This window comes from Dyadobacter sp. CY351 (genome assembly GCF_021502625.1).
In the GTDB taxonomy this organism is placed as follows: domain Bacteria; phylum Bacteroidota; class Bacteroidia; order Cytophagales; family Spirosomataceae; genus Dyadobacter; species Dyadobacter chenhuakuii.
In genome coordinates, this window is record NZ_JAKFFU010000008.1 from 1 (window position 1) to 115343 (window position 115343).

Genomic DNA, 115343 nt, shown 5'->3' on the forward strand with positions numbered 1-115343 from the left:
GAATACATCACCTACTACAACAAAGAGAGGATCAGACTTAATTTAAACGGAATGAGCCCGGCACAATACCGAGCTCATCACACTAATCGTTAATCTTTAAACCGTCCAACTTTTGGGGTTCAGTCCATTTGGACAAAGAGCCTTTTTACTTTTGAACCTTATTATTGTTGCAGGGAGATCAGTTTCTCGCTGGTGCTCTGGATCTGCACTTCTTTTACCAATTTCTCTTTATTGTAAAATAATTCAAAGTAGTAAACGCCATCATTCATTTTGTCGAGATCAAAGACGCGGCGGTATTTTGCATCATTGTTATCAAAAACTTCGGAGTAGAACACGTTTCCGCCTTTGTCCTTCAAGATGATTCTCAGTGTTTCGTCAGCTGCTTTGTTTACGGAAAGTTTAACCTTGTTTGTCTCTCTTACTTTGTAAAGAGCAGCGTCAAAAGCCACTGCATTTGCAGCAGTCTTTTCTTCATTATTTTTCTTTTTGTCTGTTGTAAATGATGCAAGAGACAAAGTGAGCGCCAATGCGCAGAACAGATTTGAAATGTTTGAAATTTTCATGGCTAATATAGTTTTCTTGTTATGACCGTACATCTGCACAGTTGAACTATATATAAAAAAGGACGTGCCAGGTCCATTTCCTACGAAACTTTCACTGACACATCCTTACTATAACCACCTATATTTCAGATAGTTAATGTGATATCCGAAAATTTAACAAGCCTATATCCAACTTTCAAAGCTGTTCATAACCGAACATTATCAGGTAAAACCGAACGGTTTAGAAGTTATACAAAACCAAGATTATACGGTTTGCCCTAATTTAGAACAACGTTTAAATCCCTTATCTCACAAGAGGATTAGGGGTGTAGCGTTTCGCTTTGGGATCATGCAGCAGCCACAGGCCGATGAATGTAATCAAGCCATTGATGATAAGCCGTTCGAAACCGAACTTATAGCCATTAAACCACTCAGCAGAGTGATCATTGATAATGTAGGTAATAATGGGTGCTAAAATGCAAACCAGCGGAACCCATTTGTCTTTGACAGGCCTTTTTAGAAATGCGCCGAAAGAGAATAATCCCAGCAAAGGTCCATAAGTGTAACCTGCCAGATCAAACACCGCGGTGATCACTTCCTTGCTGTTAAGCTTATTGAAAATCAGGATAACCAGATAAAACACTACCGAAAATCCGACATGGACCCAGAATTTAATGGTCGAGCGCTGTTCTTCCGGCCTTTTTTCAATGTTCATGAAATCGATGCAGAATGCTGTGGTCAACGCAGTCAATGCAGAGTCGGAGCTGGCATAGGTGGCTGCCGTAATGCCAAGCAAGAATGTGATACCAACAACCAGACCTAAGTGGTTCAGGGCCAGCATCGGATAGAAATCATCCGATTTGGCAGGCGTTGGAATTCCTTGCGCTTCCGCATATACGTAAAGCAGCGCACCAAGTGACAGGAACAAAAAGTTGACGATCACGAGCACAATCGTGAACCAGAACATGTTCTTCTGCGCCTCACCAATGTTCTTACAAGTCAGGTTTTTCTGCATCAGATCCTGATCCAGACCTGTCATAACAATGGCAATGAAGACCCCGGCAAAGAACTGTTTGAAAAAGTTTTTCGGATCATTCGTGTCCCAATAGAAGATCTTGGAATAGCCGCTCGTCTGAACGCGGTTCCAGATGTCGCCGAAACCATCCAGATTAAGCTCACTGGAAACGAGCATAATGGTCAGAATAACGGCTGTTATGAGGAAAAAGGTTTGTAATGTATCTGTAACAATAATGGTTTTGACACCGCCTTTGAATGTGTAGATCCAGATCAGGAAGATGGTTATCGCCACAGCCACCTCAAACGGAATCCCCAATGGCTTGAACAATGCGAGCTGCAAAACTTGTGCTGCAACATAAAGCCTTACTGCTGAGCCAACTGTACGAGAAAGTAAAAAGAATCCCGAGCCTGTTTTATAAGACCAGAAACCGAAGCGCTGTTCGAGATAGGAATAAATGGATATCAGGTTTAAACGATAATAAAGCGGCATCAGCACTGTCCCTATCACCAGATAACCCAGAATGTAGCCTATAACAACTTGAAAATACGAGAATTGAATGTTCACAACCGCCCCCGGAACCGAAACAAACGTCACGCCGGATAAAGAGGTCCCGATCATTCCGAAAGCCACCAGATACCACGGAGACTGCCTGTTTGCGGTAAAAAATGTATTTGTATCCGCCCCTCTGGATGTGTAAATGGAAACTGTTATAAGCATCCCGAAATAAGCAACCAGGATGGCCAGAGATATATATGGATTCATTAAAGCGGCTTATAGTGGGTTATTTGTGAATTTTAGCAGCTGATTAAAAGGTCCTTAAAACTTCCGATAATCTGCGTTTTTGTTTAGATTTGCTAATCAAACAGAAATTTGGTTGTTATGCAAGCGCTTACAGACACTGAGGTAGAAATTCTGGATAAAACTGTTGAAACGGATGTTCAGAAATTAGTTATCTACAACGACGATGTAAATACATTTGATTGGGTCATAGATACTTTGATGGAAGTTTGTGGCCATACCAATGAACAAGCCGAACAATGCACGCTGATCATTCATTATAAAGGCAAATGCTCGGTAAAAGAGGGCGCTTTTGAAGAATTGACCGGCATGCGCAATGAAATCTGCCGCCGCGGAATCTCCGCAGAAATCCACTAGTCTCACTCAACTTTTCACATGAATTACCCCTCACGTCTTATTGAGGAAGCCGTAAGTGAAATCTCCCGTTTGCCGGGTATAGGAAAAAAAACAGCGCTGCGTCTGGCATTACATTTGCTTAAAAGAGAGGAGGAACAAACCAGATCCCTTTCCGAGGCGCTGATCAACATGCGTACCAAAACTTCGTATTGCGAAAAGTGCCACAATATTGCCGATGACCGGCTATGCAACATTTGCAGCAGCCCCAGGCGTGACCATTCGATCATTTGCGTGGTTGTAGATACGCGAGATGTGCTGGCAATCGAGTCAACCAACCAATATAAGGGGCTTTATCATGTTTTAGGGGGAATTATTTCTCCGTTGGAAGGAATTGGCCCTTCGGACCTGCAAATTGATTCTTTAATAAAAAGAATAGAACATCCGGAAGATTCAGAACCTGTAAAGGAGATCATTCTGGCCCTAAGTCCTACGATGGAAGGCGATACGACTGCTTTTTATTTACAGAAAAAACTGAAATCGACGGGTGTAAAGATGAGTACGATTGCCCGGGGCATCCCTATCGGTGGCGACCTCGAATATGCGGATGAAATCACCCTTGGGCGCAGCATCGTGAGCCGGGTGGCCTACGATTAAGAACTAAACACTTTACCAAAAGACTGTAATGAATAGAACCGACTTCCTAAAAACATTAGCAGGCAGTTCATTGGCGATGAGCGCATTGTCCAGCCAGGCATTTGCAAAATCAGGAGAAGGCCTGCAAGCTGAAATGGCACCATTCAAACAAGCTCCGCTGCCGTACGATTTTGGTGCTTTGGAACCGAGCATTGACAAGCAAACCATGGAGATCCATTATGGCAAACACCATGCGGCCTATGTGAAAAACCTGAACGACGCTGTAAAAGGAACGGAATACGAGAAAAAATCGCTCGATGATATCATTAAATCAATCGGCAAAGCACCAGCAGCGATTCGCAATAATGGCGGAGGTCACTGGAACCATACTTTTTTCTGGGAAGTAATGGGACCTAAAAAGGCTGCTGCACCAGCCGGCCCGGTTGCTGATGCAATCAACGGTCAGTTTGGGTCTATGGATAAATTTAAAGAAGAATTTGCCAAAGCAGCAACAACGCGTTTTGGTTCGGGATGGGCTTGGTTGGTGGTGAAAGATGGCAAACTTGCGATCGGCTCGACTCCAAACCAGGATAACCCATTGATGGATGTCTCTGATTTTAAAGGAACGCCTATCCTGGGATTGGACGTTTGGGAACATGCTTATTATCTGCATTATCAAAACAAACGCCCGGATTACATTAAAGCATTCTGGGATGTGGTAAACTGGGATAAAGTGGCTGAAAAAATGAAGAAGGCTTAATATCGGTACGTTATGTTATTAGAAAGAAGGGGTTACCGATCAATGATCGGTAACCCCTTCTTATTTGCTTAAAAAATACTAATTGCAGTAACTGCTGATCACTTTGTATGCCTGCTGGTAACCCAACTCCCCTGCCCTGCTCAGGTCCAGGCAGCCGTCATTGATTTCACCAAGGCTGTTTTTCAGGATTCCTCTCAAATAATACGCTTCCGGATAATCTGAACGCAATTTGATTGAGCTGGAAAAATCCATGACGGCGCCCATCTGGTCACCCGTTGCGGAACGGATCATTGCACGTGAGAAGAATGCTGTGCTATAAGTAGGATTAAGCTCAACAGCAGTCGTCAGATCCTGAATAGCGCCCTTCGTCTCGCCCACCTTCGCCTTGTTTATGCCCCGGACAAAGTATGCCTGTGCCCTGTCATCGCTTAAATGTTCTATCTTAATATTCTGCTGAACCTGATCTCTTAATCCGTCCAGCGCTTCGCGGTTAATTTTACCAGCGTAGGTAATCTTTTTAGGATCGCCTATATAGCTGTTTTTCAAATCAATAGATGTTGAAAGATCTGATATTGCGCCACGTGTATCATTGAGTTTGCCCTTGGCATAACCTCTTCCGTAAAATGCCTGATAGTTTTCAGGATTTAATTGAATGGTTTTGTCAAAATCGATGATGGCGCCCTGATAATCTTCAATTTTATTTTTGGCAAAACCGCGCTTTTCGTAGAATTCGCTCTCATTAGGACTCAGTTCAATGGCACGCGTAAAATCTGCTGCTGCGCCCTGAAAATCGCCTAGTTCAATTTTTGCTAACCCCCGGCCTGCATAAGCGCCTGTTCTTTTGGGGCTTAATTCTATCACCCGTGTAAAATCGGCCAGGCTGCCCGCATATTCCTGCAAATCCTGCTTGCAATTTCCCCTTGCATATAAAGCCGCAAGTTCATCGGGGTTGAGCGACAATGCGCGATCGAGATCTGTAAGTGCGCTTCTGTGCTTTTTCAATTTGGCATAGCTCACGCCTCTGTTGTAGTAGATCTTCGGATCTTCGGCATTCAATTCCAATGCTTTAGAATAATCTTCAATGGCCGAAGAAAAATCATCCTGCAAGCTTTTGCTTACGCCGCGGCTCTGATAATAAAGTGCTTCTTTGGGATTGAGCTCAATGGCGCGGTTATAGTCCTGAATAGCCCCGCGGTAATCTTTCAGATTTGCCTTCGCCAGCCCGCGGTTAAAATAGCTCGGCGCATGTTCGGGACTCATGGAAATTACTGTGGAATAGGCTTGCATAGCGCCGTTGAAATCCCCTGTTCCGGCTCTTGTATTCCCTTCTTCAAAAAATTCCGCAGCAGATCGTTGAGCAAAAGTGGAGCCAGGTAAAAGGATTGTAATGAAGGTAATCAGACCAAAAAATAAAACTTTCATGAATGTAAAGCGTTTCCTCAAATCAGATATGTTTTTTATTATCCTATAAAAGTATTCAAATTCCTACTACGCATCAAAAAAACAAATGCCCTATTTTTCGAACGCGGTTTTTGAGGAAGGTTATTGAGAATATGGCTACTTTTAACGGACCAATTGCAGTTTTGGAAACTCATTTTTCATTTATTCCACACCATTATGACAGCTAATTCAAGGAAATTTTTTCTCATCGTTCTGCTCATCGTCGCAGCTGCCGCCGTTTATTATTCATTTGTTAAACCCATTGATAACAAGGAAGCTAACGTAGAAAGCGCTGCACCCGGACAAGCAGAAACAGCCTCCGTATACTTGTCGGAACTGCGAGATCTGGAAGGTAAACCGGTGGCTATGGATGAAGATAAGCTGGTGTTTGTGAATGTGTGGGCAACCTGGTGCGGCCCTTGTAACATGGAGATGCCGGGCATTCAGAAATTGTATGATAAATACAAAGCCCACGAAAAAGTCGCATTCTACATTATCTCAGACGAAGATGCTGAAACAGTGAATCCGTTCATTGCGCGTAAAGGTTATAAGCTGCCGTTTTATCAGTTTGCAGGAGCATACCCACCTGCCCTCGACGGCAATGCGATCCCCCGGACTTACATTATTTATAAAGGCAAAATATTGGTTGAAGAAATAGGCGCTTCACAATGGGACCGCCCCGAAATCACGGATCTGATCGATAAGCAACTGGCTGAAATATAGATCTTACTGGACGCAAAAAAAGCGCTGATCATCATGACCAGCGCTTTTTTTGTGTTAATCTATTCCTTATTCAACGATGAATGTTCCTTTCATCAATGCATAGTGACCTGGGAAACTGCATATGTAAGTATATGTTCCTTTTGCAGGTGCAGTAAATTCAACTGTGTCGCTTTCGCCGCCCCCAACAAGTTTGGTATGCGCAAGGATACTTGCTTTTTCTGATGCAGGAATGTATTCTGTTTCTCTTGCAGCAGCCGCTTTTGAACCGAATGCAGCAACGTCAGTTCCTGGCTTCAGCAAAACCCAGTTGTGGCCCATTGCAGCCTTAGCAAGTTTCCCGGAGTGTGTCAAAGTAAGCTTCACTTTTTGTCCGGCTTTCACTTTGATCTCTTTCAGGTCAAACTGCATTGCGTCACTTCCTTTTATTACGATGGTTTTAGCTTGTTTCACATCGCTAACAACTGCTTTGGCAGGCAATTTAGCCTCAGCAGTGTTCATTGTAACCGCTCCGAAAGCCAAAACTGAGGCAAGAAGCATTACGCCATACTTCGTCGTTTTCATATTAAGAGTATTAGTAAACTTGATTGTTTGATAATTAACTGGTGCAATTTACGACGCGGTATTTAAAAAAAACAATCCATTAACATTTGTTTGATAAATAGATCTTAAAACAGGATTTTATATTGATCGCGCGCCGCTCTTCCTACGCAAATCACGGACAGCACCATCATATAATGGTTAATATCTACGGGATCCATGGGAATGGGAAGCTTTCCGGATTTCGTAGATAAAGCGAGCAGCATCATTGAAAATATCACCCATAGCGCACTTTTCTGACGGCTCGCCAGCCCTACACAGGATATCAGCAATGTGATCAGGATGGCCAGCGATTTGATAATGAGGCCCACATATTCTACACGAAACCAGGTGATGCAATACATAAGGAGTAATCCCAGCCCAATGGTGGACGCGAAAAAGTATGTCCCGGCCCGATATCGCATGATGAGGCACCAGGATGCAGAAACGAGGCAGAATGCGCCTAATGTCATTTCACCTGCCGTGATGACCCCGTACAGTTTTTCGAAACTTTCTACGCCCACGTAGACAAGCAAGTCGGTGAGGGCAACGAGCGCAGTGAAAAACAGAAATATGCCCCAAAGCCACCTGCTGATAAACGGCTGCGTCCGGAAATACCGGGAGAAAATAAATATGCTGGTAAAACTTAAAACCAAGTTAGAAAATATATGTGGACTGCTGAGTATCTGCATAAACCTGCTTAATATTGTCAGAAAAGCAATTTACAAATTCTGGCTACATTTTGCTACTTCGTGCTTTTCGTTCTACTTTTACCAAAAAAACTGATTTACCAACATGAGCGTTTTAGTTAATAAAAATTCTAAGATTATAGTTCAGGGATTTACCGGATCGGAGGGCTCTTTTCATGCCCAGCAAATGATCGAGTACGGTACTAATGTCGTAGGTGGCGTAACTCCGGGCAAAGGCGGCCTTTCTCACTTGGAAAGACCTGTTTTCAACACCGTTGACCAGGCTGTGCGTGCTACCGGCGCTGATGTATCTATCATTTTCGTTCCGCCGGCTTTTGCTGCTGATGCTATAATGGAAGCTGCTGATGCTGGAATTGGCGTTATCGTTTGTATCACCGAAGGTATTCCTACCAAAGACATGATGCAGGCAAAAGAATATATCAAAAACAAAAATTGCCGTCTGATCGGACCTAACTGCCCGGGTGTTATTACCGCAGAAGAATGTAAAGTGGGCATTATGCCAGGCTTTATTTTCAAGAAAGGAACCATCGGCATTGTTTCAAAATCTGGAACGCTTACTTATGAGGCTGTTGACCAGCTGACGCGCGCCGGACTTGGACAAACAACTGCAATCGGGATCGGTGGTGACCCAATCATTGGAACTACAACCAAAGAAGCAGTTGAGTTACTAATGAACGATCCTGAAACAGAAGCGATTGTAATGATCGGTGAAATTGGTGGAAGTATGGAAGCGGATGCAGCCAACTACATCAAATCTACTGGAAACAAAAAACCTGTTGTCGGTTTCATCGCCGGACAAACTGCTCCGAAAGGACGCAGAATGGGCCACGCTGGTGCGATCATCGGCGGTGCTGACGATACGGCTGAGGCTAAAATCAGGATTATGAAAGAGTCGGGTATTTTTGTAGCCGAGTCACCTGCATTGATCGGCGAAACCATGCTGATCGCACTTGGAAGAAAATAGTAATCTGCTTACATATCACTTGATAAGAGGGCTGGGGAAACCCCGCCCTTTTTTATAACAATGAAGTCCATATCTTTTACGCTTTTTTGGGCTTTTCTAATAGCTTTTTCCATTTCCGGGACATTCGCTTCCGGCGCGGCCAAGGTCAATCCTCCCGAACAATATTTCCCGGTTTACGATTACCAGAACGACTGGCTGGTTTACAATCCCCAGTACAAGAACTACGTCCATTTTTCTCAGGGCGTAAATGAAGGCGCGCGCTATGTGAGCCTGTATGTTGATCTGGTCAAGAACCGCCGTTATGTCCTGCTTTTAAAAGCTGAAACGGAGAGTTACTTGTTCCTGGAAGGATCACTTCAAAACAAAATTAACAGAAATGAGTGGCAGGAACTGAACATTGACAGCCTCTATAAAATCTACAAAAAGGACGAATTGCTGCTCACTATTTACGGCAGTGCAGGGATCGGAGATAAATCTGTGCTGCTTTGTAACAAAAAGAAATTAAATGACCCCACGACGATTGAACAGGCCGGGCGGAATTTTATCAATATCAAACCCATCACGTTTACACCGTTCGGTAACTTTGCTGGAATTTCTCTGATTCTGATCCTGATACTCAGCGTGTGGATTTACAATGCTAATCCCCTGTCCTTTATACGTTTGATTAATCCTATTGAGTTTTTCAACAACGACCCAAGGGACCAGCTTTCAAAGATTAACAAGCCTTATAGCAACACGGTAGTTTTCTTTGTCATCATCACATCCATGCTGATGAGCTTCATAGTCGTTTTCTTTTCGGCCAATAAGCTTAATGTATTTTCTGTCAGCACGATATTGTCTGAAAAGTCTAATACACTCGAAATTCTTGGTGACTTCTTTATCCTTTCCGCGATCTTCTTTCTGCTTACTTATGTCAAATACATCTGCATGGTGATGGCAGGAAATATGCTGAATCTGGATAAGCAGGTTGACATTATCTTTCTTAAAATAATACAATCCTCTTACCTCTTTTATGCAGCATTGTTTCTGTTCGTTTTCACGCTCAGTTTCAACCACATAAACTGGCTGACCGAGATGCGAATGTATGTTCTGGCCCCATTTTTGCTATTCTATTCCGCGAGATTCCTGGCCTTGTACATTGTCACCAAGCCGCCGGGCTCGTTGATTAATCTGTATTTATTTTCGTACCTTTGCGTCATTGAAATAATCCCGCTCATTGTCGGCATAAAGTTTGCTTTGTAATTGCAGAGAGTGAAACGGAACTTAAACTAATGAGGATTATACATGAGTGATACCATCAATTTTGATCAGGAGCGGCTTAAAAAAGTAACCAGTCTTTTAGTTAGTCAATCCAGACCAGCCGACGAGAATTCACCTTATTATGAATTGGCCAAAAAGTATAACATCAAAGTAGATTTCAGGCCGTTTATACAAATCGACGGAGTTTCTTACAAAGACTTCCGTAAACAAAAAATCAACATTCTGGATCATACTGCGGTCATTTTTACAAGCCGTAACGCCATTGATCATTTTTTCCGGATTTGTAACGAGGGAAGAGTTGAGGTACCGGCAACAATGAAATATTTCTGCATCTCAGAACAGACTGCCAATTATCTTCAGAAATACATTGTTATTCGCAAAAGGAAGATCTTTACAGGGACCAAGACGGCTGCCGAACTGATCGAGCTGATGCGGAAACACAAGAAAGAGAAATTCCTATATCCATGTTCGGACGTGCGCAAAAACGATATTCCGGAGTTTGCAGATACAGAGGAGTTCCACTTCACTGAGGCTACCATGTATCAAACAGGCTCAGCCGATCTTTCTGATCTTGAAGATGTTTACTACGACATTATAGCGTTTTTCAGTCCGTCCGGGATCAAATCATTATACGACAACTTTCCTGACTTCAAGCAAAATTATACCCGAATTGCGGCTTTCGGCCCTACAACGGCAAAAGCGGTTACAGATGCAGGACTTTTTCTGGACATTCAGGCACCTTTGCCTAATGCCCCATCCATGACCGGCGCGCTTGACCTTTATATCAGGCAAGCGAACAATGTTTAGACCGAATTTCGTCCAAAAAAGCCCCGGAAAATTTCCGGGGCTTTTTTGTTATTTTATCAATTTTTTTAAGCAATATGCGTTATAAATAAAATCCGAAAACTCCCAGCGTGTTCCTTAACCAAACCCACAGGCATGACTTTGACTTTTATTATTCGAAGTATTAAATATATCCGGCTGCTTGCAATAATACTCCTGACCACCAGCGGTGCGATGGCACAGAAAGACGCACAATTCAGCTTATTTTCTCTTAACCAGCTTTACCTTAATCCAGCAGCTGCCGGCGCAGACGGGCTTACGAAGTTTCAGCTCACACACAGAACGCAATATGCTGGCTATCAGGGAACAAATATTTCGGATGAAGGCGGTGCATTGTCAACGCAACTTTTCTCATTCAGTATGCCTATCAAGAATTTCGGGATAGGCTTTTACGCGCTGAATGACCGCAGCGGCCCGCGTACGGATCAGGATTTCAAATTGTCAGCAGCATATAAGATTCCGGCTTTTGGTGGTAATTTCCAGGTTGGGGCTAGCGCAGGATTATTCAGGCAATCAATCGATTACAGCAAATTAAGATATCAGGATTTGGATGATCCGTTGATTCCAACCGGAAACATTTCAGAAATCAATCCTGATTTTTCTGTTGGGGCCCGTTTTGAGAATGAAACATTCTATGCAGGCGTATCTTTAAATCACTTACTGGAACCAAAATACCAGCTCGGATCAACAACAGCGACTAACCCATTACCGAAGACATTATACTTCAATGCAGGTCTAAACATCGAATTGGGCTACCTTCTTGATATACAGCCAATTGTCCTATTAAAATCCGACATCAGCACGTTCTCTGCCGAAGGTGGCGCGACTGTTACCTATAACAAACGTTACTGGATCGGTGGAACTTACAGACAGCAGGATACCTATTTTATCGTGATGGGGGGGATTTATCTGCTACCGGATCAATCGCTTAGGTTATCCGGAGCGTATGATCTTGTATTAGGAGGAAATGATTCCAAAGCACCGTCGTCTTTCGAAGTGATGTTGTCGTACGCGCTGCCATCTCCGAAGTTTGGCAAGAAGACAATCATTCGGACGCCGCGTTTCAGGTTTTGACACAACCGTTGACAGGCTCCGTATATAGTACTATGGAATCCGGAAATTATTTAAAATACCGTGGATTTTGGCAATTATTAAACGGTTTTTGTAAACCAGCAGGTAATTGAAAGTGATCAGTTTGCGAAACTTTAATTTATATTTGTAAAATAATCTTGCCTTATACCATTTATCTTATTCTTACGTTAACTCGATAAATGCAGGCTTGGTGATCGATTGGGGAGGTTCACAATATAATTTCTCCCAGATTTTGCTGAGCGTGAGATTGTTATTTTTGTTTTTATTTCAAGTATACTATATATCACCAGTCGACGTTTTTAGGCTAACATTTTATTATTCAAATTTTACAAAAACACTATGAATGTGAAAGTGTTCTATCGGGATGGAGTCAAAAGCCTGCTTTTGGTAGCCGCTCTTATGCTGATGCAAAGTTGCGGGTTTATTAAGAGTAAGTTTGGCAAGGGAGGACAAGAAGAAAGCGGGATTCAAAACGGGGAAATTACAGCGACAGCCCGTAAAGGTTACAAGCAGACAACTCCGGCTGGAATGGTGGTAATCCCATCAGGTTCCTTTGTAATGGGACAGGCCGATGAAGATATAGCTTCTTCCATGAACAACATGAACCGGCGCGTGACGATCAGCTCATTCTTTATGGATGATACGGAGATCACAAACAACGAATACCGCCAGTTTGTGAATGCTTTGCTGGTTGACTCGGTTTCAGTTTTGGGAGAAGAAGAAATTATGTCCAAATACTATCCTGATACAACAGCATGGAAAAAAGACTTTGCATATTCTAACGGTGACCCGTTTGTTGAATATTACTATCAACATCCAGGATTTGATACTTACCCTGTTGTAGGTGTTAGCTGGCAAGGTGCTCAGTACTTCTCTAAATGGCGTACTAATCTTCTGCATGACTTCCAGAACAAAGAAGGACAGTTCAACTCGACAGGTTTCCGTCTTCCAACAGAGGCAGAATGGGAATGGGCAGCAAGAGGCGGACGTGCAGTTGCGAAATATCCATGGGGTAATCCTTACACTATGAATGCAAAAGGATGCTTCCTGGCGAACTTCAAACCACAACGCGGAAACTATGATGCGGATGGCTATCCTTACACAGGCCCTGCAAATGCATACAATCCTAACGATTTCGGTCTTTACAACATGGCAGGAAACGTTGCAGAATGGACTTCGGACGCTTACACAGACAATGCAACAGCCATTGTCTGGGATATGAACCCAAGATATGACAATCCAGACGAACCCCGCAAGGTGGTTAAAGGAGGTTCATGGAAAGACATTGCTTACTACTTACAGACCGGCACGAGAACGTTCGAATACGAAACTGAGCGTCGTGCATTTATCGGCTTCCGCTGCGTAATGGATAATGTTAATGACCGCGGAGGTGCCCGTGCACGCCGTCGCTAGATAGAATCTCTTCGAAAAAGAAGCAGCGTTCCAAACACTGCTTCTTTTTTACGACCTTTTCAAAACACTTTTCTTTATCAATATCTAATTTTTCACTGTAACTGATTTCAATAAGTATGGCTAAGAATAGCGGACCTAATTTTTTTTGGGATAAACTGGTACCAACAATATATAGCGCAGGTGCTGCCGTTGTTATTTTGGGAGCGTTAGCAAAAATTCAACACTGGGACTTCGGCGGCCCTTTACTTACTGCCGGTTTGGGAACTGAGGTTCTTATTTTCTTACTTTATGCACTTCAAACACTAACACAATCTTCTGACCGCGATCCGGATTGGACCCGCGTTTACCCTGAGCTTGCTGACGATTACAATGGTCCGGCAATCACGCGTGGTTCTACATCTTCAAGCGGTGTTACTGCTAAGCTGGATAACATGCTTGACAATGCTAAGCTCGGTCCTGAGGTTTTCGACAGCCTTGGAAAAGGTTTCAGAAACCTGTCTGAAACAGTTGGTAAAATAAGCGATCTGACCGATGCAACCGTTGCTACTAATGATTACGCAAGAAATGTGAAAAGTGCGTCAACTGCGATCAATGATATGAATAAATCTTATGGAGTTGCTATCAGCGCGATGAGCTCTATGGCTGATGCTACCAAGGATGCACAATCATATCGTGAGCAGTTTCAGCAGATCACTAAGAACATGGGCGCGCTGAATGCAGTTTATGAGCTGGAATTGCAAGACACGACCAAGCATTTGAAAGCAATGAATGCGTTCTATGGCAACCTTACTACTGCGATGGAAAACATGGCTGACGCTACCAAAGAATCACAAGTGTTTAAAAATGAAATGTCCAGACTAACGAACAACATCTCGTCTCTGAATGGCATTTATGGTAATATGCTGACTGCCATGCGTGGTGGCAATGCATAATAAATTATTCAATCACTGATAACTGATTTCTGAATATATGGCAGGTGGAAAAGAAACACCCCGTCAAAAGATGATTGGCATGATGTACCTGGTACTTACTGCAATGCTCGCGTTGCAGGTAAGCTCAGCCATCATAGAAAAATTCATTCTTCTGAACAATTCTTTGGAACTATCCTCCGGAGCAGCTAATAAAATAAACCAGGAAACTGTACTTAAAATAAAAGCGGCAGTTGAAAAAGCGGGAAACCGTTCAGCTGACGTTGCAGTAATTAAACAAGCCGAGGAGGTTCGTAAGTTTACAGCAGACATTACCAATCAAATCAATGCTTTAAAGCAAGAGATCATTAACAAAGCAGGTGGCGGATTCAATGAGGAAGGTGGAATTAAAAATCCTCAGGAAGAAGCTAAGGTTGCCGAATTGATGATTGCTCAAGGTAAAAGAGGTAAAGCATATGGCTTGAAACAAACGCTTAATGCTTACACTGCTCAGCTTAACCAGTTGTCGCCAAACAAGTTTCAGATGCTTGCGATGGACGGCAGAGAAGATCCGAGCGTGAAAGGAAATAAAGACCAACGCAACAAGGATTTTGCTGAACTGAATTTCGAATCAACTCCCGTTGCAGCTGCATTGGCGGTTTTAAGTCAGAAACAGACAGACATTCGCCGCATGGAAGGTGAAGTCTTGAATTACCTTGCAAGTAAGGTTGGTGCAGCAGACGTTAAATTTGACCGCGTTCTGGCAATGGTTAGCGCTGATGCAAAAACCGTTGTTGCAGGTACGAAATTCAAAGGACAAATGTTCATCGCAGCTTCTGCTTCTGGAATAACACCGCGTATGAGCCTGAACGGCTCACCTGTAAAGGTTGAAAATGGCGTTGGTATGATCGAATTTACTGCGCAAGGCGGCGGCTATAATGCAGAAGGCGTTGTGCGGAAAGAACTGCAAGCTCGCATTACGATCCCTACTCCATCAGGACGGGATACAACTTATACAATGAACCAGGAATACTTCGTTGTGAAACCTTCCTACCAGATTGAAACAGGAACACTTCCTCCTTTGTACCTGGGTTGTGCTAATAAACTTAGCATTCAGAGCCCGGCATTGGGACCACTTTGGGCACCAAGCTTCTCAACTGACGGTGGAGAAATTATTCAGAGCGGACAAAAAGGAAAGTTCACGATCGTTCCTAACAAAGCGCAGTTGAATATCACGGTCAGCAATGCTGGCAATGTTCTGGGTTCCGAGCCATTCAGGGTTAACAAAGTGCCTAAGCCTTCGCTTGAAGTGAGAGTTAACGGTGCAGTATTTGACGAACGTAAAGGAGCACCTGCTTCGGGAGCACGCAGCATTCAAGTGATTGCTGTTCCAGATGAAAGCTTTAAAAACTTCTCGCCGGAAGATGCGAAATTCAGAGTGTCTCAGGTTGAGGTTTCTCTGGCCAGAGGAAACAGAAGAATTGGTGGAGTTACATTGAACGGCGGTGGCGGATCAATATCGTCATTGGCACAACAAGCGCAACCTGGCGATCGTTATGTGATCTCAATCCTTAAAGTAGAGCGTCAGAATTTCAAAGGCGCTGTGAATGAAGTTGAAATGGGTAACCAATACAGACAGGTAACCTTATACTAATACGTCAATTTTAATCGTTGATTGGGCAATACAACCTTATGTATGTTATGAGAAGAATGAACGGAAAAACGATTGCATGGTCATTACTTTCTTTGTCTTTGGGCACAGGCGCTGCTTTTGCTCAGGAAAAAGAAGATTCCACAGCGAATCAGTTTTCATCACGCCCGATCGCTGACGGCGATGTCCTGATGAAAAGGACGCTTTGGAGAAGAGTCGATCTTAAAGAGAAACAAAATGTTTCAATGTTCTCTAAAAATAATGAGATCACACGTTACCTGTTGGAGGCTGCAAAAGCAGGTTTAATTGACGCTTACACAAATGACTCATGTGCTACAAAAATTGATGGTGAAGAGTTACACAAACGTATATTAATCCCAAATCAAACTGCCGGGTTATCTGCTGAGGAAATAGCAGCTGGCTTTGGTGAGCCTGCAAAAACAGACGATGGCTGGGGTGCTAAACCAAAGGCAGATCCAACTAAGACTGCGGCAGCCGCTGATGACGGATGGGGTAACACCAAAAAGGAAACAAAAACAGAAGCAGCTGCGGAAGATGATGGTTGGGGTCCTCCAAAGAAAAAATCAAGCAAAAAAGGTGCTAAAACAGAGGTTGCAAAAGCAGAGGAACCTGTTGTTGAACAGCCTAAGGTTGATAGCAGCTTCCAAACCCAGATTGCCTCTACTGAGGAAGAGTATTTCCCTGAGCAGTTGAGCATTTTGGAAATTAAGGAAGACTGGACATTTGACAAGAAAAGATCACGCTTGTACAATGACATTCAAACATTGACCATCATTCTTCCTTCGGAACAAACTGCCACAGGTCTTGAATTACCAGTTGCGTCTTTCCGTTACAAGGATGTGGAAAGATTGTTCAGAAGCGATCCTAAGAAATATATCTGGTATAACACCCATAATACAGCTCAGAATAAGAACCTTGCGGATGCTTTCGATTTGCGCCTTTTCTACGGCCGTATCACCAAGTATTCCAATGCAAACGACAGAGCGTTTCTTGACATCTATAACGGAGAAAAAGAAGCACTTATCAAGTCTCTGAACTACGAGCAAGAATTAATGGAACTGGAACACGGACTTTGGGAATATTAATCTCATAAGTTCATAGTAACAAAAAAAGGTTATCCGTACTGGATAACCTTTTTTTGTTACTATGACTTTTCTTACTTCTTTGGAAACTTGAAGTTCAGCCTGTTTGCTACCCTCATGTTTTTCTCTTCTGTAAGCCCCAGCGCTGCGATAGTCTTTTCGTAACTTTTAAGAATTTCGGCATTTAATCTACCTTCCTCCACTATTGTTCCTGGAATAATCACGACACGCACATCTTGAAACTGTCTTTCAGGAGCATCGTCCCCATCTTCAGACCATCCCCTCTGAAATAGCTCTACAAAAAAAGTGTTTTGTGAAATTCCGTGGACAAAAGTAAACTCACTGGCTTGCTGATTAGCTCCGGTTCCAAAGCCAACCAATCCTGGAAGAGGCCAATAAACGTTCTGCGATTTGATATAAACCAATACTGCGGAAGATTGAAGTGCGCTATCCAAATCGGGGGTGAGCTCGGGTATACCAGTAACATATCCACCTAATGAATCAGTTTCGGCAGCACCTGACGAAAGGATAATTGCCCCCCCACCTGAGCCCGTGCCGTTCTGCCCAGCCGGTCCCGCTGGCCCTGCTGGTCCTGCCGGGCCGGCTACGCCTGCATCGCCCTTTGGCCCTACATCACCCTGCTCGCCTTTGCAGCCAACCATAAATGCCATTGACCCGATCCAGGCAAATAGTAATAATTTTTTGAACATAACTTGCAATGTTTAGAATGTGAATTGAAAATAAGAAAGAAAAATGTTAGAGCTTATTACGCTGGCCGATTCAATTTGACGAGAACAAGGGCGTTTTTTCCATAAATTATACAAAAAAAATTATTAATCCTTCTCGCTGTCAAAAGATTGCAAAACCGGCATGATACTATTGCCTAAATATGAGAAAAAGTGGTGTGTACAAACTGCTGATATGTAAATTCGCGACGAAGTAACATTGATTTAAAAGCGCTTGAATGTCTGAAAGCCAACAGAAATACCTGATCATCATTGCCGGCCCTACTGCAGTCGGAAAAACCGCATTGTCCATTCAAATAGCCAAAGCGCTCAATACGGAGATCATATCCGCCGACTCGCGGCAATTTTTTAGAGAACTTAACATTGGCACAGCGAAGCCAACAAACGAAGAGCTTTCGCAAGTCAAGCACCATTTTATCAACTCGCATTCTATTTCAGAAATTTACAGCGCCGGGGATTTCGAACGCGATGTATTGACATTACTGGAAACGCTTTTTGAGAAGCACGATTACGTCGTGATGACCGGAGGTTCGGGTTTTTACGTGAAGGCTGTTTCAGAAGGCTTAGACGACCTGCCCGCACCCTTGCCGGGCCTGCGAGAATCTTTGACCCAAAAGCTGAATGAAAAAGGACTTGAGGTGTTGCAGCAAAAGATTCGTGAAATAGATCCGGCGTTCGCTGTTACGGCAGAAATTAACAATCCTCAACGCGTAGTGCGGGCATTGGAGGTATTTTACACAACCGGCACGCCAATCAGTCAATATCATTTAAAAAACGTCACTAAGCGGCCCTTTCAGCAGATCTTGATCGCGCTGGACAGAGATCGTTCCGAACTGTATCAACGCATTGATGACCGGATGGACATAATGCTTGCAGAAGGGCTTGTTGACGAGGCGACAGCATTGCTTCCATACAAATCCCACCACGCGCTTCAAACGGTCGGATACAAGGAAGTTTATGGTTATCTCGACAATGCCTATGACGAAAAGGAAATGATCCGGCTGCTGAAACAGAATTCAAGGCGGTATGCCAAGCGGCAACTGACCTGGTTCCGTCATCAAGGCAAATTTGAATGGTTCAAGGCCGACGAATATGAAAAAATCCTGGCCTACATTCAGGCCAGGATTCAGGATAATAATACTTTGTAGAAAGAATGTTACTCCAACTCACGATAGGCAAGAATCCCGCCCAACACGTTTCTAACATTTGAAAAACCCTGCGATTCCAGGAAGCGAGCCGCTTTTCCGCTTCTTGCTCCCGAACGGCAGTGAATAATGATCTCCTCATCTTTCAAAGGTTCAAGCTCGTCCAGATGATCGGGCAACTCACCCAACGGGATTAGTTTCGCGCCCAGATTGTCTTCTTCGAATTCGTGTTCTTCCCGAACGTCATAAAAATGCAGGTCTTCCCCTTTATCTAAACGTTCCTTCAGTTCTTGCACTGTAATATCCATAATGTCTTCTTTTTGTTATTAATAAGATTATTGGACAAATAACATCTTTTGTGTAAATGATCGTTTCCCATCCGATGATTTAACAATATAAATTCCTTCATTCAACTGAAGCACGGCGGAACGCTGGTCCTTTTCTGGAACAATGGTTTGAACCAAATGTCCCTGCATTGCGTAAATGTCGATTCTTTTTATAGAAGCATTCTCCCAGTTGATAACGCCTTTGTTCGGATTTGGGAAAAAGCGCATGTCCGTAGTCGCGACCGGTTCATTCCCTGTCACCACGCCTGCCGCTTTCTTTCCCAGATAAGGCCGGATCATGATACTGCCCTTCAGCGCAGTTTCCTTGGCCCACTCGGTTCCTAAATTATAGAAAACTGCGTTCCTACCCAACATGGAGTTCCGGTCAAACCCTACTGTAACCGGCTGCTCGTTCAGTTGGAGCCAGCCTACATAAAATGTGTCCGGGACAGCAACCGGTGTGCTGAATGCATAGTCAATAAACCCGTTTCGTAAAGCGGGATATCTTGCTCCAACAGATCTTTGCGCGATCAGCTTGTCCGGTTTGCCGTTTTTGTTATCAAAGATCTGAATCGTAAATCCTTGTCCCGAAACATCTTTGTTAAACTGGACCATAGCAAGCCTTACGCCGCCAATTGTATCAGGTTTCGCCAATGTATACTGCACAGCCACGCGTCCCAGTTTCTGATTTACCTGCACGCCATATTCTGCACTTCCATCGTCATATGCATAGTAATCCGTCAAATCGACCCGGGAAGTGATGGAATCATTGGTCTTCAAATTAACTCCCGGAATGGTATCCGTGGTGGTAACCCAAAATTTAGTGATCAATTTCAAACTATCCAGGTTGCTATTGATAGCCAGCGGAGCCCTTTTGACTGCCAAAGATTTAGATTTGAGCGACTCGACGTAAATCGACCTCTGAACATTCCGGAACAATTCCGTCCCCTTTGTCGCATCCCGGATGGTAAATGTGCTGGTCAGAATGTTGAAATTGTTGAAGTTATTCGCAACATCAGTCTTCACCGAATCGGAAATGGCAGCCTGGGGATTGACGCGATATTGCCGGAGCGGCATAGCGGTATATTTTTTCAAAAACGGAGAGATCGCTTTTCTCACCGCAACATCGAAAATGTAAGGTTGCCTTACTGACCGTTTTGTATTTAAATAAACATAATCCAGATGCCAGGTGTCGTAATAACCCGAATTACGCCCATAGGCCCGAAACCGGAACTGAAATGCATTATGGAAGTATGCCGGATCAGTAATCTTCACAAATTGATTCTTATAAACCGTGTCTAGCTTGTAACCAACCTGCCGCCAGGCCGTAACCCAGCCATTGGTTTTACTCAAAAATTCAAGCTGGAAATAGTCACTGGAATCCGGCAGTTCACCCAAACCCTTTGCCAGCCACTGAAAACTAATGTATAGTGAATCCGAAGCCTTCTTTCCGGCCAGGTCAATGGGCTGAGAAGTTAATGTATCAGTAAAATTCTGAGTAAGCGGATTGACGAGGTTATACGGGGTTCCCGTTGCATTCAAGCCATCAAAAGTCGCAATGTTGAGCGAGGGCTGCGAGCTGGAAAGTGTATTATTAATGTAAACCCCACTTCCAGGAAGCCAGTTTGCCGTGTTTGGGCTGGCCGTTTTGGTGGTTGAAAAATCATCAAAAAAAGGCAGGTTCAACGTTGCCCCGGTCCGCAATGTGCTTTGTGATCCGGCCTCCTCATCGGCATAGGAGCCGTTGATAGGAACGAGCTTTAATTGGGCGTATAGCAACTGACACTGAAAAAGCGCGAGAAGCAATGTCAGGATTATACGTTTCTTATTATCAAAATAAATTTTACTGTTCCGGTAATATATTCTCATTCCCAGTTGATTCAACTGCTTGTGGTGTGATCCAGAGATCGATTACATCTCCTATTCTTACATTATTTCCAGCGTCCGGGTTCTGTCTTACCACCGTGCCCGCTGCTTGTCCTTCCTCTGCCGGTATTTCCATCTGCTGCCCAACTTTAAGCCCCGCTCCTATCAGCGCAATTTTCGCTTCGTCCAACGGCAAGCCTAAAACGGATGGCGCTTCAAACTGTGCTGTCCCAAGTCCTTCGCCCAATTCCAGATCTACTTTCGAGCCTTTCGGAATTGCTTGTCCGGGCAAAATCTCTTTCCCGTTATACATTTGCCTCAAAACCGCATTCTGCGCCATATCCGGCACATAAGATATATTTCCTTCTTCAAGACCAACACTTTTCAGCAACATTTGCGCGCTGCGGTGCGTCATATCCGTCAACTTCGGCATCTTGATCAACGGCGCAGTGCGTGATGAAACGGTCACATATATTTTCCGGCCTTCTTTTACTTTGGCTCCCGGCAATGGATATTGTGAAATGATGGTCAGCGGGGGCACATTAGCAACGAAAGTGCAATCTACTTCGTAACGCAGGTCGCGGCTCTCAAGGAATTCTTCAAGCTCGGCAACATTCTTTTTCTTCAAATCCGGGATGGTTACAGCCTCGCCATGATTGGTCGTAAAAGGCAGATAAACAAAGAAAAAACCCAGAAAAAGGACCAAAAGCAATGAAACTATAATTCCGATATGAATGAAAAGATCCGTTCTGGACTGAGTACTTATTTTGGCCATGTATTGTTAAAGCTCGAAATGTATAGACGGGTAAAAATAAACGTAATATTTCAGGATGCCAATATACTATGCGGTATATGACCCAAGAATTCTTTTAATGTACTTTCCTAGAATATCAAATTCAAGATTGACACGGTCACCTGCTTTCAGGCTATGGAAATTAGTAAATTCATAGGTGTAAGGGATGATTGCAACCCGGAACGAACTGATTTCAGAATTAAAAACGGTAAGACTCACGCCATTGATACATATGGATCCCTTTTCTACCGTCAGATTTCCGGTGGATGCATCGTACTCAAAATCAAAAAGCCAGCTGCCGTCGCGCGCTTCCACGGATGTGCATATGGCCGTCTGGTCCACGTGCCCCTGCACGATGTGTCCGTCGAACCTGCCATTGGCCGGCATACAACGTTCCAGATTGACCTTATCCTGAATAGTCAGGTCACCCAGATTGGTTTTCAGCAATGTTTCCTCAATGGCGGTGACTTTATAGGTGTCTCCCTCCACGGCAACAACGGTCAGGCAAACACCATTATGGCTGATACTCTGATCGATTTTAAACTCCGAAGCAATGGGTGATTGAAACGAAAAAGTTTTGTTAGTGCCTTCTGAATCCACTTTTAAAAGCGTTGCAACGGATTCTACTATTCCTGTAAACATTATCTTAGACGAAATTTTAAACACAAAGTTACGATTTATAACGTCTCTTTGCAGTACGAAAGGCGCTATTGATGTGGGTAAATCTTTTCAAATCCACATAGTTTGCGAACTTTGCACGAACGCGGGAAACCAGCATTCCTTTTGCCTAACATATCCTTTATAACATTAATGAAAAAAGTCTTATTTATTGATCGCGACGGAACGATCATCGTTGAACCGCCCACTGATTTCCAGGTAGACTCATTAGAAAAACTCGAATTTTTACCCAAAGCAATATCCGCACTTCGAAAAATTGCAGAAGAAACTGATTATGAGCTGGTAATGGTAACCAATCAGGATGGCTTGGGAACGGATTCTTTTCCTGAACCCACCTTCTGGCCGGCGCAAAATAAGATGCTGCAAACCTTAGCAGGAGAAAATATACATTTCGCGAACATTCACGTGGACCGCAGTTTCCCCGAAGATAACCTTCCTACCAGAAAACCCGGCACCGGAATGTTAACCTCCTACTTTTCAGAAGAATACGATTTGGCTAACAGTTACGTGATCGGTGACCGCCTTACCGATGTGCAATTGGCTGTAAACCTGGGAGCTAAGGCCATTTTATTTCTGGATCAAACCCCTGAAACGGGAATGTCCGAAGAAATGCAGAAAGCTACCAGCTATGTTTCAAGGGATTGGGATGCAATCTATGAGCATTTGAAGCTGCCTTCCAGAACTGCGTCTGTTGAACGCAATACAAAAGAAACACAGATTAAAGTCGAGCTGAACCTGGATGGAAGCGGCAGATCTGACATTCATACAGGACTGGGCTTTTTCGACCATATGCTGGATCAACTGGCCAGACATTCAGGCGCCGACCTCTCTATCCATGTCGAAGGTGACCTGCATATTGACGAACACCACACCATTGAAGACACGGCGCTGGCGCTGGGTGAAGCTTACAGGCAGGCCATTGGCGATAAGCGCGGGATTAGCAGATATGGGTTTTTGCTTCCTATGGATGAAGCGCTTGCCCAGGTTGCTATTGATTTTTCTGGCCGTCCGTGGATTGTTTGGGATGCAGAATTTAAAAGAGAGAAAATTGGTGAGATGCCGACGGAAATGTTTTTTCACTTTTTCAAATCATTTTCAGACACGTCGCTCTCTAATTTAAATATTCAGGTAAGCGGTGACAATGAGCATCATAAGATCGAATCGATTTTTAAAGCGTTCGCCAAGGCAATAAAAATGGCCGTCAGACGTGATTTAAAAGCACTCGACTTTATGCCTTCAACCAAAGGGGTCCTTTAAATTTTTAATTTATTGAACGGTTAAAGACATTTTTAGTTAATTTTGCTAACGTTAAGTAGTGTATAAATTGCTTTTTTATGGAAATGACAATCATAATGATCGTTTTTTATGTGGTTCTTCTTGGTTCTGCGTTCCTTGTAGGACGCTGGCTGGAAAACAATGAAAAACAATGGAAAGCCAAGTAAGCGTTATTAATTAATCGTATCACAAGTTGCTCAAATCGCTCTGTCTCATATTACTTACGGCCTTCCTCATCTGTAAAGCCACAGATGTCGCCAGCCTCTTGCTGGCCAAGGAAAAGTCATCTGTGGTTTGCGATACCGGCACTTGTGATAATGAAAAAACAGAAGTTGAGAAAATCAGCGACGACCAGTTGTTGATTTCTCATTCCCTACATTTTGATAAATCCCCTTTATCATTCCCCCTTTCGAAGTCTTTCTCCTTCTCTGCCGGATTTCCAAATGAAATCTCGCTGAAGCTGCTCTCGCCGCCCCCCGAACTGATCTGATTTTCCTGCATTTATTTATTCTGTGAGCATGGTGCTCCTGCGGATGTGTACACTTTACATTCGGCTAGGCGCATTGTCCAGATTCTCCTATTCTACAATTTATATTCAAAAAAAATCATGATCAAGTCGTATAACCAACTGTTTGAAAACAATAAAAAATGGGTCGATGCAACTAACGAGGAAGACCCTGAATTTTTCAACAGACTAGCAAACGGACAAAGCCCAAAGTTTCTATGGATCGGATGTTCTGACAGCCGCGTTCCCGCCAATGCATTAACAGGAACAATGCCTGGTGATATTTTCGTGCACCGCAACATTGCCAACATGGTCATTCACACGGATATGAGCATGCTGAGTGTGCTCGATTACTCTGTTAATGTGCTTAATGTGCAGCATATTATCGTTTGTGGACACTATGGTTGCGGCGGTGTTGCAGCAGCAATGGGCAACAAACAAGTAGGCCTTATCGACAACTGGCTGAGACATATTAAAGATGTGTACAGACTGCACCAGGAAGAACTGAACGCCATTGAGGACACTCAGAAAAGAACCGACCGGTTTGTTGAGCTCAATGTGATCGAGCAGGTGATGGACCTTGCCAAAACTTCGATCGTGCAGAATGCCTGGGCTAATAAAAAGCCTTTGCAAGTGCACGGTGTGGTGTACGCAGTCGGCACAGGCGTTCTTCAGGATCTCGGCATTACAATGGACAGTGCAGACGATATGGAGAATGTATATCGGATGGACGTTCCGGTTATCGCCTGACATTAAGCAGCCCTCATTTAATATTTGACTCTTAGCGATAATCGTATGTCAGCAGATAAAAAAAGTTTGTTTTCCAACCTGAAGTACGATGTCCCGGCCGGACTCGTCGTTTATCTGGTTGCTTTACCATTATGTCTTGGTGTGGCGCTGGCCTCGACAGGACGCTCTGATCTCCTGTTTTCCGGAATCATTGCCGGGATCATTGGTGGAATCGTGGTTGGTTCCATTAGCGGCTCGCCCTTAGGTGTGGCTGGCCCGGCCGCTGGTCTGGTTGTGATCGTGCTCAATGCGCTGGATACGCTCGGGAGTTTCGAAGCATTCCTACTTGCAGTGGTTTTGGCGGGGGTAATCCAAGTTATTGCTGGTTTCTTGAAGGCCGGGATCATTGGCTATTATTTCCCGTCGTCTGTGATCAAAGGAATGCTTGCTGCCATTGGTATAACCCTCATTTTGAAGGAAATACCGCACGCATTCGGGTATGACGCCGACTTTATGGGCGACGAAGCATTCAATCAGAAAGACGGACAAAACACCTTTACGGAGCTTTTTAACGCAGTAAAATACAGCAGCACGGGAGCCATCATTATTTCTGTGATTTCGCTCGGCTTGCTGATGTTGTTCGACCGTCCGTTCATGAAGCGCGTTTCGCTTTTCCGGTTTATCCCGGGTGCATTGTTTGTAGTGGTCAGCGGAATCCTGCTGAACCTTCTTTTTTCAAAGGTGATGCCTGCCTGGACATTGGGCGGTGATCATTTGGTGCAGCTGCCAGTGGCGAGCAATGCGCAGGAATTTTTCAGTTTTTTCAAAACACCTGATTTTTCTGCAATTACCCGCGTTGAAACTTACACCATCGCTGTAACATTAGCGATCGTAGCGAGCCTTGAAACGCTTTTATGCGTGGAAGCAACGGATAAGCTGGATCCCTACAAACGCAACACGCCCACAAACCGGGAGCTGGTAGCGCAGGGTATCGGTAACATTACATCCGGGTTAATCGGCGGGTTGCCTATCACGCAGGTGATCGTGCGCAGCTCTGCCAACATTGATTCGGGTGGCCGGACCAAGATGAGCACCATTACGCATGGGTCTATTATGCTGCTTTCGGCTTTGTTTATTCCTACATTACTGAACTACATTCCGTTGGCTTCGCTGGCGGCGGTGTTGCTGATGGTGGGTTATAAGCTTTCCAAGTTTTCGCTTTACCAGGGCATGTATAAGCTCGGCAAAGAGCAGTTTATCCCGTTCATTGTGACCATTATCGCCATTCTGAGCACGGATTTGTTGAAAGGAATTGCCATCGGAATGGTTGTGGCGATTTATTTTATCCTTCGCAAAAACTACAAGCACTCTTATCATTATGTGAAAGAGAAACACCGCGATGGGGATGTGATCACGCTTATCTTGTCTGAGGAAGTTACATTCCTGAACAAAGGCAGCATCAGCGCAACACTGGACGACCTGCCCGACAGCTCAACAGTTGTCATCGACGGCAGCCGCTCCATGAACATAGATTACGATGTGCTGGAAATTATCCAGGATTTCAAAAAACATGCGGCGCCGCTGCGTAACATTACGGTTGAAACCAAAGGAATTGAAGGCGTAGAAGTGGTTGGTGGCCACTGACATTGCTGAGATTCTGTAATTATATACGAAATAGCCGGCACCACGCCGGCTATTTTTTTGCACAAAAAAATCCCACAACCGACGAGTGCCAGTGTGGGATAACGATTTGTAATAAGCCGATAAGCCGGTCAAAAATCCTTTAAGTCCTTATTTGTTCTTAAGGCGTTGGATAAGCATATCATTGAATGTACGTTCCGCCTTATATAATTCGATCACTTGGCTTGCCGTAATTACCTTTAAAAAGCGATTCTGATATTCTTTTTCAAGGTCCAGCTCCTTCTGACGCAAGTCCTGCACTTCTTTCAGGTTACCGAGCACTTGCTCGTCATTCTGCCCTTCTGCTTTTTTATCATTGATGATCTTCCTTTGCGCACGGTGAATTTCTCGGCGTTTTTGGGAATATTCATTGTAAACCGGCCAGAATCCTGTTGACTGCTCCGGTGTTAAATTCAGCCGGTTGGTAATAATAGCCACTTTCGCATCCTGAATCCGTTTTATTTCTTCCTCCGATTTCCGTTGCGCGCTTGCCGTAGTGATGGAAAGCATTGCTATGAAGAGGAGGGTTAACAGGTTTCGGTGTCTGGTAATAAGTTGTAAGTTCATTTTATAATTATTGTTAGGGTCAAATCGTCTCAGTGCCTGAAACTGATTCCTGTAATTGCTGGCGAAGAACGTCATCTTCTAATCCATCCAGGTAAAAAAGTACAGTTGAATCTGTGTCAAACGCCTTCTGAACAACTTTATGCTCGCTCAAATCGTAGTAACTGATATCCTGATCTTCGAGGTAACTCACTATGGATGCATTACTGATGCCGCTCAATGGCTCCTGCCCAAGTGATCCCTGGCGTTCGGGAACGGTTACCCATACCAGCACTAAAATCAAAGCCATAGCCGACACAAGCGCCAATGAACGCTGCCACGACCAGCCTATCACCGGCTTACGAACAGGTTCCGACGGGATTCTTGATTGGATCATCTGAGGCAATTTGTCAAAATAGTCCTCCGGAACCTGGAAAGGAACTTCCTTTTTCAGATCATCCAGTCGTATGCGCTTATTATCCATGATTATTTATATTTCCACTCTTGTAAATGTTTGACCAAACTAGTTTGCAATGGTTTAATCTGTCTCATTTAAATAATCCTCAATTTTTTTTGAAGCCCAATGATATGAAGCTTTTAGCGCACCCACGGACGTCCCGGTGATCTCCGAAATCTCCTCATAGGGCAGCTCTTCAAAATATTTAAGGTTGAAAACCAGCCTTTGCTTTTCTGGTAATTTTAATAATGCCTTTTGCAGTTTTAGCTGAATGGCATCGCCGCTCACCAGCGGATCCGCTTCCAGCTTTTCGCTCAGCTCACTTTCCACGTCATTGATTGAAATGAAAAAACGCTTTCTTTTTTTGTTGAGAAAGTTAATGGCTTCATTGCTCGCAATGCGGTAAAGCCAGGTGTAGAATTTGGAATCGCCACGGAAATTTTCCAGCGCCGTCCAGGCTTTGATGAACACATCCTGTGTAATGTCATTCGCATCATCATGGTCTACAACCATTTTCCTTACCAGCCAATATACTTTTTGCTGATACTTCCGCACCAGCTGACTGAAAGCGTTCCGGCGCGTTTCGGGATTTTCAAAAAGGGATAATAATTCTTCGTCAGACATTTAATCAATACTAATTCCCGAATCAACACAAGTCAATAATAGTTCATTTTTTGGTTCAGGGCAAATAAAATTTGAGTCCTGCAAAAAGTAAAACAGCGTTTCAACCTTTCGCAAGACTCAATGATTTCCGGCCGCAAAAAGCTGGCCGGGGACTTCAATAATCTATTTTTTTCTCTCGATAGCACGTTTAGCAGCTTCCACAATGTGCTTCGCTGTCAGGCCGTATTTCTCCATTAATTGTGTAGGCGTTCCGCTTTCTCCGAAGCTGTCGTTCACCGCCACGTATTCCTGAGGAACCAGTTTGTTTTTAACCAAAACCTGCGCCACGCTGTCGCCCAAACCACCAATGCGGTTGTGTTCCTCAGCAGTCACTACGCAACCTGTTTTCTCAATAGATTTCAGGATCGCTTCTTCATCCAGCGGCTTAATGGTATGAATGTTAATGATCTCCGCATTGATGCCTTCTGCTTCCAGAAGTTCACCAGCCTGGATCGCCTCCCAAACCATATGGCCCGTTGCGAAAATGCTCACGTCCGTTCCTTCATTCACCATCCAAGCCTTACCAATCTCGAATTTCTGATCCGCATCCGTGAAAACAGGGATTACCGGACGTCCGAAACGCAGATAAACCGGACCTTCGTAATCAGCGATCGCGATCGTTGCTGCTTTCGTCTGGTTATAGTCACAAGGATTGATAACGGTCATGCCCGGCAACATTTTCATCATGCCAAGGTCTTCCAGGATCTGGTGCGTAGCGCCGTCCTCACCTAATGTAAGGCCCGCGTGTGAAGCACAGATTTTTACATTTTTATTGGAATAAGCAACGCTCTGACGGATCTGGTCATAAACACGGCCCGTAGCAAAGTTTGCGAATGTAGTAGCAAATGGAATTTTACCGCCAATGGTCAAACCGGCAGAAACACCGATCATATTTGCTTCCGAAATACCGCATTGGATAAAACGGTCCGGATTTTCTTTTATAAATGGTTCGAGTTTCAGCGAACCAACCAGGTCAGCACAAAGTGCCACAACGTTTGGATTCTGCTGCCCCAACACATGCATTCCGGCCCCAAAGCCCGAACGTGTATCTTTCTTCTCAGTGAAGGTGTATTTTTTCATTGTATATAATTAATAGTCTCCCATAGTTTCTTCCAACTGGCCAAGCGCTGCCGCAAGTTGCTCATCATTAGGCGCTACGCCGTGCCATTTGTGGCTGCCCATCATGAAATCAACACCATAACCCATTCCGGTGTGCAGCAAAACCATAATTGGTCTGCCGTGTCCCATCCTGCTTTTTGCTTCGTAAAGACCTTTAAGCACAGAAGCCATATCGTTGCCTTCTTCGATAGAAATCACTTCCCAGCCGAATGCTTCGTATTTAGCACCCAGGTCGCGGTTGTTCATTACTTTAACTGTCGGGCCGTCGATTTGCTGGCCGTTGAGGTCGATGAATGCCACGAGGTTGTCGATCTGGTGGTGCGGCGCGAATGTGGCTGCTTCCCAAACCTGGCCTTCCTGCTGCTCACCATCGCCCATGAGCACGTAAACATGTCCTTTATCACCGTTCAGTTTCTTCGCCATTGCAGCGCCGATCGCCACGGACATTCCTTGTCCCAGTGATCCCGACGCTATGCGGATGCCTTCCAGGTGCTCGTGCGTGGTCGGGTGACCTTGCAGACGTGAATCCAGCTTGCGGAATGTTGCCATTTCTTCCACCGGGAAATATCCCTTGCGTGCAAGTGTGCTATACCAAACCGGTGAAATATGTCCATTGGAAAGGAAAAACAAATCTTCGTCCTTACCATTCATGTCAAAAACTGGCTTACCGTCCTGTTCTTTCAATTGCATACGCTCAAAATAAAGCGCCACAAGTAATTCTGTACAGCCCAGTGAACCTCCCGGGTGTCCCGACTGGCAGCCATGCACCATACGGACAATGTCCCTGCGAACTTGTGAGGCAACTTTCTCTAATTGTTCAACTTCCATGTTTATCGATTTTCTATTTATCAAATACGTTCTTTGAGCGTCCATTTTCTGCACGTAAATGTCCTATTATTACGGCTTTGAGAATGACTCTTTATTATTCACTTTTGTTAAGAATTTGATCAGTGTGATTCTTTGTATTCACTTTTCGAACAACTTCTTCAATGATCCCATTTTCATCTATGACGAATGTTGTGCGGACAATGCCCATATATTCGTGGCCAAAAGTTTTTTTCAAAGCCCAGACACCATAATCATTCACTATTTTCTGGTCAGTATCAGCGAGTAGCGGAAAAGGCAGGTTGAATTTCTTAATGAATTTCTGATGCGATTTCTCATCATCTGCACTTACACCCAAAACTTTGTAGTTCTTTTTCAAAAGCACATCGTAGTTGTCGCGGAGGTTACAAGCCTGAGCTGTGCAACTGGGCGTATCGTCTTTTGGATAAAAGTAAAGAATGACTTTTTCTCCTTTAAAATCAGAAAGTTTCACTTCATTACCATCCTGATCCTTAGCAGAAAACGCTGGGGCGGAATCGCCAACTTGAAGTCCCATACTTTTACTTTTTTCGTTTTTTCGTTTTTTTCCGCGCAACCGGCAGATCTTTCAATTCGGTTTGCAAGATAGTACTATTTCCTGCCCTATCGGTCACTTCAAGCGTTAGTTCGCCTTCAAATGGCACCGTTGGATCCATCTTTTCAGACCAGATATATCCTTTTTTGGAATCAAAATTCATCAGCACCCATTCTCCGTTTACCAATGCTTTATAATGATCCACTCCGGATGTGGCATCGCCGATAAATCCGCGGATTCTCTCCTTACTATGCTCTACAAGCCGGATCTTGGGTGGAACGGTGTCTGCCTGGATAACAAATGTTCCGAGCTCCCGGGTTTCAAATTTTATCTCGTCATCCGCCCAGGCACCTCCCAAAAACCGATAGTAACCATCAATATAGCGGTAAACGCGCGTTCTTTCCTTGTTTTCAGGGACAGTTTCCGGCTTGAATGATACGGATATATAATCTTTGAGCGCTGTTCCCCGGTTGTTAATGGTCAGCGCATTGAAATTTTGCTGCCCGGTAAGGAATAAGGTGTCAAAAATACTCGTGTTCCGAAAATCCACCGACCATTTGTCTGCCTTATAACTGGATGCAACTGCGGGAAAAATCTGGCTTCGCAGAAAAGTTTTCACCGTCGTCTTGCCTATTTTGACTGAGTCAGGCATGTATTTCCTTAAATCTGTCAAAAAGACGGCCGACTCATCCGCATACAAATCGGGCTCTTTTTTCACTTCCTTACCATTGGAATACAAGGTTGCAAAAGGGATCGCGCTGCGGTAATATTTTGCTTTAATGACCAATGTATTTTCCTGCACATCGGTCTGAATGTATTCCGGATTTATTTCTACGTCGTAAACCGGAAGTGGCGGATTTTGCGGTTCACCTTTGATGACGAAAACGAGCTCGGACGCATTCTCGTAGGAATCGGTGATTTTAATGCGCACTTCATGAAGGAGTGTATCAGTAATGTTCAGCTTGCCGTTAATCGCATTGGTTTTATATAAATTGAAATTGTTACCGTCCGGAACGTAGCATTTGAGATAACGCTGCCCGGTTTTTTGCTCCGTTTCGTAGTCGATGAGGTTGTTATAATCCCTTGTAGCGGTGTTGGGGAAAATCTCAATGTTATAGGAAAAAACTTCATTTCCATCCATTTTAATCTCAATGCATTGCAAACCATAGCGAAACCCTGTGCCCGTCATCTGGTCGTGCGCCACCATATCAATGCCCAATATTCCCGTTGCTGAAACCGTGTCAGCAAGCCTGTAAGAACCATCTTTCAGCTTAACCGGCGAGTAAACCTTCCGACCAAACTGACCGTTAAGCCGTCCGTTAATGTCCAGCGGCCGGATCGCCAGATTGACAAATTTCGGAGGCGTAACATCCTTGATTTCATTAAATCCAAAATACAAAGGATTCAGAAAATTGTCCTTGGAATCGCGGATCTCAAAATGCAAATGTGGCCCCGCAGAACCACCCGTGTTGCCGGAAAGCGCTATGATTTCACCTTTTTTGAAGCTGAATTTTCCCGCCTCCGGAAAGAGGTCGATTTCGAATGTCTGTTTTTTATATTGCTCTTCGCGCACATAGGTCGCCAAAGGATCACTGAATTTTAGCAAATGTCCATAAACCGTCGTCTGACCATTGGGATGGCGCAAATAGATCACATTGCCGTAACCACTCCGCTGAACGGCCACTTTGTAAACATAGCCTTCCGCAGCCGCGTACACATTCAGGCCTTCGCGCTGCTCGGTACGAATGTCCAGCCCGGCGTGAAAGTGATTGCTGCGCAGGTCACCGAGCCCGCCGGCAAGCGAATTGGCAAGCCCGGGCCGGATCGGAAATTGGTAATAACCTTTTGGATACGTTTGTGTTTGGGCAAAAGAAGTAAGGCATAAGCCCATGAAGCCCGACAATAACAAACCAATACGGACCATTGCCCGAAAATGATAATGCATGAAAACGAAGTGTATGGATGAACGACCCTGCAACCGAATAGAAGATCAAGGTTTACCTAACGAATAATTCAAGCATCTTCTTGCCCTCAATGGACGCAGTAAGCTTGTCGCCGATTTGCACAGGCCCTACTCCTTTTGGCGTTCCGGTGAAAATCAGGTCTCCTTTTTTAAGCATAAAATATTTGGAGACAAAGGAGATCAGGTAATTAATGCGGTAAAGCATCATGGACGAGTTGCCGTTCTGGCGCTCTTCACCATTCACATCGAGGCTAAAATTCAGGTTTTGAATGTCTTCATAATCCGAGATCGGAACGAATTCAGAGACCGGTGCCGAACCATTGAATGCTTTTGCCAATTCCCACGGCAAGCCTTTGGCCTTCAATTCTGACTGCAAATCCCTGGCCGTGAAGTCGATGCCTACGCCTATCTCGTCGTAATATTTATGTGCAAACCGCTCTTCAATGTTTTTTCCTACGCGGTTTATTTTCACCACGAGCTCGACTTCGTAATGTACATCCTTTGAAAAATCGGGATAAAAGAAGGGTTCTCCGGCCCGCACCTGCGCCGTTTCGGGCTTTAAAAAAATTACGGGAGCGTCGGGTTTTTCGTTATTTAATTCAGCTATATGCTCGGTATAATTCCTGCCTACACAAATAATTTTCATTAGGAGCAAATAAAATTTGGAATGAGTAAAAACACAACAAAACTACCGTTATTCGCCAAATCTGCTTCGGAAATGTTTAATATTTTTGAGGAAAGTATCGTTATTAACAGAAAGCTTGCGCATGAAGATCCAAATTTCCCGACAACCTTATTTCTTAATCTGCACACTCGCATTAACCTTGTTTATAACTGCCTGCGACACCCTTCGGAAAACGCCGGAAAGATCGAACTCTTCAAGATATTCCCCGTCAAAATCGTCCCGATCGCGTGGCACCGTCGCGCGCAGACCACCTGCAAGGACACCTGCCAGAAAACCTGCAACATCTTCAAAACCAACATATAGCAAGCCAGGCGATTTTCCTCCGACAGCAGTTCCTCAAGTGGTTGAGGTGGCGCGGACTTACGCGGGAACGCCCTACCGCTCGGGTGGAAATGATAAAAACGGCATTGATTGTTCCGGCCTGATCTGCTCCGTTTATTCCGAAATTGGTGTAAAAGTGCCACGCATTTCCTGGCAGCAATCTGAATTTGGCCGGGAAGTGAGCAGCATCAAGGACATTAAGCCGGGCGACTGGCTGTTTTTTGTACCCGAAGCCGGAAAAGAAGGTTATGTCTCTCACGCCGGCATTGTTACCGATGTCCGTAATCAGGAAGAAATTATGTTTATACACGCTTCCACATCGCGCGGCGTGCGGGAGGACAATCTTTTTTCCAATTATTTCAAAGGCAGGTTTGTAAAAGCGATGCGGCCGTTTTAATCCAATTTACTGGCCGTTTGATATTTTTCCCTACACATAGGGGTAAAGTACTGGCTGACTGTCTCTTTTGCAAACAATAATCAAAGCCAAAATCCTTTTCGCAACCTATGGAAACTACTATGGGCCCTCCGCCAGCCATCGGAGGCCGCGTCGTCCCGCTTCATGCAGCTCCGGACATCCCTGTTTACATTTACGCCACTGTTTTTGCTTCTTTTTGCGTCATAACCGGCCTCATCTGGGACATTTGCTGGCACATAAGCATCGGCCGCGACGGACTGCTATCTCCGCCTCACCTAGTTATTTATCTGGGCGCTGTGGTTGCAGGATTATTCTCGGGATATGAGATTTTACGAAAAACATTCTGGGGCAGCGATTTGGAAAAAGCCGCCAGTGTCAAGATATGGGGCTTTTTTTATAGCTCACTCGGCTCTTTGTTTTGCATTTGGGGCGCATTAGCCATGCTCACCTCCGCCCCGTTCGACGACTGGTGGCATAACACTTACGGGTTGGATGTTACGATTCTGTCCCCACCGCACACCGTGCTGCTTTTGGGCATGATAGGCATTCAGTTTGGTGCCCTGATCAGCGTTATCGCAGTCAAGAACCAATTGAAGCTCAGGCTTGCGCATTCTTTTGAAAAAACAAAATCTTGGGACAAAAGACTGTTCTGGCTTTTCGCATTGTCGGCGGGTTTCCTGTTAACCATTTGGTATACATTGCTTTCTGAAAGTCTTGGTCGGATGTGGATGCACCATTCCAGCCTTTACCAATGTGTTGGCGCAGGATTTCCGCTTTTCTTAATGGCTATCGGAAAAGCGGTAAAGCATAAATGGGCGATTACCGCCGCGACAACCGTTTACACAATATTAATGTTGATGACCCTTTGGATTATTCCCCTCTTTCCCGCGGAACCCAAGCTAGGCCCGATCCTGAATCACATTGATCATTATCAGGGATTCCAGTTTCCACTTCTGCTTATTATTCCAGCCATAACCATTGATCTTTTGCGTAATCGCTTCGGTTATTTGAATGACTGGAAGCTTACATTGCTTCTGGGAAGCGCCTTTATCATTGTTTTTTCTGTATTTCAATGGTTTTTCGGATCATTCCTGATGGAATCGCCTTATGCCCGGAACTGGTTTTTTGGCAGCCATTACTGGTATTTCGGCAACAGCCCCGACTGGGAGTATCGCTACAAATTTGGCCCGTGGCTGGAAACGACATCTGAACTGCTGCAAGGACTAGGCATTGCATTGATCGCCAGTTTGATTTCAACACGCATAGGATTGTCCTGGGGTAACTGGATGCATAAAATTCAACGATGAAAAATCTTATCTTAATCATCATGCTTTTGGCTGTTGGTATGACAGCAAAAGCGCACGTCGGAAGTGCTGGTGTGCAAATGCAGGGACAGGCGGGCCCCTATAAAGTGCTTGTGAGCGTGGAGCCGCCCGATGTGATTCCAGGGACTGCAAAAATCACGGTTTTCATCGAAAATGGCATTGCTAAAAAAGTGCTTGCAAGGCCCATTTACTTTTATTCCGGGGACAAAGGCGCTCCATCACCCGACGAACTGGCACAAGTTGCAGGGCAAACCGGACAGTTTCAGGGTGCGGTTTGGCTGATGGAATGGGGATCGTCCTCCGCCCAGATCCAGGTTGAAGGCGAACAGGGAAAAGGTGAACTGATCGTTCCTATTGTTGCCGTTTCCACGGCGGAACGGGAAATGCCGAAACATTTAGGGATTGGTTTGAGCATTCTGGGGGTGCTGCTGTTTTTGTTAATGATCACCACCATTGGCGCAAGCGTCAGCGACGGCATTTTAAGGCCAGGCGAGACATTGACATTTGCGCAAAAAAGAAAGCGCTGGGTGAATATGGGGATTGCAACCGTGCTATGTTCGGTCATTTTATACGGCGGAAGCAGCTGGTGGGATAGCTGGGCGGAAGAATACAAGCAATGGCTCTACCGGCCGATCCAGGGAAACGCGGCCATTTTAGAGAACGGTGATCAAAGGGTTTTTCAGCTAAAAATTGACACAACAGGCTTTCACTCGCAGCGTCGTGGCAGTATGCTCAGCACATTGATCCCGGATCATGGCAAGCTCATGCATACGTTTCTCGTCCGCACGCCTGGAATGGACGCTTTCGCCCACATTCACCCGGAACGCAAGGATAGCACGACATTTGAAGCCTATTTACCCAAATTACCAGGCGGGAAGTATCTTGTTTACAGTGACATTGTACAGCGATCGGGTTTCGCGGAAACAATTGTAGACACCATCGACATTCCGGAGCAGCAAGCAAAAAGCAACCCGCTTCAAGTGACCGCAGAGGAAGACACTTATGTCGTGACCGATCCGATCGACTCTCCGGGAGCAGTGCCATTGGATGAGAATGTAGTGGTTTGCGGCAAGCCCGGCACAAAAACGGTCTTTAAAGATGGCTCCTATGCCGTTTGGGAAGGCAAACCTGACAAGCCACTGGACGCAGGAAAGCCGTATCAGCTGACATTTGAATTTTTCAATCCTGATGGAAGCGCCTGTTATCCCGAGCCATATCTTGGCATGACCGGCCACGTGGCAGTTGTTCGTACGGATGGCTCCGTATACATTCACCTGCATCCAACCGGCACATTTGCGATGGCGGCTGAAAAGTCATTCAAGGACCGCATGGCCGATACCGCGACTACGGTTAAAGCCGCCGCGCCCGCCATTTTCCGGGATAGCATTGACCGTTACCTCGCTAAATTAAAGGCTATGCCCATGGAAGAAAGAGAAGTGTTCCTGATGACCGAAATGGGAATGTATGCTGTTAAGGACGGCGCAATGTCCGGCATGGATCATGGTAACCGCATTTCATTTCCCTATTCCTTTCCTAAGGCAGGACGTTACCGGATCTTTTTGCAATTGAAAAGAAATGCAAAAGTGCTCACAGGCGTGTACGATGTAAAAGTGAAAGACGCTGTTACCTTATAAACACTTGTTACAGCCTTCTCAGAACAAGTCCTGAATTTGCTGAAAAGACATCTCCCTGTAATTTTCTATATAGAGGTTGCAGGGAGGTAACTCTTCCTTCGTATGCGAGCTCAGGACGCCTACCACATGCATTCCTGCATTGATAGCAGCCGAAACACCGGAAAAAGAATCTTCAAAAACAACACATTGATCCGGTTCCACGCCCAGATTTTTAGCGCTGGTAAGATAAACTTCGGGATCCGGTTTGTGCTTCTTGACATTTTCACTGGCCATTATAGACCCTAAATGCGCTCGGATAGGCACTTTGCTCAGGATCAGGTCCAGGTTTGCCAGCGGCGCTGACGTCGCTACGCCAAGTTTAGCACCATTACTTTTCAAGTCGTTGATAAAAGCGACAATTCCTTCGATAGGATCAATGTAAGGCTCGTAGATCTGGCGGAACAAGCTTTCTTTTTCATCTTCCATTTTCAAAAGCTCATCTCCTTCTACCACCCTGTTTAAAAAGTGACTGAGAATGTAGCTGTTGCTTTTCCCAAACATATGTGCCGCAAATTCTTCGTCTGTCGGAGCCAGGTCGCGCTTTGAAAAAAATTCGCGGAACGCCATGGAGTGGTAAGGGTTGGTATGGCAAATCACGCCATCCATATCAAAAATGACTGCTATTTCTTTTTTCATCGCGCAAAGATAAACAATCAACATTTTCTGAATGTGAATCGAATCACTTTTCAGGCAACGTCGTATTTATTCTTTATAATATAGCTTGGTAAACCGCGAAACGAGACCGATATTTAACGCAATGGAACATTACACTTTACATATTTAACAGCAGTTCGGCTTCTTTTTATGTCACCGATTGCATTTTATCAGGTTATTCTGTTAAATTTACTATACCAACCTCCCGCTATTTGCAAGAATAGCAAGCTAGATTTGCCGGATCATTATACAGTTGGCTTTTCTTGCAATAATAATATGACAATGTATGAGTGAGTTAGAACCAATCAAAAATGGAGTGGACCGCCAGTCAGTTGCAAGACGAAGCGAGAACATGACTTCGCTGGAAGCGTATGATAAATATGGTGCAATGGCTTATGGCATCATTTTGCAAATTTTGCCGCAGGTCCATTTGGCTCAGGAAGTGTTGGTAAGTGTATTTTCCTCACCCCAATTACAGGCTTGCAACAGTTACCCTTTCAGCTTTGTTGCTTGTGTTATCAAGCTGGCCCGGGCCAAAGCTGTGGAAGCCAAGCGCAAGGTAACGGCGATTGCACCGATCTCTGATCCTTCCAACACGTCGGATACATCACCTGCGAAAATTTTTGATCTTTCATTCTGCCAGGGTTTTACGCCGGAAGAAGTTGCACAAAAACTCAATATATCGAAATCCGAAGTTCTTCGTTCTTTTCATGAATATTTCAAATTATACCGTAACGCTTAATCATCAGGGCATATAGTGGAAATACAGGATTTTATTGAGAGCGGAATCTTAGAGGCACACTTGTTGGGATTGACCAATAAAGAAGAGAAAGAACTCGTACAATATATGGTGGAGGAAAATCAGGAGATCCAGGATCATCTGGTTGATATTGAAAAGGATCTGACGCGTTATTTTAACGGCTCGGCAACGACGCCTCCAACTGCAATACGCGAAATAATTCATCTGAGAAGTACGCAAGATCACTTCCGGAAGGAAAAACATACTTTCAAAAACAAAGCGGCGAAAGAAGACAACAACACGAAATTCCTTGATGTGGAGGTAAATGACACCCATATCAAAGTCCACAAATTCTGGCGTCCAGCCTTTATCGCCGTATTTATTTTGTCCAAAATATTCCTGATCGCCGGGCTGTATTATTACTTCAAAGCGGTTAATCAGGAGGAAGAATTACTGAGGCTTAAAACAGAGATTCATCAGGTCAAATAGTCAGACCACATTCATAAAACAAGCCGGAAATCACATCGTGATCTTCCGGCTTGTTTGTTTATATTTGAAAAATTAAACACATATTATATTTTATGAAAGAGAGAGAAAGGATAAGTAATCTGGAAGAGTTAATGGCTGAAAACCTGATCCGGTTAGATCGGCTTGAAGCTGGGCAAACTGTTATTCATCGAAGTGTAACAGATCTTAATAAGATTGTTTTTAAGAACTCGACTGACATCGAGGTCTTGAAGCAAGATGTCGCTTACCTGAAAGAAAACATGGCAACGAAGCAAATGTTTGCCAGCATGCTGGAAGCAATGGTAGATGGCTTTGACCGGACCGACAGGCAATTCTCTAAAATGCATGACGAAATGGTTTTGCTACGGCAGGATGTCAATGTGTTGAAAGCCAGGTAAGTCTCCGAAAACCGCTAAATTACTACGTTCCTCAAATTTTAAAATAAATACATGTTTCCGTTTCGCGTTGGCCAGGGTTATGATGTGCATCAGTTGGAAGAAGGCAGGCCGTTCTGGCTGGGCGGGATTTTGATCCCGCATTCACATGGTGCAAAAGGCCATTCAGATGCGGATGTCGTGTGCCACGTCATGTGCGACGCGTTGCTGGGCGCTGCGAACATGCGAAACATCGGTTACCATTTCTCCGATAAAGATCCGCAATGGAAGGGCGTTGACAGCAAAATATTGTTAGCCAAAGTGCTGGAAATGATCCGTGAAAAAGGCTTTGAAGTGGGTAATGTGGATGTCACAATCGTGTTACAAAACCCAAAGCTAAATCCGCACATCCCTGAAATGAAAACTTGCTTATCCGCCGTCACCCAAATTCCCGCAGAGAATATTTCCATCAAAGCAACAACTTCTGAACAGTTAGGATTTGTAGGCCGCGAAGAAGGAATCGCTGCACATTGCGTTGCATTGATATATTTGCCAAGCCTCTTTCCCATAAATACTTCGCATTAACCAAACCCATGAAAAAACGCCTTCATGAAAAAACTTCTCCTTGCTCTCACCATTGTTATTGGTTTCACATTTATCGCTTGCGCTCAGGAAGGCGGCCAGGTTACACAACCCATTGGCTTTGAAGAATACGATCCTATCTCAACGTTGAAAGTAGAGGAGCACATTACCAAAAGAGCTAAGTTTCCCTTTATCGACGTCCATAACCACCAATATCAGATGCCTACGCAGGATCTGAAAGCGCTGACAAAAGAAATGGACGCGCTGAATATGGCTATAATGGTCAATTTGAGCGGTCGCGGTTGGTCGCAGGAGTGGGAAGAGGGAACGGCTACATTGAAAGGCTCGCTGGAAAATGTTGCCAAGAATGAGCCAAAAAGAATCGCAGTTTTTACCAATCTCCAGTTCAAAGGTTTTGGTGAGAAAGACTGGTCGGCTAAGGCTGTTGCGCAACTGGAAGCGGATGTAAAAATGGGCGCAAAGGGGTTGAAAATTTACAAAAGTCTTGGTTTCAGCGGCATTAAGGATGATAAGGGCAATCGTGTTGCCGTGAGTGATCCGCGCTTGCAGCCTGTCTGGAAAAAATGCGGTGAGCTGGGAATCCCGGTTCTGATCCATACTGCCGACGTGCCGTCATTCTGGGACCCGATGGACCGCTACAATGAACGCTGGCTTGAACTGAAAACCCATCCAAACCGCCGACGCGGCGCAAAAGATCCTGTTCCGTTTGATTCGTTAATAGCCGAGCAGCACCACATTTTCAAAAGCAATCCTAAAACGACATTCATTAATGCGCATATGGGCTGGTATCCCAACAATTTAAAGAAACTGGACAGCCTGATGGTCGTTTTCCCTAATATGTATGTTGAAATTGGCGCAGTAATTGCGGAATTGGGCCGTCAGCCGCGGGCTGCCAAAAAGTTTTTTGATAAGTATCAGGACCGCGTGTTATTTGGTAAAGACAGTTGGGTGCCAGCCGAGTACGCGACCTATTTCAGGGTTTTGGAGACTGAGGACGAATACTTTCCCTATCACAAGAAATACCACGCATTCTGGAGAATGTATGGGATGGGCCTTTCAGACGAAGTTTTGAAAAAGCTCTATTACAAAAATGCATTACGCATCATCCCAGGTCTGGACAAAAGCCTTTTCCCTAAATAATTATCTCATTTAAAGGCTTTTGCCTCTTTAATTAGGGATCTGTACTCAGCCTTTCCGAGGCATTTCTTATAATAATCTTTGGCTTTGCCCTTGTTACCGGCGCGTGAAGCAACTCTCGCCAGGCCTGCATAAGCCATTGCATGATATTCTTTGGTGTACTGATCATCATGCGGCGTCTTCAAAGCCAGCAAATATTCTCGCTGGGCCGAAGCATCGTCCTTTTCATGTTTCTCGTGCAATAAGCCCTGAAAAGTTCGCCAGGCAACGGGGTAAAAACCCTGTGTGTGTTTCTTTAACATTGCCAGTTCCTTATTTGCCTGCTCGTATTTCGCTGCCAAGATCAGCGATTCGATGTTTTTCATCAAGAAAAGCGGATTTTTGGGATATAAATCAATGAGCCTGTCTGTGTAGTAAACGGCTTTGTCAGGTCTTGATTCGTATTTGAGATAAATGTGTGAAATGTAAAAATTAGCTTCCGCACGTGTTATCGTACCCACTTTGGTAGCATTATCTATTTGCTTTAAACCTAATGCCTTATCCCCACTTTTAAAGAAAAGCATCAGTGGCTTTACCATAGAATGTTCCTCGGGATACACTTCAACATAATAGTTATACATCCCCGAAGTGAAGTAAAATTCAGGGTTCTTGTTGATCAGCTTCAGGCCTTCAACGAACGCATTATACGCCTTTTTGCCCTCCCCTGCCGCGTTCATCATTTCCCCCTTATAATTGTACATCATAGCCATATAACCGCGGGCAACCATCGTGTAAAATACTGCTTCCGGGTCAAGGCTGTTCTTTCCGTACTTCTTATTAATTGCTTCCAGGCATTGATCCAGCTTGTGAATGTATTCCTTCGATTTTGTGGGATTATCCTTGATCGGCAAATGTTTCCAGAAGAGCACAAACGAGTCCAGAATGTAGGAAACGGGGTGATTAGGATATTTTTTCTGAACCTGATGCATAAAAACCTCAGCCTCCTCAAACTCGTAATTGTATATTTTGTCCAGGCTCTGCTGAACATGTTTTAACGATGCCGGGTCATTCAGAAGTTGGGCAGGTGCAGGAAGCGAACACAGTGTGAGTAAAAATAAAAAAAGAAACCGAAGGGTATTTTGCATGGCATGTACTATAAACTCAAAATGGTTTGGTGGAACCGCACCGGAACATTAGCTTTGTTAATAACCGCAAAACAAGATGGCGGGTTTCAAAAATTAATCTACTCACTGATATTATGATTCGTTACGAGCAGTTCACCCTGGATAATGGCTTGAAAGTTTTTGTTCATGAAGATTTTTCAACACCAATGGCTGCCGTAAATATCTTGTACAATGTTGGTTCACGGGATGAGGATGAGGAGCGGACTGGATTTGCACATTTGTTTGAACACCTGATGTTCGGCGGCTCCAAAAACATTCCCAGCTACGATATTCCGGTCCAGAATGTAGGTGGGGAAAACAATGCTTTCACTTCACCTGACATTACTAACTACTACATTACATTACCCGCAGACAATATAGAAACGGCTTTTTGGCTCGAATCGGATAGGATGATGAGCCTTTCTTTTGATCCCAATGTGCTGGAAGTGCAGCGCAAAGTGGTGATTGAAGAGTTCAAACAGCGTTATCTGAACCAGCCTTATGGTGATATGTGGCTGAAATTAAGACCATTGGCGTATAAGCAGCATCCCTATCGCTGGGCTACAATCGGCAAGGACATTGACCATATAGAAAGGGCAACTATGGATGATGTTCAGGACTTTTTCTTCCGGTTTTATCGTCCCAACAACGCAGTAATGGTCGTTGCCGGAGCTATAAAGACAGCTCAGGTGCGTGAATTAGCCAATAAATGGTTTGGGGACATTCCTCCTGGTGCTCCTTATATGCGCAACCTGCCACGGGAGTCTGCACAGAATGAAGCGAGACATTTGGAAATCTCAGCAGCCGTTCCGTTAAATTCTCTGATCAAAGTTTATCACATGCCGGGCAGATACGAAAACGGCTTTTACGCAACCGATCTGCTGAGTGATATTCTGGGACGTGGCAAATCGTCGCGTTTGTACCAAAGCCTTTTGAAAGAAAGATCCATTTTTAACAGCATCAGCGCCAGCGTTACTTCGTCACTTGATCCGGGTTTGCTTTTGATCAAAGGCAATTTAAATCCTGGTGTTAGTCTGGAAGAAGCAGATGCAGCTGTGACGGATATACTCAGCGAAATGGTGGCAAACGGCGCCAACGATGACGAGGTTACCAAAGTAAAAAACCAGTCGGAAGCTTCGCTGGCCTTCTCGGAAGTTGAACTCCTGAACCGTGCGATGAATCTGGCATTTGCAGCCAATGCCGGCAATGTAGATTGGGCCAACGAGGATGCGGAGATTATACGGAATCTGACGTCTGCCGAGATTCAGGAAGCAGCCAAATCCGTATTGAGGCCCGAAAATGCCTCTACGTTATATTATCGCGCAGAAGAAAAGCAGGTTGCGCTTGTCTGACAAGTCGCACCTGCCGTGCAGTGAGAAATAGCTTTTGTTAATCTTCGGGAAGAAAAGTGAGATAGCTGAAATTCTCCTCTTTGAACATTTCCTGTGCAATATCCTGCAACTGTAACGCGGTGATCTGCTCGATCTCGGTAAAGATTTCCGGAAGTGAATCCACGCGGCCCGTATCCAGCAAGCTTTTGGCCATCATCAGCATAAAGCTCATGTTACTCTCCTCAGACATTGCCAGTTGACCCATAAGCTGCACCTTGGTTTGATGCAGTTGCAGCACCGACAAAGGCACTTCGCGGATTTTTTTAAGCTCCTTATGAATCAGGGAAATGCTTTTGGTGAGCTGTTTTTGTTCTGTTCCAAAGAAAATACCCATGAAGCCAGTGTCCAGATAAGGCGTGTAATTTCCTTCAATAGAGTAAACAAAACCATATTTCTCGCGCAAAGAAAGGTTAAACCTGGAATTCATTCCCGGCCCGCCCAGCAGATTCACCAGCATAAAAAACGACAATCTCCTGTCGTCAAGCAATGGATATGCCGGCTGGCCCATAGCACATTGCGCCTGAGAGATAGAGCGTTCTTTTTGCTGACTTACAGGCACATACGCCAATGGTGCCTGCCTGATCCTGGATGTTTTACGATGTGGAATGTTACCCAGATATTTCTCCGCTACCCGAATTACTTTCGAAAAAGGCAAACGGCTAACAGACGAAACGACAATGCGCTCCGTATCAATGTTGTCGTTGATAAATTGCATTAAATCCGCTTTGCCAAACGAGCCTACGGTTTCTGCTGTCCCTAATATATTATTTCCCAGGGCATGATCGGGAAAAATGAGCTGGTCAAAATCGTCCTGAATGGCGTCTTCGGGAGAATCAATGTACATGGACATTTCCTCCAATATCACATTACGCTCACGCTCAATCTGCTTTTCCGGAAAAACAGAATGAAATGTAATGTCTGCCAGCAAATCCATGGCCTTATCGAAATGATCGTCGAGGACCGAGGCGTGGAAACAAATTTTTTCTTTGGTTGTATAAGCATTCAGTTCTCCACCCACATTCTCTAACCTGTTGATAATGTGGTAAGAACTGCGTTTTTCAGTTCCTTTAAAGGCCATATGCTCCCAGAAATGGGCTAGCCCCTGCTGATGCGGCAATTCATCGCGGCTTCCGATGTCGAGCATAATGCCGCAATGCGCGATTTGCGTATAAGGAACCTGCTTATGAGCAATGCGGATCCCGTTGGCAAGCGTATGTAAATGATAATCTTCTGTGATTGGTAGTGTGGTAGATTTGGGGTTACCCTGTTTCTGGACGTTATCTCTCTTCATTCCTTTTGAACACAAAATAGGCACCAATAATTTTCGGTGGTATCCACAAAATTACAGACTTTTGCTCTGAAACCCTTGAAAAGCACCAGTTATGCGCGTTGGATTTGATGCCAAAAGAGCTTTTGCCAATAAAACCGGACTTGGAAATTACAGTCGTTTTGTGCTCGATGCGCTTCTGACAAATGAAAAAGCACCAACTTACCTGGCCTACACGCCAAAAAACAAGGCGAAACTTTTTCCCGGCTTCCCGGAAAACAACCTTCGCATTCCGCAGACATTCCTGGATAAAAAACTCTCGGCTTACTGGCGCTACACATCTATTACGAAACAGCTGAAAGCGGATAACATTGATGTGTTTCACGGGTTGAGCAACGAACTCCCGCAAGGATTGCAAAAGGCCGGAATTAAGTCGGTGGTTACGATCCATGATCTGATCTTTGAACGGCTTCCGCATTTGTTCAAGCCCATCGACAGGCTTATTTACCGACATAAATTCCAGTCGGCATGCCGCCGCGCAGACTCAGTTATTGCCATCAGCGAGCAGACAAAGCGAGACTTAATAGCGCTATACCATGTTGATAGTGAGAAAATCCAGGTTGTTTACCAGGATTGTAATCCTATTTTTAAACAAAGGGTTGAACAAAATAAAATAGAAGAGATCAGGCGCATATACGACATTCCAGGGCAGTACATTTTGTGTGTGGGAACATTGGAAGAGCGTAAAAATCAGCACCGGTTGGTGGAAGCATTCGCTAGCGTCGCTAATAATGATTTCCAGCTTATCCTTGTCGGTAAATCAACAAGTTATACGCCCAAAATTTTGGAATACATTCAAAAATACAACCTGGAAAAGAAGGTAAAAATCCTCCATGACGTTCCCACAGCACATTTACCAGCGCTTTACCAGGAAGCTGAAATATTCGCTTACATCTCTATTTATGAAGGTTTTGGCATTCCTATTCTCGAAGCATTGCACAGCGGGACGCCCGTTTTAGCAGCGAAAGGATCGTGTCTGGAAGAAGCTGGCGGGCCGGGTGGTTTGTATGCGGATCCCTATCAAAAAGAAGACATCAGCCATCAGCTAAATAAACTGATTACTGATGCCGCTTTAAGAAAACAGCTTGTAGAAGCCGGAAAACGGCACATTAGCCAGTTTTCCGGCAAAAATATTGCGCATCAGCTTGTGGATTTATATCAAAATCTCCGCTGAACTATTTCTCTCTGTATTGCTCGATGATCCTGAACAAGGCTTTTTGTTTTTCCAGATCGGGGAAAAAGTCGAAAAGCTGCACATGCGCATCGTAATCGAGCGTTAATGCTGTTTCCAGGTTTAAAAGCGCTTCACGATATGTGCCGCCGTGGATCTGATAAACGGCCATTCTGTAATAGAGGTCGGCTTCTTCGGGCATTTCGTCAATTGCAGCTTGCAAGAGGTCGCAAGCGCGAACGTAATTTCCCTGCTCAAACAGCACATGCGACCATTTCAGCCAGATATCCGGATTGGATGGCTCTATTTCCGCCGCCTTTTCGAATGCTTCAAATGCTGAGATGACATTACCAACTTTAAACTCCGTTTCAGCAAGCGCTAGCCAGTAGTCCGGGTTTAATTCAGTGATCTGAATGGCTTTACGTAAAAATCCAACTGCCTCATACCAACGACCCAGCTCACTGAAACATATCCCTAATCCATACCAGCCATCATCCCACTGTTTATCCAGCTTTACAGTCTGCCGGTAATATTTAATGGCCGTTTCAAATTGACCCAGTTTCTCGTAGCAAGTGCCCAGGCAGCAGCAAGTTTCGGGCTGCTCGCCTTCGAGTTCTATCGCTTTTAAATATTGTTCTTTTGCGTCTTCGTACTTTTCGAGGTTCATGTACGAATTGCCCAATTGAAAAAAGGCCGAAGCAAAATCTTCCTTAACCAATGTTGCGTATTCGTAAGCATTCACCGCATCCTCGTAACGTTCGAGCTTACTGAATGCTATACCCAGATTATACCAGGCGTGATGCGAAAACGGGTCGCGGTCAACAAGCTCATTGTAGTATTCGAGATGACTTTCCAGCTGCCCTACCAAATCCAGGCAATGTGCAAGTTCATATAGCGCACTCTCATTATTCAGGTTGTTCCGGAGCGACTTTTTATAAAACTTGATCGCCTCGTCATACTTACCCCAATTCTGATAAGTCTGCCCTATTTGAAAATATATTTCATCCTGGTCTTCAACACGTTGCAGAAGATTTTCCAACACTTCAATGGCCTCTTCAAACTCGCCCATCATATTGGAAATGGCAACCTGCATGAATGAAATTTCAATGTCGCCGGGATGGAAAAGCGAAGCTCTTTCCAGAATCTCCATAGCCAGCTCATGTTCACCGCGGTTGGCATGCAGCTGCACCATATTAAGCAGGAGGTCCAGCGAATAAGGATAATCCGACAACCCTAACTCACACGCTTTAAATGCTTTGTCCCAATCTCCTTTTTCAATGTAGTGAACCGTTACTTTTTCGTAAGTATCCAAATCAAAAAAAACCGGCTCACTCGTTTTAAGCATTCTTTCAAACCTGAGCAATGTTTCTTTCATATAATCCTTTCTTTCCCCAAAATTTTTCTCCATCATACGGACCGTCAGGTTAGATTTGAGGGCTAACGCACCACTAATTAATCAGAGAAAGTTATAAAATAAATAATCGTTATTCAAATCTTGCCAAGCAAACTTTCACTTACCCTGGCAACCGTTCGCTCAATGGGTTGGAACTCAAAATTCAATGCTTTCCGGATTTTCCCGTTGTCGTAACTGATCTTTCTGGCCGCAGATTTGGCCGTTTCCTTCGTAATTAACGGCTTTGTTCCTAGTAACCACGTCCTTACCGCTTCGAACCGCCAAATAATTCCGGCAAGTCCGGTACCCACCTTAAACGACGGCCTTTTTTTGTGCATTGCGTCTGCAATAGTATTGAACAAATTCTGATAAGAAATGCTCCCGCCATTCAGCAAAAATCTTTCTCCGGAGATGTCAGATAACATAAGCCGGAATATAATGTCGGCAACGTCTTTTACGTCCACATAATTCGCGATGCCTTCTGTGTAAAACGGTTTTTCTTTAAAAACATAACCGAAAATCTGGGTGCTGCTCTTACTCCAATCCCCTTCACCCAGGATCAATGTGGGGTTGACGATCACCGCATTAAGCCCTTCCGCGATCCCACGCCACACTTCCAGTTCCGCCAAATGTTTGCTTTTCGCATATTCCGAATTCTCCGGGGAATCTTCCCAGCGATGATTTTCGTCCAGGACCACATCTTTTCCCGGAATGGCTTTCCGCACGTCCGGCCTGCCGATTGCCGCAATGCTGCTCACATGACATAATTTGTCGATTTTATATTTAAGACACACATTCACAACATTCGCAGTCCCCTCCACATTCACCTTATACATTGACTTCCGCTCCTTTGGAATAAAAGAAACAACAGCAGCCGTATGTACGACCATGTCCATATTCTCCACCGCGCTTTCCAGCGCGCTGATGTCCAGAATGTCCCCTTCTATCCAATGTATTTTTGAAGCAACATCCGCCAGCAGGCTTCGGTCAGAGTCGAGCCTGGCTAGGGCAAATACTTCATGATTTTCAGCAAGAAACTTCCGTGCAGTAGCGCTTCCGACCAAACCTGTCGCACCGGTAATTAGAATTTTCATATTTATTACAACAAAATATCGAGACCAAAGTTGGTTGTAAAAATGTGAAATCCTGCATAACAACAAAAAACCCTTTCCAAATCGCGCAGATTCGGAAAGGGCAAAACACATTTATATTATTGACTGTCTATAAACTTCTCACATTTTGCAAATATTTTTCAAGCGTTGATATCCTGGGAGAAAGGTCATCCATTTCGTTTAACTCGACTGCAAAATCTGCTTTTAATCCTCCCTGAACGGTCTCGGGCTTATCTTTCATCTTTTGAATTAATCCAGGCATTGCCGCTTTCGCCTGCTTATGCAAATTTAAACTTTGCGCAATTTGCTTTTCAAATTCAGCAACGAGTGAACTATACTGATTGTCAGCAACATGGCTCTTAACTTTGCTGATTCCTTCAAAAATAAGTGCAAAGCGACCACATTCCGAATCGATCAATTCTTTTGTCAAGAAGGCAATCAGTGCAAAGTCGTTTGACTTTATTACCTCATATTCCTGCAAAATTACCCGTGCATACTTATTCCGAAAATGCCTGATCAACAACGAATCTTCATCGTGGCTTTGCAAAAAACGCTTATACGTCTGCACAACCCCATCTTTTTGAGCACTTGTCAATCGTGCATGTTTGGTCGGCAACGAAATCGGAGCCATTTCATTCAGCCTTACTTTTACCGCACGTTCCGCGTCAATCAACTCTTTTGTTATCGCTCCGTTCTTTGCAAGGAAATACGTGGGAAATAATTCATCGTCTTCGGTTGCCGCCTTTTTAAAATTATAGCGTTTTTCCGCCTTTTTCAGATCACGTTCCTGATCGTCCGCGCATCCAAAAGCGACAAACAGAACAAAAGAAAGCATCATAAGCCGATTGTATGTGTATATTTTCATGTTGAAAAATTTATAAGTGATGTAAAATGCATTAACGCTCCAAGTTTATAAAATTTTATTTACACTTTACCAAAGTCCCGGTTCTGAAAGCGTTTTTGCTAATTTTACGTTTTTGGAATGCTGAGGAACTCGATAATCTTTTCAAAGCACCACCTCATTTATATTATCCGATTCATTAAAATGCCGATTTCCGATCCAAAACGATATACTGTTACCGCTGCACTGATTTATGCCAACGGCCCTATCCACATTGGCCACCTGGCTGGATGTTATATACCGGCAGATATATACGTTCGCTACCTGCGCTCCAAAGGGAAAGATGTTGCTTTTATCAGCGGAACCGATGAGCATGGCGTCCCGATCACGATCCGTGCAAAAAAAGAAGGCTTAACGCCTCAGCAGGTCGTGGATAAATATTATGCACAGATCGACGCTTCATTTAAAGAACTGGGCATTTCGTTTGATATATACTCCCGGACCAGCAAGGCGGTCCATCATGAAACTTCACAGGAAATTTTCAAAGATCTGTACGATAAGAACGTCTTTGCTGAGGAAACAACCGAGCAATATTATGATGAAACGGCCGAGCAGTTCCTCGCAGACCGCTACATCGTCGGAACATGCCCCGTTTGCGCAAATCCTAATGCTTATGGTGACCAATGCGAGCGCTGCGGCTCCACATTAAGCCCGCTGGAACTGAAAGATCCGCGGTCGATGCTTTCCGGTGCAAAACCGATTTTGAAGGCAACCAAAAACTGGTATTTGCCTTTGGATAGCATGCAGTCTGACATTGAAAGCTACATCAACAGCCATAGCGAGTGGAAAACGAATGTTTTCGGACAATGCCAGTCCTGGTTAAAAGACGGCTTGAAACCACGCGCTATGACCCGCGACCTCGATTGGGGAATTAAAGTGCCGCTTCCCGATACAGACGGAAAAGTTTTATATGTGTGGTTTGAAGCGCCTATCGGCTACATTTCCGCAACGAAAGATTGGCTTATCCAAAAAAACGGAACTGACGAAGGCTGGAAACAATGGTGGCAACCAACCACACCGGGCGAGGAAACCAAGCTTGTGCATTTCATCGGTAAAGACAACATTGTGTTCCATTGCATCATTTTCCCGGCCATGCTGATGGCGGAAGGAAATTATATTCTGCCTGATAACGTGCCTGCAAATGAGTTTATGAACCTGGAAGGCGATAAAATTTCCACTTCAAGAAACTGGGCGGTATGGCTGCACGAATACCTGGAGGAGCTGCCCGACAAGCAGGATGTGCTGCGTTATGTGCTCACCGCTAACTCGCCTGAAACGAAAGACAGCGAATTTACCTGGAAGGACTTCCAGACCAGAAACAACAGTGAGCTCGTTGGAATTTATGGCAATTTTATCAACCGCGCCATTGTATTGACCCAAAAATTCTGTGACAGCAAAGTGCCTGCCAGGGGCGTTTTGCAGGAAATAGATGAGATTGCATTGAGAGATTTGGCCGAATTCCCGGCCCGCATTTCGGAATCACTGGAAACTTACCGGTTCCGGGAAGCGCTTACATTGATCATGGACCTGGCAAGATCAGGCAATAAATATCTGGCGGAAACGCAGCCATGGCATGCCATCAAAACGGATCCTGAGCGCGTTAATACAATTTTAAACATCGCTTTACAGATCTCAGCGACATTATCCATTGTCTCGGAGCCGGTGCTTCCTTTCACCGCTGCTAAAATCCAGGAGCAATTGGGAATGACCAACACAGCTTGGGAATATGCCGGAAACCAGGATCTTTTAGCTCCCGGACAGCCTGTTTTGGAAGCGAAACTGTTATTCGAAAAAATTGAAGACCACGTCATTGAAAAACAAATTCAAAAACTGCACGACGCTAAAAGAATGAACGAGCTGGAAGGAAAAACGGTAACGGCGATAAAACCGGAAATACAGTATGATGATTTCGGAAAAATGGATATCCGGGTCGCGACCATTGTTGCTGCGGAGAATGTCCCTAAAAGCAAAAAGCTGCTCAAATTGCTCGTAGACATCGGCATCGAACAGCGAACTGTGCTTAGCGGTATTTCAGAACATTTTTCAGCCGAAGAAGTGATTGGTAAAAAAGTGCTGTATCTGGCAAACCTGGCGCCCCGGAAAATGATGGGGCTGGAAAGTCACGGAATGATCCTGATGGCCGAGGACCGGGACGGAAGTCTGGCTTTTGTGCAGCCTGGAAAAGAAGTGTGGAACGGCGGGACTGTTAACTGACCAGCTGAAACCGGAAAGATGAAGGGCTCTTGGAATCCAGGAGCCCTTTTTTATGAACCTTTATTGAAATTCTCTTTTAACCTGATCGTACAATGAATAAACCTTATCCACCAGCACTTCACATTCACGGTCTGAAAACTGCTCGATGGTATTGCTTACTGCATTGGAAACAACTTTCCCCTCCTCGTTCACCTTCACCCCTCTTTGCTTGATTATACTCAGGATTTGCTCCCACTCTCCGATAAGGCTATCGGAAAAATACCGCGGTTCGATGATGTTGAAATATGCGGACTGGGATTTTAACTTTTGCTTAAGATGACCGGAAGTGTTTGAAACTCTAAGCTCTTCGACAAGTTTCGTGAGCTCAATATAAGCGAAGATGTTTGACTTTTTCATAACGTTGAGATTGGAGGAGTAATATATAAAATATGGTTGCTAAGATACAGAGATGAAACTCCTTTTTTTGCCAAAAAACAGAATGTTTACCCTATGTTAATATTAACTATTGGATGGATACAATTCCTCAAAGTTGTTTGCCATATGCTTCATTAACAAGACGAGACAGGAGTATAAAACCCGTTTTTCGGCCGCAATATACTCATGACACATAAAAAAACCCGACAGTTGTAACTATCGGGTGACATTATTTAATACAAATCAGCTGTTACCAGCGCTCTATATTTACTTTCCTGTGGTAGTCTCCCTGTTCGTCTCCGTAGGGAAGAAATAACACAAGATGGCGCAAAGTATCGTCATATTTTGCGGTTATATGCTCAACGTCAACCCCGTCGGGAATGACGAATGTATTGATGAAACGTATCGTTCTCCACTGCTCTTCATCGGACAGACTTTCCTGAGAAAATATGGGCAACAAGTGAAATAGTTTTAGATTATTAGTATTCTTTTTTCCTTTTACTACTTCCAATTGAAGATCTTCAACCTCGATGCCTGGAACCTTCACAACAACTTCAAAACCGTCCGATCCTCTATCAAGCTTTATAGCGGGCTCACTCATTCCACCATTGATCGTGTTGATGAAATCAATATTCATCAGCATTTCCTGGGGTATTTTTAGTTTGCTTTCCATAGCTATCGCGTTTAAGATTCACAAGTTTTATAGACTAACGAAAAACTACGTGCCAAAGATTATTTTTTGGTTAAAATTCAAAAATATAATCCCGCCGTATAAAAGCGTAAATGGCTTTTAAACCGCTTAAAACCTCTTTTCCAGCGCACATAACGAAATTATCCAAAAAAAACGGGGAATAGCTAAATGCCAAAGTTGCAGTAACGGCTCCCCATAGAGCGACAAATTGTCCTGTATTTTAATATTTTATAGCGTCTTACGATCAGAATGTCCCAGGTCGCGATCCGGATCAATGCGGTCACGGACGAGTTGCTTGATTTCCTTAGGTTCCGGAAAGTGCCCTTCACGCTTCCTGTCCCAGATAATTTCCTCATTCAGGCTTATAATGTATCGCCCCGCAACTTCCGAAGGTGTCAGCTGAACCGCATGCAGGTCATCCGTGAATGTGGTGAGTAATTCCTGCGCCATCCACGCGGACCGCAGCAGCCAGCCGCATTTCGGGCAGTATTCAATGTTGATTGTGGGTTTCATGATCCTGTTAAAAGCGATTTTGGCCTTCAAGATATCAAAAAAGCCGTGAAGGAGATCCCTCACGGCTTTCGAATGTTAACCTAACCCTTTAATCTTTTGAGAGAAATCTTCTAAAAATTTCTCCCATAACGCTCTACAAATGTCGCCTGGCATTCACATTCTTTTTAGCGTTATAATCCCTGATTTGTAAAATGCGTAACACGCATTTCGCGTCTTGGTAATACTCCCCAATGTAGCAAGTAGAATTACGTGTTTTTCCCAGAGGCGTATTTTCAAAGTTATTGACAGCCAAAACATTACCTTGAAACCGTTAACTCAATACAATCCGTTCTGCTTGGTGGTAATGCGGGTGGGGGTTACATTTACGTATATCAAGAAATTATAAAATTCTCTAAAACGTTTATGGATCCACGGAAATTTACGGGTAAAGAAGGACAGCTAATCTCAGCGGAACAAGCATTAAAAATTACTGAACCTTTCCAGAAAAGAGAACAGGAAATTACGCTTCGCGGCGAGAATTATGTAAAAGCGGAGTTTTTCGGAATACATAAATTCAACGAATTGATGAGCATTCACGGAGAAACTTGTGTAGGATTTCGCGTTTATTACGGCATTACGGAGGAAGAAGGACATGTGGTAGGTGAGAAATCAGCACTTAGCAGAGGCATGAAAAGACCAACTGCAAGACTAGTGCTCATACCCGTCGATGCCGACGGCAATGACCTTACCAAAACTGCCCGGCTGGGAGGAATGAAGGACATGCCCGCTCGGAAAGAAGCCATGACAGGCGGACCGCTTTGCCCGCACCAATGTTAGGCAGTGATAATTAACACACTATATGTTTGAAATTTTCATTTCGTATTGTTTCAGAAACCCGGTCTCATGCATAGCAGTATTTATCACACTAGTACCGCTAATATTAATAATTTTAAAAAAAGCATACATCGACCCCACCTTCCGATTACTGTTGGTTTACTTGACAGTGAAATTAATAATTGATATTATAATGGTTCGTTCGGCTGCTAATCACGAGAATAATATATTGTTTTTCAATTTAGCCATCCCCGTTAATTACGCTTTGCTGGGCGGAATGTTTTATTACAAATTCAATTCACGAACATTAAAAAAAGGGATTATAGGTTCAATGGTGGGCTTTTTAGCTTTCACAGTATGGGATATTCTTAATTCAAATCCAGTGATAAGTGACCTGCACAACCACAGGGCAGTATTATTTGCAAAAACAGTGGAAGGAGTTTTGATTATTACATTGATTTTGTTGTTTTTCTATGAACTGATAAAGTCTTTGCGCATTCCAAACCTGCTGACCTTTCCCTTTTTCTGGGTATGCTCAGGTTTACTGTTATACTATTCAAGTTTTATCTTTATTGCGCCAGTATTACATTATACGGCCACCTGGAATCATTCCGTTGACATGGGCTTAACTGAAACCATTCCAACTATTTTCGAAATAGTATGTGCGTTGTGCTTTGGCATTGGTATTTATCATTTTTCGGCGGGACATTATGCAAAACAGTGAAGAGTTGAAATGGGCGTTACTCATTGCCTCCCTGGCAATGCTGACCATGGCGTTCTGCATGATCTCTTTCGTGATGTATTATCAAAAAAGACGATTCGAGGAGGAAAAGAAGATCAGCGACATTGAAAAAAACTACAACCGACTTTTACTGGACACCGCGCTCAATTCAGAGGAAACCGAGCGCCGCCGCATTGCTCAGGATTTACACGACGATATTGGAACAATGCTGTCTCTCACCAAATTAAGCCTCAACCAGCTCAGCAAACTTGTGGCCAATAGCGGGAATGAAAAAGAGGACCAGATCATGAAAAAATCGCAGTCACTGGTTGAAGAAACCATTCTGCATGTGCGCCGGATTACGCGCGATCTGGTGCCTACAACCTTGGAAAGGTTTGGCTTAATGGAGGCAATAGAAGAATTTATTCATAAATTAGAAGAAGATAACAATCTCGCCATCACCTTCCAGGCCAACACCGACGACTTCCCGCGGCAGGGCCAGAAACTGGAACTTACGCTTTACCGTATTATGCAGGAACTGGTCAACAATGCGATCAAGCATGCCAGTTGTTCAAAAATAGATATTCGTCTGGAAATCAACGATCAGATGATTGGCTTGAAAGTGACAGATAACGGAGTCGGGTTTGACCCCGAGAAGATCAAAGAAAATAATCTGGCCGGGCTGGGCCTGTTGGGAATTGAAAGCCGATTGGCCATTGTTAACGGGACAGTCCAATATGAAAAACCCGAAAAAGGCGGCGCGAGTGCATTTGCACAGATCCCCATGATGCCGGTTGCAGACAGCAAACCGGAACCTTTGCATCCATTCCGGCGCGAGCGCGTGAACATTTAATTGATATGAAAACCTTAAAACTCGGAATTGCCGACGACCATGAACTGTTCAGAAAGGGATTTATCTCCATGCTGAGCGGCATTCCCGATTTCGAATTTATACTTGAAGCGGCCAATGGCCAGGAATTACTCGACCGCTTGCCTGCCAACACGCCTGATATCGTTTTCATGGATCTGCAAATGCCTGTTATGGATGGCATTCAAGCCACCGAGGCCGCTTTTGAAAGATTTCCCAACATTAAGGTGATCGTGGTCTCTATGTATAATGAAGACCGTTTCGTTATTCACATGCTGGAAAAAGGTGTACAAGGCTATTTATTAAAGGATACTAGTCCGGATGAAGTGGAAAAAGCCATTCGCCGCGTAGATGAAGAAGGTTTTTATTACAACGACTTCGTCTCCAAAGCCATGCACAGGAAAATGGTTACCAGACAGGTCAATAAACATCCGTTCTTTCCCAACGCCTGCAATGTTGCGCTTTCGTCAAGAGAAAAAGAAGTGCTGCAACTGATATGCGACGGCTTTTCGACTTCCGAAATTGGCGATAAGCTTTTCATCAGCGTGCGCACCGTGGAAGGTCACCGGCTGCGTGTTCTGGAAAAGACCGGCACGAAAAGCACGGCAGCAGCGGTGGCTTTTGCATACAAAAACCAATTATTGAACTAGAAATATTTCATATCGCTATTTAAGGAATGACACGCACCCAAATGCGTGTCATCCTCGTTTTCAGCTGGGAAACTCCTGCGATTTATTTATCTTTCAGCCAGTAACTCTGTAAGCGCTTATGAAAGTCCTCATTGTTTGCACGAATCATGAAACATTCCCTACCAAAACCGGCAAAACCGGCTTATGGCTCAGTGAACTGACTTATTTCTATGATGTTATGTCCAAACGCAGGGTTCTCATGGACATTGTCAGCCCGCTGGGAGGGAAGATTCCGATTGACGAACGCAGCCTGGAATTGAAAGATGAATGCAATGCAAAATATTGGGAAGATGCCGCGTTCCGGGCCAAACTAAACAATTCACTTTCCCCTGCACAGGTTCATTCAGCCGATTACCGCCTGGTGTATTTTGCAGGCGGGCATGGAGCAATGTGGGATCTCGCTGAAAATATAGACTTGCAGAACATCGTCAGGGACGTTTACGAACGCAACGGAATGGTTTCCGCAGTCTGCCACGGCGTTTGCGGCCTTCTGAACGTGAAACTATCCGATGGCTCCTGGCTGATCCAGGACAAATATGTAACCGGCTTCTCCAACGTGGAAGAAGCCTTAATGAGCTTTGTGAGCGAAGTGCCGTTTTACCTGGAAGACAAGCTGAAAGAGCGCGGCGCACATTACACCAAATCAATGATCCCTTTTATGGAATTCATTGAAATGGATGAACGACTAATCACCGGCCAGAATCCAAATTCGGCTAAGAAAGTGGCTTCCAAAGCACTGGAAGAGCTTTTTGAAAAATAATATTAGATTTTCAGATCTCCGAACAGCGAGCGGAAAGTAGGCAAAATCGCATCTTTATCAGAGACATTTGCGTCTTCAACCCCCCAGTTGATCGCCAGGTCCTCATCATTCCACAGAATGCCCGATTCGGATTCCTTATTGTAGATGTTTGTGCATTTGTAGGAGAAAATCGAATCTTCCAGTGCAACAAAGCCATGCGCAAAACCTTCCGGAACGTAAGCAATGTTGTTTTTTTCACTGCTTAACTCAAAAATTTCATGCTTGCCAAAAGTGGGAGATTCCGGGCGAATATCCACCGCAACGTCCAAAACCTTTCCAGAAATGACACGAACCAGCTTTCCCTGAGCGAAAGGCGCTTTTTGGAAGTGAAGCCCTCTTACCACGCCCTTTTTCGAAAATGACTGATTATCCTGAACAAAGTTGGTAGGCAAACCTAATTGCTTAAATATCTGCTCATTATAAGATTCAAAAAACATTCCACGATCATCATGAAAAACACGTGGGGTAAGTTCGACTAATCCGGCAATGGAAGTTTCGCGAATCTGCATACAATATTATTCTGTTGGTTGGTAATGGTAAGTCTTAATCTTGGGACAAATTTATGAATCTATTGATAGAGGTTGTAATTTCGGCGCATTATTTCCAAAATCATGACCTACGAAGCGCTGTTTGAACAAATTTCCCAGAAAAAATCCTATCTCTGCATAGGGCTCGACACGGATATCAGGAAAATTCCTTCCCATCTGCGTCAAGAGGCTGACCCTGTTTTTGAGTTTAACAAACAGATCATCGATGCCACTGCGGATTTTTGTGTTTCCTATAAGCCTAACATTGCATTCTACGAAGCATCCGGCTCAAAAGGCTGGGAAAGTTTGCAAAAAACCATTGAATACATTCCAAAAAGCCACTTTACCATCGCGGACGCCAAGCGTGGTGACATTGGAAACACATCCGGACTTTACGCCAGAACGTTTTTCGATCCTTCGGCTTCGGGCCTTGAATTTGACGCGGTAACGGTCGCGCCTTACATGGGAAGTGACTCGGTGATCCCGTTTCTGGAATTTGAAAACAAATGGGTGATCCTGCTCGCATTGACGTCCAATCCGGGCAGCGGGGACTTTCAGCGTTTGGAGGCCAACGGCGCGCCTTTATATGAACAAGTCCTCAAAGCTTCACAAACCTGGGCCGGCGCAGATCGCATAATGTATGTTGTTGGCGCCACGCAAGCTGCTGAATTTGAGAAAATCAGAACGATCATTCCAGATCATTTCCTGCTTGTCCCGGGTGTGGGCGCGCAAGGCGGAAATCTTCAAGAACTATCTAGATTTGGCATGAACGCACATTGCGGCTTGCTTGTGAACGCTTCCCGCAGCATTATTTACGCTGGTAATGATGTCGATTTTGCTCAAAAAGCAAAACAGGAAGCGCAGCTTTTGCAGCAGGAAATGGCCATTTATCTTGACAAATACTGCAAATAAACCACCCGAATTTTACCTTTAATCTCTCCAAACAATCCACCGCAATTGCTGATGCAACTTTCCGATTCCAACGCATATACCATACAAGGCATTGATCCTGAACATTTAATTGAAAAATTCGGCAGTCCGCTTTACGTGTACGACGGCGCAACGATCCGCCGCAAAACACAGGAGCTGCAACACGCATTTGCAGGCATTAATATGAAAATCAAATATGCCTGTAAAGCGAACACGAATTTGTCGATCCTGCGACTGATGCGCGAAATCGGCGTAGAATTGGATGTGGTGTCTCCGGGAGAGCTGGAAATGGGCATTATGGCGGGTTATACTGCGAATCAGATCACGTTTACACCGAGCGGCGTTCCTTTCGAAGAAGTGCGTGCGGCTGTTGATGCAGGCGCGATCGTGAATGTGGACAGCATTCCGTTGCTGGAATGGTTTGGACAAACTTACGGAAACACCAGGCCGTGCCTGATCCGGATTAAACCCAATGTGGCCGCTGGCGGGAATATCAAGATCATGACCGCCCACGCCGATTCGAAATTCGGGATCTCCGTTTTGCTTCTGGATCAAATTCTTGAAGTTGTAAAGAAATACGACATTAAAATCATTGGCCTGCACCAGCATACCGGTTCAGACATTAAAGATGCCGAACCGTTCCTGAAAGTGGCGGATATACTTTTTGAAACAGCCAAACATTTCCCTGACCTTGAAATCATAGACCTGGGCGGTGGCTTTAAGGTTTCCTACCTACCAGGTGACGAGATTACGGATATGGATTTGCTGGGAAGAAAAATTTCCGAGCGTTTCATAAAGTTCTGCAGTGAATATGGCCGTGAATTGCAGCTTTGGTTTGAACCAGGCAAATTTCTGGTGAGTGAATCCGGTTATCTGCTGGTGAATGCGACAGTTGTGAAAGAGGATCCGGCAAGAAACTTCGTCCATGTAAATTCAGGATTAAATCACTTGATCCGCCCGATGATGTATGGCTCTTACCATCACATTTTGAATGTTTCCAATCCTTCCGGCGAGCCAAAAACCTATAATGTGGTAGGTTACATTTGCGAAACGGATACATTCGCCACCGATCGAACATTGCCGGAAGTGAAAGCCGGAGATCTCCTAGCGTTTCTCAATGCAGGCGCTTACGGGTTAACAATGAGCTCAAATTATAATGCACGTGTTCGCCCGGCAGAAGTGCTGGTCGATCAAGCCGAAGCGCGTTTGGTGCGGAGGCGCGAGACGATGGAAGACCTGCTAAAAACGCAGATGGATTTGTAATTCAGTAGACATTTTGTCCTGATATCCCCTATTTTCATTTTTTTAATGCCAAAATTTCAGGCTTTCTGATCGGGCATGTGATTTTTCATGGAGTATTGTAAACAAAGCAATATCTCCATGAACTTCAACCAATATACCATAAAGGCGCAGGAGATTATACAACACGCTGCGCAGATGGCCCAGGGCAACCAGCAACAGGCCATCGAAACGGGTCACGTCCTGAAATCAATTCTGGAAGAAGACCCTAACACTTCGCTATTCTTACTTAATAAGCTCAACATCAGTCCGGATATCCTGAATAATCGGCTGGAAAAGATTTTGGAAGGTTACCCGCGCGTAAGCGGCGGCCAGCCTTATCTGGGCAATGATATGGCGGCTGCTAGTGGCAAAGCGCAAAATTATCTGAAAGAATTTAACGACGAATTTATAAGCATTGAACTGCTCATCCTCGGCATCCTGGCTGGAAAAGATTCCACTGCGACGCTCATGAAGGAAGTCGGTTTTAAGGAAAAAGAACTTATTGACGCAATCAAAGAACTTAGAGGTAAAAATAATCCTGTGAAAGATCAAAATGCAGAAGCTAAGTATCGCTCACTGGAACGATACAGCAAAAATTTAAATGAATTGGCCAAAGCCGGTAAAATTGACCCGGTCATCGGCAGGGACGAGGAAATTCGTCGGGTTTTGCAGATTTTGAGCCGCAGAACAAAAAACAATCCGATTTTATTGGGTGAACCCGGGGTTGGTAAAACAGCAATCGTCGAAGGACTTGCGCAAAGGATCGTGCAGGGCGACGTGCCCGAAAACCTGAAATCAAAGATCATTGTATCCCTCGATATGGGACTTTTGATCGCGGGGGCGAAATATAAAGGTGAATTTGAAGAAAGGCTGAAAGCGGTTATCAAGGAAGTGACCGACTCGGAAGGCGAAATCGTTCTTTTCATTGACGAGATCCACACATTGATCGGAGCTGGCGGCGGCGGAGAAAGCGCTATGGACGCGGCTAACCTGCTGAAACCAGCCCTTGCCCGCGGTGAATTGCATGCAATCGGTGCAACCACATTGAAGGAATATCAAAAATATATGGAGAAGGATAAGGCGCTGGAACGTCGTTTCCAGGCTGTAATGGTCGATGAACCCAATATTCCTGATGCGATCAGCATTTTGCGTGGTATCAAAGAAAAGTATGAGCTGCACCACGGAGTAAGGATCCAGGATGACGCGGTAATTGCAGCCGTCGAGCTTTCCAATCGCTATATCAGCGATCGTTTCCTGCCCGACAAGGCCATTGATTTGATGGACGAAGCAGCTTCCAAACTCCGCCTCGAAATGGACAGCGTTCCCGAGGAGCTCGACGAACTGAACCGCCGCATTATGCAGCTTGAAATCGAGCGCGAAGCGATCCGTCGTGAACATAATAAGGACAAAGAAACAGTACTTAACAAGGAGATTGCCGACCTGAGTGAGGAACGCAATACATTGAAAGCACAGTGGGAGAATGAAAAAGGCAAGGTTAATGAGGTCCGTACATTAAAAGAGCAAAGCGAGCAGCTGCGCCTCGAAGCCGAACAAGCCGAACGCGCGGGAGATTTTGGAAAAGTTGCGGAGATCCGTTACGGCCGCATTCCCGAAGTGCAAAACAAACTGACCGAATTACAGCAATCCGAGCATGCTGAGAGCTTGATGCAGGAAGAAATTACGCCGGAGGACATTGCGGAAGTGGTTGCGAAATGGACGGGTATTCCGGTGAGCAAAATGCTCCAAAGCGACCGCGAGAAATTGCTGCAACTCGAAAGTCATCTCCATAACCGTGTTGCGGGGCAGGAAGAAGCGATTGAAGTGGTTGCTGATGCGGTAAGACGGAGCCGGGCTGGTTTGCAGGATGCAAAACGCCCGATCGGAAGCTTCCTCTTCCTGGGCCCGACTGGTGTGGGTAAAACTGAATTGGCTAAAACACTCGCAGAATATCTGTTCAATGACGAAAATGCAGTTGTCCGGATCGATATGAGTGAATACCAGGAGCGCCATTCGGTAAGCAGGCTGGTGGGTGCGCCTCCGGGATATGTGGGTTACGACGAAGGCGGACAATTGACCGAAGCTGTTCGTCGCAAACCTTACAGCGTGATCCTGCTGGATGAAATTGAAAAAGGCCATCCGGATGTCTGGAACATTCTTTTGCAGGTTTTGGATGAAGGCCGCTTAACAGATAACAAAGGCCGTGTTGCCAATTTCAAGAATACGATCATTATCATGACTTCGAACATTGGCAGCCACATTATCCAGGAGAAATTCGCCGAAGACGAAGGCTGGAACCACACATTGGTTGTGGAAGAAGCCAAACAAGCCGTTCTGGACTGGCTGAAAGCTTCCGTAAGGCCTGAGTTTTTGAACCGGATCGATGAGATCGTTCTTTTTGAACCGCTTACGTTGAAAAACATTCGTAAGATCGTTGATATCCAGTTTAAAGGCATTCAAAAGATGTTGCAGGACCAAGGGATCACGCTTGATGCAACGGACGAAGCGCTTACAAAACTGGGTGAAGATGGATTTGACCCTGCATTCGGAGCACGTCCTTTGAAACGGGTGATGCAGCGCCGGATCTTGAATGAGTTGTCCAAAGGCATATTAAGCGGACAGGTTGCTAAGGATTCTGTGATCATGATGGAGCTTAATTCCAAAGGCGATCTGATCTTCGAGAACGTCGGCAATGTAGAGATATAAAATCTTGGAAAATTAATATTCAAACGAGCGGCAGGAATGCCGCTCGTTTTGTTTTTTCACTGGGATCACACTTTTCTCGATTTGCACCACACCTGTTGAACGGGAACAACATTTCGTTGTGCAATTCGACACGTAATCGAAACTTCGCTTTTGGCATAATTTTTGTGCAATTTAATAATCAAATAATCTAACCCTTAAATCCCTGATAAATCCCGTGGAACAGTCATTAAATTCTATCAAAGTTGCTATTCTGGTGGCGGATGGATTTGAGCAGGTAGAAATGACCTGCCCCAGAAAAGTCCTAAATCAAAAAGGAGCAACCACTCATCTTATTTCCCCTAATAAGAACAATGTCAGGGGATGGAGTCATCTTGACTGGGGTGAAAAACACGATGTGGATGTGCCGCTTACGCTGGCGCGTGCCGATTACTATGACGCATTGTTATTGCCAGGCGGTGTTTTGGGAATGAATGCGCTTCGAATGAACAGCCGGGCTGTTGAATTTGTAAAGTCTTTCTTTGCATCGGGCAAGCCAGTTGCTGCCATTGGTCATGGGCCGCAAATCCTGATCGATGCCGATGTAGTTTTAGGACGCATTATTACTTCCTACGGCTCCATCCGGCAAGACCTGGAAAATGCAGGCGCAAGATGGGTGGACCAAGATGTTGTAACCGATAACGGACTGATCACCAGCCGTACATCAGACGACATGTCTGCTTTTGCAGGTGCATTGACTAAACAGCTTAATCTTGAAGTTTTTCAATAAGAAGTTTAAATCCACTTACTGCGCTCCGGATTCGCTTATATCAGAGCAAATCCGGATTTTTATTATTCGCGAAGCAAGCCAAGCCTGAATGTCTGACCGGCTAATGCAAATAAGCCTATGGCGATAAATGGCCCCAAATCAAATAAACCGCTTTCAGCAGGCGGATTTGGGAAAGTGATTGTATTCAAAATCATGAGTGCGATTCCCAATATCCCTAGTGCAAATCCCCAAAACCGCAGCTCTTTCAGCCTGCGCGATGAGATCAGTAATAAGACCAAATAAGTGCCGATAAACATATCCCAGGCAACATCCATCCCCATATCGATCAACCGAATGGATTCCTTCACAAATCTGGCCTCCTGGGTTGCTACCTGAGTATTTTCAATGTGAACCCCGACTTGCACTGCGAGCTGAGCCGAGAGGAAAGCAGCGCAGATTGTAAACGCCAGGCTGCCAAACACAAACCCAAGTCTATTGGCATAGGAAGGATTGTAAAAGTGGATATATTCCATCAGCGCAAACAGAAAAACGATCCCTAAGATGGGAAAGGCCATAGCCAGGAAAAACACGATGGGATCCGGCAAAGAGGTGAATGCGATCGTCAGATAGGAGGTGATCGACAACATGCCTGCGAGGCCGCCCGATTTGGCCAATGTTTTTAGACTTTGCAAGCCAGGCTTAGATGTAAATTGTTCCTGCATTTGATTGATAGATAGGATTTAAGCGATAGCCAATAGTATAGCTTTCCCATTTATTGCTACGTATCTAGTTAGCCTTCGGCAGACAAGAACCAGCAAACGGTTTACTGATTCCCTGCACGATCTTATCCTTGTATTTTTTTCTAAACAATCATTGCTCCTATCTTTGCCCGCTCATTGATTTTGGCGTTTACATGGCACTTGTTTCTCTTTTGGGCGTTTCTGCCCGCAAATTCAATACTACTGTTTTATCCGATATCGACTGGAATGTAGAACCGGGAACGCATTGGGCGGTTATCGGCCCGAATGGCTCCGGGAAGACGATTCTGCTGGACGTTATTGCGGGTAAGTGGCCTGTTGCGAAGGGGAAAATCAGCTATAATTTGCAAACTCAACTGCGGCAGGCGATTGAGCTTGTTTCTAATGATTATTCGTTCAACCGCATTGTAAGTGCCGGGGCAGAATACTATCAGCAGCGCTTTCACGCTTACGAAAGCGAGCGCGCGCCATCGGTAAGGGCCATTTTGACGGACCAGTTGAAACCCGTCGGAACGGTGAATGAAAACTCGGTGCAGCTGGCTCCGGCCACGGTCAGTGATGCGGAACTCAACAATGTTGCTTCTCTCCTATCGATCACGCATTTGCTTGATCACCCGTTTGTTACACTGTCAAATGGAGAAACAAGGCGGATGCTTTTGGCTAAATCACTTTTAAAAAAGCCTGAGATACTAATCCTCGACAATGCATTCAGCGGCCTTGATGTGCATTCGAGGGAAGTGCTGCGCAATGCGCTGACGGAACTGGCGCAATCCGGCGTGACGATTATTATGGCAACCACTGCCACAGAGATTCCGCTTTGCATTACGCACGTGATGGAACTAAACGAGGGCCAAATTACAGTCCAACGCGAGATAAGAGATTATAAAACAGCTTCCGCAACGCACATTCACAACCCAAAGCCCGACCCGGAAAAGCTGGCTCATTTCGGTCTGCCACAGCACATTGACTTCAACTATGCTATTGATATGCGCGACATTCACGTTCGCTATCACGATCAGCTTATTCTCGATCATGTAAACTGGAAAATTGCAAAAGGTGAAAAATGGGCGCTTTCCGGTCCTAATGGCTCGGGAAAATCGACATTGCTCAGCATTATCACCGCCGATAATCCGCAGCGGTTCGCCAATGATTATGATTTGTTTGATCAAAAAAGAGGAGGCGCTGGCGCTTCGATCTGGGACATTAAGCAGAAAATCGGGCACGTTTCCCCAGAGCTGCACCTTTATTTCCCGAGAGAAACGAGTGTTTTCAAAACCATAGCTTCCGGCTTCTTCGATGCGACAGGCGTATTTTTCAAGAAATTAACCGAACAGCAAATCGAACGCGTGCATGAAGTGGCGGCGCTTTTGCATGTGGATCATTTGATTGAGAAAAAGTTTTCAGAACTTTCCAAGGGACAGCAGCGTATGGTTCTGCTGGCGCGGGCTTTGGTCAAAAATCCGCCTTTACTGATCCTGGACGAACCTTGCCAAGGTTTGGACGCGGATGCGATCGAATATTTCAAAGCCGTGGTCGATGCGATTTGCGACACGCCGGAGCGGACATTGATTTACGTTTCGCATTATCCCAACGAAATCCCGAGCTGCGTTACCAAAACATTACGGCTCGAAAAAGGGAAAGTTTTGGAATGATCATTCCACATCGTCGGTAAGGGCCTCCATGAAAGAGATAACGCTAGCTATTTCGGGCTGCGTCAGGTTCAATTTATCGGCCGCCAGTGTCTGGTTAGGGACATCCAGCCCCAGTCCTGCCCCGCCGCCTTCGTTGTAAAACTCCATCACTTCCTGCAATGTTGTAAAAGCGCCGTTGTGCATATAGGGAGCCGTTTTGGCGATATTTCTCACGGTGCTGGTTTTAAAGGCATTTTTCCACTGCGGAAATTGGTCGTGCACGCCCCTGCCCGGATCATTGTCCAGCTTCGCATTTTTCCATTTCGCATCCGTCGTTACGCCCAAAACCTCGGATTCCGTGCGCTGGAAATCGGGCGGAACTGTGCCGTTGAATAGTGGCACAAAGTGACAAGTCCCGCATTTGGCTTTGCCCATAAAAACATTAAAACCCGCCACCTGATCATCCGTAAGCGCCTTTTTATCACCCCGCATGTATTTATCAAAAGGCGAATTGAACGGATTTAATGAACGCACAAAAGCTGCCAGTGCATTCTGGATATGAACGGGTTTGATCACTTCCAGATCCGGGTAAGCTTTCTTGAAATCACGTTTATAATGTTCGTCAGTCGCCACCAATTTAGCCACATCTTCCATCGAACCGTGCATTTCGAGCTTATTATGGATCACATCCGCCGCCTGGTCTTCCAGCGACGGCGCACGCAGATCGTAAAATAATGCCTGCTGTAATGATGCATACATAATGCTCGGCGCATTGCGGCTAACAAACTTATTATCAAAGCCTTTACTCGTTTTCAGCCCATCGGCATAGGCCTTTCCCGGCTGATGGCAGGAGCCGCAGTTTGTTTTGCCGTCGCCCGAGATCCGGCTGTCGTAAAACAATGTTTTCCCCAATGCAACCCGGTCCGCCGTTGCGCTGAACCTGGCGTCTGACAGCAATGCCTCGGGATTGAATGCATTCTTATCAAAAATTGTAGCCGCCTTACCGCTCAAAAGCTTGCGATCGTTCATGAACGGGATGCCAGCCGATTCCTGGTTCTGGTGCAAGGTGTTGCAAAGCGGATTAATGTGGTCGGTAATGAATGCAGCGCGATCGAATGCATTGAAATTCTTACCCTTTTTCAAGAAAGCTATAGCCTCCTCAGCCTGCTTATCCAGCGCCGAAAATTCGGGCAAAGTACTTTTGTAAGGTTGTGTATAATGTTGAAATGATTTTAAAACAACTTCGCTCTCCGCCAGCGCATTGCCCGAAGCCGGCGTGTCGAATCCGGAAATACCCAGACTGATCAGCCGGAACATTTCCAGCCTTAATGCATCCAGAACATGCGAATCTGTGATCACAATGTCTTTCCAAAGCATTTTAATCCGCTTCACATTGACCTGCATCTTGCGCGAATGTCGCACCAGTTCTTCCTGATCCACAGGTTCATCCGTATAAATCAGCTCTTCAATCACCTGCAAGCCACCCGGCTCGAAAACTGCATTCTCCTCATCCTCAATCTCATCCAGCGGCGCACCATTGATCATTCTGACTGTGGTAGGAAAGAAATATTCGGCAAAAGCCTCTGTTTTTTTGTATTGAAGACGGATTTTGAGAAAGTCGTTTTGCAATGCTTTTTGCCCCGGTTTTGCCTTCACTTTTTCCAGAAACGCATCATTCATCGAAATCAGCGAGTCCAGGTCGGTGACAAAATGTTGATATACAATTTCATGCGGCTTCTGTTCCGGCTTGCATAACTGGAATGTGAACATGGCGATGCCTGCACAAATGGCCAGGACAAATTTTTTCATGGTGAATAAAATAAGATAGAAGGCCCTCCGAAAAAGGCCTTCTATATGCTTGCTGAGAAGTGTTATTGCTGAATTCCGCGAACGATCACAGTTTGTCCGCCTTCTTTATTTGTAGAAATACCGCTGCCGTCAGCGCCTTTGTATTTCTCGTCCTGCCACGTGTGCGGGTGCAGGTTGATCATGAATGTCTCAGGAATGCCTACAACATCCGAAATGTCGATCATCGCACCGTATTCCCAGGTGCTCAATGAATTGTTGCCTACGGAGTTATATTTCGTGTTAAATGCTGCGTCCTCTCTGCGGTGGTGCATTTGGAGCATCGCCTTGCTCTCTTTTGTAGCCAGGTTATACTGCCAGATCGTGCCGTCATGGTCATTATTTTTGTAGAATGAATCACCGTCTTCCTGCACATAAACGAAGTTTTTGGTAACGCAAATGTTGTCAGGGTTCACGATGAAGCTGCCTGGCTTGTCTTCGCCATCCATAATGATCTGCAACTTGCCTTTCAATGGGTTGGTTTCATCAAATTTCAGGTTGTAAACGCGTCCCCACATGTTTTTACCAGCCACAGGCGTAACCTTATCAGACTGGCTCACACCTGTTGCCGTGAAATAAATGTCACGGCCCACGCCGTTTCCGCCTTTGCGGTAATCGATGTCTTCCACACGTGCAAACTGGATCATTTTCTTATCCACCGTCTGTGCTTGCAGCTCCGTTCCTGTGCTTGTTTTTACATTGTCAAAAGGAACAAATTCAACGTCGTAAGTTTGTCCTTTAACCATATCCGTTTCCACACTTTCCTGGTTTGTGCGGCGTAATGCATATAATTTACCATTGTTCAGGTCGCCTACCACCTCCGACACGTAAGCAACAAGCTGACCATTTGTATCGTCTTCACCGATAATGATCACCGTTTTGCCGGGAAATGCATCCTTAGGAAGCGGAACTGCGTTTTCAGCATTCCATTTACCAAAAGCACTTACGGTTCTTGTCTTGTTCTTTTTATCTGCCGGTGCAAAAGGATCAATCGCGTGCGTCATCGACTCCGAATTGCTCTCACCCGCTGTCAGGAATAATGGACCGAAACCGTGTTCCTGCGGCGTTGCCATCGTTGCCGAGCACAATCTCCACTGTCCGCCTTCTGCGTCCACAATGTATTCTCCTTTAACGGGTTTCAATTCTTTATCCAAAAAAACGCGGGACACCGAGAAAAGAATCTCGTGGTTGTTGATCATCACAAAACCTTCGCCATTCGGGTTTTTCATGAAAGCGCCGCCGTCTGGCTGGGCACCGTAAATGAAATCAGGAGAATCCTGCAATTTGTCGTCGGAGCTGATCAATGTCGTAATTTTCAGATCTTCAAAACCTGGCAGCGCACGCACCAGTGAAGGGTTTACAGAGCGGTTGATCAGTTTAGAAGAATCTACCGGTGGATCATTGTGATCCTTAATGCAGCCGGAAAAGGTCATTGCGCCACAAACCAGCGCGGTAAGGGCATTTTTTGGAATAGAATTAAAATTCATCGCCATGGTGAGATAGTTTTTTAACAAAACTAGCCGAACCACAGCTCTCCGGTTTTATCTGAATATTAAGCTATTATGAACAAAATTTAACATTAAGAAAACGAGTAAGGTGCTTAGGGACGCACTTTGACGGTTTCTTTTACAAAGCCATTTTTCAAATTCATCACAATCGACAAGGAGCTGCTGCTAAACCCCGGAACATACTGCGCACGCCCGTAACCAACCTCAAACCGCTTGATCCGCAGCCATGCGCCAAACGAAAAACCGGCCAATGCGCCCCTGTTGGCAAGCCGCAATTCCTGCCTCCGCAAATGGTCGTAACCGAGCATTATCTTGAAATTAGGATGCAGCAATGCTTCCGCTCCGAGCAAAAGATGTCGCCCCAGTTTCTCTGCTATGCCCACTTTTCTCGCAATTTTGTTGCCATTATCGTCGTAAGTGAAAAAGAGATTCGGATCATTATAGACCATATCGAAGCGGTTCAAATGATGCGCCGTCAGCGAAACGCGGATGGGCATATATTCCGGTTTGAATGTTAATCCAAGCCGCACGTCCAAAGGCAATGCAGGATCATTTAAACTGGAAAAATTCTGTTTGACAAACCCTAGATTTTTGACTACAAACCCAACCGTCAGATCCTGCCCGGGATGCTTGAAAACGCCGCCCCAGTCCAGGGCCACGCCAAACAGATTATAAGACTGTACCGAAGCGCCTACAAATTTCAATGTTCCACCCACCGTAAAAGCACCCAACGTGTGTCCATAACCCGCAGAAACGCCATAATCCGCCGCCCGGAACTCTCCTATTACATTGCCAATGTCATCCGTTTCGACCATTGTGCCATAGTTCAGATATTGCAGCCCAACCGCCCAAACGCCCGCAGACTTGCCCACGCGCCGCGCATAAGCGGCATTCACAAACCGCGTATCGGCCAGGTAAGGCATCAGGTTGACGGACACATTATTGGCTTTGGAAGAGTCCAGTAAAGCAGGATTTTGGATAAAAAGGGCAGGATCATTGCCCGAAATGGCGATGTGATTGGCACCTAATGCCGTGCTTTTGGCCTGTGCTGGCAGTTGCAGGAAATCGAGCTTATTTCTTCCGCCGGTCGGTTGCGCTTGTGCTGTTTTTTGGAAACCAAAAAAAATTCCCGCCAAAAACAAAGCGCACATTCCGATCTGCCTCATAAGTCGCATTAATTTCCCGAATCAGTAAAATGACAGTATATTTAGATTCTCACAAGAACAAATGTAACCATATCGTCCGTATTACATGGGATCAGCATCTTCCGCCGCTTCAAAAAAAGAATTGTTAGATCAGAAAAATGCCGAGGCCGACCTGGGCGGCGGTGCGCAACGGATTGAAGCACAACACGCCAAAGGCAAACTCACCGCCCGCGAGCGCATTATGGTGCTGATCGACAAAGGGACATTTGAAGAAATCGGGAAGTTTGTGATGCACCGCAGCAAGGATTTCGGGCTGGATAAGGAACATTATCTGGGCGATGGCGTGGTGACGGGTTATGGAAAGGTGAATGGCCGGCTGGTTTACGTTTTTGCACAGGATTTCACCGTTTTCGGCGGCTCGCTTTCCGAAACGCATGCCGAGAAAATCTGCAAGATTATGGACCTCGCTATGAAAAACGGCGCTCCGCTGATCGGTTTGAATGATTCGGGCGGCGCCCGAATTCAGGAAGGCGTGCTTTCGCTGGCCGGTTATGCGGATATTTTTTATAAAAACACATTGGCTTCAGGCGTCATTCCGCAGATTTCTGCTGTGATGGGCCCGTGCGCGGGTGGCGCGGTGTATTCTCCGGCAATCACGGATTTTATATTAATGGTTGAAAACACAAGCTACATGTTCGTGACCGGGCCTAATGTCGTGAAAACGGTTACGCACGAGACTGTTACAGCGGAAGAACTGGGCGGCGCGATGACGCATGCGACCAAATCGGGCATCACGCATTTTGTCTCGCCCAATGAGGTTGAATGTTTGCTGAACATTAAAAAACTACTCAGCTATATGCCTCAAAATTGTGAGGAAAATGCGCCGGGCATTCCATATGAAGCTCAAAATGAATCGCGCCCGGTTTTAAACAACATTATTCCCGACAATGCCAACCAGCCTTACGACATGCGTGAGGTGATCACAGAAATTGCCGATGCGGAGAGTTTTTTCGAAGTCCATCAGAATTTTGCAGAGAACATTGTCGTTGGTTTTGCGCGGATTGCAGGTCGTAGCATTGGCATAGTGGCCAACCAGCCCGCCGTGCTGGCGGGTGTACTCGACATTCATTCGAGCCAGAAAGCTGCGCGTTTTGTTCGGTTTTGTGATTGTTTCAACATTCCTTTATTGGTTCTGGAAGATGTCCCGGGCTTTTTGCCGGGCACCGATCAGGAGTGGAATGCTATCATTACCAACGGTGCCAAACTGCTTTACGCATTCTCGGAAGCGACTGTTCCGCGCATTACGGTCATCACGCGCAAGGCTTACGGCGGCGCTTATGATGTGATGAATTCCAAACACATCGGCGCGGACCTGAACTTTGCATGGCCTACGGCGGAAATTGCAGTTATGGGCGCCAGTGGTGCCGCAGAAATTATTTTCAAACGTGAAATCGCCCAGGCCGAAGATCCGGCCGAAAAGCTGAAAGAGAAAATCGAAGATTACACCGAAAAATTCACAAACCCATATCGGGCCGCACACCGCGGTTACATTGACGAGGTTATATATCCCGATCAAACGCGCGAAAAGCTCATCCGGGCTTTTGAAATGCTGGAAAACAAAGTGGCTGTTCTGCCCAGAAAAAAGCATGGAAACATTCCGCTTTAAGATTAATATTCTAATTTCACTCCCAAGTTCATTTCCTAAATAACCTTAATTAATGAAAGAAGAAACAGGCACCTCTGCGTCCAGACGGACCTTTATCAAAGGCTCACTGGCAACGCTGGCCACTTTTTCCATCGTTCCCCGCCACGTTCTCGGCAAAGGCTTCATCGCGCCGAGCGACCAGCTGACCAAAGCCATCGTCGGCACCGGCTCCATGGGCCGCGGCCACATTCCTTATGCAGGCACCAAAGTCGTTGCACTCTGTGATGTGGATAAAAAACACCTGGACATTGCCGTCGGCATGGTGGATAAGGGCGTAAAAACCTTTGCTGATTATCGCGAGGTGATCCAGCTTCCCGAAGTGGACATTGTGCACGTGGCCACGCCGCCGCACTGGCACGGGATCATTGCCGCCGATGCAGCCCGCGCCGGAAAAGATGTATGGTGTGAAAAACCCATGACAAGGACCATAGGCGAAGGAAAAAGGCTTGTGGAAGCCGTGCAGCAGCATGGAAGGATATTCCGATTGAACACTTGGTTCCGTTTTCAGGATAATTTTTACGGCATGCGCACGCCGGTTAAGCCCATTAAAAAGCTGGTGCAAAGCGGCTTGTTAGGCTGGCCCTTGAAAGTGACCGTGAGCAAGCACACGGGTTTCGACTGGAAATTTTACTGGGTAGGAAACACCAATAATGCACCGCAGCCCGTTCCGGCCGAGCTGGATTATGAAATGTGGCTCGGCCCCGCGCCTTACAAGCCGTATAGCGAGCACCGCGTACACCAGACATTCCGTGGTTACTGGGATTACGACGGCGGCGGACTCGGCGATATGGGCCAGCATTACATTGACCCGATCCAGTATTTCCTAGGCAAAGATGATACGAGCCCGGTAAGCGTGGAAGTCGATGCGCCTCAGCAACACACCGAAGCCGTAGGAACCTGGCGGAGAATCACTTATACTTATGCGGACGGATGCCAGATCGTGCTGGATGGCGAAGCGAAAGATGAAAAAGTGGCTTACATCGAAGGTCCGAAAGGCAAATTGTACCCCAATTTCCAATCCGACATTCCGGACCTTGAAAAGAAACTCGCCGCATTCCCTGATCCCGAACCACAGGTTACGGATTTTGTAGATGCCGTGAAAAACCGCAAAAAGTTTGCGCTGAACGAAGAAAACGGACATCGTTCCTGCACCATTGTGAACATGGGATTAGCAGCATTAAGGCTCGGCCGCTCCTTGAAATTTGACCCCGAAAAACAGGAATTCATAGACGATGAAGGTGCAAACCGGTTGATTAACCAGCCCATGCGTGGCCCCTGGACCATTTAATCAGCATTAAATTCGTTTGCATACATTCATTTCTATCCTTGACCATTCATGAAAAAACAAATATATACCATCCTGACCCTCTGCATGTTACTCTCGCAGGCATGGGCACAAACGGACGATGCGATGGCCAGCAAAGCCAAAGCATTGTTATCCAAATTCCCTTCCCAGAACGAAGCCGCGTTAAAAAAGAACATGGAAGAACTCGGCCAGCTCGGCAAGCCGGGACTCGTGCAGATCGCATCCATGCTCACGCCGCTCGGAAAGGGGGATAATACCAAAATTCAATACGCGATCGGCGGTTTTACTTATTATGCTTCCCAAGCTGGCAAAGAAGATTTCCGAAAAATCGCCGCCGAGGCTTATGGCGAAGCATTATCGAAAGTAATTGACCCGGACAGCAAGAATTTCCTGATCTATCAATTGCAGACAGTTGGAAAAGATGAGTCTGTGGAGGTTTTGAAACCCTATTTAAAAGACGAAAGGCTTTCCGGTCCGGCTTCGCGGACGTTGGCGCGAATCGGTTCGCCGATGGCTGGCGCTGCGTTGTTGCAAGGCTTGGAGGGCGCTCCTGAAAGCACAAAAATTGCGATTATTGAAGCATTGGGCGGTGCGCGTTATAAGGAAGCGACGCCTATGATCGAGAAATCGGCTGTGAATGAGGATCTGCTTTTACGTAAGGTGAGCCTTTTTGCGCTTTCCGAGATCGGAGCACCTTCTTCTGAAGCAATTTTAATGGCTGCTGCGCAAAAAGCGAATTTTGATTATGATGAGTCGGATGCAACGGCGGTTTATTTGAAATATTTAGCGCGCCTGGCCGAAAATGGGAACGCGCCTGCCGCGGAAAAAGCTGCTCTTGCATTGCTCAAAAACACCCCGGACGTAAAGCAAACACCGACGCGGTCTTCCGCTTTGAAAATTTATTCAGACATTAAAAAACGCGAATCTGTGCCTGTTTTGGTAAATGCATTGCAAAGCGCCGATCCGGAATATCGCATTGCTGCATTGAAATTGGGACAAAAATACCTGATGGCTGACGGCACAACGCCGTGGCTCAATGCCATGAAAAAAGCCAAACTGGAAGTTCAGGCCGAGATTATTACCATGCTGGGCCATGCCAATTCGCTGGATGCATTGCCAACCATTCAAAAAGCATTGGCCGCGAAGGATAGCAAAGTAAAAATGGCTGCGATCTGGGCTGCTGGCAAAATTGGTCAGGAGAAAAGCCTTCCTGCATTGATTAATGTGCTGAAAACGGCGAGTGCGGAGGAAGTTGCGGTTGTGAAAAGCAGTTTGCTTACCATCAAAGGGGAAGGCGTTGTCAATCAATTGGCGACAGCATTGCCAACATTGCCGGCCGCTTCGCAAGCTGCCGCCATTGACGTGATTGCGGCCCGGGAGGCGAATGCCAAGTTCAGCAATGTTTTCGCCTTATTGAAAAGCCCGAATGCAGATGTTTCAAAATCGGCTTACACGGCATTGAAATCGCTGACAACGGCGAATGATCTGCCGCAAATGTACATTTTGCTGAACACCGTAACGGACGCCGGGCAAATGGCGGCTATTCAAAAAGCGGTGGCTGCGGGCGTGAAAAGCGCAGGTGATGCGAAAGCGCAGACCGATATTATTTTGAAACAAATGCAGGCCTCACCTGCTGATAAGCAATCCAATTACCTCGCTGTTTTGGCGAGCATAGGCGGCAAAACGGCGCTTAATTCGGTGGTTTCGGCTTATAATAGTGGTGATGCGAAGTCCAAAAAGGCTGCAATCGCTGCGTTATCATCCTGGTCGGATGCGAGCGCTGCAGGTGATCTTTTGAGCATTGCAAAAAAGGCAACGGATAGCGAAGAGCTTACCCTGGCATTGACTGGTTATGTGGCTGCCACTGCGAAATCGCCAAAAACGCCGGTTAATAAGGTGATTATGCTGCGCGAAGCCATGACTTTGGCTAAAACGGATTCTCAGAAAATTGCGATCCTGAAAGAGTTGCCCCGATTGAGAACATTCAATGCATTGCTTTTTGCAGGGAAATATCTCGACAATCCCGCAACAGAGCAGGCAGCTGCGCAAGCTGTTATGGCCATTGCATTGGCTAATAAGGGTTTTTACGGTCCTGAAATCCGTGATTTGCTGACTAAAACTTCTTCCTTACTAAAAGGAAAAGATGCGGAATATGCACGCGAGTCGATCAAAAGACATTTGTCTGAGCTGCGTAAGGATGAAGGTTTTGTGGCTCTGTTTAACGGAAAAGATCTTACTGGCTGGAAAGGCTTGGTTGAAAACCCGATTGCGCGTGGAAAAATGAGCGCGGACAGTTTGGCTTACAAACAAAAAAAGGCCGACGAAGCTGCCAATAAGGATTGGTTTGCCAAAGACGGCGAACTCGTTTTCTCGGGACACGGCGATAACCTGGCTACGGTGAAGCAATATGGTGATGTTGAAATGTATGTGGACTGGAAAATCCAGAAAGACGGCGACGCGGGCATTTACCTGCGCGGAACGCCTCAGGTGCAGATCTGGGACACATCGCGTGTGAGCGTAGGCGCGCAGGTTGGTTCAGGTGGTTTGTACAACAACAAAACCAATGAAAGCAAGCCTTCCAAGCTCGCTGACAATGCCATTGGCGACTGGAATACATTCCACATTACCATGACCGGCGACCGCGTTTCGGTAGATTTGAATGGGGAGAATGTTGTTGACAATGTTATTTTGGAAAATTACTGGGACCGCAACCTGCCGATCTTTGCCAAGGAACAGATCGAATTGCAGGCACACGGAAATCAGATCAATTACCGCGATGTGTACGTACGTGAAATTGAGCGCCCGGAGCCATTTAAACTTAGCGAAACGGAGCAGAAAGAAGGTTTTAAAGTGCTTTTTGACGGAACAAATATGTTTGAATGGGTGGGCAACCGCACCGATTATTTCATTGAAAACGGCTCATTGGTCGTTGATCCGAAAAAAGGAGGCAAAGGAAATTTATACACCAAAGACGAATACAGCGATTTCGACTTCCGTTTTGAATTCCAATTAACGCCAGGAGCCAATAATGGGCTGGGAATCAGAACGCCCATGGAAGGTGACGCGGCTTACGTAGGGACCGAAATTCAGATCCTGGACAATGATGCGGACATTTACAAAGACTTGCACGAATATCAATATCACGGCTCCGCTTACGGCATTATCCCTGCAAAAAGAGGTTTTTTAAAACCCATGGGCGAATGGAACTATGAAGAAGTTCGTGTGCAGGGCTCGAAAATCAAAGTGACACTGAATGGAACCGTTATCCTCGACGGCGACTTAGCAGAAGCCAGCAAAAACGGAACCGTCGATCATAAAGAACATCCCGGCTTAAAACGCACAAGCGGGCATTTGGGCTTCCTTGGGCATGGCTCAGAATTGAAATTTAGGAACATCCGGATCGCCGACCTGACAAAAACCGCCGCCGAACCAACCGTTTCTACATCGAAAAAGAAGAAAAGGAAATAAAGAGGTTAAAGCTTTTCAAAAACTCCTGTCAATGCACTGCCCCTGATAAGTTAGACACTTCTTTGGAGCAATGCAGTTGACGGGAGTTTTTATTTTAGTATAAATTTATACTGAAATAAGTGTAAATTTGTTTTTATGAAGCGAGGCAAGAAAACTTACTCAACAACAGAAGAGACGGAACCAAAAATTTTGAATGAGCCCATGGGCGCGCTTAATTACGGTTCCGCACCGGCAAGTATGATATTTCATTCACCGGCACGAAAACCTGAAAGTAAAATGACGGCAATCGAAAAAATGCATGTTGTAAAGCAAGGGATCAGCAAAGCGGACCTGGAAGGCTTTAAAGATCGGATTGGCATGGACTATGACCAGCTGGCCGCGACACTTTCCGTGGCGCGAGCAACGCTGATTAATAAGAAGGGTTCTGAGAAATTTAATCCTACGGTGAGTGAGAGGATCGTCGGGCTGGCGGATATATACTCTTATGGCTACGAGGTCTTCGAGGATGTGGACCGTTTTAACCGATGGATCTTTAGTCCGAACCGGGCATTGGGCGGGGAGGCTCCATATGATCTTTTGGATAACCAATATGGCCGTGAAGAAGTCAAAAACATTATTGGGCGCATTGATTATGGCGTTTATTCTTAATCCGCTATGATCGTTTACAGAGTAGGACGCACAAAATACGCACACGATTTGGAAGGAGAAGGCGCCCGGCTTTACGGCGGACGCTGGAATCACAAACTGACACCATGCATTTACACTTCTGCCAGCCGCGCGCTGGCATTGCTGGAATACACTGCCAACATTAACATTGATGATATCCCAAGGGCGCTGAGCATCACCACATTTGAACTCCAACCGCTTGACATTCACGAAATTCAGATTCCTGATCTTCCCGGCAACTGGCGTGATGCTCCGGCACCGGCTTCTACGAAAGATTTTGGAACAACATTATTAAGAAAAGCATCGCACGCATTCCTGCAAATTCCCTCTGCGATACTGCCGGACGAATTTAATTATCTGCTCAATCCTTTGTTCAACCACCCGGATGCTTTTCGGATTCTGGAAATCAAAGACTTCGTTTATGATTTGCGGATTAAATTATAAAAAAATTTAAAAATGGCCTTAACGAACCGATTTGGGCATTTTTATTTAGCTTTGAGTAACGGTCGTAAAAATCTGTCGATACGTAAAGTATATCAGTATTAAATGCTCTTTCCTTAACAGAAATCATTTACACCTAATTTGACAATGAAAACCAGTCACATCTTCCTTGCTGCATCCCTGTTACTTTCGTCGGCTGCTGCAAATGCACAGCATTCCCTGACACAGCTTTGGGCTTCGGAAGCCACATTGCCTGTTCCTGAGTCTGTATTTTACAGTGCTAAAAACAAAATTTTATATGTAGCGCTAATTGACGGAAAGCCTGGTGAGAAAGATGGAAAAGGCGGGATTGCGAAAGTTGGATTGGATGGAAAAATCGTTGCAAAAGATTGGATAACAGGACTGCACGCGCCAAAAGGCATGGGCGTTATGGGCGACAAGCTTTACGTTGCCGACGTGACTGATTTGGTTGAAATTGATCTAAAATCAGGAAAAATCTTAAAGAAACATGCCGTTGAAGGTTCCGTATTTTTGAATGACGTGACCATCGATGCAGAAGGAAATATCTACGTTTCGGATTCCAGCACGAAAAAAGTGCATATGATCAAAGATGGAAAGGTTTCGACCTTTCTTGAAGGCTTGAATGGTCCTAACGGCGTTTTGGCAGTTGGCTCGGACCTGCTGGTTGCTGATGCGGGAACATTGAAAAAAGTAAGCTCGACCAAAGAAATAAGCGTCTTGGCAGAAGGAATGGATAAAAGCACCGACGGAATCGAGCAGGTTGTGCCGGGTGAATACATTGTTTCGTGCTGGGCAGGTGTGGTTTACTACGTTAAATCTGACGGAACAAAGCAGGAATTGCTGAACACGAGTGCGGATAAAACGAATTCGGCTGACATTGGCTACGATTCGGTGAAGAAAATCGTTTATGTGCCAACTTTTGGCAAAAACAGTGTTGTAGCTTATCAGCTAAAATAAATATATTTATAACCTAAAAATTAAATTAAAACAAGTCGTTTCCATGGACATTTTTGTTGGGAGTCTTTCTTTTAAATTGAAGGAAAGCGAATTGCGTGAAGCTTTCGAAAAATTTGGAACAGTGAGCTCCGCGAAAATTATCATTGACAAGATTACACGTCAGAGCAAGGGTTTCGGCTTTGTCGAAATGCCGGATGAAGAAGAGGCAAGGTTGGCGATCAACAATTTGAACGGAGCCGATATGTACGGAAGGCCGTTGGTTGTAAATGAATCGCAGAAGAAAGAAGCAAGAGGAGACGCAGGCGCGCCAAGGAGAGAAGGCGGTTTCAACAGAACGCCACGTCCTGACGGCGGCAGTTCCGACAGACCAAGCAGCGTACCTGGAAGCGGAAGCAGCACGGGCGGCGGATACAGCGGAGGCGGTGGTTTCAGCGGTGGAGGCGGTTACAGTGGCGGCGGAGGCTATTCCGGAGGCGACAGAAGCTCAGGCGGCGGAAGCAACGACCGATACAGAAGCAGCGACCGTGGACACAGTGGCGGCGGATACGGTGATAAAGGTGGATTCGGAGGCAAATCAAGATCTGACGACCGGTTTGGAAAAGGCGGAGGAGATTATAAAAAAGGCGGAGGGGGATCCAAAAACTACACCCGCAACATTGGCGATGACGATGATGATGATTGATTATAAATCATTGATCTATAAATAGAAAAACCCTGTAAGAAATCGTCTTACAGGGTTTTTTATTGGCAGCAAGAGCATGTTATGCTGTCGCCTTTACCTTATTATCTTTAAAGAAAAGCACAAATAGCACCAAAACAACGGCTGCAATGCCAGCTGGCACCATCCAGATGCTTGTCCAGTCTTTCACACCATTCACCGTGTACATATCGGCAACGATGCCCGCCAGCCACGAACCGATGCCCATTCCAATCCCGTAAGTCGCGATGGAGATAAGCCCCTGCGCAGATGAACGATATTTTTCGCCTGCTTTGCTGTCTGTGTAGATTTGTCCTGTAACGAAGAAGAAGTCGTAGCAAACACCGTGCAAAATGATGGCCATATAAAGCAGCCATTCGCTGGAAGCGTCGCCGTAACCAAAGCCGATAAAGCGGATAATCCAGGCAATCAACCCAACGACCAGCATCCATTTAACGCCTAAGCGGCTGAATGCAAGGGGAATTAAAAGCATGAAAACCACTTCGGAAGCCTGTCCAAGTGACATTTTGTTCTCCACATTAGTCATTCCTGAGTCTGTCAGCGACGGATTGGCCATGGCGTAATAGAAGGACAACGGAATGCAGATCAGCAGCGAAGAGATGAAAAAGATGGCGAATGAGCGGTCTTTGAAAAGCGTAAAGGCATCCAATCCCAAAATGTCTGAGAATGAAGTTTTGGTGCTTGGTTTCGGCGGGGTGTCCGGCAAAAAGAATGAATAAACGCCCAAAAACGCCGAAGCGACCATTGAAATCTTAAAGATCATTACATCATCTCCAAAGCCATAATAACCGATAATGTTGGAAACGACAATCCAGGAAACCGTTCCCATTACGCGTATGGCAGGGAAATCTTTTTCTGAATTGGTGACCTGCTGCATTGCGATCGAAGTCGTCAGCGACATCATCGGTGCAAATGAGATACAGTAAGCCAGGATGATCCAGAAGAAGTTGTCCGGATCGTCAACGCCTGTGAGGACGAAAAGCAATGCGGCACCTGCAAGGCTCAACACGCCCAGCACTTTTTGAGCGGCAAAATAACGGTCGGCGATCATTCCGACAAAGAACGGAGCGATAATCTGCGCGATGGAAAAGGCCGCATAAGCATTCCCAACTTGCGCACCGGTTGCGCCCAGTGCTGTGAACAAATATTTACTCATTTGACCGTACCACGATCCCCAGATAAAATAGAGGAGGAACATCATGGCCATCAACTGAAAACGCGTTGTGTTTTTCATAAAAGGGATAGGAGTTTGATTGAGTAATTTTTAAAGTGTTATGGGCTACTTTTTAACGATTTTCTGGAATTCATTCAGTTTCAAAAGCGCCTCAATGGGCGATAATGTGTTCACATCCACCAGCGATAGTTTTTCTTTCAACTCTTCCATTCGCGGATCGGCTGGTTCAAAAATGCTTAACTGGAAGTTGTTTTTAGGAATTTCCTTCACCCGCTTTTTGTGCTCGTGTGTGACGTGATCTTTCTCCAAATGATGCATGATCTCACTCGCGCGCAACACGATCAGCTGCGGCATGCCCGCAATCTGAGCCACGTGGATCCCAAAACTATGCGCGCTTCCGCCTGGTTTCAGTTTGCGAAGGAAAATCACTTTGTTATCCACTTCCTTCACCGCCACATTGAAGTTCTTAATGCGTGGAAAATCTTCGGTAAGCTGATTTAACTCGTGGTAATGTGTTGCAAACAATGTTTTTGGCTTGCAATCAGCCTGATTATGGAGATATTCTGCTATTGCCCAGGCAATGGAAACGCCGTCATAAGTGCTTGTTCCTCGTCCGATCTCGTCCATTAGCACCAAACTCCGGTCGCTCAGGTTATTGAGAATGCTGGCTGTTTCGGTCATTTCCACCATGAATGTACTTTCACCGCGGCTCAGGTTGTCACTCGCTCCTACCCGGGTGAAGATTTTATCCACTAATCCAATGTTTGCAGATTTGGCGGGCACGTAGCAACCCATTTGTGCCATGAGCACGATTAATGCGGTTTGCCGCAGCAACGCAGATTTTCCGGCCATGTTAGGACCGGTAATGATGATGATTTGTTGTGAAACATCATCCAAAAACAGGTCATTCGGCACATAACTTTCTCCCACGGGAAGTTGTTGCTCGATAACGGGATGCCGTCCATCCTTGATATCCAGCTCGTTGCCTTCGCTCATGACGGGTTTTGTGTATTTATTTTTTCGCGCAACCGTAGCGAAAGAACTCAGCGCATCCAGCGTGGATATCACCAATGCATTCTGCTGCACCGTGCCCACATATTCAGCCGCCATAGACATTAATTCGCTGAAAATCCGGTATTCGATCGCTGAAATTTTATCCTCGGCATTCAGGATTTTCTCCTCGTATTCTTTGAGCTCGGGCGTAATGTATCGCTCGGCATTCACCAGTGTTTGTTTTCTGATCCAATCGGCCGGGACTTTATTTTGATGTGCGTGCGTGACTTCCAAATAATACCCAAAAACCTTGTTATAAGCGATTTTGAGTGATCCGATGCCCGTGCGTTCTATTTCCCTGTTTTGCAGTTTGATTAAAAAATCCTTCCCCTCGTACGAAATGGCATGCAACTCGTCGAGCTCAGGATCAACGCCACTTTTCACAATGCGGCCATTATTTGTCAGCAGAGGGGCGTCTTCACGGATTTCGTTTTCAATTTTATCAACCAAAAAACTGCAAGGATTAAGCTGATCTGCATATTTCTTCAATATCTCAACGGCCTGCGTAGAAATTTCCTTCTTCCCTGCCTTTTTGGATTTTTCTTCTTCCTGGCTAATAATGCCGGAAATCAGCTCCTTAACCGGACCGATTTGTTTTAACGACTTTTTCAGCTGCACTAATTCACGGGGATTGATTCGCTTCACGGCAACTTTGGAAATAAGTCTTTCCAAATCCCCTATTTGCTTCAAATGCCCTATAATCGCATCATGAAGATCTTCATTTTCAAGAAAATGCTCGACCGTATTCAACCGGTCTTCGATAGCCAGCTTGTCTTTTAATGGCAAAACAATCCATTTCCGAAGCAAACGCGCACCCATAGGCGTCACGGTCTGATCCAGAATTTGTATCAACGGGACCCCACCTTCCTGCTGCGGGTAAACGAGTTCGAGATTACGAACAGTAAAGCGATCGAGCCAGACGTATTTCTCCTCCTCCAAACGCGTAATACGGCCAATGTGGCCCACTTCCTTATGCTCCGTTTCGCGCAGATAATGCAGGATCACGCCCGCTGCAATGATCCCCATCGGCAGCGCTTCAATTCCGAAACCTTTTAATGTCGTTGTCTGAAAATGCCCGATCAGCTGCTCATAGCCATATTCGTAGCCAAAGCACCAGTCGTCCAGTTGGAAAGAGTGATATTTCCCTCCGAAAAGCTGATTAAATTCCTGTTTGTGTCTTTTGCAAAATAGCACTTCGGCGGGGCTGAAACCTTGTAACATTTTATCAATGTAAGCCGCATTGCCCTGGGCCGTCATAAATTCTCCCGTAGAAATGTCCAGGAAAGCAAGTCCGTAAATATTGTCGGGTCCAATGTGGACAGCCGCCAGATAATTGTTTTTACGGGTGTCAAGCACATTATCATTCAGCGAAACGCCGGGTGTAACCAGCTCGGTAACACCTCTTTTTACAATGCCTTTGGCTGCGGCAGGATCTTCAAGCTGATCGCAAATCGCCACGCGCTCGCCCGCACGGACCAGCTTGGGAAGATAATTATCAAGGGAATGGTGTGGAAATCCAGCCAGTTCTTCGTGCGCTCCGCCATTGTTCCGGCGGGTAAGCACGATGCCCAGAATTTTAGAGGCACGAATGGCGTCTTCTCCGAAGGTTTCGTAAAAATCCCCTACGCGAAACAGCAGCAGCGCGCCCGGGTACTTGGCCTTGATCTCGTTGTATTGTTTATTAAGCGGAGTTTCTTTTTGTGCCTTTGCCAACTATCAGCCTTATTTTAAGAAAAGGATATGTACAAAATTAAGCCTTCTCTCCGGTTTGGCAACATTGGGCCAAGGTTTTGTGAAAGCAGCAGTTATCTCAATCGTATACGCGGCGCACGTCTTTCGCCGTAACTTCCCACACGTCCCCTGGTTTAGGAAATTCACCCGTTTTATCAGCGAGAGAAATTTTTCCAATTGACCAGCGCACGAGCCGCAATGTTGGAAAACCGGCCGCGGCGGTCATGCGTCTTACTTGCCTGTTTTTGCCCTCGCCTATGGAAATGGAAACCCAGGAAACAGGAATGTTCTGGCGGAAACGGATGGGTGGATTGCGCTCAGGCAATGTTGGTTCGTCAATCGGCGAGATTTCCGCAGGGAGCGTTAAGTGCTTTTTGCCGTTAATCGAGATTTGCACGCCGTCGCGGAGCATTGCGCATGCCTCCTCAGTAATAGTGCCTTCAACCTGCGCATAATACGTTTTGGAATGTTTGTTTTTTGGATCCAAAACCTTTGTTTTCAGGAAATTATCATTGGTAAGCAGCAGCAATCCTTCACTATCCGCATCCAACCGCCCAACAGGGTAAATGTCTTTGGGAAACTCAAAATCAAGATCCGCAAGCGTAGGATGATCGCCTTCACGAGAAAATTGTGAAAGCATTCCGAATGGCTTGTAAATGAAGAAGTAACGAAACAAATTGAAAGGAAATTAGGATGATTCAGCGCTGTTATTTTAGAAGCGCGCCTGGGTTTAGAGAAAAACCGGGCAAAATATCTTCTCCTGAAAGCGTCACATCCAATGTATCGTGGATGACAATAGATTGGTCAGCTCTATATATATGAATCTTATTATTAAAACGATCTATCAGCCAGCCCAACTGAGTTCCATTATTAATGAATTCGTTCATTTTATCCTGCAAGTAAGCTAAATCATCGAATTGTGAATGGATTTCTACCACGAAATCAGGACAAACAGGTGCGAAAGTTTCTTTCTCGTCTTCTGATAATGCGTCCCATTTTTCCATGATCAGGAAGGACGCATCTGGCGACCTTACGGCTTTGTTTGGCAATGTGAAACCGGTTGACGAGTCGAATAAATAACCATAGCGATTGTCTCTATTCCAGTTCCCCAGAGTAGCAGCAATCTTTGCATTAAATATGCTTGTAAGTGCTCCGCTTAAAGACTGAATTATAATATTTCCTTGCGAGTCTCTTTCAAATTTTAGTGTGTCGTTCATTTGGCAAAACTGGAAGAATTCTTCTTCACTCATCAGGTCGCCCATCTTCATAGTTACCGGCATTGGCATGTCCATAACGCTTTTGGTTTGAATCTTGCTTTAATCAAAAATACGAAATTTATGAGTCGGTGCGCGAATATGGCGATTCAATTTCTAACCACACCGGACAATGGTCCGAGTGGACGGCGTCATTTATTTGCCGGCTGGAAATGATGCGATCTTTCAAGCTATCGGCAACAGAAATGTAGTCGATGCGCCAGCCTTTGTTGTTGCCCCGGGCGCCTGCGCGGTAAGTCCACCAGGAATATTCGCGCAGCTCCGGATTTTTGAAACGGAATGCGTCGGTGTAGCCGTTACTGAACCATTTCGTCATCCATTCCCGCTCCTCGGGAAGGAAGCCGGACATTTTCTTATTCCTGACCGGATCGTGAATGTCGATTTCGTTATGCGCAATGTTGTAGTCTCCGCAAATGATCAGGTTAGGGCGTTCTTTTCGTAGTTCGGTAACCCAATCAAAGAAGTCACCCAAAAACTGGATTTTCACGCCCTGGCGAATTTCTCCGCTTGTTCCCGAAGGAAAGTAGCAGTTTAAAACAGTGATATCTCCAAAATCCGCACGCAAAATCCGGCCTTCTGCATCATAAGCTGGAATGGCGCAACCTGCGGAAACCATATCGGGGTAGATTTTGGAAAACATCGCAACTCCGCTATAACCTTTTTTCTCTGCCGCATGCCAGCCAATGAGTTCATAACCAAGCGATTCCAATCCAGACAGATCTACCACATCAGGCGTTGCTTTCACTTCCTGGAAACACAAAACGTCAGCAGAAACCGTGCTTAGCCATTCAACCAGACCATTCCGCAATGCGGCACGAATCCCGTTGAGATTGTAAGTAAGTATTTTCATATCAGCTATTTATGAATTTTGCTTTCGCACAAAGAAATACTTTTTCCTGTAAAGTAGGATTTCCATTTTCCAGGCGCAGCGGGATCTTTTTCCACCATCCAAACTTCGAATAAACCTGCCGGAAGCTTTGTCCGATATAGCGAGTATTGATATTCAGATCCGTAATAAGTTTGTTTTTTCAAAAATTGAGCAGGGGAATTCGGCACGGGAAGTGCGGGTAAGAGCAGGGTGCGGTTTTCGGAAGCCAGAGCAAAATAAACCGGGTTTCCAATCCCATTATCGTTTGCCTGAATACGCAGGAATTTGACCGGAATATTATTGCCATCATTCAAATAACTGACCTTAACCTCCACTTTGCCCCTGTAACGATCCGCTTTTTGTCCGGTTTCAGCAATCAAATGCTGGTGGGATGGAAAGTCTTTATATTGATCGAAATTGAGCAGATTATTGGCATTTAATGTATCGATCAGATTGCTCATTCTGGTGGGATGGTTCCAGAATGGAATGTCCCCGAAATTATCGCCCGTTGTCAGGAAGGTTTTGTGGTTTTTCCAGTAAAAACTGTCGATCACAAGATCCTCGTGGAACCGTCGGATACTGGCAACCGACGTATAATAACTCACAAAATTCAGCGATACAAAGCAAACCAAACCAAGTAATACGGCAATGTGCCTGAGGTTTTTGATATTCTTGACCAAAATCACAACACATATATACACCGTTGCCAGCAACGCAACCCCGAAAATCATGTAACGCCGGGAAAATATATTGCCGCCATACATCACATACGTGTTGATAGGCCTGCTGATCACGAACATTGCACCTGTTCCCATGGCGAACATCATTGCACCCCACAAAAACCAATCGCTCCAGAGCGGTTTTTTATTTAGCAAAAGTCGCAATACCCAAATACAAAAAACAAGCAACATGCCCGCACCCAGTAACACGCACCAGACCATATCGGCGTAAAACGTGTTGATAACCGGATGTATAACGTCCAGGTAGAGCGCGTTGCCCCAGAAGGCAAACACAAAAATGAGGTTAAAAATCGGATGCGGCCAAACGGAGCCGGTGTGTGATGGAATAACCTGGTAATCAAACAAAAAGTAAAAAAGCACAATGGCCACGGCGACGGCAAGCCAGATAGAAAGCAGCCTGAATCTTCTCTGTAATCCCAGGATCAGCGCGCCGATGATCCAGGTGAGGATGCCGCTTCCGCTTGTAAATGTGGTTAAAAGCGCAGCAGCGATCCCTAAATACCAGCCTTTCTGATCATTCCTTGCAATTCCATAAGCGGAAAGCAATGCGAAAAAGATTAGGGGTGTATTCTGGATTGCGGCGATTCCCCAAACGGCGTTTTCAAAATAAACCAGATTGAAAAGCACGTAAGGAACGGGAATGAAGTAATACCAGGAAACCTGCTCTTTTTTGAATGACAAGAAAAGCAAATAAAAAATGCCCAGCAACGCGAGGTTACCGAGCAGTATTTGAGTTTTGACATTGACCGTACCCGTGAAAAAGTACATGACCAGCATCACAGTCCTTTCAAATGCAAAACGGTGCTGATTGACCTGCTCGAAAAGCACTTCGATCTTGCCTACAAAACCATTAGCAACATGAAAATTATGGATCGTTTCCAGCAGATTGAAGTCATCCGTATAAGGAATATTCAATGTGTAGGCTTCCAGAATGAGATAAAAATAGACAACCGGTGTAATGATCAGGCCTATTCCCGACCATTTTCGCAATGTAACCTGGCCTCTGTAAAAGCTTATTCCAAACAAAACAAGCAAAATAATGACCAGGCTGAAATATTGAAAGAGATAAGGGTTGTCTACAAGTATTCTCAAAACTGTGTGATTTAAATTTAGCGTGCGAGCATCTTACTCGTAACTTCTTTTTCGAATGTAATATATCCGGGATAATTAACTTGTTTTCCGGCTACATCAAGCGTTGGGCGAATTTTCACCTGGAATTTCGCGGGCTTTGCATCGCCTTTGCCGGTCAGCGCCATGATCATGTTCACGAACTCATCGCGCGTTTTGTCATTGGAAAGCAACTGGTAAGCATTTGTATTGAGCCTAACGGGAACTCGTGTAGGGCTGGTTCCTGGCATTACTTCGATCAGCTGGCTCAGGTAGCCGTTGAAAATCTCGTTATTGGTAAGCAGCACTTTGTATTCCAACTGGTTGATCGCGGCGCGTTTCTTAGTTGGATTTGTAATGTCAATGTTCACCCGGAGATCCAAAGGCACATTTTTTCTTAAAAGTCCCATCGAAAGTCCCGGATATTTCGCCAGGTCAAAATCGCTGAAACTGCGGATATTCTTAAATTCCCGAATGTCAATTCCCGACAGATAAACGCTATCGACCGAGGCAATGTCGTATTTACAATCGCCAAATGTTTTCGCATCGGCAACCTGGCGGCCTACTCCGCAACTGGAAAGCGCGCCGGCTATAATCATGAGTACAAGGACCCAAATGTTCTTTTTCATTATCAAAATATTTTTCGCAAGTTAAACAGTAGGTATCAGAACGCATGCAACGTGCAACGATTATTAGTTTGTGACTATATTTTTTGCACGCCTTCACCCAAGCGTTTACATTTGCCTACTTTTAAGAAAATAAAAACTACAAATATGGCGAGCTGGTATTTAGGGAAAATTCGGTATCAAAAAGAGGATGAGGCGGGAAGTCTAAAAACGATCAATGAAGTTTATCTGGTAGATGCCGTTTCATACACGGAATCAGAAGCCAGGCTTTACAAGCAAATCGTTACCGGTGCCAGCGATTTCAGCGTAATGAGCATTTCACGGATGCGTCTAGCCGATTTGTTCGCTTTCGAGGAAGGGGAACAGTGGTTTAAGGCGAAAGTGATCTATTTTTCAGTTGATGAAAAAAGCGGCAAAGAGAAGAAAATCATCAATCAGATGCTGGTTAATGCCGATGGCATTCAGCAGGCGCTGGACAGGATCAACGAAAGCATGCGGAATTTCCTGATCCCTTACGAGACGACAGACATTGTGTTAACGCCGATTCTGGACGTTTTCCCGTACACAGCGGAAGAGGACGAACAAGAAATCCCGGCCAATATGCGGCCATTATCAGAAGTAAAAGCGGAACGCGCGGAAGCAGAAGCGGTTGCAGAATAAAAACGTTCTCCGTCCCTTTAAAGGGGCGGAAATGTTTTTTCTTTTATTCTGTTTTGAATACTGGGTATCCCTTCGTTGACACCGTCTGCGGATCACGCGCGAAGCTTTTCAGTTTCAAAATCGTGTCTTTGGAATTAATCTCGGCAACAAGCTGATTCGGCTCCAAAAGGTGCATATAATCAAACGAAATCGGCATTGCGACCGCGCTTTCTACGAATTCCAATCCATATAGCGGATATACATTAAAAGGCGTTTTGGCTAGCCAAACCGTATCCTTGTTCTCGGAAGTGGCAAAGCTCACATTGTATTCCAGGCTTTCGAAACCAAAATCATCCCTTTTGTTTCCCGTTGCTGCCCAGTAGGTCGAGAAATCTTCTCTGGCTTGTGCTTTGGTGTCCGGCCCGGGCTTCAATGCGCCCACCGCCTCGTTAATCCTCATTTTTTTACCATTCTCATCTGCGCCGCAGAAAATGTATTTCCCATCCGGAAACCCGATCACAAAATCGAAGTCCTTACCGCCTTTTCCAAAGCTGTTTTCTTTCTTGAAACACATCCCGCCGCTCACCGGGTCAAGGTAAATGGTGATGGTGCCTTTGGTTTGATCGGCTTTATTTTCGTAATCATACACCAGCGAATGGCTGAAATAATACTGGCCTTTGGCAGGCTGCCACTGCGCAGCGCGTTGTTTATCAGCCGGAATTTTCTTCGCAACCTGGGCGAAGACAGGCGCGCCATAATACAGCGCACAGCACATTATAAGTAGGGAAGCAAAAAATCTTTTCATTATCATAAGTTGTAAACGGCGTGCAATCTAGAAAGAGATTGCTAAAAAATCACGCCGGTGAATGTAAATTGCAGCGCATTTAAAATTCCGCATGAACTTTCATTTTGAGAAAAAGACGATTCACCTGCAAGATGGCCGCCGCGCCTATTTTTCATCGGATTATCATCTTGGCGTCCCTTCCCCGTTGCAGAGTCGCGAGCGCGAAAAGCGCATTGTAAGCTGGCTGGAATCCATTCAGCACGATGCGCAGGTGATATTTCTGGTGGGTGATATTTTTGATTTTTGGTTTGAATACAAAAAGGCAGTTCCCAAGGGTTTTGTGCGGTTGCTGGGGAAACTGGCAGAGCTTTCCGACAAAGGAATTGAGCTCATTATCTTCACCGGAAACCATGATATGTGGATGTCGGGCTATCTGACAGAAGAAGTTGGCGCTGCTATTTACAGAAATCCTGTCTCGTTTACATTTAATACAAAAGGCGCTTCGAAAACGATGTTAGTAGGCCACGGCGATGGATTAGGGCCGGGCGACAGCACTTATAAGTTTCTGAAAAAGGTTTTTGAAAACCGCTTTTTCCAAATGATCTTCCGTATTGTTCATCCGGATGTGGGCATGTGGATTGCGATGGAATGGTCTAAAAGAAGCCGGATTGCCAACGTGAACAAGGGCGAAGAGCGCTTTATGGGCGCGGACCATGAATGGTTATTTCAATATTGCAGAGAAGTTGAGCAAACGCAGCACCACGATTTTTACATTTTCGGGCACCGGCATCTCGTCCTGGATATGCAGGTCAATGCGAGATCTCGTTACATTAATCTCGGAGAATGGGTTTCGCAGCAGCATTTCGCCACGTTTGACGGCAGCAATCTGACATTGAAAAAGTTTGATCCTGCGCTGCTTTAAGTATTACTGACCGTTTTTCTTAATATCATTATCAGGCATGGGAGGGATAAAATCCTGCTTGGTAATGTTCTCGCGGGGAGCCGCGTTGAGGTCTTTTCTCCAATCTTTTTGTTTCAAATCACCCTTCTTAACGGATTTGATGAAGTTGGCCCAGGCGAATGGGTTCAGGAATGGAAATGTGGTCGCAAAGCCTTTATTACCCGTTGATTCACGCCCGAAAAGCAACTGGTCCATCGAATAGCGATAATTGGTTTGTGCATTATTTGGCACCTGCGCCGCCATTCTGTTAATGTAATCCGGGTCTGTGCTTCTCGCCAACGCATCCCTATCCGCCTGATCGGGCAGTTTCAAATCAAGGAATGCTTTCTTGAATTCTTCTTCTGTTGAATAGGGATAAATGGTCACGCCGGAAAGCGTTACCACATCTTCTCTCAGCGCTACAATGGCCGAGTAAATATCTGAATTATAGCTCCTCGGGATAACGTGATACTGTTTTTTGAAACCTACATAACCAAAAACAATGCTATCGCCCGGAAAAACTTTAATCGTGAAAGAACCGTCGCTTCTGGATAATGTTCCCCGTCCTGCGTTTACAATGAAAATCGTTGCCCCAGGCAGGATTTCGGTGGTTTTGCCGCCTACAACCATCCCTGAAAACACAATTGCACTTTGTTCACCCTGCGCAAACGAATCCCGGACTCCAGTTACACCTGCAAGTATCAATAAAAATATAAAAAGACTCCGTTTCATTTCCAGATTGTTATTCCAAAATCAATGTTAAACCAAATGCATTTGTAATCATTGCTAAACTTTTGTTCCTGTTTTAAAAACGACTTACCGTCTCACGGATTGCCTGCTGAACAGACTTACTCGTGTTACTAGGAAAAAAGCTTTAAAAAAGTGACGATAAACGGAGCCGAAAGAAGCAGACCATCAAACCGATCTAAAAAGCCTCCGTGACCCGGAATACTACTTCCCGAGTCCTTAATGGCAATGCTCCGCTTGAAAAGGGACTCTACCAGATCGCCGTAAGTGCCCACTACCACAATAATGGCCCCGATGCAATACCATTTCCAGGGTTCGAAGGTACGGAAATAATAACCGAGGGCAAAGGCGATAAACGCCGCGAACACCGCACTTCCCATCGCACCTTCCCATGATTTCTTGGGAGAAATACGCTCAAAAAGCTTTCTTTTCCCAAATTTCGTCCCTGCAAAATAGCCGCCAATGTCCGAGGCCCAAAGCAAAAGCAGGCTCCCCAGCACGATTTCATAATTGTAATTCCCGCCGCGCATCGCCATCACAATAATAAGGGCAAATGGAAGCGCCACGTAAATGATGCCCAGAAACGTAAAACCAATGTTGGTAAAGGGTTTCAGATCATTCTTTTTATACAGCTTGATAAAGAATATCATCGATAGCAACGGGCTGATTATGAAGTAATTTTCAAATGGCACAATGTCCTGCTCTATCAGATACGCAAGTAACATCATGACTGTGCCACAGAATGTTCCATAATATGTCAGCGGCTGGTTTCCATCCAGGCCAAGGAGCTTGTAAAATTCCAGTTGGGTAAGCGAGCTGATGGTGCAAAAAAGGAGCAGGAAGGTCAATTCATTGTAAAGGATGCAGCTTATGATCACAAATACACCTGCCAGAGCAGTGATTGTCCTTTGCTGTAAATTATTCAGATTCGTTAAGCGCTCCTTCATTCGTTATTATCATTTGGGCCTGTGAAAGATCACCAGCCGGCACGTGCACTTCATACATTCCGAATACCGGATAATTGCTGTCTTTTTTGTCAACGATGACAGCTGCAATTCCGTTTTGTTCTAAAATTTCACGGGCAATATCAGCCCGCATCACTTGTGCGCTTTGATAAGCCTTCACCCAATTTTCAGCCATATATAATTAAAATATTGATTTAAAACTCCTTATCCATCAGTAAAGGCTCTTTCTGCATCGCACTCGTTTTCCGTATAGAAAACAATATGCCAGCAGAAACCAGCAACGAAGATAAGATCAGCATCACCGGCATCGACTTTGTTTCTTCCACATCGATGCTCACCGCACCAATGTTGTTGAGATACATCATCACAAGCACGAAGCCGTTATTGACAAAATGGGCGAGTATAGCCACCCAGATGTTTCCCGTCCAGTAATATAGGTAACCAAACACTGCCCCCAACATCATCCGGGGCAAAAATCCGTAAAACTGGAAATGGATAGCACTAAAAATAGCCGCCGCAACCCAGATCCCCACATGCGGGTTTCCCCAAAGCTTGATCAGCTTAGTCTGGATAACACCACGAAAAAGCACTTCCTCGCCTAGTGCAGGCAACAAAACCACCACAAACAATGCAACCAGCAATTGGCCAAACTGTGTATATTCCGTCATAAAAGCCGTCATCACCGAAAGCTGATTCTCTTTCTCCTTCATCCACAATTCCAGCTCCGACAATGCATCCGGCAGCTTCATGGCTGCATTCCATTCTATAAACTTGCTGTTGACCGGAATAAAAGCCAGTACAAGCAAAAAAGCCAGTAACCAGACCCTGAAAGCGGGTTTGGGACGGAAGTCAAATTCAGCGATCGATTTACGATCTATATAAATCCAGAAAACAAGCGAAGGAAGCAGGTAGGAGAAGAAATGAACCGTTCCCTGCAGCAACATTAATGCATACCAACCATTGGAAACTTCGCCCGGGTTGCTTAGTAATTGGGTCAAAACACCGGTAATGCTGCTGGTATCGACATGCAAATAAAGCGCAAGCACCATAACCGCCAGGATATTGCCCACCGCCATACCAATGAGCACAAAGCCAATGAGGACCAACAAACTGCCTCCTATGCCGGGTACACGGGAAACTAACTGAATAGGGTTACTATTTTGCATAATTGATGTAAATTTACAGTTAATTATGAATTTAAAAATAAGGAATAGGCGTCAGCCTTTGTGAGATGGTAAAAATCGGAAACATAGCGTTAGGTGATTTTCCACTGCTTCTGGCACCGATGGAGGACGTAAGTGACCCTCCTTTCAGGGCGGTTTGCAAGGAAAATGGTGCGGATCTGATGTACACGGAATTTGTATCGTCGGAAGGATTGATCCGCGATGCGGCGAAAAGTGTGCAGAAGCTTGACATATTTGAATATGAACGGCCGGTTGGCATTCAGCTTTTTGGCAGCGACATCGAAACCATGGGTTCATGCGCCGAGATCGCATCCCGCGTAAATCCCGACCTGATCGATATAAATTATGGCTGCCCGGTGAAAAACGTGGCTTGTCGTGGCGCCGGTGCTGCATTGTTGCAGGATATCCCTAAAATGGTCAAGATGACCGACGCGGTGGTGAAATCGACGCATTTGCCGGTAACCGTGAAAACCCGACTAGGTTGGGACGAGAATACAAAGAATGTGCAGGAAGTTGCGGAACGCTTGCAGGATATCGGCATTCAGGCATTATCCATTCACGGCCGCACGCGCGTACAGATGTACAAAGGCTCGGCAGATTGGACATTGATCTCGATGATTAAGGACAATCCGCGCATTACGATCCCAATTTTCGGAAACGGCGATGTGGATTCTCCTGAAAAGGCATTGGAATACAAAAACAGGTTCGGCGTGGACGGCATTATGATTGGCCGCGCAACGATTGGCAATCCCTGGATCTTTAACGAGATCAAACATTATATGAAAACGGGCGAAAAACTGGCTCCGCCTACAATGGAACAGCGCGTGGCCGTTTGCCGCAAACACCTTGAATTCTCTATCCGCTGGAAAGGCCCGGTTGCGGGTGTTTTTGAAATGCGCAGGCATTATACCAATTATTTCAAAGGACTCGATCATTTCAAACCCTTTCGCATGCGGCTGGTTGAAGGAATGACCTATGAAGAGCTCGACGGGATTTTACAGGAAGTTGTCCACGAATACAGCGAAGCATTATGCTGAAAATCGCTGTATCCGACGCGCCGGCAACCGAACATGGGGACGACGCGTCAACCGGGCATGTTTTTGAGATCAATAAAGAGCAGAACAACCTGTCCATAAGCGGCGAAACGTTTGATGGCGACATTACGACGCTTGGCAACAACCATTTTCACGCCATTTGGAAAAACAAATCCTACAACATTGAAGTCCTCGAACGCAATGTTGCAGAGAAAACATTTCACCTGCTCGTCAACGGCCAGCACATTCATACCAAAGCAAAGGACGAGCTGGACCTGCTGCTGGAAGGAATGGGATTGCAAAACACCAGCATCGCCAAGATTAATAATGTGAAAGCACCCATGCCCGGACTCATCCAATCCGTTGCCGTTGCCGAAGGCGATACGATCCAAAAGGGCGACACATTGCTCGTGCTGGTGGCCATGAAGATGGAAAATACGATCAAATCTTCCGGAAACGGAGTGGTGAAGACGTTGAAGGTTGTGGCTGGTGAAATCGTTGAAAAAAACCAGGTATTGCTCGAGTTTCAATAAATTACTTGTTAATCTTAACTTCCTACGCTTATTTTTACGGTCGAAAACACCTATCTCACAATCATGCCCGAACCAAAATATAAACGTTTACTACTGAAACTGAGCGGAGAAGCACTAAATGGCGGCGACAAAGGCCAGGTTATTGACTTCAACATTCTTGATAATTATGCCCGGGAAATCAAGAGAATTGCCGAAGTAGGCGTTCAGATTGCAATCGTGATCGGAGGAGGAAATATTTTCCGCGGCGCATCCGTCGAAAAATCGGGCATCGACAGAGTGCAGGGCGACCATATGGGCATGCTGGCCACCGTAATTAACGGTATGGCCATTCAGAGTTCACTTGAAAAACATGGAGTAAACACGCGTTTAATGTCTGCGATCAAAATGGAGCAGGTTTGCGAACCTTTGATCCGCCGCCGCGCGATCCGTCACTTGGAAAAAGGACGCGTTGTTATATTCGGTGCCGGAACGGGTAACCCCTATTTCACCACAGACACAACAGCCGGACTTCGTGCGATTGAATCGGAATCCGAGGTGGTTTTGAAAGGAACACGTGTAGACGGTGTTTACACAGCTGATCCTGAAAAAGACCCGCTTGCTACGAAATACACACAACTTACGTTCGACGAAGCATTGTCTAAAAATCTGAAAATCATGGATTTGACGGCATTTACACTTTGCAAGGAAAACAATGTTCCGATCATCGTTTTTGATATGAACAAACCTGGTAACCTGTACGATCTGGTGATGGGTGAAGAAGTGGGAACATTGATATCTAACTAGGAGTAATACAATATATTATTACAAAATAATGGAAGAAATAGAATTATATCTGGATGACGCCAAGGACACCATGGAAGGCGCCATCAAGCACCTGATCATTGAACTCGGTAAAATACGCGCCGGAAAAGCATCTCCTCAAATGCTGGAAGGCCTTCAGATCGATTATTACGGTTCCATGACGCCATTGCAAAATGTGGCAACGATCAACACGCCTGACGCGAGGACAATCGCGATCAGGCCGTTTGAGAAAAAAATCATCAATGACATTGAAAAAGCGATCCGTAACGGAAACCTGGGTTTTGCACCTTCCAATGATGGGGAAATGATCCGTATTTCGGTTCCGCCATTGAACGAAGAACGCAGAAGAGAACTGGTGAAACGTGCGAAAAACGAGATCGAGACTGCGAAGATCAACATCCGTAACATTCGCCAGGATGCAAACAATTCATTGCGCAAGCTGACGAAAGAAGGCGTTGCAGAGGATTTGGTGAAGCTAAGCGAAGACCGCGTTCAGAAACTGACAGATGGCTTTATCACTAAAGTGGAGCAGATTTTCAATGCGAAAGAAAAAGAGATCATGGAAGTATAGTGATTCAATATCAATAGCCTACCAACAAAAAATCCCGCTTCCGCGGGATTTTCTGTTTACTATCATTTCTAAAAGTATCTCTTATTTTGAGGCGCTGAAACTTTCAAATCCTCTATGGTTGGATTCTTCGTAAAGTCTCTCCTTAGGCAGGTTGCGGAAGTAATCGTAAGTGATACGCAAACCTTCTTCACGGGTAACTTTTGGCTCCCAGCCAAGGATTTCTCTTGCCAATGTAATGTCCGGCTGACGCTGTTTCGGATCATCTTGTGGCAAGGGCTGATAAATCACTTTCTGATCCGTTCCGGTCAACTTGATAATTTCCTCAGCAAACTCTCCGATCGTAATCTCAGCAGGGTTACCAATGTTAACAGGCAACGAATAATCGCTCATTAGTAATCGATAAATGCCTTCTACAAGGTCATCTACATAGCAGAATGCACGAGTTTGCGTTCCGTCACCGAACACTGTAATGTCCTCGCCTCTCAGCGCTTGTCCGATGAATGCCGGCAATACGCGTCCGTCGTTGAGGCGCATTCTTGGTCCGTAAGTGTTAAAGATCCTTACGATGCGCGTTTCCAGCTCGTGATAACGGTGGTAAGCCATCGTGATCGCTTCCTGGTAACGTTTTGCTTCGTCATAGCAGCCGCGTGGCCCGATCGGGTTTACGTGGCCCCAGTAATCTTCGGTTTGCGGGTGAACCAATGGATCACCGTACACTTCGGATGTGGAAGCAATGATAAAACGTGCTTTTTTAACCCGGGCAAGCCCAAGCAGGTTATGTGTTCCCATCGCGCCCACTTTCAGGGTTTGGATAGGGATTTTTAAATAGTCAATAGGACTGGCAGGCGATGCGAAGTGCATGATGTAATCCAGCTCTCCCGGCACGTGTACAAATTTCGTAACATCGTGGTGGTTAAACTCAAAATTCGGATTTGGCATCAAATGCTCAATGTTGCGCATATCCCCTGTGATGAGGTTATCCATCCCGATCACATACATGCCTTCTTTCAGGAATCGCTCGCAAAGGTGTGAGCCCAGGAAACCCGCCGCTCCGGTTATTAATACACGTTTCATTTAAAATGAGATAGGTTTAATGTTGAAATTTGACTTCCTCAGGCCGGAACGACTTTTTCGCGTCCAATGCTGAAATAAGTGTAACCCATTTCGCGCATTGTTTCCAGTTCATAGAGGTTTCTTCCGTCAAAAACTACTTTATTTTTAAGCAGCTTACCCATTTTTTCAAACTCAGGTGTACGGAACTGCGGCCATTCTGTGAAGATCATTAGCGCATCTGCATCATCCAGGGCTGCATATGGTGTATGGCAGAAAGTTACTTTATCGCCAAGTATATTTTTGACATTCGTCATCGCTTCCGGATCGTAAACGGTCACTCTCGCGCCGCCTGCCAGCAATGCCTGAATGTTTTCCAAAGCCGGTGCTTCACGGATATCGTCTGTATAAGGCTTAAATGCAAGCCCCCACACCGCGATTGTTTTATCTTTCAGACTTCCTCCGAAATAGTTGTCAACCATTGGCAACAGCTTTTTCTTCTGGTCATCATTCACATCCATTACTGATTGCAGGATGCGGAAATCGTAGTTGTAATCTTTTGATGTTTTGGCAAGTGCCTGCACGTCTTTCGGGAAGCAGCTTCCACCATAACCGATTCCGGCGAATAAGAAACGCTTTCCGATACGGCTGTCTGTTCCGATACCACGACGGATATCGTCCACATTAGCACCCACTTTTTCACAAAGGTTTGCGATTTCGTTCATGAAAGTGATTTTCATGGCCAGGAATGAGTTGGCAGCATATTTTGTCATTTCAGCAGAACGCTCGTCCATGAAAATAACAGGGTTACCCTGGCGAACCAACGGAGCGTACAGTTTCTCCATCACTTTCTTCGCTTTTTCAGAGGAAGTTCCAACCACAACGCGGTCTGGCTTCATAAAGTCCTCAACAGCAACACCTTCCCGCAGGAACTCGGGGTTAGAAACCACATCGAATTCAACTGTTGCATTGGCTGCGATGGCTGCATGCACTTTTTCAGCAGTTCCCACAGGAACAGTGCTTTTATCAATAATTACCGCGTATTGTTCCATAATATGTCCCAGATCGTCGGCAACTTTCAGGATATATTTCAAGTCGGCAGAACCATCTTCACCCGGAGGCGTTGGAAGTGCAAGGAAGATAACCTCTGCGTCCTTAATTCCTTCTGCCAGATTGGTTGTGAACACCAAACGACCTTCGGCAACATTGCGATCAAAAAGCACGTCAAGACCCGGCTCATAAATGGGAATTTCGCCTTTTTGCAAACGTTCAACTTTTTTGACATCAATGTCAACGCAGGTTACCTGATTGCCCGTCTCGGCGAAGCATGTTCCCGTAACCAAACCTACGTACCCTGTTCCTACAACTGCGATTTTCATAAAATGTGATAATTATTATATAGCTGTTTTAAGACTTATTAATTAACGTTAAATATTTGTACTTAACCAAGACGGCTAACTTTTGGGGTATGCAAAAGTAACTTTTTTTAAATGAATCTTCACCTCCTCTTGTAGGATTTGTTCGTTTACGGATGGTGATTTTTATACAAATCTTACTAACATTGAACAACACAATATAATCATCAGCAAATATGGACTTACTAAAAGAGGATTCAGTTGAAAGCCAGCGGGAACAAACCTGCGACCTGATCCGTGAGACAGTCAAAGACTTTACAGCGATCCATATAAAGCCTTATAGCAGAGAGTGGGACGAAGCACAGCAATTCCCTAAAACATTGTTTCACAGCCTGGGCGAACTGGGCCTGATGGGCATGCTGGTGCCGGAGCAGTACGGCGGATCCGGATTAGGATATAAAGAATATGTGACGGCGATCATTGAGCTCTCCAAAACAGATCCTTCGGTGGGATTATCCATGGCTGCGCACAACTCGCTTTGCACAAATCATATATTAATGTTCGGCAGCGAAGAGCAAAAACAAACCTATCTTCCCAAACTGGCATCCGGCCAGAACGTAGGCGCATGGGGACTTACGGAACCTAATACAGGCTCCGACGCGGGCAATATGCAGACCGTGGCCGTGCGTGACGGCGACGACTGGATCATCAACGGCTCCAAGAATTTCATCACCAATGGAAAATCAGGAGACGTGGCCGTGATCATTACCAGAACCGGCGAGCCCGGCGACAAGCACGGCGCCACAGCATTCATCATAGAGCAAGGCACGCCAGGGTTCACATCCGGTCGCAAAGAGGACAAGCTCGGCATGCGCGCATCCGAAACTGTGGAGCTTATTTTCCAGGATTGCCGCGTTTCCGACCGGCAGCGGCTGGGTGATGTAGGCGATGGCTTTATTCAGTCATTAAAAGTCCTGGATGGCGGCCGGATCTCCATTGCCGCATTGGGCGTAGGCACTGCATTGGGAGCCTATGAAGCCGCGCTAGCTTATTCCAAGGAGCGCAAGCAATTCGGCAAAGCGATCTGTGATTTTCAGGCGATTGCCTTCAAGCTGGCCGACATGTATACCGACGTGCAGGCATCCACATTGCTTACTTTTCACGCCGCAGCATTGAAGGATGCCGGACAAAAAGTGGCACTGGCGAGCTCAGTTGCCAAATATCACTCTTCCGAAACAGCCGTAAGGGTCGCAAATGAAGCCGTTCAGATCTTTGGCGGATACGGATTCGTGAAAGATTATCCAGCCGAAAAGTTCTACCGCGACAGCAAGCTTTGCACCATTGGCGAGGGCACAAGTGAAATTCAAAAAATGGTTATATCAAAAGAAATATTGAAATAGTAATATAGCCGCAACCATCCATCCCCATCTTAAGCCGACGAGCAAGTTTCCGTAATACTGATGCATGAAGCAGTAGGAAGGAAGTCATGTTATGGCTATTTTCGCAATAGACCATAACCTGACTTGATATGACCACTCCACTTATCGTGTTGCTTGTCCTTGTAGTGTTCACGATCCTGATGACCGTGAAAGTGATCCCGCAGCAAACCGCTTACATTATGGAGCGGCTGGGTAAATTCTACGCCGTCCTGCAACCCGGCATCAACTTCATCATCCCGTTTTTCGACCGCATTGCTTATAAATACACCCTTAAGGAAACCGCCATCGACATTCCCGAACAGATCTGCATCACGCGTGATAACGTGCAGGTGCGCATGGACGGTGTCATTTTCATTCAGGTGATTGATCCTAAAAAAGCTGCTTACGGCATTGCAGATTATACATTTGCCGTGATCCAGCTCGCGCAAACAACCATGCGCAGTGAAATAGGAAAACTTGATCTGGACAAAACATTCGAAGAACGGATGACCATTAACCGCGCCGTCGTGGAATCCATCGACGAGGCGGCTACGGGCTGGGGTGTGAAAGTTTTACGTTACGAGATCAAGAATATCACGCCACCCCAGAGCGTTTTGATTGCTATGGAAAAACAAATGCAGGCAGAAAGGGAAAGAAGGGCTGTAATTTTGCAGTCCGACGGTGAGAAGCAGGCGGCGATCAATGTTGCCGAAGGTCAGAAACAAAAAGTGGTTTTGGAATCGGAAGGTCTCAGGCTGAGACAGATTAATGAGGCGGAAGGGGAAGCAGCGGCGTTGCGCTCGGTGGCGGAAGCCACAGCGGAAAGCATCAGGCTGGTGGCCCAGGCCATTCAAATGGAAGGTGGCGTGGAGGCGGTGCAGCTCAAAGTGGCCGAAAATTATGTGGAACAATTTGGCAAGCTGGCTAAGGCAGGCAATACGCTTATTCTGCCCGCCAACCTGGCAGATATGGGATCGTTGATCGCCACCGCGCTTACTGTTGTTAAATCAGAACAAAAGAAATAGTATGGATTTGTCTTTGCCGCAAATATGGCTCATCGTCGGACTGATCATGCTAATTGCAGAACTGGTCAGTGTTTTACTTGTTTTCGTGTTTTTTGCGATCGGTGCATTGTTCACCTCCTTGCTGGCCGCCATAGGCCTGCTTGGCAGCACTGAAAGTCAGATTATTGCTTTCTCTGTTATTTCGCTGGTCTCTATGCTTGTGTTACGTAAGCATGCGCGTCGGTTGCTGGACCGTAAAGGCGCGGCGGAATACAATGAATTTGTAGGTGAAACGGCCATGGTTATCAAGGACATTCCGGCCCAGGGGGAAGGAAAAATCTATTACCGTGGCGCAGAATGGAAAGCTAACTCCGAAAACCACACCTCCATCACCGCCGGAAGTAAAGTGGTGATTAAAAAAGCAGACGGAATTCTGCTCATTGTCGAAGAATCCTGAATAAGGTCAAACAGAAATATTAACAAAAAGAGGCTGCATAGCAGGGATCATCTCCCCTATGCAGCCTCTTTTTATGTAACAACTTACTTCTTAATCGCCTCTTCCACCGGATTTCCAATGTTTCCGCTGGCTGGCAAAATGTGCAACAATGCAGAAATAGTAGGCGCAATGTCCGAAACCGAAGTCCGGCGCAACGTTTCCCCTTTATTTATCCCCCAACCAAACATAACGAAAGGCACCTGCGTGTCGTAATTGTAGGGTGTTCCATGGGAAGTTCCTGTTGGCGTTCCGTAAAACCATCCCGGCTCGGCAAGGATCTGAATATCGCCGCTGCGCTTTGCATTCACATTATTTTTGTAAAGTTCGAGCTGATAGGTGTTCAAAGGCGCCTTTCCCATATCCGTCAGGTTCAAAACGTCTGCTACGCCAGGGACTTTAAGCAATGCTTCCCGGATCACTTCTGTCGCCATAGCAACGGTTATTTTATTTTTTTGCAAAAGGGCGTGATCGAAATACAACTGGTTATTTTCTCTGCTCAGAACGTATTTTTCTTTACCAAATGCGTCATCCAATGCTTTATCCACGGTCGCATTTACAACCCTGCGCTCAACCAGCCCGGCAGGAAGCTTATGCGCCGCTGCAAACCCCGGAACGTCCACAACGCCGTGATCGGCTGTCAGGAACACGGTGTATTCGCCCTTGCCCACCCAGCTGTCCAGGAAGCCGAAAAGCTCCGCGAATTCGCGGTCCAGGCGCAGGAAGTCGTCTTGCTGTTCTACGGAGTTAGGCCCTACCCTATGCCCGATCTTGTCTGTCGACGAAAAGCTGATCGCCAGGAAATCCGTATCCTTTCCTTTCCCCAGATTTTCTCCCTTAATCGCCTCAATGGCCATTTCTTTCGTAATCGTGTTGCCCCACGGCGTATCCGTTACCACACCAAATGCATCGCCAGCCAAACCAGCCAGGTCATAGGGAAAAACAGGCCTTTTGGCACCAGGCAATTTGCCTTCCCAATCTACATCGTCCGGTGAGCTTTGTCCGTAACTATCCGCAGAAAGCAGCAATTGCCAGCCTTTTTGCAGATAGGCCGAAGGCATTTTTTTGGCATTATAATCCTTCACCCACTGCGGCAGGTCGTCCATATAATAGGTGCTCGTCACCCAGTTCCCGGTTTTGGAATCAAACCAATATGAACCGTTGGCGGTATGCCCGCCAGGCAGAATAGAGCCTCTATCCTTGATCGCTACCGCAATCGTTTTGTTACGGAAGTTGGTAGCAATCCTAAGCTGGTCAGACACCGTGCTCGTCAGCAAATTCCTCGGCGACATTTTGCCCACCGATGTATTATTGCTTCCTACCGTTTTCACCGTGCTGTCTTCCACACAATAAATGCTTTGCCTGGTAATGGGGTCAAACCATTCATTGCCCACGATGCCGTTGATCGCAGGCACCGAGCCCGTATAGGCCGATGCGTGACCGGCAGCAGTCACGGTTAGTGCATAACTGTAATGATTGTTCCGGCAGTTGAAACCCTCATTCATCATTCTTTTAAAACCACCCTCCTGATATTGATCGTAATAGCGATACAAATAATCGTAGCGCATCTGATCCACAACAATACCAACCACGAGTTTAGGCCGCGCGAGTGGCGATGATTTAGGCGTTGTTTTTTTAGGGGTTGGGGCAAATGCAGATACAGAAAGCAGCACCAGCATTGCTTTGAAGCAAATTTTTCTCACAGTTTAGGAATATTTATTAAACAAAAAACCTTGCAACCAATAAAGACTGCAAGGCATAAAACTACTTTTTCAATGCTTCTTCAACCGGGTTGCCCACATTGCCGCTCGGCGGCAGGATGTGCAGTAGTGCAGAAATCGTCGGTGCAATGTCCGCAATGGTCGTCCGGCGCAATGTTTCGCCTTTATTCACACCCCAACCGTAAAGCAGGAACGGCACGTGCGTATCATAATTATAGGGCGTTCCATGATCCGTTCCCGTTGCATACGAAGATGCGAACCAGCCCGGCTGCACAATCACCTGAATATCTCCGGTCCGCTTCGCGTGAATATTGTTCTTATACATTTCCAGTTGATATGTATTCAAGGGAGCACGGTTAATGTCGGTCAGGTTCAAGACATCGGCAACGCCTTCCATAGGCAGCAATGCGGTGCGCACAATCTGGTAAGCATCAGCAACGCTTACCTTCTTTTCCTTCAAAAGCGCCTTGTTAAGGTAAAGCTGATAATTTTCAAAAGCCGAAATGTAATCGCCTTCTCCATAGGCATCATTCAATGATTTCACAACCGCACGCGTTAATGCGGTCGCACTCATTAAGCCAGCGGGCAGCTTGTTTTCTTTCCAGAATGCAGGCACATCCATAGCCCCGTGATCCGCTGTCAGGAAAACTGTGTAATTGCCCTTTCCCGTCCATGTATCCAGGAAATTGAACAGATCGGCGAATTCCATATCCAGTTTCAGATAATTATCTTCCTGTTCAACAGAATTAGGTCCGAATGCATGGCCGATCCGGTCAGGCGTTGAAAAGCTTACAGCCAGAAAGTCGGTATCCGCTCCCTTACCCAGATTTTCACCCTTAATAGCCGCAATCGCCATATCCTTGGTCATGGTGTTGCCCCACGGAGAAGTGGTGATCACTGTGTAAGCATCACCGGCAGTTCCGATAAGCTCATGCGGGAAAATGGATTTTGGCTCGCCGGAAATTTTACCTTCCCAAACCACATCATCCGCTGTGCTCTGCGTGTATTCCTCAACGGGCAACAACAATTTCCAGCCCGCTTTGGAATATTCCGAAGGCATTTTTCGATTATTGTAAGCAGTCACCCAGTCCGGCAGATCGTCGCGGTAATACGTGCTTGTTACGAAATTTCCTGTTTTTGAATCAAACCAGTAAGCCCCTGATGCGGCATGTCCGGCTGGCAAAATGGAAGCGCGGTCCTTAATGGCTACACCAATCGTTTTTGAACGAAAATTGGTTGCAATCCGCAACTGGTCCGTTACGGTGCTGGTGAGCAGGTTGCGCGGCGACATTTTGCCCACTGCCCCATTGTTGCTTCCTACGGTTGCTACCGTGCTGTCATCTGTGCAGTAGACGGTTTTGGCGGCTTGCGCATCGTACCAGTCATTCCCGACAATGCCGTTAATGGCTGGCAGCGAACCTGTGTAAACAGCCGAATGTCCTGCGGCAGTGACGGTTAATGCATAATGATAATGGTTGTTCCGGCAATTGAAACCCTCATTCATCAATCTCTTCAAACCGCCTTCTTTGTATTTGTCGTAATAGCGATACAGATAATCATAGCGCATCTGATCCACCACGATGCCCACCACCAGCTTCGGCCGGGCAAGTTTGCCAGGGTTAGCCGTGGCAGGTTTTGTTTTGGATTGACTAAAAACGGAGGGGCTGATGATGAGTCCTGCAATCAGTAATCTTAATGTCAGGTTTTTTATCAATTTCATTGGAGAGGCATTGTAGCGATAAAGGTTTCCTTGTATACTGGGCAAAGATAAAGATGTACTGCTTTAAAAGCAGAAACCGGCAGCAATTTGCCGCCGGTTTAATTCTTCCTTAATATTAAATGCCTTTATTTTTTCTCGCTTCCACCCAGCGGTGCAGGCGCAGCGGCAGCAGGCGCTCCTTTTTTGGCCTTTGCAAAATCGCCCGCCTTAATGATTACCAGCTTGTTGTAATCAATGTGTTTATTAAATGCAGATTTGATTTGCTCCGGGGTCAATGCTTCGATCTTCTTCTCAAAATCTGCATCCCACTGCATAGTCCGGTTAAGGTAAAGGTTGTTTGCCAATGTGTTGGTCAGTGAAGCATCCTGCGAGCGTCCTACCTGCCGGGATTGCAGGTAACCCGATTTCGCCGCCTTCAATTCTTCAGCCGTAAAACCTTCCTTCATTGCTTTCTCGATCTCTTCTTTGAATGCAGCTTCCAGTTTCTCTGCATTTTGAGGTGCGTAAATCGCATAGGACATAAATGTGCCGCTTTTATCCAAAGAACTTGCAGAGAATTGTGATCCTACACCATAGCTTAACCCATCTTTCTGGCGAATGCGTGTGGCAAGCCGGGAGTTCAAAAAGCCTCCGCCCAACAGATAATTACCGATCACCAATGCCGGATAATCGGGGTCTGTGTCTTGCAGAGGCATATTAAGGCCCGCTATAAACATGGCGTTGGCTTTGTCCGGCGTTTCCACCATTTTATTTTCTGCTTTCACAGCTACATAAGGGGAAGCAACGCGGGTAAATGGTTTCGCACTTTTCCAGGTTCCGAATTCATCGTTAATGATCTTCTGAAGTGCCGCCTTGTCAAAATCCCCTACAACCGTTGCCGAAGCATTGTTGGCACCATAAAAATCTTTGTGGAACTGCTTGATCTGGTCAATGGTCGTGGCTTTAATGCTCTCCACATCTTCATCAAATGTTCCCACGTAACGAATGTCCCCTTTTGGATAGGGCGTTACAATGCGGCGATACTGGTTGAATGCAATCGCCTGCGGCTCACTCCGCTGCGATTCGATTCCGGCCAGTTCCTCCTGTTTTAGTTTTTCAAATTCTGTTTCATCAAAAGCAGGGTTTTTCAAAACTTCCGCCACCAGCTTCATTACAGCAGGCAGGTTTTCTTTTGTCGTTTCAATGTTCGCCCCAGCCTGGTTATTGATCCCGAAGAAGCTAACTCGCGCTTTCAGCCGGTCGAATTCGTCTTTCAGCTGCTGTCTCGTCTTGGTTTTTGTGCCCTTATCGAGCATGGACCCCGTAAGGTCGGAAATGGTCGCTTTGTTCATCAGGCTCTTTTCATCCCCGTAGCGCAATATGATTTTAGCTGCGACAACGTTGCCTCTGGTCGTTTTGGGAAGCAGGGCTATTTCAATGGCATTAGGCTTTTCAACGCGCGTCGTGCGGGATTCTACATTCATTGGCGACGGATCAAATGCCTCTCCTTCTGCTACAACGGCTTCACCTTTATAGCCTTTCACCAATTCCGCTACATTCGGCGCTTCCGGGATTTCAGCCCTTACCGGGTTGGATTCCGGCACGAATGTTCCCAATGTGCGGTTGGACGGACGGAAATAATATTGTGCAACGCGGAAGACGTCCTCCGGCGAAACTTTCCGAATGTTATCCCGGAAAAGGAAAGCAAGCCGCCAGTCGCCAGTTGCAATGGCCTCGCTGATGCTCAGTCCTACCCTTTCGGAATTACGGAATTCCAGGTCCCAGTTTTTAAGAATGGTCGTTTTCGCACGTTCAATGTCTTCTTTGGAGGGTTTCAGAACTGCTGCCGAATCCAATGTGGCTGTAAATGCTTTTTTAGCTTCATCCAGCGATTTTTCCTTTAAAACCTCGGCTCCAAAAAGCACAAATCCCGGATCAAACAACTGAAAGCTGAATCCGAATTCAGATGAAGCCTTCTTTGTATTCACGAGATTTTTGTAAAGCCGGCCGTTGGGTTCAGCAGTTAATAGCTCGGTAAGCACTTCCATGGCAGGATAGTCGGCATGCGAGCCGGGCATAATGTGGTAAGCTGCCATGAGCATTTGCACATCGCCTGTCCTTTTCAGCTCCACAAAACGCTCTCCGTCCTGCGTCGGTTCAGAGGTGTAGGATTTGGGTAATACACGTTCCGGTTTTGCGATTTTACCAAAATAATCATTGATCATTGCCAATGTTTTGGCTTCGTCAATTTTTCCCGCAACCGTCAGGACTGCATTGTCCGGCTGGTAATATTTTTTATAAAAAGCCTGTAAATTTTCAATCGGCACCCTTTCAATGTCGGAGCGGTTTCCGATGGTTGATTTTCCATAGTTATGCCAAAGAAATGCACCCGAAATCACACGCTCCATCAAAACACGGAACGGGCTGTTTTCTCCCGATTCAAACTCATTGCGCACCACGCTGAATTCGCTGTCCAGGTCTTTCTTGGCAATGAAAGAATTCACCATCCTGTCGGATTCCAGGTCGAGCGCCCATTTCAGGTTTTCTTCGGTTGCCGAGAATGTTTCGTAATAATTGGTGCGGTCATACCAGGTCGTTCCGTTCGGTCTGGTTCCATGCTCTGTGAGCTCCTGTGGAATGTTCGGATGCTTGGGCGTGCCTTTGAACACCATGTGTTCCAGCAAATGCGCCATGCCTGTTTCGCCGTAACCTTCATGGCGGGAACCCACCAGGTAAGTGACATTCACCGTAATAGTCGGCTTGGACGGGTCGGGAAACATGAGCACTTTCAGCCCATTTTCCAGATTGTACTCAGTGATCCCTTCCACAGACGTGACCTTTTTCACCCCTTTCGGCAGATCCTGCGAAAAGGAAGGAGCGGCGATCAGGGAGGTTAGCAGCAGACCGATAACAGCTTTGCCACGGAATGCATTTCTTCTTTTAAAATTCATGACCATATCCAGAAGATTATGTAAGATTTAGATTGCATGAAAATAACTCAGATTCCGGCATTTAGCAATGACTTAGGGATAAATGGCGAAATAAAATCCGGTGCAACAGAATGGCAACGTTTTGGTGTATAGGCTTCAACCGCCATACATATTTTCCGGTGTCAGTAGGAATTCTGGGAGAAGAATAGCAGTTTTAACTTATATGATTTAATTAAGATAAATGACGCCGATCAAAAGTATAACCCGCCTGCTATTCCTATCTGCCATCATTATCCTGGCGGGCTGCGCCTCGGGCATCCCCATTTCAACCAATACAAAATATCCTATTGAAGTGCTTTATGATAACCAGCCCTTGGACCGGCCCTATTCGGAGATCGGGGTTGTGGAAATTACCAGTGAAGACTCGCTTACCGCGCGTCAAACGCAGGATAAGCGCATGATGTATCGTGGTAATGATGCCAAAACCAAGGAGTTGCTTACTGCACGTTTGGTCATCAAGGCTCAAAAAATCGGTGCTGATGCGATTATCAATGTCAAATACAAGTATTACACCAGCGTAAAAAGTGAGGGCTATATGCTCAGCGGGCTGGCCGTGAGATACCGCGGGGAATAATTTCAGCGCGTCGGATCCTTTTTAGAGATCATTTTATTGACCGTCGTGTCCTGCCTGGTTGTATCGGCAGGCACATAGGGAATTTTTACAGAAGGTTTTGGCATTAAAGAAATGCGGTTGAAACTGTGCGTAAACTGCATACTCACACCACCGGTTGTCACCGAGTTCAAGACAAGCGAGTTTAATACATTGCGGTTATAAGCTTTCACCCGCACCGAACCACTGGGATTGAGCCAGTATTCCAAAGTCCATTCACCCAGCAAGCTGGCCGCGTCATATTGTGACGCACCGTTCGCACTTTGGGTTCCGGAAGTAAAACGTCCGTCACGCGTAACGCGGAAGCGATCGTTCAGAAAACGGTAAGAAAACCTCAATTGCAGGTTATTAAGCGCATTTTGATCCAGAGAAAGTCCTGAAACCCCCACTTCCAGATTCTCATTAATACCCGAAGCCCAGCGGCTGATCTGATTGGAAACCAGCTCACTAATGCTGCTGCCCAGGAAATTCTGACTCCCCACCGCAGCCAGACTTGCCTCGGGAAGCAACTGATTTACAAGCAATAAACTGCTCACCTGCCTGCTCAGTTCCTGTTCGTCAGACTTTAACTTATTCTGAAATGCTTCCAGTTGCCCGCGATATGTGCTTAACGATGGGTTATCGAGCACTTTCAGGTCGTAGCGGATCTGTGGCGACATCAGTTGCTCCGAAAGCGCAATAGTCACCTCCACCGGATAGCGGCGCGATAATGCATCGTTTCCTGTTTCGGTGGTGCTGGTATTCGGCAAAACGCCGGCCAGGGAAACCATTTGTGTATAACCCGCCTTTACATCCAATTGCGCACCATAAGGGTCCCCGGACCATACAATGCGGCTTCCGGGTTTGATGCTGAATTTCTTGTTAATGACATTCTGCAATGTGAAATTGTACTCTCCCCTTTCAATTTCGTACGTTCCGGCCATCGTGAAATCGCCTTTTGTATCAATATTAAGGTTCAGCCTGCCGCTGCCGTTCCCTCGGATAATGTCGCCGGTTTGCCTGTCAAAAATGATCTCGCAAGTTGCATCAGGCGTCAGGTTGAAATTAAAATCCATCTTAATGCCGCCTGCGACCTGGCTTCTTGCCGTGGAATCGCCTGATTTTGCAGTGCTGTCTGCCGGTGGCATTTTGCTTACAAACTGAATGTAATCCTGCGTGGCCACCTCCGTAGCGCCGTCCAGCGGAATGTGAATTTTGGTGCCCTTGTTGCTGGTAACATTGGCTTCTATATTAAGGTTGTCAATAGGGCCAAAAACGGCGACCGGTCCTGTAACATAAGCTGTTCCGTAAAAAATGCTGTTATCCTTCGCCGTTGTGTTCAGGATTTTGAAATTGTGCAAATCCGCATTAAAACCCAGAGAAAAGTACTTGAAACCATCATGAAAAACTCCGCCGCGCAGGTTGGCCGTGTTTCCGTCCGTATCTGTAATGAGCATGTTATCGGATGTAATCTCACTCTCGGTAAAGTTGATCTTATCGCTGAAAGTAAAGATCGATTGCAGATAATCGAATTTCATCCGGCCTTTATCCACCATTAAAGAACCGGAAAGGATCGGTGCATTCACCACGCCTTTGATCGTTACCACCCCTTTGGCCGTCCCGCTAATGTCCGAAACCAGGCCCGTAGCAAACGGTTCGAGACCTTTGAAATCGAAATTGTTGAAAATAGCCTTCAAATCCAGCGTATTTGCGCTTAATTTGGGACGATAGGCGCCGGTGAGATTGAACACGCGCCGTGCATCTTTGTTCAGCTGCGCATCAATTTCCAGCTCGCTCCTGCTCTGGTCCCAATCGCCTGTCCCGGATAAATTTCCAAATTCATACTGACCATAACCAAGGCTTTCAATGCTAAAATTGGCATCCAGTACAACATCATTATAAACGTCCTTTACTTTCGCAGAGCCGTCCATAATTCCTGCCAACTGCGTGGTCAACAATGCATTTAAACTGGACAACCTGAAATTTTTGATGTCCAGCACCATGCTTTTTTCCGGGTCTTCCGAAGCCGTGCCGTTCACAAAAATCCGCTGCTTGCCACTCACAAGGCCTAAATTGGACATCGTCACATCACGCCCTACAATAGAAATGAAGCTTTCAGAAGGCACATTCCAGGTTTCCTCTAAAAGATTAAGCTTTGAATTTTTAAAATTAATGTCCAAACCAGCGGGCAGGAAACGGATTTCACCGGCCAGATTAGCATTATTCGTGCTGGCTACCTGACTCAGGGCACCATTAAAATCGATATGATCAACATCCCAGGTTCCTTCAATTTCCAGTTTTTCGGTGGGGACCAGCGCGCTTATTTTCTGATTTTCGGATGTTACCAGCATGGAAGCCAAAACTTCCGCTGAGTTCACAAACTTTGAAGTTGTCACATCGACTTCCGCTTTCACAAATTCATTGGTTCCATAACGAACCGTGTCCGAAAGTGCATTTAATGTTAAAAAAGCCGTGTTATCCATTTTAAAGACACCCTCAGCCCTTGCTCCCCTTGAAATATGCACGTCGGGGCTCAGGAATGCGAGGAACCGCGACAAATTCCTGGTTTCCACCGCATAGTCGATCTGGTAACGGCTTAATGAGGTGGAAACCGGCTTTTTGGCATAATATTCGGTCCGGTTTGCTTCGTTTTCGAAGAAGTAAAGTCTGTATTCGGCTAAAATGCGGCTAATGTCCTTGTATGCAGCGGTTGGAAGAAAATTCCCATCCATTTTGGCGGTCAGGAATTCACTTTCCAGTTTCAGGATCCTTCTGTCGGCGATCTGGCGCGATGAGAAAACCAGCGTGTCCATCACCAGATTTCGTTCCTTTTCAGACATCAGCAAATAGGTGTCAAGCAGCTTGGCATCGCCTGTCAGCGCGTCAAATGTATTGCCGGACAGATTAACGTTCAGTTGCGTGCGTAATGTGATGGCCTCCTTTGTAAAACCAAGGTCTTTGAGGTTCGCACGTTCAATGGTTCCTTGCACATCAAATGCATTCTGCGCCTTTGAGAGGTCAAATTCTCCTTCAATGTTGGCGATCAGATTGCTATCTCGCGCAACTACCAGGCCGTTGAAATACTGATTTTGTATATTTCCTTTGAGCTGAATGTTCTTATAATTGTAATGCTGGAACCCAACCCGTCCGACGGTTGCATTCATATCCGTCGATGCGAATTTCAACTCTGTCCCTTTGCCGAAAACCTTACCATCAAAATCCAGCTCCTGCCAGGTTTCTTCGTCATCCAATAACTTACCCAGCTTGAAAGCGGCCGTTTTGATTGTTCCGGAATAGGTGGTTGACTGTGCGTCGGCAATGTGGAAAACGAGATCGCCCGCCACTTCGCCCATGTCCGAAGAAGCCGTGGCATTCAAAGCAAAATCTTCCAATGTGCCTTTAAATGTGCCATCCAGTAATGTGAGGCCAAATTTCGAAAGCGTGGAATGCATATCCCATTCAGGATAATACTGGATAATGTCCATCGGTTCCACCTTCGAAAGCGACAGTTGAATGTCCATTTTTACACCTTCAATCTTCGGCAATCCCTGAAAACCCACATTACCAACCAAACGGCTCCCTCTTCCGAAATGCAGGTCCATATCCGAAACCATGAAATCATCGACTTTGCCATTAAAATCGCCCGATATGCGCCAGGTTTCACTTAGGTTATCAACATAACTTGAAAAAAGTCCCAGGTCTTTGGAATCAACACGACTTCCTACCAAATGCCCTTTCATGCGGACTTTATGATTGAAATCGCCCAGCTCGCCGGATCTGTTATAGTAAAATATGACTTCGTCTTTCAAATGTGAATTGCCGATATGGGCGTCCAGCTCTTTGAGCTCCATCTTTTTTTGGCAAAACAAAAAGCGCGTTTCCAGATCATGCATCCTAAGGCCGGTCTGCTTATCGACCGTTTCCAGATTTCGCGCCAGAAAAGAAATGGTGTCGCCCTGAACCAGGAAATTTCTCAGGTCCCCGTTTAATTTATTCAACTCGAAATGAGAATAGTCAAAAGTCCTGGCACCTTTATCGCGGGGCTGACGCGGATCGTCATAGCGGAATGTGCCGTCGATGACTTTTGATTTACCAATAATAAAAGGCGTGTTGTTTTCAGGTGCGTTTTTGGGACGCGGAACAGCCGGGGTGGTGAGCTCGTTGATCCGTTCGATGAAGCCATCAATGTTCAATGAGCCTGAGGAAGGTATAATGGCCAGGTGCACATTGGGCTGATATACATTCACTTCATCGAGATAAATTTCTTTTGAAGCGTTTTCAATAATGTTATTAAGGTCCAGATTAACGTCAATCCTGCCGACGTCGATCATATCCTTCTGGCTCGTGTCTTTCACCGAAATACCTTCGAGGGAAACCACGTCGAACCACTTGATATTGACTTTCTCAATGGTAATGGGATAACCCAGCTTCTCAGAAATATTACTGGTAACACGCTGAACTGCCCAGGTTTGGACGGAAGGAAGTTGAAGTGCAATGGTCACAATTCCCAGCGCCAGCAGCGCGAAGATGATCACTACGATCAGACCATTACCAAACGCCTTCAGGAATTTTAACATATATAGCTTCGCGGCGGGATACCGCTTATCTTATTGTTAATGCTTAATTTTGCGACTATAGTTCAACAAATATGAATATCCTCGCCATTGAATCGTCTTGTGACGAAACCTCCGCAGCCGTAATCACTAACGGGAAAATCTGCTCCAATGTTGTTGCTACGCAACTGATTCACACACAATATGGCGGCGTGGTTCCCGAACTTGCTTCGCGGGCACACCAGCAACACATTCTGCCTGTGGTAGATAACGCGCTGAACGATGCAAAAGTAGCAAAAAAAGACCTGGATGCCATTGCTTTTACCAAAGGACCGGGGTTATTAGGTGCTTTGCTGGTAGGGACTTCATTTGCCAAATCCATGGCATTGGGGCTCAATATTCCGCTTATCGAGATCAATCACATGCAAGCGCACGTGCTCGCGCATTTCATCGATGATCCCAAACCTGCATTTCCTTTTCTCTGCCTCACCGTCAGCGGCGGGCATACGCAGATTGTGAAGGTTACCGGGCCACTGGAAATGGAAATTATTGGTGAGACAAAAGACGATGCTGTGGGCGAAGCATTTGATAAAACAGCCAAATTGCTCGATCTGCCCTATCCTGGCGGACCGTTGATCGATAAATATGCCGCATTGGGTAACCCGAATGCTTACCCTTTCCCGCTTCCTGAAATGCCCGGGCTGGACTTTTCTTTCAGTGGGATCAAGACTTCATTTATGTATTTTTTGCAAAAACGGGTGCGTGAGAATCCTGGTTTCATCGGTGAAAATATCAATGATATCTGTGCGAGCATTCAGTTTACATTGGTGGACATCTTGTTGAAAAAACTAAAAAAAGCGTCGCGGGAAACGGGCATTAAGGAAATTGCAATCGCCGGCGGTGTCTCTGCGAACTCGGGATTACGGAAATCACTGCTTGAATTGGGGGAAAAACTGGGATGGAAAGTGTACATTCCGGCATTCGAATACTGCACAGATAATGCAGCCATGATTGCGATGGCAGCGCATTATAAGTTTGAAGCCAGGGATTTTACGGATCAAACTGTAAGTCCGCTCGCCCGGATGGAATTTTAAAAGTCATGAATAAAACACCTTTGAACAATGCGTTTATCAGAAATTTGGATCTATCCGGTCAAGTCGTTGGGTGGAATTCGCCTTACCGAGGCTAATGTCGAAGAAAGAGGCCTGCAGTACGATCGTCGCTGGCTCATCATTGACGAAAACAATGTGTTTATCACGCAAAGGGTTTTTGGTCAAATGGCCCTGATCGATGTCGCGCTGGAATCAAGTGGACTTAAAATATTTTTGAGAAACAATCCCAAAAACAATGTGATCCTTCCTTACGAACCTGGTTCTGGGAAAAAGGTCTCTGTAACGATCTGGGACGACATTGTGAATGCGGTAACAGTTTCTGATGAAGCGGATGCCTGGCTCTCGGCGCAACTGGATAAGCGCGTCAGGCTTGTAATGATGCCGGAATCAACAGAGCGAAAGGCGGATCCGAAATATGCCAGCAATGGAGAGAATGTGAGCTTTGCGGATGGATTTCCATTCCTTGTCATATCTCAGGCCTCACTGGACGAGTTAAATTCCCGGTTGGAAGAACCGATTTCCATGGTCCGTTTTCGCCCAAATTTCGTGATTGCTGAAACAATGCCTTTCGAAGAAGATCAATGGAAGCGTATCCGGGTGGGAGAACTGGATTTTGAAATTGTAAAACCTTGCGGCCGGTGCGTGCTGATAACCGTCGACCCGGCAACAGGCGAAAAAGGCGCAGAGCCCCTGAAAACACTGGCATCTTACCGAAGGGTCAACAACAAGGTGCTTTTCGGACAGAATATGGTAGCAAGTAATTTTGGGCTTGTTAAGGAAGGGGATGCATTAGAAGTGGTTGAATAACAGCGAAAGCCGGAAATTTGCTTCAAGATTCTTTTAGATTTCATGCGTAAAAAAAGCCCGGGAAAACAATCCCGGGCTTCATATATTTTAACAAAATCCAATTGGAAAATCCCTAAGGCTGCGCTTCTGCTTCGGTGGTTCCGTTTGTCTGGAAAGGGCTTTTCATAATCCCTCTTT

109 protein-coding genes (1 of these 109 running past the window's edge) are annotated in these 115343 nt (G+C 45.6%); 58 read left to right on the forward strand and 51 right to left on the reverse strand.

Annotation, left to right across the window (positions count from 1 at the left end; genetic code table 11):
- Window positions 1-6 precede the first annotated feature (6 nt).
- Complete coding sequence (locus L0660_RS26385) at window positions 7-93, forward strand: IS3 family transposase (RefSeq protein ID WP_409013419.1); 87 nt, start codon at window positions 7-9, stop codon at window positions 91-93.
- Between the two features lie 68 nt (window positions 94-161).
- On the opposite strand, the gene L0660_RS16130 is transcribed toward L0660_RS26385, so the two are convergent.
- A complete protein-coding gene (locus L0660_RS16130) occupies window positions 162-563 on the reverse strand; it encodes a hypothetical protein (protein ID WP_235160354.1) in 402 nt (133 codons plus the stop codon).
- Window positions 564-846: 283 nt separating this feature from the next.
- On the reverse strand, window positions 847-2322 hold the full coding sequence (locus L0660_RS16135) for a sodium:solute symporter (protein ID WP_235160355.1): 1476 nt from the start codon (window positions 2320-2322) through the stop codon (window positions 847-849).
- A gap of 117 nt (window positions 2323-2439) precedes the next feature.
- On the opposite strand from L0660_RS16135, the gene L0660_RS16140 reads away from it, so the two are divergent.
- The 3 genes from L0660_RS16140 to L0660_RS16150 are packed head-to-tail and all read left to right on the forward strand — an operon-like array spanning window position 2440 to window position 4087.
- Complete coding sequence (locus L0660_RS16140) at window positions 2440-2715, forward strand: ATP-dependent Clp protease adaptor ClpS (protein WP_233797289.1); 276 nt, start codon at window positions 2440-2442, stop codon at window positions 2713-2715.
- Window positions 2716-2733: 18 nt separating this feature from the next.
- Complete coding sequence (gene recR / locus L0660_RS16145; protein WP_235160356.1) at window positions 2734-3348, forward strand: recombination mediator RecR; 615 nt, start codon at window positions 2734-2736, stop codon at window positions 3346-3348.
- Window positions 3349-3376: 28 nt separating this feature from the next.
- On the forward strand, window positions 3377-4087 hold the full coding sequence (locus L0660_RS16150; RefSeq protein WP_304488704.1) for a superoxide dismutase: 711 nt from the start codon (window positions 3377-3379) through the stop codon (window positions 4085-4087).
- Between the two features lie 78 nt (window positions 4088-4165).
- On the opposite strand, the gene L0660_RS16155 is transcribed toward L0660_RS16150, so the two are convergent.
- Window positions 4166-5509 carry a tetratricopeptide repeat protein gene (locus L0660_RS16155; RefSeq protein ID WP_235160357.1) on the reverse strand — a complete coding sequence of 448 codons (1344 nt, stop codon included), beginning with the start codon at window positions 5507-5509 and terminating at the stop codon, window positions 4166-4168.
- A 195-nt stretch (window positions 5510-5704) separates the two neighbouring features.
- Here L0660_RS16155 and L0660_RS16160 point away from each other — a divergent pair, with 195 nt between their 5' ends.
- Entirely contained in the window at window positions 5705-6250 is a 546-nt protein-coding gene (locus L0660_RS16160; protein ID WP_235160358.1) for a TlpA family protein disulfide reductase, read from the forward strand.
- A gap of 66 nt (window positions 6251-6316) precedes the next feature.
- Here the strand turns inward: L0660_RS16160 and azu are convergent, their stop codons facing one another.
- Window positions 6317-6811, reverse strand: coding sequence for an azurin (gene azu, locus L0660_RS16165; RefSeq protein WP_233797293.1), 495 nt, complete (start codon window positions 6809-6811; stop codon window positions 6317-6319).
- 104 nt (window positions 6812-6915) lie between these two features.
- The gene (locus L0660_RS16170) at window positions 6916-7518 is read right to left on the reverse strand and encodes a hypothetical protein (protein WP_026628451.1); all 603 of its coding nucleotides are present in this window, start codon (window positions 7516-7518) and stop codon (window positions 6916-6918) included.
- Window positions 7519-7621: 103 nt separating this feature from the next.
- Between L0660_RS16170 and sucD the strand changes: the two genes are divergently transcribed.
- The 8 genes from sucD to gldN all read left to right on the forward strand — a co-directional run bounded on the left by sucD (window position 7622) and on the right by gldN (window position 16773).
- Window positions 7622-8500, forward strand: a complete 879-nt coding sequence (gene sucD / locus L0660_RS16175; RefSeq protein WP_026628452.1) for a succinate--CoA ligase subunit alpha — start codon at window positions 7622-7624, stop codon at window positions 8498-8500.
- Between the two features lie 60 nt (window positions 8501-8560).
- Window positions 8561-9742, forward strand: coding sequence for a DUF4271 domain-containing protein (locus tag L0660_RS16180; RefSeq protein ID WP_235160359.1), 1182 nt, complete (start codon window positions 8561-8563; stop codon window positions 9740-9742).
- 42 nt (window positions 9743-9784) lie between these two features.
- Complete coding sequence (locus L0660_RS16185) at window positions 9785-10567, forward strand: uroporphyrinogen-III synthase (RefSeq protein ID WP_233797295.1); 783 nt, start codon at window positions 9785-9787, stop codon at window positions 10565-10567.
- A 132-nt stretch (window positions 10568-10699) separates the two neighbouring features.
- On the forward strand, window positions 10700-11677 hold the full coding sequence (locus L0660_RS16190; RefSeq protein WP_233797296.1) for a type IX secretion system membrane protein PorP/SprF: 978 nt from the start codon (window positions 10700-10702) through the stop codon (window positions 11675-11677).
- A gap of 357 nt (window positions 11678-12034) precedes the next feature.
- Window positions 12035-13108 carry an SUMF1/EgtB/PvdO family nonheme iron enzyme gene (locus L0660_RS16195; protein ID WP_026628456.1) on the forward strand — a complete coding sequence of 358 codons (1074 nt, stop codon included), beginning with the start codon at window positions 12035-12037 and terminating at the stop codon, window positions 13106-13108.
- 116 nt (window positions 13109-13224) lie between these two features.
- Window positions 13225-14040, forward strand: coding sequence for a gliding motility protein GldL (gene gldL, locus L0660_RS16200; protein WP_233797297.1), 816 nt, complete (start codon window positions 13225-13227; stop codon window positions 14038-14040).
- 37 nt (window positions 14041-14077) lie between these two features.
- The gene (gldM, locus tag L0660_RS16205) at window positions 14078-15670 is read left to right on the forward strand and encodes a gliding motility protein GldM (protein WP_255699299.1); all 1593 of its coding nucleotides are present in this window, start codon (window positions 14078-14080) and stop codon (window positions 15668-15670) included.
- A 38-nt stretch (window positions 15671-15708) separates the two neighbouring features.
- Window positions 15709-16773 carry a gliding motility protein GldN gene (gene gldN, locus L0660_RS16210; protein ID WP_233797298.1) on the forward strand — a complete coding sequence of 355 codons (1065 nt, stop codon included), beginning with the start codon at window positions 15709-15711 and terminating at the stop codon, window positions 16771-16773.
- 71 nt (window positions 16774-16844) lie between these two features.
- On the opposite strand, the gene L0660_RS16215 is transcribed toward gldN, so the two are convergent.
- Window positions 16845-17480: a hypothetical protein gene (locus tag L0660_RS16215; RefSeq protein WP_235160360.1), complete on the reverse strand. Its 636-nt coding sequence runs from the start codon at window positions 17478-17480 to the stop codon at window positions 16845-16847.
- Window positions 17481-17734: 254 nt separating this feature from the next.
- Here L0660_RS16215 and miaA point away from each other — a divergent pair, with 254 nt between their 5' ends.
- Window positions 17735-18664: a tRNA (adenosine(37)-N6)-dimethylallyltransferase MiaA gene (gene miaA, locus L0660_RS16220; RefSeq protein ID WP_235160361.1), complete on the forward strand. Its 930-nt coding sequence runs from the start codon at window positions 17735-17737 to the stop codon at window positions 18662-18664.
- Between the two features lie 8 nt (window positions 18665-18672).
- Here miaA and L0660_RS16225 read toward each other — a convergent pair whose 3' ends face one another.
- The 4 genes from L0660_RS16225 to L0660_RS16240 form a co-directional block, all read right to left on the reverse strand.
- Entirely contained in the window at window positions 18673-18969 is a 297-nt protein-coding gene (locus L0660_RS16225) for a rhodanese-like domain-containing protein (protein ID WP_026628462.1), read from the reverse strand.
- Window positions 18970-18996: 27 nt separating this feature from the next.
- On the reverse strand, window positions 18997-20856 hold the full coding sequence (locus L0660_RS16230; RefSeq protein WP_235160362.1) for a T9SS type A sorting domain-containing protein: 1860 nt from the start codon (window positions 20854-20856) through the stop codon (window positions 18997-18999).
- On the reverse strand, window positions 20831-21628 hold the full coding sequence (locus L0660_RS16235; RefSeq protein ID WP_233797303.1) for a PASTA domain-containing protein: 798 nt from the start codon (window positions 21626-21628) through the stop codon (window positions 20831-20833). The genes L0660_RS16230 and L0660_RS16235 overlap by 26 nt, the downstream gene beginning before the upstream one ends.
- Before the next feature lie 66 nt (window positions 21629-21694).
- Window positions 21695-22288, reverse strand: a complete 594-nt coding sequence (locus tag L0660_RS16240; RefSeq protein WP_235160363.1) for a riboflavin synthase — start codon at window positions 22286-22288, stop codon at window positions 21695-21697.
- 168 nt (window positions 22289-22456) lie between these two features.
- Between L0660_RS16240 and hisB the strand changes: the two genes are divergently transcribed.
- The 4 genes from hisB (at window position 22457) to L0660_RS16260 (ending at window position 26477) form a co-directional block, all read left to right on the forward strand.
- Window positions 22457-23581: a bifunctional histidinol-phosphatase/imidazoleglycerol-phosphate dehydratase HisB gene (gene hisB / locus L0660_RS16245; RefSeq protein WP_235160364.1), complete on the forward strand. Its 1125-nt coding sequence runs from the start codon at window positions 22457-22459 to the stop codon at window positions 23579-23581.
- Between the two features lie 211 nt (window positions 23582-23792).
- Complete coding sequence (locus tag L0660_RS16250) at window positions 23793-24089, forward strand: hypothetical protein (protein WP_233797306.1); 297 nt, start codon at window positions 23793-23795, stop codon at window positions 24087-24089.
- A 117-nt stretch (window positions 24090-24206) separates the two neighbouring features.
- Window positions 24207-24854, forward strand: coding sequence for a carbonate dehydratase (gene can, locus L0660_RS16255; RefSeq protein WP_026628467.1), 648 nt, complete (start codon window positions 24207-24209; stop codon window positions 24852-24854).
- A 45-nt stretch (window positions 24855-24899) separates the two neighbouring features.
- A complete protein-coding gene (locus L0660_RS16260; RefSeq protein ID WP_233797307.1) occupies window positions 24900-26477 on the forward strand; it encodes a SulP family inorganic anion transporter in 1578 nt (525 codons plus the stop codon).
- 147 nt (window positions 26478-26624) lie between these two features.
- Here L0660_RS16260 and L0660_RS16265 read toward each other — a convergent pair whose 3' ends face one another.
- From L0660_RS16265 to L0660_RS16300, 8 genes are all read right to left on the reverse strand, one after another.
- Window positions 26625-27080 carry a hypothetical protein gene (locus tag L0660_RS16265; RefSeq protein ID WP_233797308.1) on the reverse strand — a complete coding sequence of 152 codons (456 nt, stop codon included), beginning with the start codon at window positions 27078-27080 and terminating at the stop codon, window positions 26625-26627.
- A gap of 19 nt (window positions 27081-27099) precedes the next feature.
- On the reverse strand, window positions 27100-27540 hold the full coding sequence (locus L0660_RS16270) for an ash family protein (RefSeq protein ID WP_235160365.1): 441 nt from the start codon (window positions 27538-27540) through the stop codon (window positions 27100-27102).
- Between the two features lie 54 nt (window positions 27541-27594).
- Window positions 27595-28137, reverse strand: coding sequence for an RNA polymerase sigma factor (locus tag L0660_RS16275; RefSeq protein ID WP_026628471.1), 543 nt, complete (start codon window positions 28135-28137; stop codon window positions 27595-27597).
- A 162-nt stretch (window positions 28138-28299) separates the two neighbouring features.
- On the reverse strand, window positions 28300-29256 hold the full coding sequence (locus L0660_RS16280; RefSeq protein ID WP_233797310.1) for a transketolase family protein: 957 nt from the start codon (window positions 29254-29256) through the stop codon (window positions 28300-28302).
- Between the two features lie 9 nt (window positions 29257-29265).
- Window positions 29266-30123 (reverse strand): transketolase, encoded by an 858-nt coding sequence (locus tag L0660_RS16285; protein ID WP_026628473.1) that lies wholly within the window; start codon window positions 30121-30123, stop codon window positions 29266-29268.
- A 94-nt stretch (window positions 30124-30217) separates the two neighbouring features.
- Window positions 30218-30676: a thioredoxin-dependent thiol peroxidase gene (gene bcp / locus L0660_RS16290; protein WP_235160366.1), complete on the reverse strand. Its 459-nt coding sequence runs from the start codon at window positions 30674-30676 to the stop codon at window positions 30218-30220.
- A gap of 4 nt (window positions 30677-30680) precedes the next feature.
- Window positions 30681-32639, reverse strand: a complete 1959-nt coding sequence (locus tag L0660_RS16295; RefSeq protein WP_235160367.1) for a M23 family metallopeptidase — start codon at window positions 32637-32639, stop codon at window positions 30681-30683.
- Between the two features lie 52 nt (window positions 32640-32691).
- Window positions 32692-33303 (reverse strand): fumarylacetoacetate hydrolase family protein, encoded by a 612-nt coding sequence (locus tag L0660_RS16300; protein WP_233797313.1) that lies wholly within the window; start codon window positions 33301-33303, stop codon window positions 32692-32694.
- Between the two features lie 121 nt (window positions 33304-33424).
- On the opposite strand from L0660_RS16300, the gene L0660_RS16305 reads away from it, so the two are divergent.
- From L0660_RS16305 to L0660_RS16315, 3 genes are all read left to right on the forward strand, one after another.
- Complete coding sequence (locus L0660_RS16305; RefSeq protein ID WP_235160368.1) at window positions 33425-34060, forward strand: C40 family peptidase; 636 nt, start codon at window positions 33425-33427, stop codon at window positions 34058-34060.
- Between the two features lie 107 nt (window positions 34061-34167).
- Window positions 34168-35385 (forward strand): hypothetical protein, encoded by a 1218-nt coding sequence (locus L0660_RS16310; RefSeq protein ID WP_235160369.1) that lies wholly within the window; start codon window positions 34168-34170, stop codon window positions 35383-35385.
- Window positions 35382-37037: a hypothetical protein gene (locus tag L0660_RS16315; protein ID WP_235160370.1), complete on the forward strand. Its 1656-nt coding sequence runs from the start codon at window positions 35382-35384 to the stop codon at window positions 37035-37037. Before L0660_RS16310 ends, L0660_RS16315 begins: the two co-directional genes overlap by 4 nt.
- 18 nt (window positions 37038-37055) lie before the next feature.
- Here the strand turns inward: L0660_RS16315 and L0660_RS16320 are convergent, their stop codons facing one another.
- Window positions 37056-37712 (reverse strand): HAD family phosphatase, encoded by a 657-nt coding sequence (locus tag L0660_RS16320; RefSeq protein WP_235160371.1) that lies wholly within the window; start codon window positions 37710-37712, stop codon window positions 37056-37058.
- Window positions 37713-38016: 304 nt separating this feature from the next.
- On the opposite strand from L0660_RS16320, the gene L0660_RS16325 reads away from it, so the two are divergent.
- The 5 genes from L0660_RS16325 (at window position 38017) to L0660_RS16345 (ending at window position 41093) form a co-directional block, all read left to right on the forward strand.
- Window positions 38017-38472 carry a hypothetical protein gene (locus L0660_RS16325; RefSeq protein ID WP_233797318.1) on the forward strand — a complete coding sequence of 152 codons (456 nt, stop codon included), beginning with the start codon at window positions 38017-38019 and terminating at the stop codon, window positions 38470-38472.
- Window positions 38473-38487: 15 nt separating this feature from the next.
- Window positions 38488-38958: a hypothetical protein gene (locus L0660_RS16330; protein ID WP_235160372.1), complete on the forward strand. Its 471-nt coding sequence runs from the start codon at window positions 38488-38490 to the stop codon at window positions 38956-38958.
- A gap of 92 nt (window positions 38959-39050) precedes the next feature.
- Complete coding sequence (locus tag L0660_RS16335; protein WP_235160373.1) at window positions 39051-39374, forward strand: hypothetical protein; 324 nt, start codon at window positions 39051-39053, stop codon at window positions 39372-39374.
- A gap of 51 nt (window positions 39375-39425) precedes the next feature.
- On the forward strand, window positions 39426-39935 hold the full coding sequence (ispF, locus tag L0660_RS16340) for a 2-C-methyl-D-erythritol 2,4-cyclodiphosphate synthase (protein WP_235160374.1): 510 nt from the start codon (window positions 39426-39428) through the stop codon (window positions 39933-39935).
- 24 nt (window positions 39936-39959) lie between these two features.
- Entirely contained in the window at window positions 39960-41093 is a 1134-nt protein-coding gene (locus L0660_RS16345) for an amidohydrolase family protein (RefSeq protein WP_233797322.1), read from the forward strand.
- A gap of 5 nt (window positions 41094-41098) precedes the next feature.
- On the opposite strand, the gene L0660_RS16350 is transcribed toward L0660_RS16345, so the two are convergent.
- Complete coding sequence (locus L0660_RS16350; RefSeq protein ID WP_235160375.1) at window positions 41099-42214, reverse strand: lipopolysaccharide assembly protein LapB; 1116 nt, start codon at window positions 42212-42214, stop codon at window positions 41099-41101.
- 113 nt (window positions 42215-42327) lie between these two features.
- Here L0660_RS16350 and L0660_RS16355 point away from each other — a divergent pair, with 113 nt between their 5' ends.
- Complete coding sequence (locus L0660_RS16355) at window positions 42328-43584, forward strand: pitrilysin family protein (RefSeq protein WP_235160376.1); 1257 nt, start codon at window positions 42328-42330, stop codon at window positions 43582-43584.
- 37 nt (window positions 43585-43621) lie between these two features.
- Here L0660_RS16355 and L0660_RS16360 read toward each other — a convergent pair whose 3' ends face one another.
- Window positions 43622-44914, reverse strand: a complete 1293-nt coding sequence (locus L0660_RS16360) for a pitrilysin family protein (protein WP_235160377.1) — start codon at window positions 44912-44914, stop codon at window positions 43622-43624.
- A gap of 91 nt (window positions 44915-45005) precedes the next feature.
- Between L0660_RS16360 and L0660_RS16365 the strand changes: the two genes are divergently transcribed.
- Window positions 45006-46124 carry a glycosyltransferase family 1 protein gene (locus L0660_RS16365; RefSeq protein ID WP_235160378.1) on the forward strand — a complete coding sequence of 373 codons (1119 nt, stop codon included), beginning with the start codon at window positions 45006-45008 and terminating at the stop codon, window positions 46122-46124.
- A gap of 1 nt (window position 46125) precedes the next feature.
- Here the strand turns inward: L0660_RS16365 and L0660_RS16370 are convergent, their stop codons facing one another.
- The 3 genes from L0660_RS16370 to L0660_RS16380 form a co-directional block, all read right to left on the reverse strand.
- Window positions 46126-47532 carry a lipopolysaccharide assembly protein LapB gene (locus L0660_RS16370; RefSeq protein WP_235160379.1) on the reverse strand — a complete coding sequence of 469 codons (1407 nt, stop codon included), beginning with the start codon at window positions 47530-47532 and terminating at the stop codon, window positions 46126-46128.
- A 77-nt stretch (window positions 47533-47609) separates the two neighbouring features.
- Entirely contained in the window at window positions 47610-48608 is a 999-nt protein-coding gene (locus L0660_RS16375; RefSeq protein ID WP_235160380.1) for an SDR family NAD(P)-dependent oxidoreductase, read from the reverse strand.
- A gap of 127 nt (window positions 48609-48735) precedes the next feature.
- Window positions 48736-49491: a hypothetical protein gene (locus L0660_RS16380; protein WP_235160381.1), complete on the reverse strand. Its 756-nt coding sequence runs from the start codon at window positions 49489-49491 to the stop codon at window positions 48736-48738.
- A gap of 180 nt (window positions 49492-49671) precedes the next feature.
- Between L0660_RS16380 and metG the strand changes: the two genes are divergently transcribed.
- Window positions 49672-51741: a methionine--tRNA ligase gene (gene metG, locus L0660_RS16385; protein ID WP_235160382.1), complete on the forward strand. Its 2070-nt coding sequence runs from the start codon at window positions 49672-49674 to the stop codon at window positions 51739-51741.
- A gap of 60 nt (window positions 51742-51801) precedes the next feature.
- On the opposite strand, the gene L0660_RS16390 is transcribed toward metG, so the two are convergent.
- From L0660_RS16390 to L0660_RS16400, 3 genes are all read right to left on the reverse strand, one after another.
- Window positions 51802-52137 (reverse strand): hypothetical protein, encoded by a 336-nt coding sequence (locus L0660_RS16390; RefSeq protein ID WP_233797331.1) that lies wholly within the window; start codon window positions 52135-52137, stop codon window positions 51802-51804.
- Between the two features lie 268 nt (window positions 52138-52405).
- Window positions 52406-52828: an Hsp20/alpha crystallin family protein gene (locus L0660_RS16395; protein WP_233797332.1), complete on the reverse strand. Its 423-nt coding sequence runs from the start codon at window positions 52826-52828 to the stop codon at window positions 52406-52408.
- A 246-nt stretch (window positions 52829-53074) separates the two neighbouring features.
- On the reverse strand, window positions 53075-53359 hold the full coding sequence (locus tag L0660_RS16400) for a SelT/SelW/SelH family protein (RefSeq protein WP_255712375.1): 285 nt from the start codon (window positions 53357-53359) through the stop codon (window positions 53075-53077).
- A gap of 402 nt (window positions 53360-53761) precedes the next feature.
- Here L0660_RS16400 and L0660_RS16405 point away from each other — a divergent pair, with 402 nt between their 5' ends.
- The 5 genes from L0660_RS16405 to L0660_RS16425 all read left to right on the forward strand — a co-directional run bounded on the left by L0660_RS16405 (window position 53762) and on the right by L0660_RS16425 (window position 57210).
- Window positions 53762-54175: a hypothetical protein gene (locus L0660_RS16405; RefSeq protein WP_233797334.1), complete on the forward strand. Its 414-nt coding sequence runs from the start codon at window positions 53762-53764 to the stop codon at window positions 54173-54175.
- Between the two features lie 190 nt (window positions 54176-54365).
- Window positions 54366-54896, forward strand: a complete 531-nt coding sequence (locus tag L0660_RS16410) for a hypothetical protein (RefSeq protein ID WP_235160384.1) — start codon at window positions 54366-54368, stop codon at window positions 54894-54896.
- Complete coding sequence (locus L0660_RS16415; RefSeq protein ID WP_235160385.1) at window positions 54883-55746, forward strand: sensor histidine kinase; 864 nt, start codon at window positions 54883-54885, stop codon at window positions 55744-55746. Before L0660_RS16410 ends, L0660_RS16415 begins: the two co-directional genes overlap by 14 nt.
- Before the next feature lie 5 nt (window positions 55747-55751).
- Window positions 55752-56411, forward strand: a complete 660-nt coding sequence (locus L0660_RS16420; RefSeq protein WP_235160386.1) for a response regulator transcription factor — start codon at window positions 55752-55754, stop codon at window positions 56409-56411.
- A gap of 118 nt (window positions 56412-56529) precedes the next feature.
- Window positions 56530-57210: a type 1 glutamine amidotransferase domain-containing protein gene (locus L0660_RS16425; RefSeq protein WP_235160387.1), complete on the forward strand. Its 681-nt coding sequence runs from the start codon at window positions 56530-56532 to the stop codon at window positions 57208-57210.
- Window positions 57211-57212: 2 nt separating this feature from the next.
- Here the strand turns inward: L0660_RS16425 and rfbC are convergent, their stop codons facing one another.
- Window positions 57213-57758, reverse strand: coding sequence for a dTDP-4-dehydrorhamnose 3,5-epimerase (gene rfbC / locus L0660_RS16430; protein WP_235160388.1), 546 nt, complete (start codon window positions 57756-57758; stop codon window positions 57213-57215).
- Window positions 57759-57860: 102 nt separating this feature from the next.
- On the opposite strand from rfbC, the gene pyrF reads away from it, so the two are divergent.
- From pyrF to L0660_RS16450, 4 genes are all read left to right on the forward strand, one after another.
- Window positions 57861-58688, forward strand: a complete 828-nt coding sequence (pyrF, locus tag L0660_RS16435) for an orotidine-5'-phosphate decarboxylase (RefSeq protein WP_235160389.1) — start codon at window positions 57861-57863, stop codon at window positions 58686-58688.
- Between the two features lie 51 nt (window positions 58689-58739).
- Window positions 58740-59969 (forward strand): diaminopimelate decarboxylase, encoded by a 1230-nt coding sequence (lysA, locus tag L0660_RS16440; protein ID WP_233797341.1) that lies wholly within the window; start codon window positions 58740-58742, stop codon window positions 59967-59969.
- Window positions 59970-60086: 117 nt separating this feature from the next.
- Complete coding sequence (gene clpB, locus L0660_RS16445; RefSeq protein WP_235160390.1) at window positions 60087-62690, forward strand: ATP-dependent chaperone ClpB; 2604 nt, start codon at window positions 60087-60089, stop codon at window positions 62688-62690.
- Window positions 62691-62904: 214 nt separating this feature from the next.
- The gene (locus L0660_RS16450) at window positions 62905-63456 is read left to right on the forward strand and encodes a type 1 glutamine amidotransferase domain-containing protein (RefSeq protein WP_233797343.1); all 552 of its coding nucleotides are present in this window, start codon (window positions 62905-62907) and stop codon (window positions 63454-63456) included.
- 62 nt (window positions 63457-63518) lie between these two features.
- Here the strand turns inward: L0660_RS16450 and L0660_RS16455 are convergent, their stop codons facing one another.
- Window positions 63519-64157: a hypothetical protein gene (locus tag L0660_RS16455; protein ID WP_235160391.1), complete on the reverse strand. Its 639-nt coding sequence runs from the start codon at window positions 64155-64157 to the stop codon at window positions 63519-63521.
- 191 nt (window positions 64158-64348) lie between these two features.
- Between L0660_RS16455 and L0660_RS16460 the strand changes: the two genes are divergently transcribed.
- Entirely contained in the window at window positions 64349-65845 is a 1497-nt protein-coding gene (locus tag L0660_RS16460) for an ATP-binding cassette domain-containing protein (protein WP_235160392.1), read from the forward strand.
- Here the strand turns inward: L0660_RS16460 and L0660_RS16465 are convergent, their stop codons facing one another.
- The 3 genes from L0660_RS16465 to porQ form a co-directional block, all read right to left on the reverse strand.
- Window positions 65846-67633, reverse strand: coding sequence for a cytochrome-c peroxidase (locus L0660_RS16465; protein ID WP_235160393.1), 1788 nt, complete (start codon window positions 67631-67633; stop codon window positions 65846-65848).
- A gap of 62 nt (window positions 67634-67695) precedes the next feature.
- Window positions 67696-69162: a PhoX family protein gene (locus L0660_RS16470; RefSeq protein ID WP_235160394.1), complete on the reverse strand. Its 1467-nt coding sequence runs from the start codon at window positions 69160-69162 to the stop codon at window positions 67696-67698.
- Between the two features lie 107 nt (window positions 69163-69269).
- A complete protein-coding gene (gene porQ, locus L0660_RS16475; protein WP_235160395.1) occupies window positions 69270-70343 on the reverse strand; it encodes a type IX secretion system protein PorQ in 1074 nt (357 codons plus the stop codon).
- 85 nt (window positions 70344-70428) lie between these two features.
- Here porQ and L0660_RS16480 point away from each other — a divergent pair, with 85 nt between their 5' ends.
- From L0660_RS16480 to L0660_RS16510, 7 genes are all read left to right on the forward strand, one after another.
- The gene (locus tag L0660_RS16480; protein WP_235160396.1) at window positions 70429-71988 is read left to right on the forward strand and encodes an acyl-CoA carboxylase subunit beta; all 1560 of its coding nucleotides are present in this window, start codon (window positions 70429-70431) and stop codon (window positions 71986-71988) included.
- 52 nt (window positions 71989-72040) lie between these two features.
- Window positions 72041-73315 carry a Gfo/Idh/MocA family oxidoreductase gene (locus L0660_RS16485; protein WP_233797349.1) on the forward strand — a complete coding sequence of 425 codons (1275 nt, stop codon included), beginning with the start codon at window positions 72041-72043 and terminating at the stop codon, window positions 73313-73315.
- A 48-nt stretch (window positions 73316-73363) separates the two neighbouring features.
- Entirely contained in the window at window positions 73364-76801 is a 3438-nt protein-coding gene (locus L0660_RS16490) for a DUF1080 domain-containing protein (protein WP_235160397.1), read from the forward strand.
- Between the two features lie 135 nt (window positions 76802-76936).
- Window positions 76937-77449, forward strand: a complete 513-nt coding sequence (locus L0660_RS16495) for an antitoxin Xre/MbcA/ParS toxin-binding domain-containing protein (protein WP_235160398.1) — start codon at window positions 76937-76939, stop codon at window positions 77447-77449.
- A 6-nt stretch (window positions 77450-77455) separates the two neighbouring features.
- Entirely contained in the window at window positions 77456-77911 is a 456-nt protein-coding gene (locus L0660_RS16500) for an RES family NAD+ phosphorylase (protein ID WP_235160399.1), read from the forward strand.
- Window positions 77912-78055: 144 nt separating this feature from the next.
- Complete coding sequence (locus L0660_RS16505; protein WP_235160400.1) at window positions 78056-78886, forward strand: SMP-30/gluconolactonase/LRE family protein; 831 nt, start codon at window positions 78056-78058, stop codon at window positions 78884-78886.
- A 43-nt stretch (window positions 78887-78929) separates the two neighbouring features.
- A complete protein-coding gene (locus tag L0660_RS16510; RefSeq protein ID WP_233797354.1) occupies window positions 78930-79568 on the forward strand; it encodes an RNA-binding protein in 639 nt (212 codons plus the stop codon).
- A 79-nt stretch (window positions 79569-79647) separates the two neighbouring features.
- On the opposite strand, the gene L0660_RS16515 is transcribed toward L0660_RS16510, so the two are convergent.
- The 7 genes from L0660_RS16515 to L0660_RS16545 all read right to left on the reverse strand — a co-directional run bounded on the left by L0660_RS16515 (window position 79648) and on the right by L0660_RS16545 (window position 88180).
- On the reverse strand, window positions 79648-80838 hold the full coding sequence (locus L0660_RS16515; RefSeq protein ID WP_235160401.1) for an MFS transporter: 1191 nt from the start codon (window positions 80836-80838) through the stop codon (window positions 79648-79650).
- Window positions 80839-80883: 45 nt separating this feature from the next.
- The gene (gene mutS, locus L0660_RS16520) at window positions 80884-83544 is read right to left on the reverse strand and encodes a DNA mismatch repair protein MutS (RefSeq protein ID WP_235160402.1); all 2661 of its coding nucleotides are present in this window, start codon (window positions 83542-83544) and stop codon (window positions 80884-80886) included.
- A 97-nt stretch (window positions 83545-83641) separates the two neighbouring features.
- Window positions 83642-84238, reverse strand: coding sequence for a pseudouridine synthase (locus L0660_RS16525; protein ID WP_255712369.1), 597 nt, complete (start codon window positions 84236-84238; stop codon window positions 83642-83644).
- 31 nt (window positions 84239-84269) lie between these two features.
- Window positions 84270-84854, reverse strand: coding sequence for a Uma2 family endonuclease (locus L0660_RS16530; RefSeq protein WP_235160404.1), 585 nt, complete (start codon window positions 84852-84854; stop codon window positions 84270-84272).
- A 43-nt stretch (window positions 84855-84897) separates the two neighbouring features.
- Window positions 84898-85686 (reverse strand): exodeoxyribonuclease III, encoded by a 789-nt coding sequence (locus L0660_RS16535; protein ID WP_235160405.1) that lies wholly within the window; start codon window positions 85684-85686, stop codon window positions 84898-84900.
- Between the two features lie 5 nt (window positions 85687-85691).
- Window positions 85692-87536 carry a hypothetical protein gene (locus L0660_RS16540; RefSeq protein ID WP_235160406.1) on the reverse strand — a complete coding sequence of 615 codons (1845 nt, stop codon included), beginning with the start codon at window positions 87534-87536 and terminating at the stop codon, window positions 85692-85694.
- A gap of 17 nt (window positions 87537-87553) precedes the next feature.
- Window positions 87554-88180 (reverse strand): hypothetical protein, encoded by a 627-nt coding sequence (locus L0660_RS16545; RefSeq protein ID WP_235160407.1) that lies wholly within the window; start codon window positions 88178-88180, stop codon window positions 87554-87556.
- A gap of 144 nt (window positions 88181-88324) precedes the next feature.
- Between L0660_RS16545 and L0660_RS16550 the strand changes: the two genes are divergently transcribed.
- Window positions 88325-88837: a DUF4494 domain-containing protein gene (locus L0660_RS16550; RefSeq protein ID WP_026628522.1), complete on the forward strand. Its 513-nt coding sequence runs from the start codon at window positions 88325-88327 to the stop codon at window positions 88835-88837.
- A gap of 43 nt (window positions 88838-88880) precedes the next feature.
- Here the strand turns inward: L0660_RS16550 and L0660_RS16555 are convergent, their stop codons facing one another.
- Entirely contained in the window at window positions 88881-89621 is a 741-nt protein-coding gene (locus tag L0660_RS16555; RefSeq protein ID WP_235160408.1) for a hypothetical protein, read from the reverse strand.
- A gap of 91 nt (window positions 89622-89712) precedes the next feature.
- Between L0660_RS16555 and L0660_RS16560 the strand changes: the two genes are divergently transcribed.
- Complete coding sequence (locus tag L0660_RS16560; protein ID WP_235160409.1) at window positions 89713-90522, forward strand: UDP-2,3-diacylglucosamine diphosphatase; 810 nt, start codon at window positions 89713-89715, stop codon at window positions 90520-90522.
- A gap of 3 nt (window positions 90523-90525) precedes the next feature.
- Here the strand turns inward: L0660_RS16560 and L0660_RS16565 are convergent, their stop codons facing one another.
- The 4 genes from L0660_RS16565 to L0660_RS16580 all read right to left on the reverse strand — a co-directional run bounded on the left by L0660_RS16565 (window position 90526) and on the right by L0660_RS16580 (window position 93418).
- Window positions 90526-91272, reverse strand: coding sequence for a carboxypeptidase-like regulatory domain-containing protein (locus L0660_RS16565; RefSeq protein WP_235160410.1), 747 nt, complete (start codon window positions 91270-91272; stop codon window positions 90526-90528).
- 128 nt (window positions 91273-91400) lie between these two features.
- Window positions 91401-92234, reverse strand: coding sequence for a phosphatidate cytidylyltransferase (locus tag L0660_RS16570; protein WP_233797363.1), 834 nt, complete (start codon window positions 92232-92234; stop codon window positions 91401-91403).
- A complete protein-coding gene (locus tag L0660_RS16575; RefSeq protein ID WP_026628527.1) occupies window positions 92206-92427 on the reverse strand; it encodes a putative signal transducing protein in 222 nt (73 codons plus the stop codon). Before L0660_RS16575 ends, L0660_RS16570 begins: the two co-directional genes overlap by 29 nt.
- A gap of 19 nt (window positions 92428-92446) precedes the next feature.
- Window positions 92447-93418, reverse strand: a complete 972-nt coding sequence (locus L0660_RS16580) for a CPBP family intramembrane glutamic endopeptidase (protein ID WP_235160411.1) — start codon at window positions 93416-93418, stop codon at window positions 92447-92449.
- A gap of 65 nt (window positions 93419-93483) precedes the next feature.
- Here L0660_RS16580 and dusB point away from each other — a divergent pair, with 65 nt between their 5' ends.
- From dusB to frr, 4 genes are all read left to right on the forward strand, one after another.
- Window positions 93484-94473, forward strand: a complete 990-nt coding sequence (gene dusB, locus L0660_RS16585) for a tRNA dihydrouridine synthase DusB (RefSeq protein ID WP_235160412.1) — start codon at window positions 93484-93486, stop codon at window positions 94471-94473.
- Window positions 94467-95003 (forward strand): biotin/lipoyl-containing protein, encoded by a 537-nt coding sequence (locus tag L0660_RS16590; RefSeq protein ID WP_235160413.1) that lies wholly within the window; start codon window positions 94467-94469, stop codon window positions 95001-95003. Before dusB ends, L0660_RS16590 begins: the two co-directional genes overlap by 7 nt.
- 63 nt (window positions 95004-95066) lie before the next feature.
- Window positions 95067-95786, forward strand: coding sequence for a UMP kinase (gene pyrH, locus L0660_RS16595; protein ID WP_026628531.1), 720 nt, complete (start codon window positions 95067-95069; stop codon window positions 95784-95786).
- Between the two features lie 28 nt (window positions 95787-95814).
- Window positions 95815-96375, forward strand: a complete 561-nt coding sequence (frr, locus tag L0660_RS16600; protein WP_235160414.1) for a ribosome recycling factor — start codon at window positions 95815-95817, stop codon at window positions 96373-96375.
- Between the two features lie 81 nt (window positions 96376-96456).
- Here the strand turns inward: frr and L0660_RS16605 are convergent, their stop codons facing one another.
- Window positions 96457-97449, reverse strand: coding sequence for a UDP-glucuronic acid decarboxylase family protein (locus L0660_RS16605; RefSeq protein ID WP_026628533.1), 993 nt, complete (start codon window positions 97447-97449; stop codon window positions 96457-96459).
- A 38-nt stretch (window positions 97450-97487) separates the two neighbouring features.
- Window positions 97488-98804: a UDP-glucose/GDP-mannose dehydrogenase family protein gene (locus L0660_RS16610; protein WP_233797368.1), complete on the reverse strand. Its 1317-nt coding sequence runs from the start codon at window positions 98802-98804 to the stop codon at window positions 97488-97490.
- A gap of 212 nt (window positions 98805-99016) precedes the next feature.
- On the opposite strand from L0660_RS16610, the gene L0660_RS16615 reads away from it, so the two are divergent.
- The 3 genes from L0660_RS16615 to L0660_RS16625 all read left to right on the forward strand — a co-directional run bounded on the left by L0660_RS16615 (window position 99017) and on the right by L0660_RS16625 (window position 101659).
- On the forward strand, window positions 99017-100180 hold the full coding sequence (locus L0660_RS16615) for an acyl-CoA dehydrogenase family protein (RefSeq protein ID WP_235160415.1): 1164 nt from the start codon (window positions 99017-99019) through the stop codon (window positions 100178-100180).
- A 128-nt stretch (window positions 100181-100308) separates the two neighbouring features.
- Window positions 100309-101223, forward strand: coding sequence for an SPFH domain-containing protein (locus L0660_RS16620; RefSeq protein WP_233797370.1), 915 nt, complete (start codon window positions 100309-100311; stop codon window positions 101221-101223).
- Window position 101224: 1 nt separating this feature from the next.
- The gene (locus L0660_RS16625; protein WP_026628537.1) at window positions 101225-101659 is read left to right on the forward strand and encodes an NfeD family protein; all 435 of its coding nucleotides are present in this window, start codon (window positions 101225-101227) and stop codon (window positions 101657-101659) included.
- An 83-nt stretch (window positions 101660-101742) separates the two neighbouring features.
- Here L0660_RS16625 and pafA (L0660_RS16630) read toward each other — a convergent pair whose 3' ends face one another.
- The 3 genes from pafA (L0660_RS16630) to L0660_RS16640 all read right to left on the reverse strand — a co-directional run bounded on the left by pafA (L0660_RS16630) (window position 101743) and on the right by L0660_RS16640 (window position 108072).
- Window positions 101743-103374 carry an alkaline phosphatase PafA gene (gene pafA / locus L0660_RS16630; protein WP_235160480.1) on the reverse strand — a complete coding sequence of 544 codons (1632 nt, stop codon included), beginning with the start codon at window positions 103372-103374 and terminating at the stop codon, window positions 101743-101745.
- A gap of 85 nt (window positions 103375-103459) precedes the next feature.
- Entirely contained in the window at window positions 103460-105136 is a 1677-nt protein-coding gene (gene pafA / locus L0660_RS16635; protein ID WP_235160416.1) for an alkaline phosphatase PafA, read from the reverse strand.
- Between the two features lie 125 nt (window positions 105137-105261).
- The gene (locus L0660_RS16640) at window positions 105262-108072 is read right to left on the reverse strand and encodes a pitrilysin family protein (protein ID WP_233797372.1); all 2811 of its coding nucleotides are present in this window, start codon (window positions 108070-108072) and stop codon (window positions 105262-105264) included.
- Window positions 108073-108286: 214 nt separating this feature from the next.
- On the opposite strand from L0660_RS16640, the gene L0660_RS16645 reads away from it, so the two are divergent.
- Window positions 108287-108679 carry a hypothetical protein gene (locus L0660_RS16645; protein WP_233797373.1) on the forward strand — a complete coding sequence of 131 codons (393 nt, stop codon included), beginning with the start codon at window positions 108287-108289 and terminating at the stop codon, window positions 108677-108679.
- 2 nt (window positions 108680-108681) lie between these two features.
- On the opposite strand, the gene L0660_RS16650 is transcribed toward L0660_RS16645, so the two are convergent.
- Window positions 108682-113271 (reverse strand): translocation/assembly module TamB domain-containing protein, encoded by a 4590-nt coding sequence (locus L0660_RS16650; RefSeq protein ID WP_235160417.1) that lies wholly within the window; start codon window positions 113269-113271, stop codon window positions 108682-108684.
- Between the two features lie 71 nt (window positions 113272-113342).
- Here L0660_RS16650 and tsaD point away from each other — a divergent pair, with 71 nt between their 5' ends.
- Both tsaD and L0660_RS16660 read left to right on the forward strand, forming a co-directional pair.
- Window positions 113343-114341 (forward strand): tRNA (adenosine(37)-N6)-threonylcarbamoyltransferase complex transferase subunit TsaD, encoded by a 999-nt coding sequence (gene tsaD, locus L0660_RS16655; protein ID WP_233797375.1) that lies wholly within the window; start codon window positions 113343-113345, stop codon window positions 114339-114341.
- Between the two features lie 27 nt (window positions 114342-114368).
- Window positions 114369-115166, forward strand: a complete 798-nt coding sequence (locus tag L0660_RS16660) for an MOSC domain-containing protein (protein WP_235160418.1) — start codon at window positions 114369-114371, stop codon at window positions 115164-115166.
- Window positions 115167-115278: 112 nt separating this feature from the next.
- Here the strand turns inward: L0660_RS16660 and lpxA are convergent, their stop codons facing one another.
- On the reverse strand, window positions 115279-115343 hold the 3' end of the coding sequence (gene lpxA / locus L0660_RS16665) for an acyl-ACP--UDP-N-acetylglucosamine O-acyltransferase (protein ID WP_233797377.1). 748 nt of this gene lie beyond the right edge of the window; 65 of the gene's 813 nt are visible here — the last part of the coding sequence; its start codon lies off the right edge, out of view — the gene reads right to left on this strand; its stop codon occupies window positions 115279-115281.

What these genes read in the sequence shown, in the direction of transcription:
- L0660_RS16130 (WP_235160354.1), bottom strand. Translation starts at nt 563, where the DNA reads ATGAAAATTTCAAACATTTCAAATCTGTTCTGCGCATTGGCGCTCACT.
- L0660_RS16135 (WP_235160355.1), bottom strand. Translation starts at nt 2,322, where the DNA reads ATGAATCCATATATATCTCTGGCCATCCTGGTTGCTTATTTCGGGATG.
- L0660_RS16140 (WP_233797289.1), top strand. Translation starts at nt 2,440, where the DNA reads ATGCAAGCGCTTACAGACACTGAGGTAGAAATTCTGGATAAAACTGTT.
- recR (WP_235160356.1), top strand. Translation starts at nt 2,734, where the DNA reads ATGAATTACCCCTCACGTCTTATTGAGGAAGCCGTAAGTGAAATCTCC.
- L0660_RS16150 (WP_304488704.1), top strand. Translation starts at nt 3,377, where the DNA reads ATGAATAGAACCGACTTCCTAAAAACATTAGCAGGCAGTTCATTGGCG.
- L0660_RS16155 (WP_235160357.1), bottom strand. Translation starts at nt 5,509, where the DNA reads ATGAAAGTTTTATTTTTTGGTCTGATTACCTTCATTACAATCCTTTTA.
- L0660_RS16160 (WP_235160358.1), top strand. Translation starts at nt 5,705, where the DNA reads ATGACAGCTAATTCAAGGAAATTTTTTCTCATCGTTCTGCTCATCGTC.
- azu (WP_233797293.1), bottom strand. Translation starts at nt 6,811, where the DNA reads ATGAAAACGACGAAGTATGGCGTAATGCTTCTTGCCTCAGTTTTGGCT.
- L0660_RS16170 (WP_026628451.1), bottom strand. Translation starts at nt 7,518, where the DNA reads ATGCAGATACTCAGCAGTCCACATATATTTTCTAACTTGGTTTTAAGT.
- sucD (WP_026628452.1), top strand. Translation starts at nt 7,622, where the DNA reads ATGAGCGTTTTAGTTAATAAAAATTCTAAGATTATAGTTCAGGGATTT.
- L0660_RS16180 (WP_235160359.1), top strand. Translation starts at nt 8,561, where the DNA reads ATGAAGTCCATATCTTTTACGCTTTTTTGGGCTTTTCTAATAGCTTTT.
- L0660_RS16185 (WP_233797295.1), top strand. Translation starts at nt 9,785, where the DNA reads ATGAGTGATACCATCAATTTTGATCAGGAGCGGCTTAAAAAAGTAACC.
- L0660_RS16190 (WP_233797296.1), top strand. Translation starts at nt 10,700, where the DNA reads ATGACTTTGACTTTTATTATTCGAAGTATTAAATATATCCGGCTGCTT.
- L0660_RS16195 (WP_026628456.1), top strand. Translation starts at nt 12,035, where the DNA reads ATGAATGTGAAAGTGTTCTATCGGGATGGAGTCAAAAGCCTGCTTTTG.
- gldL (WP_233797297.1), top strand. Translation starts at nt 13,225, where the DNA reads ATGGCTAAGAATAGCGGACCTAATTTTTTTTGGGATAAACTGGTACCA.
- gldM (WP_255699299.1), top strand. Translation starts at nt 14,078, where the DNA reads ATGGCAGGTGGAAAAGAAACACCCCGTCAAAAGATGATTGGCATGATG.
- gldN (WP_233797298.1), top strand. Translation starts at nt 15,709, where the DNA reads ATGTATGTTATGAGAAGAATGAACGGAAAAACGATTGCATGGTCATTA.
- L0660_RS16215 (WP_235160360.1), bottom strand. Translation starts at nt 17,480, where the DNA reads ATGTTCAAAAAATTATTACTATTTGCCTGGATCGGGTCAATGGCATTT.
- miaA (WP_235160361.1), top strand. Translation starts at nt 17,735, where the DNA reads ATGTCTGAAAGCCAACAGAAATACCTGATCATCATTGCCGGCCCTACT.
- L0660_RS16225 (WP_026628462.1), bottom strand. Translation starts at nt 18,969, where the DNA reads ATGGATATTACAGTGCAAGAACTGAAGGAACGTTTAGATAAAGGGGAA.
- L0660_RS16230 (WP_235160362.1), bottom strand. Translation starts at nt 20,856, where the DNA reads ATGAGAATATATTACCGGAACAGTAAAATTTATTTTGATAATAAGAAA.
- L0660_RS16235 (WP_233797303.1), bottom strand. Translation starts at nt 21,628, where the DNA reads ATGGCCAAAATAAGTACTCAGTCCAGAACGGATCTTTTCATTCATATC.
- L0660_RS16240 (WP_235160363.1), bottom strand. Translation starts at nt 22,288, where the DNA reads ATGTTTACAGGAATAGTAGAATCCGTTGCAACGCTTTTAAAAGTGGAT.
- hisB (WP_235160364.1), top strand. Translation starts at nt 22,457, where the DNA reads ATGAAAAAAGTCTTATTTATTGATCGCGACGGAACGATCATCGTTGAA.
- can (WP_026628467.1), top strand. Translation starts at nt 24,207, where the DNA reads ATGATCAAGTCGTATAACCAACTGTTTGAAAACAATAAAAAATGGGTC.
- L0660_RS16260 (WP_233797307.1), top strand. Translation starts at nt 24,900, where the DNA reads ATGTCAGCAGATAAAAAAAGTTTGTTTTCCAACCTGAAGTACGATGTC.
- L0660_RS16265 (WP_233797308.1), bottom strand. Translation starts at nt 27,080, where the DNA reads ATGAACTTACAACTTATTACCAGACACCGAAACCTGTTAACCCTCCTC.
- L0660_RS16270 (WP_235160365.1), bottom strand. Translation starts at nt 27,540, where the DNA reads ATGGATAATAAGCGCATACGACTGGATGATCTGAAAAAGGAAGTTCCT.
- L0660_RS16275 (WP_026628471.1), bottom strand. Translation starts at nt 28,137, where the DNA reads ATGTCTGACGAAGAATTATTATCCCTTTTTGAAAATCCCGAAACGCGC.
- L0660_RS16280 (WP_233797310.1), bottom strand. Translation starts at nt 29,256, where the DNA reads ATGAAAAAATACACCTTCACTGAGAAGAAAGATACACGTTCGGGCTTT.
- L0660_RS16285 (WP_026628473.1), bottom strand. Translation starts at nt 30,123, where the DNA reads ATGGAAGTTGAACAATTAGAGAAAGTTGCCTCACAAGTTCGCAGGGAC.
- bcp (WP_235160366.1), bottom strand. Translation starts at nt 30,676, where the DNA reads ATGGGACTTCAAGTTGGCGATTCCGCCCCAGCGTTTTCTGCTAAGGAT.
- L0660_RS16295 (WP_235160367.1), bottom strand. Translation starts at nt 32,639, where the DNA reads ATGCATTATCATTTTCGGGCAATGGTCCGTATTGGTTTGTTATTGTCG.
- L0660_RS16300 (WP_233797313.1), bottom strand. Translation starts at nt 33,303, where the DNA reads ATGAAAATTATTTGTGTAGGCAGGAATTATACCGAGCATATAGCTGAA.
- L0660_RS16305 (WP_235160368.1), top strand. Translation starts at nt 33,425, where the DNA reads ATGAAGATCCAAATTTCCCGACAACCTTATTTCTTAATCTGCACACTC.
- L0660_RS16310 (WP_235160369.1), top strand. Translation starts at nt 34,168, where the DNA reads ATGGAAACTACTATGGGCCCTCCGCCAGCCATCGGAGGCCGCGTCGTC.
- L0660_RS16315 (WP_235160370.1), top strand. Translation starts at nt 35,382, where the DNA reads ATGAAAAATCTTATCTTAATCATCATGCTTTTGGCTGTTGGTATGACA.
- L0660_RS16320 (WP_235160371.1), bottom strand. Translation starts at nt 37,712, where the DNA reads ATGAAAAAAGAAATAGCAGTCATTTTTGATATGGATGGCGTGATTTGC.
- L0660_RS16325 (WP_233797318.1), top strand. Translation starts at nt 38,017, where the DNA reads ATGAGTGAGTTAGAACCAATCAAAAATGGAGTGGACCGCCAGTCAGTT.
- L0660_RS16335 (WP_235160373.1), top strand. Translation starts at nt 39,051, where the DNA reads ATGAAAGAGAGAGAAAGGATAAGTAATCTGGAAGAGTTAATGGCTGAA.
- ispF (WP_235160374.1), top strand. Translation starts at nt 39,426, where the DNA reads ATGTTTCCGTTTCGCGTTGGCCAGGGTTATGATGTGCATCAGTTGGAA.
- L0660_RS16345 (WP_233797322.1), top strand. Translation starts at nt 39,960, where the DNA reads ATGAAAAAACTTCTCCTTGCTCTCACCATTGTTATTGGTTTCACATTT.
- L0660_RS16350 (WP_235160375.1), bottom strand. Translation starts at nt 42,214, where the DNA reads ATGCAAAATACCCTTCGGTTTCTTTTTTTATTTTTACTCACACTGTGT.
- L0660_RS16355 (WP_235160376.1), top strand. Translation starts at nt 42,328, where the DNA reads ATGATTCGTTACGAGCAGTTCACCCTGGATAATGGCTTGAAAGTTTTT.
- L0660_RS16360 (WP_235160377.1), bottom strand. Translation starts at nt 44,914, where the DNA reads ATGAAGAGAGATAACGTCCAGAAACAGGGTAACCCCAAATCTACCACA.
- L0660_RS16365 (WP_235160378.1), top strand. Translation starts at nt 45,006, where the DNA reads ATGCGCGTTGGATTTGATGCCAAAAGAGCTTTTGCCAATAAAACCGGA.
- L0660_RS16370 (WP_235160379.1), bottom strand. Translation starts at nt 47,532, where the DNA reads ATGATGGAGAAAAATTTTGGGGAAAGAAAGGATTATATGAAAGAAACA.
- L0660_RS16375 (WP_235160380.1), bottom strand. Translation starts at nt 48,608, where the DNA reads ATGAAAATTCTAATTACCGGTGCGACAGGTTTGGTCGGAAGCGCTACT.
- L0660_RS16380 (WP_235160381.1), bottom strand. Translation starts at nt 49,491, where the DNA reads ATGAAAATATACACATACAATCGGCTTATGATGCTTTCTTTTGTTCTG.
- metG (WP_235160382.1), top strand. Translation starts at nt 49,672, where the DNA reads ATGCCGATTTCCGATCCAAAACGATATACTGTTACCGCTGCACTGATT.
- L0660_RS16390 (WP_233797331.1), bottom strand. Translation starts at nt 52,137, where the DNA reads ATGAAAAAGTCAAACATCTTCGCTTATATTGAGCTCACGAAACTTGTC.
- L0660_RS16395 (WP_233797332.1), bottom strand. Translation starts at nt 52,828, where the DNA reads ATGGAAAGCAAACTAAAAATACCCCAGGAAATGCTGATGAATATTGAT.
- L0660_RS16400 (WP_255712375.1), bottom strand. Translation starts at nt 53,359, where the DNA reads ATGAAACCCACAATCAACATTGAATACTGCCCGAAATGCGGCTGGCTG.
- L0660_RS16405 (WP_233797334.1), top strand. Translation starts at nt 53,762, where the DNA reads ATGGATCCACGGAAATTTACGGGTAAAGAAGGACAGCTAATCTCAGCG.
- L0660_RS16410 (WP_235160384.1), top strand. Translation starts at nt 54,366, where the DNA reads ATGGTTCGTTCGGCTGCTAATCACGAGAATAATATATTGTTTTTCAAT.
- L0660_RS16415 (WP_235160385.1), top strand. Translation starts at nt 54,883, where the DNA reads ATGCAAAACAGTGAAGAGTTGAAATGGGCGTTACTCATTGCCTCCCTG.
- L0660_RS16420 (WP_235160386.1), top strand. Translation starts at nt 55,752, where the DNA reads ATGAAAACCTTAAAACTCGGAATTGCCGACGACCATGAACTGTTCAGA.
- L0660_RS16425 (WP_235160387.1), top strand. Translation starts at nt 56,530, where the DNA reads ATGAAAGTCCTCATTGTTTGCACGAATCATGAAACATTCCCTACCAAA.
- rfbC (WP_235160388.1), bottom strand. Translation starts at nt 57,758, where the DNA reads ATGCAGATTCGCGAAACTTCCATTGCCGGATTAGTCGAACTTACCCCA.
- pyrF (WP_235160389.1), top strand. Translation starts at nt 57,861, where the DNA reads ATGACCTACGAAGCGCTGTTTGAACAAATTTCCCAGAAAAAATCCTAT.
- lysA (WP_233797341.1), top strand. Translation starts at nt 58,740, where the DNA reads ATGCAACTTTCCGATTCCAACGCATATACCATACAAGGCATTGATCCT.
- clpB (WP_235160390.1), top strand. Translation starts at nt 60,087, where the DNA reads ATGAACTTCAACCAATATACCATAAAGGCGCAGGAGATTATACAACAC.
- L0660_RS16455 (WP_235160391.1), bottom strand. Translation starts at nt 64,157, where the DNA reads ATGCAGGAACAATTTACATCTAAGCCTGGCTTGCAAAGTCTAAAAACA.
- L0660_RS16460 (WP_235160392.1), top strand. Translation starts at nt 64,349, where the DNA reads ATGGCACTTGTTTCTCTTTTGGGCGTTTCTGCCCGCAAATTCAATACT.
- L0660_RS16465 (WP_235160393.1), bottom strand. Translation starts at nt 67,633, where the DNA reads ATGAAAAAATTTGTCCTGGCCATTTGTGCAGGCATCGCCATGTTCACA.
- L0660_RS16470 (WP_235160394.1), bottom strand. Translation starts at nt 69,162, where the DNA reads ATGGCGATGAATTTTAATTCTATTCCAAAAAATGCCCTTACCGCGCTG.
- porQ (WP_235160395.1), bottom strand. Translation starts at nt 70,343, where the DNA reads ATGAGGCAGATCGGAATGTGCGCTTTGTTTTTGGCGGGAATTTTTTTT.
- L0660_RS16480 (WP_235160396.1), top strand. Translation starts at nt 70,429, where the DNA reads ATGGGATCAGCATCTTCCGCCGCTTCAAAAAAAGAATTGTTAGATCAG.
- L0660_RS16485 (WP_233797349.1), top strand. Translation starts at nt 72,041, where the DNA reads ATGAAAGAAGAAACAGGCACCTCTGCGTCCAGACGGACCTTTATCAAA.
- L0660_RS16490 (WP_235160397.1), top strand. Translation starts at nt 73,364, where the DNA reads ATGAAAAAACAAATATATACCATCCTGACCCTCTGCATGTTACTCTCG.
- L0660_RS16495 (WP_235160398.1), top strand. Translation starts at nt 76,937, where the DNA reads ATGAAGCGAGGCAAGAAAACTTACTCAACAACAGAAGAGACGGAACCA.
- L0660_RS16500 (WP_235160399.1), top strand. Translation starts at nt 77,456, where the DNA reads ATGATCGTTTACAGAGTAGGACGCACAAAATACGCACACGATTTGGAA.
- L0660_RS16505 (WP_235160400.1), top strand. Translation starts at nt 78,056, where the DNA reads ATGAAAACCAGTCACATCTTCCTTGCTGCATCCCTGTTACTTTCGTCG.
- L0660_RS16510 (WP_233797354.1), top strand. Translation starts at nt 78,930, where the DNA reads ATGGACATTTTTGTTGGGAGTCTTTCTTTTAAATTGAAGGAAAGCGAA.
- L0660_RS16515 (WP_235160401.1), bottom strand. Translation starts at nt 80,838, where the DNA reads ATGAAAAACACAACGCGTTTTCAGTTGATGGCCATGATGTTCCTCCTC.
- L0660_RS16530 (WP_235160404.1), bottom strand. Translation starts at nt 84,854, where the DNA reads ATGGACATGCCAATGCCGGTAACTATGAAGATGGGCGACCTGATGAGT.
- L0660_RS16535 (WP_235160405.1), bottom strand. Translation starts at nt 85,686, where the DNA reads ATGAAAATACTTACTTACAATCTCAACGGGATTCGTGCCGCATTGCGG.
- L0660_RS16545 (WP_235160407.1), bottom strand. Translation starts at nt 88,180, where the DNA reads ATGAAAAAGAACATTTGGGTCCTTGTACTCATGATTATAGCCGGCGCG.
- L0660_RS16550 (WP_026628522.1), top strand. Translation starts at nt 88,325, where the DNA reads ATGGCGAGCTGGTATTTAGGGAAAATTCGGTATCAAAAAGAGGATGAG.
- L0660_RS16555 (WP_235160408.1), bottom strand. Translation starts at nt 89,621, where the DNA reads ATGAAAAGATTTTTTGCTTCCCTACTTATAATGTGCTGTGCGCTGTAT.
- L0660_RS16560 (WP_235160409.1), top strand. Translation starts at nt 89,713, where the DNA reads ATGAACTTTCATTTTGAGAAAAAGACGATTCACCTGCAAGATGGCCGC.
- L0660_RS16565 (WP_235160410.1), bottom strand. Translation starts at nt 91,272, where the DNA reads ATGAAACGGAGTCTTTTTATATTTTTATTGATACTTGCAGGTGTAACT.
- L0660_RS16570 (WP_233797363.1), bottom strand. Translation starts at nt 92,234, where the DNA reads ATGAAGGAGCGCTTAACGAATCTGAATAATTTACAGCAAAGGACAATC.
- L0660_RS16575 (WP_026628527.1), bottom strand. Translation starts at nt 92,427, where the DNA reads ATGGCTGAAAATTGGGTGAAGGCTTATCAAAGCGCACAAGTGATGCGG.
- L0660_RS16580 (WP_235160411.1), bottom strand. Translation starts at nt 93,418, where the DNA reads ATGCAAAATAGTAACCCTATTCAGTTAGTTTCCCGTGTACCCGGCATA.
- dusB (WP_235160412.1), top strand. Translation starts at nt 93,484, where the DNA reads ATGGTAAAAATCGGAAACATAGCGTTAGGTGATTTTCCACTGCTTCTG.
- L0660_RS16590 (WP_235160413.1), top strand. Translation starts at nt 94,467, where the DNA reads ATGCTGAAAATCGCTGTATCCGACGCGCCGGCAACCGAACATGGGGAC.
- pyrH (WP_026628531.1), top strand. Translation starts at nt 95,067, where the DNA reads ATGCCCGAACCAAAATATAAACGTTTACTACTGAAACTGAGCGGAGAA.
- frr (WP_235160414.1), top strand. Translation starts at nt 95,815, where the DNA reads ATGGAAGAAATAGAATTATATCTGGATGACGCCAAGGACACCATGGAA.
- L0660_RS16605 (WP_026628533.1), bottom strand. Translation starts at nt 97,449, where the DNA reads ATGAAACGTGTATTAATAACCGGAGCGGCGGGTTTCCTGGGCTCACAC.
- L0660_RS16610 (WP_233797368.1), bottom strand. Translation starts at nt 98,804, where the DNA reads ATGAAAATCGCAGTTGTAGGAACAGGGTACGTAGGTTTGGTTACGGGA.
- L0660_RS16615 (WP_235160415.1), top strand. Translation starts at nt 99,017, where the DNA reads ATGGACTTACTAAAAGAGGATTCAGTTGAAAGCCAGCGGGAACAAACC.
- L0660_RS16620 (WP_233797370.1), top strand. Translation starts at nt 100,309, where the DNA reads ATGACCACTCCACTTATCGTGTTGCTTGTCCTTGTAGTGTTCACGATC.
- L0660_RS16625 (WP_026628537.1), top strand. Translation starts at nt 101,225, where the DNA reads ATGGATTTGTCTTTGCCGCAAATATGGCTCATCGTCGGACTGATCATG.
- pafA (WP_235160480.1), bottom strand. Translation starts at nt 103,374, where the DNA reads ATGCTGGTGCTGCTTTCTGTATCTGCATTTGCCCCAACCCCTAAAAAA.
- pafA (WP_235160416.1), bottom strand. Translation starts at nt 105,136, where the DNA reads ATGAAATTGATAAAAAACCTGACATTAAGATTACTGATTGCAGGACTC.
- L0660_RS16640 (WP_233797372.1), bottom strand. Translation starts at nt 108,072, where the DNA reads ATGGTCATGAATTTTAAAAGAAGAAATGCATTCCGTGGCAAAGCTGTT.
- L0660_RS16645 (WP_233797373.1), top strand. Translation starts at nt 108,287, where the DNA reads ATGACGCCGATCAAAAGTATAACCCGCCTGCTATTCCTATCTGCCATC.
- L0660_RS16650 (WP_235160417.1), bottom strand. Translation starts at nt 113,271, where the DNA reads ATGTTAAAATTCCTGAAGGCGTTTGGTAATGGTCTGATCGTAGTGATC.
- tsaD (WP_233797375.1), top strand. Translation starts at nt 113,343, where the DNA reads ATGAATATCCTCGCCATTGAATCGTCTTGTGACGAAACCTCCGCAGCC.
- L0660_RS16660 (WP_235160418.1), top strand. Translation starts at nt 114,369, where the DNA reads ATGCGTTTATCAGAAATTTGGATCTATCCGGTCAAGTCGTTGGGTGGA.